Origin of the sequence: Sediminihabitans luteus (assembly GCF_002797595.1) — a bacterium.
GTDB lineage: Bacteria > Actinomycetota > Actinomycetes > Actinomycetales > Cellulomonadaceae > Paraoerskovia > Paraoerskovia lutea.
The window spans coordinates 173,015-288,056 of record NZ_PGFE01000004.1 but is presented as its reverse complement, the minus strand read 5'-3'; the positions used below and the strand labels follow the sequence as shown (position 1 = coordinate 288,056).

The window sequence follows — 115,042 nt, the reverse complement described above, 5'->3', positions numbered from 1 at the left end:
CGCGCCGCCAGGTCGAGACCCTCGACCAGCGGCAGATGCAGCTCACGTCCGAGCTCGCAGACGCTCAGCGCAAGGCCAAGGAGTCCGACAAGCCGTCGTACTCGGGCCTGGGCTCGCGCATCGAGCAGCTCCTGCGCTCGGCCGAGGAGCAGTCCGCCGACATCCTCACGCAGGCGAACTCGCAGGCGGCCGACATCATGGCGCGCTCGAAGCTCTCGGCCGGCCAGGTGCGCTCGCGCGCCGAGAGCGAGGTCGCCGAGCTGCTCGCGTCGGCCCGCCGCGAGGCCGAGGAGATCCGCGCGACGACCGCCGCCGAGTCGGAGTCGACCCTCCTGGCCGCGCAGCGTCGCGCCGAGGAGTTCGTCGGCAGCGCCGAGCGCGAGGCGGCACGCATCCAGAGTGCGCTCACGGCCGAGGAGAACGAGCGCCGGGCCAGCCTCGAGCGCGACCTCGGCACGCTGCGTGCCGTCACGGAGCGCGAGACGACCGAGCTGCGCGTCGCGACCGAGCGCGAGGCCACCGAGCTGCGCGCCCGCGTGACGGCCGAGGTCGCCGAGCTCCGCGAGAACGCCGAGACCGAGTCGGCCGACCTCCTCGACCGCACGCGCCGCGAGGTCGACCGTCAGGTCGCCGAGGCCCGCAAGGCCGCCGAGGACGCCGCGAACGCGGTGACCTCCGAGATGGAGGACCTGCGCGACCAGGCGCGGACCGCGCTCGCCGACGCCCAGCTCGAGGTCGCCCGCCGCCGCGAGGAGGCCGAGCGCGAGAACGCCGAGCGTCACGCGACCGCGAAGGCCGAGACCGACCGTCTCGTCGCGACCGCCGAGGAGCACGCCGCGGACGCCGAGAAGCGGGTCGCGCTCGCGCTCGAGCAGGCCGAGAAGGTCCGTGGCGAGTCCGACGCCTACGTGCGCGACCAGCTCGCCGCGGCCCGCAAGAACGCCGACGCGATCATCAGCGAGGCGCGCGAGTTCGCGGAGCAGACGGTCGCCGACGCGAACGTCGAGGCCGAGGCCCAGCGCGCGAGCGCCCAGCGTCAGCTCGAGGACCTCACGCGCCAGCACGACTCGATCAACACGTACCTCGGCGAGCTGCGATCGCTGCTCGGCGACGAGAAGGGCGGGGAGCCAGCCGAGGCGGAGAAGCAGGGCGCCAAGCGCTCGGCCAAGCCTGCGCTCGCTCCGGCCAAGGCCGGCGGGTCCGGCACCCCGGCGCAGCGTGCCCGCGCCGCCGCGACCGCGACGCTCCTGACCGCCGAGTTCCCCGTGGTCGACGGCGAGATCGTCGACGATGCGGACGACACGGACGACGCCGAGACGCCCGCCGCCGAGCCGGCGCGCGAGGAGGCTTCGGCCTCCCGCCGCACGCCCACCGCCTGACGGACGTCGTGGACGAGCGCCCCGGGTCCGACCCGGCCGACGTCGCCGCCTGGCGCGCTGAGCGCACGGCGGCCGCCGAGGCGCGTGCCGCCGGGCTCGAGCGGCGGCGGCAGCGCGACTCGGCCGAGGCGGCCCGGGCGATCGAGGAGTTCCTGGTGCGCGCCCGCGCGCAGGGCGTCGAGCCCGTGCCGCTGCGGGCCCGCGGCTACCACGGGGACGCGACGTTCCGCACGGGGCTGCGGGGGTGGTACCTGCGGGCCAACCGCACCGTCGGGATCGATACCGACGGCCGGTTCTACGTCCTGAGCGTCCCCACCGGGCCGCTCACGTGGTTGCGCGGTGCCCGCCCCGCGGCGTCCGACCCCCCGCTCGTGTTGGGGGCCGGGGGCCGCGACGGCGAGTCGATCTCGATGGCCGACGCGCTCGAGAAGGTCCTCGACGCGGGCTGAGGGTCAGTGCGCCGAGGCGCGTGCGACGAGGTCGGCGAGCGCCTCGGCGACCTGAGCGGGCCGCTCGACCGCGCTGAGGTGCCCGGCACCCGGCACGATCACGAGCTCGGCGTCGCGCCGCGCGACGACCATGTGCTCGGCCGCGCTCACGGGCGACATGACGTCCTCGTCGCCCACGAGCACGAGCACGGGCCCGGCGACGTCGTGGATGACGTGGGTGCGGTCCGGGCGGGCTGCCATCGCCCGCTGGGACCACGCGACGCCGTCCGCGCGCTGCGCCCGGATCCAGGACTCCACGAGCGGGACGATGCGCGGCTGCTCGGCGCGCGTCGTGTCGCCCACGAGCGTGGCGACCATGCCGAGCACGGCCGTCGTGTCACGCTCGGCCTCGACCTGGTGCGCGACGCGCAGCCGGTTCAGCCTCGCCTCGGGCGCGTCCGCGGTCGACTTGGTGTCGAGCAGGCCGAGGCCCGCGACGAACCCGGGGTGCCGCTCGGCGATCGCCATCGCGACGTACCCGCCCATCGAGAGGCCCGCGACGACCGCGCGATCGTAGCCGGCCGCACGCACGGCGGAGACGACCGCGTCGGCCGACGCCTCGAGGCCCGGGGTGCGCGGGCCGTCAGGGGCACGACCCATGCCGTGCAGGTCGGGCGCGAGCACCGTGAAGTCGCCGGGCATCGCGTCGACGGCGGACGCCCACATGCGGTGGTCGAGCGGGAACGCGTGCAGCAGGACCAGCGGCAGACCGTGCCCGTCCCGGAGGTTCACGACCTCGAGCGCCTGCGTCGTCGAACCTGCTGGAACCTGTCCGGTGGTCATCGTCGTCCCGTCCTCTCGTCGCTGGAACTCGATCCTTGCAGGGTCGGCGCGCCGCGTCGAACGCACGGGGCGGTCAGTCGGCCGTGCCGTCCGCACGCGACGCGGCGTACGTCTCCTGGTCGGTGCGCTCGGTGTCGGTGTCGGACGACGTCGCGCCCGTCCCGTCCCAGGTCGTCGGCAGCGGCGTGGGCCGGCTCGGGTCCACGTGCGCGACGATCTCGTCGAGCACGCGGCGCACCGACGGCTCCCCGACCCACAGGTGCTTGGCACCCTCGACGCCGATGACCTCCGCCTGCGGCACCCGCGCGAACCGCTCGCGCGCCTCGTCGGGCCGCAGGTAGTCGTCGAGCTCGGGCACGAGCACCACGAGGGGCTTGCCGAACGCGGCCCACCGGTCGAGGTCCTCGTCGGTCGCGCGGTGCAGCGGCGGTGCGAGCAGGATCGCACCCTCGACCGACGGGTCGGCGCCGTGCATGAGCGCGAGCTCGGTGCCGAACGACCACCCGACGAGCCAGCGGCGCGGCAGGTCGTGGAACTCGGCGAACTCGATCGCCGCGGCGACGTCGAACCGCTCGCCCGCTCCCCCGTCGAACGCTCCGTCGCTCGTGCCGCGTGGCGAGCTCGTCCCGCGCGTGTTGAACCGCAGCACCGCGAGGTCCGAGAGCGCCGGGAGCCGCCACGCGGCCTTGCGCAGCACGTGCGAGTCCATGTACCCGCCGTGCGTGGGCAACGGGTGCAGGGTCACGAGCGTCGCGACCGGGTCGCGGTCCGCGGGCAGCGCGAGCTCCCCGACGAGCGTGAGGCCGTCGGCGGTGTGCAGCTCGACCTCCTCCCGGCGGGCCGGGAGGACGGTCAGCGAGCGGATCGGGGTGCCGGGTGCGGCGTCCTGGGGCGTGGTCGTCGGGCTCGGCGCGTGGTCGGCGTCGGCAGGGCTCGCGTCGGCAGGTGTCGCGTCGGCAGGTGTCGTGTCGCTCATCGTGCCGAGCCTATCGGTGGTGCGTGCTGCGCGGTCGCTGTCGCGCCGTCCGGTCCGGACTGCCGCGTCCGGCCGTGACCCGCTCGGCCGTCAGACGCGAGGCCGGTCGTCGGGCGGCCGTCGGACGGCGGGCCGGGTCAGCGGCGTCGCGCCCGGGCCTGCCAGCAGGCCGAGTGCCAGTGCCGGCGGTCGGCGAGCCCCGCGTCGCGCCCGAACATCGAGTCGTTCGACCACGCGACGACGTGCGCGGTGCCGGGCACGACGTCCTGGCTGCACCCCGGGCACGTGTACGTCTTGGACGAGCTGCGGATCTTCTGCACGGTCCACTCGCCGTCGTCGGCCGACTCGGTGCGCCGACCACCGGTCGCGCGCTCGACGTCGAGGGGGACGTGCTCCGCTCCCCAGGGGCGGCGGCTGGATCGGCGTGACGACGGCATGCCCTCATTGTCCACGAGACCGGTCACGGCGACGGGTCACGGCAATCGGTCACTGCGATCGGTCACTGCGATCGGTCGCTGCGATCGGTCAGGCGAACGGCGTGACGGGCCGCCAGGCCGACGACGGGGCGACGGGGCAACTGGCGCAGCCGAGAGCCGACAGCCGACGCACAGGGTCGACCGCTAGAGTGTGCCGGTCCGGCGTCGGGCGCTCACCGCGTCCCGCGCCTCACCGACCGAAGGACTCCCCAGTGAAGCACCGCACCGCCCGCGGGATGACCGCGCTCGCGCTCGGAGCAGCCCTCGTGCTGACCGGATGCGCCGACGACTCCGACTCGACCGACGCGCCGAGCGCGACCTCGACCGACGCGGCGTCCGACACCCCGACCCCCACGGCCGAGGACGTCGCCGCCGTCGAGGCCGTCAAGGTCGAGGGCGATGCCGGCTCCGAGCCGACCGTCACGTTCGACAAGGGCCTCACGGTTTCCGTGCCGACCGCGACCGTCGTGACGCCCGGCACGGGCGCCGACCTCGAGGACGGCCAGAGCATCTCCATGGACTACGTCAGCTACACGGGCGCCGACGCGACCAAGGCCGGCTCGACGTACGAGGGCGACCCCGACACGATCATCCTCGGCGACCAGGGCATCATCCCCGCCCTCAACCAGGTGCTCGAGGGCCAGAAGGTCGGCGTGCGCGCCGTCATCGCCATCCCGGCGCAGGACCCGAGCACCGGCGAGGCGACCACGAGCGTGCTCGCGCTCGAGGTGACCGACGCGATCGACGTCCCCGACCGCGCCACGGGCGAGGCCGTGACCCCGCCGGCGGGCCTGCCGACCGTGACGCTCGACGACACCGGCAAGCCGAGCATCGAGATCCCGAAGGACTACGAGGAGCCGACCGAGCTCGTCGCGCAGACCCTCATCAAGGGTGACGGTGCGGTCGTCAAGGAGACCGACACGATCACCGCCCACTACACCGGGTGGCTCACCGACGGCACGCAGTTCGACTCGTCGTGGGACCGCGGTGCACCCGCGAGCTTCTCGCTGACGGGCGTCATCAAGGGCTGGACGCAGGGCCTCGCGGGCCAGACCGTCGGCAGCCAGGTGCTGCTGGTCATCCCGTCCGACCTGGGCTACGGCGAGACCGCGAGCGGGAGCATCCCGGCCAACTCGACCCTCGTGTTCGTCGTGGACATCCTCGCGGTCAACTGACGCACGCACCCGCACGGGGTCCGGTCCTTCGGGGCCGGGCCCCGTCGTCGTCTGCGGCCGTTCCCAGGACGCTCCCGGCGGACGCACGTAGGGTCGACGCATGAGCGAGGAGCGCGAGGTCCTGACCTGGGAGACGTTCGGCGTGGCGGTGCGCGAGCTCGCCGAGCAGGTGGTCGCGAGCGGGTTCGACCCCGACGTCGTGATCGCGGTCGCGCGCGGCGGGCTGCTGCCCGGCGGCGCGGTCGCGTACGCGCTGGGGACCAAGGGCGTGGGCACCCTCAACGTCGAGTTCTACACCGACATCGGCATGACGCTGCCCGACCCGCGCGTGCTCCCGCCGCTCATGGACACCTCCGAGCTGCCGGGGCTGAAGGTGCTGGTGGTCGACGACGTCGCCGACTCGGGCCGCACGCTCGCCCTCGTCATGGAGATGCTCGAGGGCCAGGCCGCCGAGGCGCGATCCGCGGTGCTCTACGCCAAGCCCCGCTCCGTCGTCCGCCCGGACTACTCGTGGAAGGACACGGACCTGTGGATCACGTTCCCGTGGTCCGCCGAGCCTCCCGTGGCCGGGGCGCGCGAGCGCCCGGCTGACTGAGCTCCGGGCATGCGAACGGCCCCGAGGTCCACCTCGGGGCCGTGCGCACGCGTAGGACTCAGAAGTCCCAGTCGTCGTCCTGCGTCGAGACGGCCTTGCCGATCACGTACGACGAGCCCGACCCCGAGAAGAAGTCGTGGTTCTCGTCCGCGTTGGGCGACAGCGCCGACAGGATCGCGGGGTTGACGTCGGTCTCGTCCTTGGGAAACAGCGCCTCGTAGCCCAGGTTCATGAGGGCCTTGTTGGCGTTGTAGCGCAGGAACTTCTTGACGTCCTCGGTCAGGCCGACGGAGTCGTAGAGGTCCGCGGTGTACTGGACCTCGTTGTCGTAGAGCTCGAAGAGCAGCTCGAACGTGTACGCCTTGAGGTCGTCGCGCTCCTCGGGCGTGAGCTTCTCGAGCCCCTTCTGGAACTTGTAGCCGATGTAGTACCCGTGCACGGCCTCGTCACGGATGATGAGCCGGATCAGGTCAGCGGTGTTCGTGAGCTTGGCGCGGCTCGACCAGTACATCGGCAGGTAGAAGCCCGAGTAGAACAGGAACGACTCGAGCAGCGTGCTCGCGACCTTGCGCTGCAGCGGCGAGTCGCCCTTGTAGTACTTCATGACGATCTCGGCCTTGCGTTGGAGGTTCTCGTTCTCTTCCGACCAGCGGAACGCCTCGTCGATGTCCTGCGTCGAGCACAGCGTCGAGAAGATCGACGAGTAGCTCTTGGCGTGCACCGACTCCATGAACGCGATGTTCGTGTAGACGGCCTCCTCGTGCGGCGTGATCGCGTCCGGGATCAGGCTCACGGCGCCCACGGTGCCCTGGATGGTGTCCAGGAGCGTGAGGCCGGTGAAGACGCGCATCGTGAGCGTCTTCTCCTCGGGCGTGAGCGTGTTCCACGAGGGGATGTCGTTCGACACCGGGACCTTCTCGGGCAGCCAGAAGTTGCCGACGAGGCGGTCCCAGACCTCGAGGTCCTTGTCGTCCTGGAGACGGTTCCAGTTGATCGCGGAGACGCGATCGATGAGCTTGAGCTTCCCGGTGGGGGTCATGAGTCCTTCTCTCTCTTCCCGGGTCACCGGGAGCCGGCGTCGGCGGCCCGGAGGCCGCCGACGCAGATGCTTTGCTTCATGCGAATCACAGCATGCAGCTGACGCAACCCTCCACCTCGGTCCCCTCGAGGGCCATCTGACGCACGCGGATGTAGTAGAGCGTCTTGATGCCCTTGCGCCACGCGTAGATCTGCGCCTGGTTGACCTCGCGGGTCGTCGCGGTGTCCTTGAAGAAGAGCGTGAGCGACAGTCCCTGGTCGACGTGCTGCGTCGCCGCGGCGTACGTGTCGATGATCTTCTTCCAGCCGATCTCGTACGCGTCGTCGTAGTACTCGAGGTTGTCGTTCGTCAGGTAGGGCGCCGGGTAGTACACGCGCCCGATCTTGCCCTCCTTGCGGATCTCGATCTTCGAGGCGACCGGGTGGATCGACGACGTCGAGTTGTTGATGTACGAGATCGAACCGGTCGGCGGGACCGCCTGGAGGTTCTGGTTGTACAGGCCGTGCTCCTGGACCGACGCCTTGAGCGCGAGCCAGTCCTCCTGCGTCGGCACGTGCACGCCGGCGTCGGCGAAGATCTCGGCCACGCGCGCCGTCTCGGGCACCCAGGCCTTCTCGGTGTACTTGTCGAAGTACTCCCCCGTCGCGTACTTCGAGGCCTCGAAGTTGTAGAACTTCTGGCCACGCTCGATCGCGAGGCGGTTCGACGCCGCGACCGCGTGGAACGCGACCGTGTAGAAGTAGATGTTCGTGAAGTCGATGCCCTCGTCCGACCCGTAGTGCACGCGCTCGCGCGCGAGGTAGCCGTGCAGGTTCATCTGCCCGAGGCCGATCGCGTGGCCGAGGTCGTTGGCGCGGCGGATCGACGGCACCGAGTCGATGCTCGTCTGGTCCGAGACCGCGGTGAGCGCGCGGATCGAGGTCTCGATCGTCTTCGCGAAGTCGGGCGAGTCCATGGCCTTGGCGATGTTGAGCGAGCCGAGGTTGCACGAGATGTCGCGGCCGACGTGGTCGTACGAGAGGTCCTCGGAGTACGTCGAGGGGGTCGCGACCTGGAGGATCTCCGAGCACAGGTTCGAGTGGGTGATGCGCCCGGCGACCGGGTTCTCGCGGTTGACCGTGTCCTCGAACATCACGTACGGGTAGCCCGACTCGAACTGCAGCTCGGCGAGGGTCTGGAAGAAGTGGCGCGCGTTGAGCTTGGTCTTGGTGATGCGCGCGTCGTCGACCATCTCGTCGTACTTCTCGGTGATCGAGATGTCGGCGAAGGGCTTGCCGTAGACGCGCTCGACGTCGTACGGCGAGAAGAGGTACATGTCCTCGTTCTTCTTGGCGAGCTCGAACGTGACGTCGGGGATCACGACGCCGAGCGAGAGCGTCTTGATGCGGATCTTCTCGTCCGCGTTCTCCCGCTTGGTGTCGAGGAACCGCATGATGTCGGGGTGGTGCGCGTTGAGGTACACCGCGCCGGCGCCCTGGCGCGCGCCGAGCTGGTTGGCGTACGAGAACGAGTCCTCGAGGAGCTTCATCACGGGGATGACGCCCGACGACTGGTTCTGGATCTTCTTGATCGGTGCGCCGTGCTCGCGCACGTTGCTCAGCAGCAGGGCGACGCCGCCGCCACGCTTGGAGAGCTGGAGCGCCGAGTTGATGCCGCGCGCGATCGACTCCATGTTGTCCTCGATGCGCAGCAGGAAGCACGAGACGGGCTCGCCGCGCTGCTTCTTGCCCGCGTTGAGGAACGTGGGCGTCGCGGGCTGGAACCGGCCCGAGATGATCTCCTCGACCATGTCGGTCGCGAACTGCTCGTCGCCCTGCGCGAGCGTGAGCGCGACCATGCACACGCGGTCCTCGAAGCGCTCGAGGTAGCGCTTGCCGTCGAACGTCTTGAGCGTGTAGCTCGTGTAGTACTTGAACGCGCCGAGGAACGTCTCGAAGCGGAACTTCTTCGAGTACGCGAACTGGAACAGCGTCTTGACGAACTCGCGGTCGTACCGGTCCAGGACCTCGGCCTCGTAGTACTCGTTCTCGACGAGGTAGTCGAGCTTCTCGTCGAGGTCGTGGAAGAACACGGTGTTCTGGTTCACGTGCTGACGGAAGTACTGGTGCGCCGCCTGACGGTCACGGTCGAACTGGATCTCGCCGTTCGGGCCGTACAGGTTCAGCATCGCGTTGAGCGCGTGGTAGTCGAGCTCGGTGCTCGCGAGCGTGACGGGGGTCGCCTGCTGCGAGGATCCGGCGCTCATGCCGGGATCCGTGACTGTCGTTGCCAAAATCGTCCCAATCCGTCGCGGACGCGCGTGACGTCCTCGGCTGTTCCCAGTAGTTCGAATGCGTAGAGGTAGGGCACGGCGCACTTGGCGGAGATGATGTCCCCCGCGATGCAGTACGCCTCGCCGAAGTTGGTGTTGCCCGCGGCGATGACGCCACGGATCAACGACCGGTTGTGTGGATCGTTCAAGAACTTCACGACCTGGCGGGGCACGGCCCCGCCCTCGTTCCCGCCCCCGTAGGTCGGGACCACCAGCACGTAGGGCTCCTCGACGGTGAGGAACCCGTCCGCGGGGCGCAGCGGGATCCGGTGCACCCCGATGCCCAGGTCACCGAGGTGGAGTCGCTGGACGAACCGGTGCGTGTTGTCCGAGACGCTCGAGAAGTAGACGAGGTCTCCCACGTCGCACCTCGCTCACTGCGCCGCGGCGCTGGCTGCTCGGGTTCTGCTGGACTGCTGCGTCGGCCGCGGGCGGGCGGCCGACGCGATGCCCCCGGAAGGGGCGGACGACGGGTGTCCCGTCAGGCGACGACGTCGGCCTTCGCCGCGAGGGCGCTGATCTGGTCCGGACGGAACCCCGACCAGTGCGTGTCGCCGGCGATGACGACGGGAGCCTGCATGTAGCCGAGGCCGCGGACGAGCTCGAGCGCCTCCGCGTCCTGGCTGATGTCGACGACCGAGTACTCGACGCCCTTCTTGTCGAGGGCTCGGTACGTCGCGTCGCACTGGACGCAGGCCGGCTTGCTGTAGACCGTGACGCTCATGTGAGTCTCCTCGTCTCGTGGGGGTCGAACCGGTCCTGGGAGAGGGAGGCTCAGGCCTCTGACCTCGAAGGACACGGATGGAACTACGATCGTGTGATTCACCGGAGACGATCTCTCCCCCGGCGTGAAAACCACTATACCTAGTGCTCGACGGTCCGCCACAGCACTACATGTCGTGTCGCGACTTCACCCGCCCGCGTCCGGCGAACCCGCGCGAGGAGCCCTCCGGACCGTGCTCACCATCATCCTCCGACCCTCTGACACGCCCTTCGCGCACCGCTGCGTCCACCGGTCCGTACGCGTGTCGCGCGCGGATTCGAGCGCTTCCCGGCACCCCGTCCACAGGGTGGGGAGAAGGGCCGTCCACAGCCTGCGGACGGTGCCACGCACGCGACGTCCGCGCCCTCGCCCGGACGCGCGACGGGGCCCCGGGCCTTCGCCCGGGGCCCCGTCGGAGCCGATCCTGTCGGTCACGTCACGCGGAACTCACGGCGTGTCGCCCTCACGGGCGTGTCGCGTCGGGGCGGGCAGCGTCCCCGTCGTGGCGAGCTCCCGGTACCAGTGCGCCGAGTCCTTCCAGGTGCGCTCCTGGGTCGCGTAGTCGACCCGGATGATGCCGAAGCGCCGGTCGTAGCCGTAGCCCCACTCGAAGTTGTCCAGGAGCGACCACGCGAAGTACCCGCGGACGTCGGCACCGCGGTCGATCGCGATCCCGACCGCGTCCACGTGGTCGTGCAGGTAGGCGACGCGGCGGTCGTCGTGCACGCGACCGTCCGGCGAGACCACGTCGTCGAACGCCGCGCCGTTCTCGGTCACCATGAGCGGCTGCTCGGGGTACGACTCCGCGATCGAGCACAGGAGCTCGGTCATCCCCGTGGGGTCGATGTTCCAGCCCATCGCCGTCGACGGCCCCGGCTGCTCGACGAACTCGACGTCGGTCACCCCGACCCACGGCGTCGCCGCCGACGCGCCGTGGCCGTCGTTCTGCTGCCGCTCGCCGTCGCCGTCGAAGTGCCGCACCGTGGCGGTCGAGTAGTAGTTGACCCCGAGCACGTCGATCGGCTGGCGCGTGATCGCGAGGTCGCCCTCCTGCACGAACGACCAGTCGCTCACGTGCGCGGTGTCGGCGAGCAGGTCGTCCGGGTACGCGCCCTCCAGGAGCGGGCCGAGGAACGCACGGTTCGCAAGCGCGTCGACCTTGCGCACCGCGTCGAGGTCGGCGGCGGACGACGGGTCGGCCGGCCGCGCGACGTGCAGGTTGAGCGTCACGGAGGTCTTCGCGTCCGCGCCGAGCTCGTCGCGGATCGCGAGGCATGCGAGACCGTGCGCGAGGTTGAGGTGGTGCACCGCCGCGAGGGCCGCGGCCGGCTCGGTGCGGCCCGGCGCGTGCACGCCGGACGCGTAGCCCAGGTAGGCCGAGCACCAGGGCTCGTTGAGGGTCGTCCACACGTCGACGCGATCGCCCAGCTCGCGCGCCATGCGGCGCGCGTACTCCGCGAACGCGTAGGCGGTCGAGCGCACGGCCCACCCGCCCTCGTCCTCGAGCTCCTGCGGCAGGTCCCAGTGGTAGAGCGTCACCACGGGCCTGACGCCCGCCTCGACGAGCGCGTCGACGAGCGTCGAGTAGAACGCGATGCCCTCATCGTTGAACGGCCCGCTGCCCCCGGGCTGGACGCGCGACCAGGAGATCGAGAAGCGGTACGCGTCGAGACCGAGGTCCGTGACGTGCTGCACGTCCTCGGGCCACCGGTGGTAGTGGTCGTCCGCGACGTCGCCCGTGTCGCCGTTGAGCGTGCGACCGGGTGTGTGGGAGTACGTGTCCCAGATCGAGGGCGTGCGGCCGCCCTCGGCCGCGGCACCCTCGATCTGGTACGCGGCGGTCGCCGACCCCCAGACGAAGCCGTCGGGGAAGCGGCGCAGCGCGGCGCCGGCGGGCTGTGTCGCCGACCCGACCTCCGCGGGCGCGCTCCCAGGGTGCGTGCTCTCGGCGGGCGTCAGGGCGGGCGGGGCGGCGTCGTTGCTCACGGTGCTCCTTGTGTCGAGGGGAAAGCAGTGGAAGCGCTCTCACGTATCGATTCGACAGCCTACCGGAGACCGGGCGCCGCGCGACCTGCCGCCGCGACGCCCGCGTCCGTCGGCCGGTCCCCAGGAAACGCGTCCTCGGGAAGACCGTCGTCACGAAGGCCATCATCCCGAAGGCCGTCGTCACGAAGGCGGTCGTCCCGAAGACCGTCGTCAGGAGCGATCCGGCACGGTCATGCCTCGGTCGCGAGCACCTCGACGCCTGCGCGCACCACCGACAACGGGCGCAGATCGGCGTCCACGACCACGACGTCGGCGCGGCGCCCGGCCTCGAGCGCCCCCACGTCGGTGCGCCCGAGCACCCCGGCGGGCGTGAGCGAGGCGGAGCGTACAGCGTCGACGAGAGCCACGCCGGCCTGCACGGTCTCGCGCACCACGTCGAGCAGGTGGTAGGTGCCCCCGGCGATCGCGCCGCCCTCGGTCAGGCGGGCGACGCCGTCCGCGACCGTGACCGACATCGGGCCCAGCTCGTACGAGCCGTCGGCCATCCCGGCAGCGGCCATCGCGTCGGTCACGAGCACGACGTTCTCGGCGCCGACCATGTCGAACACGCTGCGTGCGGTGCCGTGCGCGAGGTGCGTGCCGTCCGAGACGAGCTCGACCGCGAGCTCGCCGCGCGCGGCGGCCGCGAGGCACGCGGCGATCGGTCCGGGCTCGCGGTGGTGCAGCGGCCGCATGCCGTTGAACAGGTGCGTCGCCGTGGGACGCACGCCGCGCGCGGCCGCGCCCGAGGCGACGAGCGCCGCGAGCACCTGGACGATCGCGGCCTCGGTCTGCTCGGTCGAGGCGTCCGTGTGCCCGACCGACGGGACCGCGCCGACGCCGGCGAGCGCGTCGATCACGGAGTCGTCCCCCACGATCCCCGGCACCTCGGGCGCGATCGTCATGGTGCTCAGGTGACCACCCGCGGCACGGTCGATCGCCCGCACGAGCTCCGGGTCGCCCGCGAGCATGTCGGCAGGGTTCTGCGCACCGCAACGGACCTCCGACAGGAACGGACCCTCGAGGTGGATCCCGGCGAGGTCGCCCGCGTCGACGAGCTCGCCGAGCACCGCGGCCCGCGCGAGCAGCGTCGCGGGATCGGCCGTCACGAGCGAGCCGACGAGCGACGTCGTGCCGTGGCGCAGGTGCTCGCGCGCCGCGACGCGCGCCTCGTCGGAGGTCGTGGCGTCCGGAAAGCTCGCGCCGCCACCGCCGTGGCAGTGCACGTCCACGAGCCCGGGCAGCAGGACCGTCCCCTCGTCCGGCACGACCGCGGCGGCCACGACGTCCGCGTGACCCGACCGGTCGGCGTCCGCGGCCGGGCCCACCCACGTGATCTCGCTGCCGTCCACGACCACGACGCCGTCGTCGATCACGGAGTCGGGCGTCACGACGCGACCGCGGAGCGCGAACGGGGACGTCGCACCCGTGGGCGACGTCGCGGACGAGGGAACCGGGGCGGGCGTGGAGGTCATGCCTCCATTGTGGCGCACTTCCTCCGGGCCCTGCACAAAAGCCGGGACGAACCTCAGAAGAGACGCGAGTCGACGTCGTCGACGCCCTTCATGGCGTCGTAGTCGAGGATGAGGCACTCGATGCCGCGGTCCGTGGCCAGCACGCGCGCCTGCGGCTTGATCTCCTGCGCCGCGAAGATCCCGCGCACGGGCGCCAGCAAGGGGTCACGGTTCATGAGGTCGAGGTACCGCGTGAGCTGCTCGACGCCGTCGATGTCGCCGCGCCGCTTGATCTCGATCGCGACCGACGCCCCGGTCGGGTCCTTGGCGAGGATGTCGACCGGGCCGATCGCGGTCATGTACTCGCGCCGCACGAGGGTGTGCCCGTCGCCGAGCAGCGTGATCTGCGCCGCGAGCATCTCCTGCAGGTGCGCCTCGACGCCGTCCTTGATCAGGCCCGGGTCGACCCCGAGCTCGTGCGCGCTGTCGTGGAAGACCTCGTGCAGCTCGATCTCGAGACGGTCGTCGCTCTTGGCGTGCTGCACGGTCCACACCGCCGTCACGCCACGCTCGCGCGCGACGTCGTCGGGCGCCGTCGTCGCCATGGCGCACGGCGGGCTCATCCAGTTGAGCGGCTTGTACGAGCCGCCGTCCGAGTGCAGCAGCACGCTGCCGTCGGCCTTGACGACGATCAGCCGCCGCGCGAGCGGCAGGTGGGCCGAGAGCCGGCCGGTGTAGTGGGCGGAGCACTCCGCCACGACGAGCCTCACGGGACGTCCCCTCGACGATGGTTCGCGCCGACCTTCGGACGACGCGTGGCTGGCACGGCGGACGGCCCGGCCGGACGACGGGCGGGTCGGACGACGGGCGGGTCAGACCACGAGGCCGCGCACGCTCGGCGGTGCGGCCTCGAGCCAGGCGGTGAGCCCGGCGTACGCCTCGGTCGACATGACGAGCTCGAGCTCCTCCCCCGCACAGGTGCACTGCACGAGGTACTGGTCCTGCTGCCCGACCGAGTCGAGCGGGACGCGGCCCTTGACGAGGACCTCCTCGCGACGCCAGACCCGGGCCGGACGCACCGACACGGACCAGTAGCGCCACCAGTCGATGCGCCCCGCGCCGTACACCGCGACGCCCGCGACCCAGCCCGTGCGCGAACCGCCCGCACGCAGGCCGCACTCGAACGAGCCGAGCCGCCGGTTGAGCCCGCGCAGGCGCACGGCACCCAGCACCACGGCCACCAGCACGACCGCGACCAGCACGACCGCGGTCCAGGCGACGGGCGTCACGCGAGGGCCTCGCTCAGCGTCCGGCGGTCGCCGTGGCGACCTCGACGTCGTCCGCGACGATGGTCACCTGGTTGTCGTCGACCGAGATGAACCCACCGGAGACGGTCGCGCTGAGCGCCTCGCCGTCGGTCGGGGTGATGCGCAGCGCACCCTGACGCAGCACCGCCAGGAGCGGCGAGTGCCCTGCGAGGATGCCGATCTCGCCGTCGGCGGCGGGGGCGCTCACCATGCGAGCCTCGCCCGACCAGACCTTGCGGTCCGTCGCGACGACGTCCACGTTCAGATGTGCCACTGGGAACTCCTTGGAAGCGGGTCGGCCGTACGGGTCACCGGGACCCCGGGTGCTGCGCCCCGCCGGGGCGGGGCGCAGCAGCACGCGGGTCTCAGGCGCCGTACTCCTTCTGGATCTTGGCCCAGTTGCGCTCGAGGTCCTCGAGGCCACCGATGTTGTAGAAGGCCTGCTCGGCGATGTGGTCGAACTCGCCGTCGGCGATCTTCGTGAACGCCTCGATGGTCTCCGTCAGCGGGACCGTCGAACCGACGACGCCCGTGAACTTCTCGGCCATGTAGGTGTTCTGCGAGAGGAACTGCTGGATGCGGCGCGCACGCGCCACGACCGTCTTGTCCTCCTCCGAGAGCTCGTCGACACCGAGGATCGCGATGATGTCCTGGAGCTCCTTGTTGCGCTGCAGGATCGACTTGACGCGGGTCGCCGCGTCGTAGTGCGCCTGGCCCACGTAGCGCGGGTCGAGGATGCGCGACGTCGACGCGAGCGGGTCGACGGCCGGGTAGAGGCCCTTCGACGCGATCTCGCGCGAGAGCTCGGTCGTCGCGTCGAGGTGCGCAAAGGTCGTCGCCGGCGCCGGGTCGGTGTAGTCGTCGGCAGGCACGTAGATCGCCTGGAGCGACGTGATCGAGTGACCACGCGTCGAGGTGATGCGCTCCTGCAGCAGACCCATCTCGTCGGCGAGGTTCGGCTGGTAGCCCACCGCGGACGGCATGCGGCCGAGCAGCGTCGAGACCTCGGAACCCGCCTGCGTGAAGCGGAAGATGTTGTCGATGAACAGGAGCACGTCCTGCTTCTGGACGTCGCGGAAGTACTCCGCCATCGTCAGGGCCGAGAGGGCCACGCGCAGACGCGTGCCCGGCGGCTCGTCCATCTGGCCGAAGACGAGGGCCGTCTTGTCGAAGACGCCCGCCTCCTCCATCTCGACGATGAGGTCGTTGCCCTCACGGGTGCGCTCGCCGACACCGGCGAACACCGACACACCACCGTGGTTCAGCGCGACACGCTGGATCATCTCCTGGATGAGGACCGTCTTGCCGACGCCCGCACCACCGAAGAGACCGATCTTGCCACCCTGGACGTACGGCGTGAGCAGGTCGATGACCTTGATGCCGGTCTCGAACATCTGCGTCTTCGACTCGAGCTGGTCGAACGCCGGGGGCTTGCGGTGGATGGGCCAGCGCTCGGTGACCTCGAAGGTCTCGCCCTCCTTGAGGTTGAGCACCTCCCCGGTCACGTCGAAGACCTTGCCCTTGGTGATGTCGCCGACGGGCACCGAGATCGGCGCGCCGGTGTCGGTCACCACGGCGCCGCGCACGAGGCCGTCGGTGGGCTTGAGGGCGATCGCCCGCACGAGCGAGTCGCCGAGGTGCTGCGCGACCTCGAGCTTGAGCGTGAAGGACTTCTCGCCCTCGCCCTGGGACGAGAGGTCGATGTCGACGGTCAGCGCGTTGTAGATGTCGGGGATCGCGTCCTCGGGGAACTCGATGTCCACGACGGGGCCGATCACGCGCGCGACACGGCCCACGCCGGGTCCGCTCTGGTGCTCGACCTGGGCTTCCACGGTGGTGGCGGTCATTTCTGGCCTCGCTTCGAAGGGCCGGAGGCGACTCCGGCGGTGTCAGTGCTGGTCTGGATGGTCATGTCGCGCACGGGCCTCACGCCGACGCGAGCGCGTCGGCGCCCGAGACGATCTCGGAGATCTCCTGCGTGATGTCCGCCTGGCGGGCCTGGTTGGCCAGACGCGTGTACGTCCGGATCAGGTCCTCGGCGTTGTCGACCGCGGTGTGCATCGCCCGCTGGCGGGCAGCGAGCTCCGACGCCGCGGACTCGAGCAGGCAGCTGAAGATGCGGCTGCGGACGTACCGCGGCAGCAGCGCGTCGAGCACGGCCTCGGGCGACGGCTCGAAGTCGTACAGCGGGAGCACGTCGTCCTCCCCCGGCACCGAGACGCCCTCGACGACCTCGAGCGGGAGCATGCGGACCACGCGCGGACGCTGGGTCACCATGTTCACGAACTGCGTGTGCACGACGTGCAGCTCGCCGACGCCACCCTCGGAGTCGGGCGCGAGGAACGCCTCGAGCAGCGTGCTCGAGATGTCCGCCGCAGTGCTCGACTCCGGGGAGTCCGAGCCCTCGGCCCACGAGCCCGCGAGCTCACGACCGCGGAACCGGAAGTACGTGATCGCCCGCCGGCCGGAGGCGTACAGGGAGACCTGCTTGCCCTCGCCCGTGAGCCGCGCGATCAGACGCTCGGCCTCGCGCAGGATCGACGCCGAGTAGGCGCCGGCCATGCCGCGGTCGGACGCGATCACGAGGACCGCGGCCCGCGTCGACTCCTGGGGGGAGGTCAGCGGGTGCGTGACGTTCGTGTGCGACGCGACCGCGGAGACGGCCCGGGTCAGCGCCCGCGCGTACGGCGATGCTGCCGCCGTGCGCGCGCGCGCCTTGCCGATGCGCGACGCAGCGATGAGCTCCTGCGCGCGGAACATCTTCTTGAGGGACTGCGTCGACTTGATCCGCTGCTTGTAGACGCGCTGGGATCCCGCCATCGTCAGGCCTTCTTCTGACGAACGATCTGCTCCTGCTCGACCTCGACCTCGTCCTGCTCGGACTCCCCGCCGACGAGCGGCGAGCCGTCCGCCTTCAGGAAGCCGTTGCGGAACTCGTCGACCGCGTCGCTCAGAGCCTGCTCGGTCTCGCTGACGAGCTTGCCCGTCGAGGCGATCGTGCCGAGGACGTCGGAGTGGCGGCGCAGGTGGTCGAGCAGCTCGGACTCGAAGCGACGCACGTCCTCGACCGGGACGTCGTCGAGCTTGCCCTTGGTGCCGGCCCAGATCGAGACGACCTGGTCCTCGACCGCGTACGGCGTGTACTGGCCCTGCTTGAGCAGTTCCATGAGCACCGCACCACGCTGCAGCTGGCCGCGCGAGGCCGCGTCGAGGTCGGACGCGAACATCGCGAACGCCTCGAGCGAACGGAACTGCGCGAGCTCGAGCTTGAGCGTGCCGGAGACCTGCTTCATGGCCTTGACCTGTGCCGCACCACCGACGCGCGACACCGAGATGCCGACGTCGACCGCGGGACGCTGGTCGGCGTTGAAGAGGTCCGACTGCAGGAAGATCTGGCCGTCGGTGATCGAGATGACGTTCGTCGGGATGTACGCCGAGACGTCGTTGGCCTTGGTCTCGATGACCGGCAGACCCGTCATCGAACCGCCGCCGAGCTCGTCCGAGAGCTTCGCACAACGCTCGAGCAGACGGGAGTGCAGGTAGAAGACGTCACCCGGGTAGGCCTCGCGCCCCGGCGGACGACGCAGCAGCAGCGACACGGCACGGTACGCCTCGGCCTGCTTCGACAGGTCGTCGAACACGATGAGGACGTGCTTGCCGCCGTACATCCAGTGCTGGCCGATGGCCGAGCCGGTGTACGGGGCGAGGTACTTGAAGCCCGCGGGGTCCGAGGCGGGAGCGGCGACGATCGTCGTGTACTCGAGCGCGCCGGCCTCCTCGAGGGCGCCGCGCACCGACGCGATGGTCGAGCCCTTCTGACCGATCGCGACGTAGATGCAGCGCACCTGCTTGCTGGGGTCGCCCGACTCCCAGTTCGCCTTCTGGTTGATGATCGTGTCGATCGCGATCGCGGTCTTGCCGGTCTGGCGGTCGCCGATGATGAGCTGACGCTGACCGCGACCGATCGGGATCATGGCGTCGATCGCCTTGAGGCCCGTCTGGAGCGGCTCGTCGACCGACTTGCGGTCCATGACGCCCGGCGCCTGGAGCTCGAGGGCGCGGCGGCCCTCGGTCTCGAGCTCGCCGAGGCCGTCGATCGGGTTGCCGAGCGGGTCGACGACGCGGCCGAGGTAGCCGTCACCGACGGGGACCGAGAGGACCTCGCCCGTGCGACGGACCTCCTGGCCCTCCTCGATGCCGGTGAACTCGCCGAGGACGACGACACCGATCTGGCGCACGTCGAGGTTCAGCGCGAGACCCAGGGTCCCGTCCTCGAACCGCAGCAGCTCGTTCGCCATCGCGCCCGGGAGGCCCTCGACCTGCGCGATGCCGTCGGCGGCCATGGCGACACGGCCCACCTCCTCGGCGACCGTGCCCTCGGGCTCGTAGGACTTCACGAAGCTGTCCAGAGCGGCCCGGATCTCCTCCGGCCGGATCGTCAGCTCAGCCATTGCTCTTCTCCTGTCGTGGCCGCATCACGCGGTCGAAAGTACTCTGTCGTGCGCGGACCGTGGCCCGCGCGGTGCTGGTGCCCTGCATGGTCAGCCGGCCAGACGACGACGTGCGTCGGCGAGCCGTCCGAGGACGGTCGAGTCGATGACGTCCGCGCCGACCTGCACGCGCAGCCCGCCGATCACGGCCGGGTCGACGGTCACGTTGAGCTGGACCGCGCGCCCGTAGGAGCGCTCGAGGGCCGCCGCGAGGCGGTCCATCTGCTCCTGGCTCATGACGCTGCCCGAGACGACGCTCGCGACGAGTCGCTTGCGCCGGTCTGCCGCGACCTCGCCGAACCACAGCAGCGTCGCGACGTAACGGCGACCACGAAGGTCGGACGTCGCGCGCCGGGCGAGCACGAGCGTCGCCGGGTCCGCCTCGGCGAGCAGGGTCTCGACGAGCGTGGTGCGCCGCGCCGGGTCCGTGGTCGGGTCCGAGAGCACGGCCCGCGCCTCGCGCGCACCGCTGAGCGCCCGCGTGAAGCGGAAGAGCTCGTCCTCGACGGTCTCGAGCGCTCCGCGCGCCTCGGCCGAGGCGAGCACGGCGTCGAGCGCCAGGTGCTCGACCGCGTCCGCGAGGTCGCTCTCGGCGGCCCAGCGGTCGCGCACGACGCCCGAGACCAGGTCGACGACCCGGCCGTCGAAGCCGCCGGAGAGGATCCCGGTCACCAGGGAGGCCTTGTCCGCACCCGAACGGGAGGGGTCGGCGAGGGACCGGCGGAGCGTCGCGGAGCCGTCGAGCGCACGCGCGACGGCGAACAGCTGCTCGCCGAGCTCGAGCGACTCGGTGCCCGCGGCCCGCAGGACCGGCTCGAACCGTTCCCGCGCCTGGGACAGGGATGCCCCGCTCGTCCCTCGCATCACTTCTCCTTGCTGTTCGTCCCGGCACCGGCCGCGGAGGCCGCGCCGGATCCGGCTGCTTCGAGGTCCTCGAGGAAGCGGTCGACCACGCGCGACTGGCGCGCGGCGTCCTCGAGGGACTCGCCGACGATCTTCGACGCGAGCTCGGTCGCGAGCGAGCCGACCTCCGTGCGGAGCGAGACGGACGCCTGCTGGCGCTCGGCCTCGATCTGACGGTGTGCCGTCTCGACGATGCGTGCCGCGTCCTCGCTCGCCTTGGCCCGCAGGTCGTCGACGATGGCAGAGCCCTCGGCGCGCGCCTCCTCGCGGATCTTGGCGGCCTCAGTGCGGGCCTCCTGGAGCTGCTGGTGGTACTCCGCGAGTGCCGCGGCTGCCTCGGCCTGCGCGGTCTCGGCCTGCTTGAGCCCGCCCTCGATCTTCTCGGTGCGCTCGTCGAAGATGACCTGGAACTTGGGCAGGACCACCTTGTAGAACACGACCGCGATGATCACGAGGACCACCGCCGACCAGAAGATGTCGTACGTGGCCGGCAGGAACAGGTCGATGCCCTCGGGCTCCGTGCCGGACTCCGCGGCGAGAACGGCAGCGCTGGTGAGCGCCGACATCACGCGGTGAACAGGAAGCCGGCGACGATGCCGAGCAGCGCGAGGAGCTCGACGAACGCGACACCGAGGAACATGGTGGCGCGGAGCTGGCCGGCGACCTCGGGCTGGCGGGCGATGCCCTCGATCGTCTTGCCGATGAGGATGCCGAGGCCGATGCCCGGGCCGATCGCGGCGAGGCCGTAGCCCACGGTCCCGATGTTGCCGGTGACCTCGGCGAGAGTGGTGACGTCCACGATTGCTCGTTCCTTCCGTTGGGCGTCGGACCGGTGCGGCCGACGTCTCGTTGTTACAGCGACTGGGTGGGTGAAGCTCGGGTGACCCGGCGGGTCAGTGCTCTTCCTCGAGCGACATGTTGATGTAGACCGCGGCGAGCAGGGCGAAGATGTACGCCTGCAGACCTGCGACCAGGAGCTCGAAGAGGGTGAACGCGAAGCCGCCCGCGAAGGTGAGGACACCGAAGGCCTTCATCCCCCCGCTCGACTCGATGAGGAAGAACTGCGTCGCCGAGAAGCAGAGCACGAGCATGATGTGCCCGGCGACCATGTTGGCGACGAGTCGGATGGCCAGGGAGGCCGGCCGGATGATGAGGATCTGGAGCAGCTCGATCGGCGCGACGATCACGTAGATCGGTGCCGGGATCCCCGGGGGGAACAGGTTGGCCTTCAGGTAGCCGCCGAACCCGTGCTTCTTGATGCCCGCGACCCAGTAGGCGACGAACACCCACAGCGCGAGCAGCAGGGGGACGCCGATCAGGGCGGTGCCGGCCAGGTTGAGCCCCGGGATGATGCCCGTGAGGTTGAACGCGAGGACCGTCAGGAAGATCGTCGTGATCATCTTGACGTACTTCTTCGACCGCTCGGTGCCCATGATCTCCTCGATCACGTTCACTCGGACGAAGTCGAGGATCATCTCGATCGCGTTCTGGAACCGGTTCGGCACGAGCCGTGCGCGGTTGGCCGCGATCACGAAGATCGTCAGCAGCACGACGGTCGCGATGATCCGGATCAGCTGGACACGGTTGAACTCGTAGAACGTGCCTTCGCCGAAGATCGTGGGCGGGAAGAAGTCGGCGATCGTCGGGGCGTGGAAGCCGCCGCTCTCGCCTTCACCGGAAGCGGCAAAGGCCAGGGGGGTCGCGAGGGTGAACAGGGTGGACTCCCAGTGGTCTTGGGTCCCGCGCTGTTCGACATGATGTCGTGGGCACGCCGTCGGACCTGGCCGTCATGGATTCGTGAGTAGCCTAACGCATCCCGGGAGCAGTCCTGCACGCTCGTACTGCTCGGGACCGCCCAGGTGACGGATCCCACCCAGCCGCAGCATCCTGCGGGAGCCGGGCGGTGCGACACGCCGACGACACGCCGTGCGCTGGTGCCCCGAGCAGCGTTTCAGGAGGCGTCGGGGTCCACGTACGGGATGCGTGCACGCGTCACCGCGCGGTAGTCGACGAGCGCCGAGCCCACCGCGCCGACCAGCAGCACGGTCGCGAAGACGGGCACGTCGTAGAAGTCCATGCCGCGCAGCACCGCGAGGGCGACGACCAGCACGACCATCTTCGCGAGCCACCCGCCCATCACGGCCGCCGCCATGGTCGTCGGGCTCGACTCCGCGGTGCGGTACATCGTCCAGACCGTCGTGAGCGAGAAGATCGCCGCGAGCGCGACGCCGAGCAGGGCGCCCCACACGCCGGCGACGCCCGCGACCAGCGCGCCGATGCCGACCCCGAGCACCGCGAGCCCGGCGAGCAGGATCGCGACGTCGCGCAGGGCGGTGCGGAAGACGTCGCGCCCCGCGCCGGCGGGCTTGCGCGGCTCGGGTCCGGTGCCGGGCGTGGGTGCGTCGGTGCTGCTCATCGTGGGTTCCTTCGAGGGTCGGACGGCGGGGCGTGCTCGATCGTCGTGCATGGTCGTTCTGGGTCGCTCGTCGTTCAGGGTCGCGTCCTTCAGGGTCGCTCGTCGTGCAGTGCGGGGGCCGCGGTCGCCGGCTCGTCGTCGAGGAACCGGCCGCGCGTGCGCAGCGGGCCGAGCGTCACGAGGATCGCGACCGCCGCGGCGATCACGGTCCCGGCGAGCACCTGCCGCCACGGCCAGAAGAACAGCGCGAGCGTGCTGTAGGCGAACACGGCCGTCCACACGTACAGGATGACGACCGCGCGGCGCTTGGAGTGCCCGAGCTGGAGCATGCGGTGGTGCAGGTGCATGCGGTCGGGGTGGAACGGGCTCTTGCCCTGCGACAGCCGGCGCACCACGGCGAGCCCGAAGTCGAGCAGCGGCAGCATGAGCACCGCGAGCGGGAGCAGGATCGGCACGAACGCGGGCACGGACTGCGTGCGGTTGATCGTGTCGGGGTCGATGCGGCCCGTGACGATGATGCCGGCCGCGGCGATCACGAGGCCGAGCACCATCGAGCCGGAGTCCCCCATGAAGATCCGGGCGGGGTTGAAGTTGTGCGGCAGGAACCCGAGGCACACGCCGACGAGCGCGGCCATGAGCAGCGTCGCGAGGCTCGAGAAGTCCGCGGCGCTCGTGAACCTGGTCAGCAGGTAGGTGTAGAGGAAGAACGCCGAGCCGCCGATCGCGATGACCCCGGCGGCGAGGCCGTCGAGCCCGTCGACGAAGTTGACCGCGTTCATGGCGAGCACCACGACGAAGACGGTGAGGAACAGCGACGTCGGCCCCGAGGTGATGGTGCGCCCGAAGATCGGCAGCGTGATGAGCTGCACGCCCGCGAAGGCGAGGAACCCGGCCGCGAGGCACTGGCCCGCGAGCTTGGTCATCCAGTCGAGGTCCCACACGTCGTCCGCCCAGCCGAGCAGGCACACGAGCGCCGCGGCGCCGACCACCGCCCAGGCCTGGTCGTCGCGGGCGAACACGCCCTCGAGGAACGGCATCCGGCTGCCGAACGCGACCGCGACCGCGAAGCCCAGGGTGATCGCGATCCCGCCGAGCCGCGGGGTCGGCACGGTGTGCACGTCGCGCGCGCGGACGGCGGAGATCGCGTTGGTCCTGATCGCGACCCACCGCGCGAACGGGGTGAGCAGGAACGTGACCGTGGCCGCGATGACCATGATCAGGACGTAGACCCTCAACGGGCGGCGTCCCCGGGTTCCGCGCCCTCGACGGGCGCGACCTCGCGGAGCTGGTCGAGCGTGATCGCTCCCTGGCGCACGACGCGCAGGCGTCCGCCGGTCGCGTCGACGATCGTCGAGGCGACGCCGCCGGGGGCGGTGCCGCCGTCGAGGTAGACCGCGACGGACTCGCCGAGCTGCTCGCACGCGTCGGCCGCGTCGAGGGCCGCCGGGTTCCCCGTGCGGTTGGCGCTCGAGACCGCGAGCGGGCCCGTGCGGCGCAGCAGCGCGAGGGCCGCGGGGTGGTCGGGCATGCGCAGCGCGACCGTGCCGTGCGTGTCGCCGAGGTCCCAGGCGAGGGACGGCTGGGCGGTGCAGATGATGGTCAGGCCGCCGGGCCAGAACCGCTCGGCGAGGGCGCGCGCGTCGTCGGGCACGTCGGTCGCGAGGCCGTCGAGCGTGCGCAGGTCGGCCACGAGCACGGGCGGCGGCATCTGCCGGCCCCGACCCTTGGCCGCGAGCAGCGCGGCGACCGCCGGGGCGTCGAACGCGTTCGCGCCGATCCCGTAGACCGTGTCGGTGGGCAGCACCACGAGGGCGCCGCGGGAGACCGCGTTGACGGCCTCGTCGATCGACGGACCCCAGCTCGCCGGGTCCTGGACGTTGTGCAGGGCAGAACTCACGGGGTCCAGTCTTTCACGGCCGCAGGATCCTGCGTGCCAGGGTCGCGCGGTCCCGGCCGGTGAGGTCCTGCACGGTGCGCACGTCGGCGAACCCCGCGGCCTCGACCATGGCGCGTGCGGCCTCGGCCTGCACCTCGGCGTGCTCCATGACGAACAGCCCTCCGGGGCGCAGCAGACGCGCGGCCGCCCGGGCGACGCCCCGCGGAACCTCGAGCCCGTCCGCCCCGAGCCCGTAGAGCGCGACCGCCGGGTCGTGCTCGGCGACCTCGGGGTCGCGCGGCACCGCGTCCGGCGGCACGTAGGGCGGGTTCGACACGACGACGTCGCAGCCGCCGTCGAGCTCGCCGAGCGCGGTCCGCGCGTCGCCACGGATCAGGTGCACGGGGGCGCCCGCGTCGCGCGCGACGTCCGCGACGTTGCGCGCCGCCCAGGCGTGGGCCGCACGGTCCAGCTCGACGGCGTGCACGACGGCGCCCGGGACCTCGGTCGCGACGGCGAGGGCGATCGCGCCCGACCCCGTGCACAGGTCGACGACGACCGCAGCGCCCTCGCGGGCGACGACCGCGGCCGTCTCCTCGATCGCGTGCCGCGCGACCTCCTCGGTCTCGGGCCGCGGCACGAACACGCCGGGGCCGACCGCGAGCTCGAGATGGCGGAACGGCGCCCGGCCGGTCAGGTGCTGGAGCGGCTCGCGCGCGGCGCGGCGCGCGGCGAGGGTCGCGATCCGGTCGCGCGCGGCGTCCCCCTCCCCCGGCCCGGCGAGCTCGTCGACCGTGCGCCCGAGCAGCGCCGCGTGCTGCACCGCGCCGCGGTCCACGCCCACGGCGTGCGCGACGAGCAGCTCGGCGTCGACGCGGGGCGTGGGCACGCCCGCCGCGGCGAGACGGGCCACGAGCGACCGGACGGCGCCCGCGACGTCCGCGGGCAGCCCGGCCTCCGGACCGGCGGGGGTCACTGGCCCGCGGCGGCGAGCCGCGCGGCCTCGTCGGCCTCGATCGCCGAGCGGACGACGGGCTCGAGGTCGCCGTCGAGCACGTGGTCGAGGTTGTACGCCTTGTACCCCGTGCGGTGGTCCGCGATCCGGTTCTCCGGGAAGTTGTACGTGCGGATGCGCTCCGAACGGTCGACCGTGCGCACCTGCGAGCGGCGCAGCTCGGCGGACTCGGCCGCCGCGGCCTCCTGCTGCGCGGCCAGGAGGCGCGCGCGGAGCACGCGCATCGCCTGCTCGCGGTTCTGCAGCTGGGACTTCTCGTTCTGCATCGACACGACGATGCCGGTCGGCACGTGCGTGATCCGCACGGCCGAGTCGGTCGTGTTCACGGACTGGCCGCCCGGACCCGACGAGCGGTACACGTCGATGCGCAGGTCGTTGGTGTCGATCTCGACCTCGCCCGCGTCCTCGACCTCGGGGAACACCAGCACGCCCGCGGCCGACGTGTGGATGCGCCCCTGCGACTCCGTGACGGGCACACGCTGGACCCGGTGCACGCCACCCTCGTACTTGAGGCTCGCCCACACGCCGTCCTCGGGCGCGGTCGTGCCGCGCGCCTTGATCGCGACCTGCACGTCCTTGTAGCCGCCGAGGTCCGACTCGGTCGCCTCGATGAGCTCGGTCTTCCAGCCCCGGCGCTCCGCGTACCGCAGGTACATGCGCAGCAGGTCGCCCGCGAACAGGGCAGACTCCTCGCCGCCCTCGCCCGCCTTGACCTCGAGGATCACGTCGCGCCCGTCGTCCGGGTCGCGCGGGATCAGCACCCGGCGCAGCCGTTCGGACGTCTCCGCGGCCGCGGCCCGCAGGCCGGGGAGCTCGTCGGCGAACGCCGCGTCCTCGGCCGCGAGCTCGGCCGCGGCGTCCGCGTCGTCGACCGCCGACCGCCACGCCCGGTATGCCGCGACGACCTGGTTGAGCTCGGCGTACCGCCGGCCCAGCCGACGCGCGCGCGACGCGTCGGCGTGCACCGACGGGTCCGCGAGCTGACGCTCGATCTCGGCGTGCTCGTCGAGCAGCGGAAGGACGGCGTCGAACGACTCGGTCACGGGGGGGTCCTCAGGCAGGGAGCGGCAGGGGGTGGAAAGACGACAGCGCCGGTGGTCCTGCGCGCCGACTGCCCCTGGAGAGGTTGTCGACGCGCCCGGACCACCGGCGCTGCGGGGTCGCTACTTGCTCTCGGCCTTCTTGCCGTAGCGAGCCTGGAAGCGGGCCACGCGGCCACCGGTGTCCAGGATCTTCTGCTTGCCCGTGTAGAACGGGTGGCAGGCGGAGCAGACGTCCGCGTTGATCTTGCCCGAGGTCTCGGTGCTGCGCGTGACGAAGGTGTTGCCGCAGGTGCAGGTCACCTCGGTCACGACGTACTCGGGGTGGATGTCAGACTTCACAGGATTCTCCTTGGGTGGGGTGCCTCCGGGTCGGTGACGAGAACCGCCACCGTGAACCGCAGACCAACCATTCATTGTGCCAGAACCACGGCGGGGCCGGAAATCATCCCGACCCCACCGAGGGTCGGGCGGGTCAGACCGTGCGGCCCGGCTGGTCGCCGTCCGCGAAGTTCGCCGGCGTCGTCTTCTGCACCTGGAGCAGGAACTCGACGTTCGACTTGGTCTCCTTGAGCTTGCCGAGCAGCAGCTCGATCGCCTGCTGCTGGTCGAGCGCGCCCATGACGCGGCGCAGCTTGTAGACGATGCCGAGCTCGTCACGGCTGAGCAGCACCTCCTCGCGGCGCGTGCCCGAGGCGTTGACGTCGACCGCCGGGAAGATGCGCTTGTCCGCGAGGTTGCGCGAGAGCCGCAGCTCCATGTTCCCGGTGCCCTTGAACTCCTCGAAGATGACCTCGTCCATCTTGGAGCCGGTCTCGACCAGCGCCGAGGCGAGGATCGTGAGCGAGCCGCCGTTCTCGATGTTGCGCGCCGCGCCGAAGAACCGCTTGGGCGGGTACAGCGCCGAGGCGTCGACACCACCCGAGAGGATGCGCCCCGAGGCGGGGGCCGCGAGGTTGTAGGCGCGCGACAGACGCGTGAGCGAGTCGAGCAGCACCACGACGTCCTGGCCCAGCTCGACCAGGCGCTTGGCGCGCTCGATCGCGAGCTCCGCGACGATCGTGTGGTCCGACGCGGGGCGGTCGAAGGTCGAGGCGATGATCTCGCCGCGCACCGTGCGCTCCATGTCGGTGACCTCTTCGGGCCGCTCGTCGACCAGCACGACCATGAGGTGGACCTCAGGGTTGTTGGTCGTGATCGCGTTCGCGATCTGCTGCATGATGATCGTCTTGCCGGCCTTGGGCGGCGCGACGATGAGACCGCGCTGGCCCTTGCCGATCGGGGCGACGATGTCGATCACGCGCGGCGTCAGGCGCGTCGCCTCGGTGTTCTCGAGGCGCAGTCGCTCCTGCGGGTACAGCGGCGTGAGCTTGGTGAAGTCCGGGCGGTCCTTCGCCTCGGCCGGCGGCAGGCCGTTGACCGTGTCGAGGCGCACGAGCGCGTTGAACTTGGACCGGGCGCTGTTCTGGTTGCCCTGGTTCTCGCCCTCGCGCGGCTGGCGCACAGCACCCGTGATCGCGTCGCCGCGACGCAGGCCGGCCTTCTTGACCTGGCCGAGCGAGACGTAGACGTCGTTCGCGCCGGGCAGGTAGCCGCTCGTGCGCACGAACGCGTACTGGTCGAGCACGTCGAGGATGCCCGCGACGGGCAGCAGCACGTCGTCCTCGGCGATCTCGACGTCGTCGAGGCTCGCGAGGTCGTTGGGGCCGATCCGGCCCGTGCGCCCGCGCTTGTTGCGGTCCCGACCGCGGTCACGGCCGCGGCGACGGCGCGAGCCGCCCTCGAGGTCGTCGTTGTCGCGCCGGTCGTTGTCACGCCGGTCGTTGCGCTGACCGTTGCGGTTGCCGTCGTTCTGACGGTTGCGCTGGCCGTTCTCGCCGTGCTGGCCGTTGTCGTTGCGCTGGCCGTTGTCGTTGCGCTGGCCGTTGTCGTTGCGCTGGCCGTTCTCGTTGCGCTGGCCGTTCTCGTTGCGCTGGCCGCCCTGCTTGCCGCCCTGCTCGGACGACTGACCGTTCTTGCCCTCGCCCCGGGCGGACGACGCGTCGCCGGCCTGGTCCGTGCGGGCGGCGCCCGCCGCACGGCCCGCGCGGCGGCTGCCGCGTGCGCCGGGGTCGATCGTCTCGACCGCGGCGGCCGCACGGGCGGCGCGGTCGGCGTCGCTCACGCGGGCGTCGACCGTGCCGGTCGAGGTCTCGCTGAGCGCGGCGGCGACCGCCGAGGCGGCCTCGGCGCGCACGGCGCGGCGCGGGGGACGCTTCTGGGCGGGCTCGCCGGCCGGGTCGCCGACCGATGCCTGGCCGGCGGCGGTCGCGTCCGCGGAGACCGCGGGGGCCTCGGCCTTGGCACGGGCCTTCGCCGGGCGCTCGGTCCGAGAGCCGCCGGCACCCGCGCCGATCGCGTCGACGAGGTCGCTCTTGCGCATCTTGGACGTGCCCTTGACACCGAGCTGGGAGGCGAGCGCCTGCAGCTCGGGCAGGCGCATCGCGGACAGCGCTCGGGCGTTGCCGCCCGCGCTCGTCCCGGCTGCGGCGGTGTCGTTGGTGTCTGTCACGAAGGACCCTTCCCCCTCGTACGCGCCCGACCGTGTGCGGTCGTCGGCTGCGGGTGGTCGACGCCCGGCGCAGGACGGCCGGGACGCAGTGGAGCCGCGCGTCGACGGTACGACGACGTCTGGACGACGCGGGCTGGATGGTCTTCTGGCTCACGACGTCGGGCACCGGGTGTGGAGGTGTCCGACGTGGCCACGAGCACCGAGGAACGGGTGCTGGTCGGCCGATCGATGGCCGAAGACTCAGTCCAGCGTATCATCCGCGCACGGCGACCTCGTCCGACCCGCCGCGGACCCGGCGCACGCGCACCCCGGTCGTGTCGATCGCGGGCCGCGCCACCTGCCACTCGGCTGCTCCCCCGACGAGCGAGGCGAGCACCGCGTCGACACGCTCACGCTGCGACGACTCGGACAGGACGAGCACCGTCGGGCCCGCGCCCGAGACCGTCGCGGCGAGGCCGGCGTCGCGGAGCTCGACGAGCAGGTCCCAGCTTCCGGGCATGACGTCGCTGCGGTACTCCTGGTGCAGCGCGTCCTGCGTCGCGTCGAGCAGGAGGTCGGGCCGCCGCGTGAGCGCCTCGACGAGCAGGGCGGCCCGGCCCGCGGTCCGGGCCGCGTCGGCGTGCGGCACCTGCGCCGGCAGGACGCCGCGCGCCCGGCTCGTCGCGAGGCGCGCGGTGGGCACGAGCACGGTCGCCTCGACGCCCGGGTGCAGCGGGAGCCCGACCGCGCGCACGCCTCCCTGGACGCGCTCCGGCGTCGGACCGCCGTCCCACGCGATGGTGGCGCCGCCGAGCACGGCAGGCGCGGCGTTGTCGGGGTGGCCCTCGAACTCGGTCGCGAGGCGCAGGGTCGCGGCGTCGTCGAGCACCGACGGGTCGGCGACGAGCCCGCGCGCGGCGGCGATCCCCGCGACCACGGCGGCGGCCGACGACCCGAGCCCGCGTCCGTGCGGGATCCGGTTGGTGCAGTGCACCCGGAACCCCGTCAGCGGTGCGCCCGCACGCTCGATCCCGGCGACCAGCGCACGCACGACGAGGTGCGTGGCGTCGTCGGGCACCTCGCCCGCACCCTCGCCCTCGACCGTGACGACGACGTCGTCGCTCGCCACGGCCCGCACCTCGACGTCGTCGTGGAGCGCGAGGGCGAGGCCGAGCGCGTCGAACCCCGGACCGAGGTTGGCGCTCGTCGCGGGCACCCGCACCCGCACGTGGTCAGCACCGAGCCGCATGGCCGCCGCCGTCAGGCCAGGTCGAGCGCGTCGGCGATCGACACGACGTCGGCGCCGACCGTGGTCGGCGTCACCTCGCCGCCGTCCGCCGTACGCAGCGCCCACTGCGGGTCCTTGAGCCCGTGGCCCGTGACCGTGACGGTGATGCGGGCACCCGCGGGGACCAGCCCGCGCTCGGCGCGCGAGAGCAGCCCGGCGACGCTCGCCGCCGAGCCGGGTTCGACGAACACGCCGACCTCGGCCGACAGCAGGCGGTGCGCCGCGAGGATCTGCTCGTCGGTCACGGCCTCGATGACGCCGCCCGACTCGTCGCGCGCCGCCTCGGCCTGCGCCCACGAGGCCGGGTTCCCGATGCGGATCGCCGTCGCGATCGTCTCGGGCTCGGTCACGGGGTGGCCGAGCACGATGGGTGCGGCGCCCGCGGCCTGGAAGCCCCACATGGCCGGCGTGCGCGACGCCGTGCCGTCGGCCGCGTACTCGGTGAAGCCCTTCCAGTACGCGGTGATGTTGCCCGCGTTCCCGACGGGAAGGACGTGGATGTCCGGGGCGTCGCCGAGCGCGTCGACGATCTCGAACGCCGCGGTCTTCTGGCCCTCGATGCGGTCCGGGTTGACGGAGTTGACGAGCTCGACGGGGTACGCCTCGGCGAGCTTGCGCGCCGCGACGAGGCAGTCGTCGAAGTTGCCCTCGACCTGCAGCAGGCGTGCGCCGTGCGCGATCGCCTGGCTGAGCTTGCCCATCGCGATCTTGCCCTCCGGCACGAGCACCGCGCAGACCATGCCCGCGCGCGTCGCGTACGCCGCGGCCGAGGCCGACGTGTTGCCGGTCGACGCGCAGACGACGGCCTTGGCGCCCTTGGCCGCGGCCGCCGAGATCGCGGCGGTCATGCCGCGGTCCTTGAACGACGCGGTCGGGTTCATGCCCTCGACCTTGACGAACACCTGCGCGCCCGTGCGCTCGGAGAGCGCGGGGGCCTCGACGAGGGGCGTGCCGCCCTCGCCGAGGGTCACGATCTTCTCGCTCAGGTGGGCGGGCAGACGGTCGGCGTACTCGGCGATGATGCCGCGCCACTGGTGGGCCATCAGGCTCCCTCGACTCTCAGGACGGAGGTGATCTCGTGGACGGGTTCGAGCGCGGCGACCGCCTCGACGGTCGCTGCGAGCGCCGCCTCGGTCGCGCTGTGGGTCGTGATGACGAGGTGGGCGACGCCGGCCGGGCCGCTGCCGTCGCCGGCGGGCGTCGCGGGGGCCTGGCGCACGGCCTCGATCGAGACCTGGTGGTCGGCGAGCAGGTGCGCGACCTGGGCGAGCACGCCCGGGCGGTCGGCGACCACGAGGCGCACCTGGTACCGGGTGAGCGCGGCCGACGGCGGCAGGACGGGCAGGTCGGCGTAGGTCGACTCCTGCGGGCCCTTGCCGCCGAGCACGCGGTGCCGTGCGGCCGAGACGACGTCGCCCATGACGGCTGACGCGGTCGGCGCTCCCCCGGCGCCCTGGCCGTAGAACATCAGGTCGCCCGCGAGCTCGGACTCGACGAACACCGCGTTGAACGCGCCGCGCACGCCGGCGAGCGGGTGGTCGAGCGGCACGAGGGCGGGGTGCACGCGTGCCGAGACGCCCTCGGCGGTGCGCTCGGCGATCGCGAGCAGCTTGACGGCGTGGCCGGTCTGGGCGGCCCACGCGACGTCGTCGGCTGTGATGCCCGTGATGCCCTCGCACGCGACGTCGTCGAGCGAGACGCGGGTGTGGAACGCGAGGCTCGCGAGGATCGCGGCCTTGGCGGCCGCGTCGTGCCCCTCGACGTCCGCGGTCGGGTCGGCCTCGGCGTAGCCGAGCTCCTGCGCCTGCGCGACGGCCTCGTCGAGACCCAGGCCCGTCGTGGCCATCTGGTCCAGCACGTAGTTCGTGGTGCCGTTGACGATGCCGAGCACCTTGCGCACGTGGTCGCCCGCGAGCGACTCGCGCACGGGCCGGACGATCGGGATCGCCCCGGCGACCGCGGCCTCGAAGTAGATGTCGACCCCCGCGGCGTCCGCGGCCGAGTAGAGCGTCGGCCCGTCGGTCGCGAGCAGCGCCTTGTTCGCGGTCACGACGGCCGCGCCGCCCTCGATCGCCCGCAGCAGCAGCGAGCGGGCCGGCTCGGTGCCGCCCATGACCTCGACCACGATGTCGGCAGCGTCGACGAGCGCCTCCGCGTCCTGCGTCAGGAGCGCGCGGTCGATCGCTGGGTCGCGCGGCGCGCCCGCGTCGCGCACCGCGATGCCGACGAGCTCGACGGGGGCCCCGACGCGCGCGGCGATCGCGTCGGCGTGCAGGGTCAGCACCCGGGCGACCTGCGTGCCGACGACGCCGCACCCGAGCAGGGCAACGCGCAGGGCACCGGTCGACGGCGGGCGGGAGGGGACGGCGGGGGTGGACACGAGGGGCCTGCTCTCAGCGGGTGGGTCGGTCGGCGGCCACGGCCGGCCCGGTCCGGGCGGCCGCGGTCACAGGATAGTGCGGGCGGACGACGCGGTGCGGGCGTGCCCACGGTGCGGGCAGCCCCGCGACGCCGGGCGCCGTCACGACGCCCGGCGCGCGGTCACCCGAGGTCGAGCGCGAGCAGGTCGTCCTCGGTCTCGCGGCGGACGATCACGCGCGCGGCGCCGTCGCGCACCGCGACGACCGGCGGCCGGAGCACGTGGTTGTAGTTGCTCGCCATCGAGCGCCCGTAGGCGCCCGTCGCCGCGACCGCGAGGAGGTCGCCCGGCGCGACGTCCGCGGGGAGCTCGACGTCGTCGAGCACGACGTCGCCGCTCTCGCAGTGCTTGCCCACCACGCGGGCGCGCAGCACGTCGTCGGCGCCGCGACGGTTCGCGAGCCGCACCGTGTACCGCGCGCCGTAGAGGACGGGCCGGATGTTGTCGCTCATGCCCCCGTCGACCGAGACGTAGGTGCGCACGAACGTGCCGTCGGCGCCGTCGCCCACCGTGACGGGCTTGACGACGCCCACGCGGTACAGCGTGACCGCGGCCGGCCCGACGATCGAACGACCGGGCTCGATCGAGATCCGCGGCACGGGCGTGCCGAGCTCGGCGCACGCGTCCGCGACCGTCCGGGCGAGGGCTCGGGCGACCGCGGGCACGTCGATGGGCGTCTCGTCCGCGGTGTACGCGATGCCGTAGCCGCCGCCGAGGTCGAGCTCGGGCGCGAGGTACCCCGAGGTGCGGGCGTGCTCGGCGCGCAGCCCGAGCATCGCGCGGGCCGCGGCCTCGAACGCCGCGGCGTCCTGGATCTGCGACCCGATGTGGCTGTGCGCGCCCAGCAGCTCGAGCTCGGGGTGCGCGAGCACCGCGTCGAGCGCGGCGAGCGCCTGGCCCCCCGCGAGCGAGATGCCGAACTTCTGGTCCTCGTGCGCGGTCGAGATGAACTCGTGCCCGCCCGCGTGGATGCCGGTCGTGACCCGGACCATGACCGGGACGCGGTCCTCGGCCGTGCGGCCCGCCGCCGCCGCGAGCGCCGCGACCCGCTCGATCTCGGCGAGCGAGTCGACGACGACGCGACCCACGCGCGCGTCGATCGCGCGCCGGATCTCGTCGTCCGACTTGTTGTTGCCGTGCAGGCCCAGGCGGGCGCCGGGCACCTCGGCCCGCAGCGCGACCGCGAGCTCGCCGCCCGTGCAGGTGTCGACGTTCAGCCCCTCCTCGCACGCCCAGCGCGCGACCGCGACCGAGAGGAACGCCTTGCCGGCGTAGAAGACGTCGACCTCGGCACCCACCGCGCCGAAGGCCTCGGTGAACGCGTCGGCATACCGGCGCGCGCGGGCCCGGAAGTCGGCCTCGTCGAGCACGAACGCGGGGGTGCCCTGCTGCTCGGCGAGCTCGCGCACGTCGATCCCGGCGAGGGTCAGCGACCCGTCGTCCGCGAGCTCGGCGCCCGAGGGCCACACGTGGCTCAGCGCGCGCTCGACCGGGGCGGGGCCGGTCGACGCGGCGTGCGCGGCGCTCACATCCGCTCCGGCGCGCTGACGCCGAGCAGGCCGAGACCGTTCGCGAGCACCTGGCGCGAGGCGTCGCTGAGCCACAGGCGGGTGCGGTGTAGGTCCGTGACCTCCTCGTCGCCCTTGGGGGTCACACGGCAGTCGTGGTACCAGGAGTGGTAGTCGCCCGCGAGCGCCTCGAGGTAGCGCGCGACGCGGTGGGGCTCGCGCAGCTCGGCCGCCTGGCCCACGATGCGCGGGAACTCGGTGAGGCGGCCGATGAGCGCGGCCTCGGTCGGGTGCTCGAGCAGCGACGGGTCGAACGCGTCGGAGCCGTCCTCGCGGTGGCGCGAGACGCCGTGCGAGGCGGCGTTGAGCGCCACGTTGACGGTCCGCGAGTGCGCGTACTGCACGTAGTAGACCGGGTTCTCGTTGGTGGCCCGCGCGAGCAGCCCGAGGTCGAGGTCGATGCTGGAGTCGACCGAGGACCGCGCGAGCGAGTAGCGCGCGGCGTCCACGCCGACCGCGTCGACGAGGTCCTCGAGCGTGACGACGGTCCCGGCGCGCTTGGACATGCGCACCGCCTCGCCGTCCTTGACGAGGTTCACGAGCTGGCCGATGAGGATCTGGAGGTTCTTGCGCGGTTCGTCGCCGAAGGCCGCGCAGACCGCCATCATGCGCGCGACGTACCCGTGATGGTCGGCGCCGAGCATGATGATGACGTCGTCGAAGCCGCGCTCACGCTTGTCGAGGTAGTAGGCGATGTCGCCCGCGATGTACGCGGCCTCGCCGTCCGACTTGATGACGACGCGGTCCTTGTCGTCGCCGAAGGTCGTCGTGCGCAGCCACGTCGCGCCGTCGGCCTCGAACACGTGCCCGGCGTCGCGCAGGCGCTGCACGGCGCGGTCGACCGCGCCCGACTCGTGCAGGTGGTCCTCGTGGAAGTAGACGTCGAAGTCGACGCCGAACTCGTGCAGCGACTGCTTGATCTCGCCGAACATGCGGTCGACGCCCCGGGCCCGGAAGGCCTCCTGCGCCTCGGCCGCGGGCAGCGTGCGCGGGTCGGGCTCGCCGGCGGCGAGCGCGTCGGCGATCACGGCGTCGGCGATCTCGCTGATGTACTGCCCGCCGTAGCCGTCCTCGGGGGCGGGCTCGCCCAGGGCGCGCGCGAGCAGCGAGCGCGCGAACCGGTCGATCTGCGCGCCGTGGTCGTTGAAGTAGTACTCGCGCGTCACCTCGGCGCCCGAGGCCTCGAGCACCCGGGCGAGCGAGTCGCCGACGGCGGCCCAGCGCACGCCGCCGATGTGGATCGGACCGGTCGGGTTCGCCGAGACGAACTCGAGGTTGATGCGCGTGCCGGCCTCGGACTCGTTGCGCCCGTACGCCTCGCCCGCCGCCAGGATCGTGCGCGCGAGCTCGCCCGCCGCACCGGCGTCGAGCGTGATGTTGAGGAACCCGGGCCCGGCGACGTCGACGGCCTTGACCCCCGGCGTGGCGGACAGGCGGGCCGCGAGGTCCTCCGCGAGCGCGCGCGGCGTCGTGCCGGCCTTCTTGGCGAGCTGCAGCGCGACGTTCGTGGCCCAGTCGCCGTGCTCGCGCTGACGGGGTCGCTCGACGTGGACGGAGTCGGGCACCGCGTCGGCGGGCAGGGCGAGGGTGCCGTCGGCGACGGCGGCGGCCAGGGCGGCGCTGAGCGCGCGGGAGAGCTCGTCGGGGGTCACCCGAGAATCCTACCGGCCGGGCGGACGGCGCCCCGCGGCCCGCCGTCCGCCGTCCGCCGCCCGCCGGACCGGCTGCGCTCCGGCCCGCGTCGAGGCTGCCGACCCCGGTCGACGCCGCCGGATCTGTCGACGCCCCGGGTCGATCGACGCCAAGGTCCGTCGACGCCAAGGTCGATCGACGCCGAGGTCAGTCGACGCCAGGGTCAGTTGCCGCCAGGGTCTTCTCCCCGGGGCACGTGTGGGTGTTGACTCGTGCTGCCCCTGCCGCCGGGAGCGCGCCCACCTCCTGGGAGCGTCCCCGTCCCGGCTCCGTCCGACCGCCGACCCTCGGGAGCGCCCCGCCCATGGAACGCCGTCCTTCGCTCATCGACGCGACCGTCGAGCGCCTGCGCGCGCGCATCACCTCTGGCGAGTGGCCCGTGGGCACCCGGATCCCGACGGAGCCCGAGCTGTGCGCCGACCTCGCGGTGGGGCGCAACACCGTGCGCGAGGCCGTGCAGTCGCTCGCCCACGTCGGCCTGCTCGAGCGACGGCAGGGCTCGGGCACGTACGTCCGCGCGATCGACGAGCTCACTGTCGTGGTGCACGGACGCGCCCACGACGCGACCCGGCGCGACGCCCTCGAGGTGCGCCGGGCGCTCGAGGTCGAGTCCGCGCGGCTCGCGGCACGCCGTCGCACGGAGAGCGAGGCGGGCGCGCTGCGAACCCTCGCCGCCCGCCGCGAGACGCACCTGCGCGACGGCGACCTCGAGGCCGTCGCGTCGGTCGACCGCGCCATCCACGAGGCCGTGATCACCGCGGCGCGCAACCCGCTGCTGGCCGCCCTGTACGCGAGCGTGCAGGAGGTCGCGGGTGCCACCTGGGCCGGGTCGGGGCCCGAGCCCTCGCACACCGACCTCGTCGAGGCGGTCGTGATCGGCGACGAGGAGGCCGCCGTCCGGGCGACCGCGTCGTACCTGGCCGAGCGGATCGGCTCGCTGCCGGAGAACCCCTGACGGGCTGGTAGTCTCTGCATGCGCCGGACCGCAAGGCCCGTGCACGCCCTCGTAGCTCAGTGGATAGAGCGTCCGCCTCCGGAGCGGAAGGTCGTAGGTTCGAATCCTATCGAGGGCACCGCGTGTCGAGGGCACCGCTGTCGAGGGCACCGCGTGCGACACGGCACGACCACGCATCACCGAAGGGCCCCGCACCACGTGCGGGGCCCTTCGCCGTGCCGGCGCGTCGCCCGTCCGGCACCTGGCCGGACGTGTGTCTCGAAGGACCTGGATCGCACCGGTCCCGCATCTCGCAGGTCCGGAATCTCCCCGGACCCACCCTTCGCTATGCTCCGAGGATGAGCGACGGCGGCTACGGGGACTTCGAGTTCGAGCGGCGCTTCGTCGTCGCCGACCTGCCCACGAGCCTGCTCGACGAGCCCGCGCCCGCGCTGATCGTCCAGAGCTACTTCCTCGCCGCCGACGGGTACGCGCTGCGCATCCGGGTCCAGGCCGGGTCGGCGCTCGCCGAGCTCGGCCCCTCGACCGATCCGCTCGACGTCCTCGATGCGCACGAGTTCGACTTCTGCGCCCTGACAGCCAAGGGACCGGCGGCGGGCGGCACACGGTACGAGGCCGAGCGCGAGCTCGACGTCGCGACGGGCGTCGAGATGGTGCGCCGGGGCGGGCAGCGGATCGTCAAGAACCGCTACGCGCTGTGGGTCGGGGCGGACGGCTGGGTCGTCGACGTCTTCGGGGGTGCGAACCACCCGCTCGTGGTCGCCGAGTGCGAGCGTGCGGGCCCGGTGACCGACCTCGAGATCCCGACGTTCTGCACGAGCGAGGTCACCGACGACCCACGCTTCTCGAACGACGCGCTCGCCCGCACTCCGTACTCGCTGTGGCGCGGGACATTCGCCGACGAGCTCGCGGAGCGTGGTCCGCGGTTCCTGGGCGACTTCGGCAACGACCGGCGATCGACCGACTGAGCAGTTCGACCGACTGAGCAGTTCGACAAACGATCAGGCGCCTCGCGCCCGTCGCGACGGGCGCGGGGCAGACGGCGCGGACGACGGGTGCGGGGCGGACGACGGCCGTGGACGCGACGCGCTCAGGCGCCGCTGATCTCCCGCACGCCGGCTGCGAACTCGAAGTGCCAGGGCTCGTAGGCGCCCGATCCGCCGCGCTGCGCCCACGCCGGGTTCTCCCACCCGTACGTCCCGGCGTTCTGGGTGATCCACCCGTAGGTGGTCGACGAGGACGTCTCCTTGGTGCACAGGTCGATCGCGAGGCCCCACCCGTGCATCGAGGTGCCGGGTCGCGCGGCAAAGCCTGCGCGCGTGTAGGAGAGCGTGACCTGCTCGGAAAGAGTGCGGTAGCTCGCGACGAGGCACAGGTCGCGGCCGAACCGCGCGTGGTACGCCTCGTTCATCGCGGCGAGGGACACCGCGGCGTCGGGGCGCAGGCTCTCGCCGTCCTGCCACAGGTCGCACAGTGCGTGGGGGTCGAGCTGGCCGTTGGTCCCGGCAGGTCGGACGCCGGCGTCGCAGCCGGGCAGCGGGGACCGGTCGAGCGATCGCGAGGCCTCGGCGGCGAGCGAGCGAGCGCTCCGCGGAGCCGCCGCGACGTACTGGGACGTGCCGCCACCGCTGCTCGCGGCGGCGACCACGTCGAGGGTCGAGGGACCGCTCGGGCCGTCCGCGAACGGGGAGCGGTCGCCGTCGGCGCCGGGGAGGCCGCTCGTGATCGGCATCGCGATGGTCGCGAGCGCGAGACTCGACAGCACGGCGGCCCGGGGCGCCCATCGCTGGCTCGTCGGGATCGGCGCCTTGTGCTCGGGACGGGGCCGGCGACGCGGTCGGGACGCGGGCGCCTCGGCCTCACGCAACGCGCGACGGGTCTGCAGGGCGGGCGCGTCGACCACGGTCCTCGTCACGCTCCTCGGCCCTTCGTCGGATCATCGGCGGAACACGGTCGTACTGCCGATACCGAGGTCTGGCACCTGCCGGGTACTGCGTGTCGTGGGGGAACGATAACGAATGCGTCACGCGATGCCAAGTCCCCTCCCAGATCGCCCGGCCGTCCGCGCGGCCAGCACGACCGAGCGTCACGTCCGGGCCCTCTCCGCGGGACGCGAAGGGGCCCGGACGTGACGCTCGCGGTCGCACGCTCAGCGGCGACGCTGCATCGCGTCCCGGACCTCGCCCACGAGCTCCTCGAGGATGTCCTCGAGGAACACGACGCCCTGCGCCCCGGACGGCCCGGGGACGTCGACGCGGGCGAGGTGCGCGCCCGAGCGCTGCATGGCACGCAGCGCGTCCTCGACCTCGGCGTCCGGGCTCGTCGTCGCGAGCGCGCGCACGCGCCACGAGGGCACGGGCACGTCGCGCGCGTCGCCGTCGGCGTAGAGCACGTCCTTGACGTGCAGGTAGCCCACGAGGTCTCCCGAGGCCTCGGCCACGGGGAACCTGGAGTACCCAGTGCGCGCGACCATGCGCTCGATCTCGGCCGGCGTGCAGCCCTCGACCACGACCACGAGGTCCTCGACCGGGACCATGACCTGACCCGCGGTGCGCTCGGAGAACTCGATCGCGCCCGAGAGCAGGCCCTGCTCGTCGCGCAGCACGCCCTCGGCCTGCGAGTGCTCGACGATCGACTGCACCTCCTCGGCCGTGAAGGTCGAGGCGACCTCGTCCTTGGGCTCGACGCCGGTCCAGCGCACCGCGTGGTTGGCGACCCAGTTGAGCGCCCGGATGATCGGCGCGACCGCGCGGGCGACGAGCACGAGGGGCGGCCCGAACCACAGCACCGCACGCTCGGGGCCGGCGACGGCCATGTTCTTGGGGACCATCTCGCCGAGCACGACGTGCAGGTACACGACCACGGCCAGGGCGACGGTGAACGCGATTGGGTGGATCCAGGCGTCGCTCACGCCGAGCGCGTGCAGCGGTTCCTCGATGAGGTGCGCGAGCGCCGGCTCGGCGATCACCCCGAGCCCGGTCGAGCAGACCGTGATGCCGAGCTGGCACGCGGCGAGCATGAGCGTCGCGTGCTCCATGGCCCACAGCGCGGTCTTCGCACCGCGACGCCCCTCGGCGACGAGCGGCTCGATCTGGCTGCGCCGCGCGGAGATCACCGCGAACTCGGCGCCCACGAAGAAGGCGTTGGCCAGGAGCAGGAGCACGCCCAGCAGCAGCGCGGGCCCCGGGCTCATCGCTCGCCCCCCTCGGTCGTGGCGTCCTCGGCCGGGGCGGCCACGACCCTCAGCCGCTCGACGCGCCGGCCGACCATGGCCTCGACGCGCAGCACCACACCGTCCACGTGCACGACGTCACCGACCTCCGGGATGCGACCCAACCGTTCCATGACCAGCCCGCCGAGCGTCTCGTACGCACCGTCGTCGGGCACCGTGACGCCCGTGACCTCCGCGAGCTCGTCGGGCCGCACCACGCCCGGCACGATCCACGATCCGTCGACCGCGCGCGCGGCCCCGCTGCGGCGCGGGTCGTGCTCGTCGGCGACGTCCCCGACGAGCTCCTCGACGACGTCCTCGAGCGTCACGACGCCCGCCGTGCCGCCGTACTCGTCGACCACGACGGCCATCTGCAGACCGAACCCGCGCAGCTCGACGAGCAGCGGGCCGAGGCCCACGGTCTCGGGCACGCGCGCGGCGTCCGTCATGAGCGCGGCCGCCGGGACCTCGTGCCGCTTGTCGTAGGGCACGGCGACCGCCTTGCGCAGGTGGACGAGGCCGACGACGTCGTCGCGGTCCTCGCCGATGATCGGGAACCGCGAGTGGCCGGACGTGCGGGCGGTCGCGACGACGTCGGCCGCGGTCGCGTCGCGGTCCAGCACCACCATGCGCGTGCGGTCGGTCATGACGTCGACCGCGGTGAGCCGGTCGAGCTCGATCGAGTTGGTCAGCAGGGTCGCGACGTTGACGTCGAGCGTGCCCTCCATGGCCGAGCGGCGCACGAGCGACGCGAGCTCGGACGCCGAGCGGGCACCCGAGAGCTCTTCGCGCGGCTCGATGCCGAACCAGCGCAGGATCCTGTTCGCGGAGCCGTTGAGCACCGAGATGAGCGGTCGGAACGCGCGCGTGAACACGCGCTGGAGCGGGACGACGACGCGGGCGGTGGGGTACGGCGTGCTCAGCGCGTAGTTCTTCGGGATGAGCTCGCCGAACAGCATCGAGAACAGGTTGACGAGCACGAGCGCGAGGATCGCGGCGAGCACGACGGCGGCGCCCGTGCTCAGCGGCGTCTCGCCGAGCGGGCCCTCGAGGAGGGTCTGGATCGCCGGCTGCGCGGTGTAGCCGAGGAGGATCGTGGTGACCGTGATGCCGACCTGGGCCGAGGAGAGCTCGGTCGACAGGTGCTTGAGGCCGGCCCGCACGCTGCGCGCGCGCCGGTCGGGCTGCGGGCCGTCACCGTCGTCGTCGGGCAGCGCCGCGGGGTCGATCGTGACGAGGGCGAACTCACTCGCCACGAAGATCGCCGTCCCGACCGTCAGCAGCACGCCGAACGCGACCATCAACCATTCGGTCAGCACGCGGCGCCCTCTCGACGTCGGGACACGGGACTTCGAGGGTTGTCTCTCATAGTGGGGTGATCGTATCCGGCGGTGCCGTGACTCGTCGCGACTCCGCCCGCGCCTCCACGCGCGCGGCGGTCACCTGTGCCACTCTGGGGTCATGCCAGCCAGCACACTCCCGGGGCAGCCGCCGAGCGGCGCGTCGACGCCCGCCACCGTCCTGGTCGTCGAGGACGAGCCGACCATCGCGACGGCCATCGCGCAGCGGCTCAGCGCCGAAGGGTGGCGGGTCGAGGTCGCACGCGACGGCCTCGCCGGCGTCGAGGCCGCGCTGCGGCTGCGCCCGGACGCGATGGTGCTCGACGTCATGCTCCCCGGCATCGACGGTCTCGAGGTCACCCGCCGCGTGCAGGCCGAGGCGCCCGTGCCGATCCTCATGCTCACGGCCCGGGACGACGAGACCGACATGCTCATCGGGCTCGGCGTCGGCGCGGACGACTACATGACCAAGCCGTTCTCGATGCGCGAGCTCGTGGCACGGCTCAAGGCCCTGCTGCGCCGGGTCGACCGGGCCGCGGCCGCGGCGTCCTCCCCCGAGGCCGAGCCGCCCATGACCGTGGGCGAGGTCACGATCGACCGCGCGCAGCGGCGCGTGCACCGCGCGGGCGAGGAGGTCCACCTGACGCCCACCGAGTTCGAGCTGCTCGTGATGCTCGCGGGCTCGCCCAAGACCGTCCTCACGCGCGAGCGTCTGCTCGCCGAGGTGTGGGACTGGGCGGACGCGAGCGGGACGCGCACCGTCGACTCGCACATCAAGGCGCTGCGCCGCAAGCTCGGGCCGGACCTGATCCGCACCGTGCACGGCGTGGGCTACGCGTTCGAGCCGCCCGCGTCCTGACCGGCCGCCCGCCCTGGGCGTACCGTCGACGTCGATGACCACCGACCCCGTGAGCCCCGACCCGAGCGCGCCCGAGCCCGCCCGTCCTCCGAGGAGGCCGGACCCGGCGCGCGTGCGCCACCCCCTGCCCGACGTGCGCCCGCTCGACCGGTTCGGCTCGCTCAAGATCAAGCTCGGCGTGCTCGTCGTGGCCACGGGCGTGCTCGGCGTGCTGATGACGTGGGTCGGGCTGCGCAACGGGCTCGGCCCGTCGCGCACGTTCCCCCTCGCGATCGTCGTCTCGCTGCTGCTCACGCAGGTGCTCGCGCGCGGCATGACGTCCCCCCTGCGCGACATGACGGCCGCGGCGCGGGCGATGGCGGCGGGCGACTACAGCCGCCGCGTGCGGGCGACGTCGCACGACGAGGTCGGCCAGCTCGCGGTCGCGTTCAACAAGATGGCGGACGACCTCGCGTCGTCCGACCGCACACGGCGCGACCTCATCGCGAACGTGTCGCACGAGCTGCGCACACCCGTCGCCGCGCTGCAGGCCCAGCTCGAGAACGTGGTCGACGGCGTGGTGCCCGCCACCCCCGCGACGATGCAGGTCGCGCTGGACCAGACCGAGCGCCTGACCCGGCTCGTGACCTACCTGCTCGACCTGTCGCGCATCGAGGCCGGCGCGGCCGAGCTCACGATCAGCCGCATCGCGGTCGGGGACTTCCTCGAGGAGAACGCCGAGGCGTTGTCGATGATGGAGGCCGGCAAGGACCTGCGCTACGTCGTCGACGTGGCGCCCGAGGACCTCGTGCTCGAGGGTGACCGCGAGCGGCTCACGCAGGTCGTGACGAACCTGCTGCACAACGCGATCCGGCACTCGCCGCCGAACGGCGTGATCCGGCTCGAGGCGTACCCCGAGACCGAGGACGGCGCGGACGTGGTCGTGCTCGAGGTCGTGGACGACGGTCCGGGGATCGCCCCGCAGGACCGCGAGCGGATCTTCGAGCGGTTCGCGCGCGGCACGCACGCGCCGCCCCCCGGCCGGGCCACGAGCGGCGGCACGGGCATCGGTCTGGCGATCGTTCGCTGGGCGGTCGACCTGCACCGCGGTCGGATCGAGGTCGCCGACAGCGAGCACGGGGCGACCATGCGTGTGACCCTCCCGGCCCGCTGGGACGACGACGACCCCGCCGTCGCGTGAGACGCCGTCGCATGTGATCTTCGCCACAGAGTCGGCGCGCGATACCGACCGATGGGGCGCACCTTCCCCGGACCTTCCCTCGGTCAGAGGCAATGCGCACGATCGCTTGCCGAGTTCTTGACGCCCGCGCCGCTCGCGTGACGATGCCGCGCACGAGCCGCCTCGCGCGGCCGGTCCGGGCGCGTCCGTCGCGGCCCGAGGGCCTAGGCTGGTGGGGTCCGGGTCTCCCGGCACACTTCCGAATTTTCAGTGCGAACCTGTGGTGAAGGTGGGCGATCTTCGCGTGTCCCCGAAGGCTGAGTCAGAGTCGATCAGCGCGGCCGGTGCCGTGTTCGGCGCCAACGAGTGGCTGGTCGACGAGCTCTACGAGCAGTACCTCAAGGACAAGAACGCGGTCGACCCCGCGTGGTGGGACTTCTTCGCGGACTACAAGCCCGCGGACAAGGCCGACGGCAACGGGAGCGCGGGGACGTCGTCCGCCCCCGCGACGCGTGGAGCGCCCGCGTCGAACAGCTCAGCGTCCAACGGATCCGCGTCGAACGGCACGTCGAGCGCGCCCGCCGCGACCGGCGGCACCGCGGGTGACGGGTCGGCGGCCGGCGAGGCCGCGCAGGCTCCCAAGAAGCCCGTGATCCCCGCCGACCCCGAGGTCAACGCGGCCGCCGCGGCGATCCGTGCGGCCCGCCCGGTCGCGACGGCCCAGCCCGCGACCGCGCCCTACGCGCCGAGCGCGACCCGCCGCACCGCGTCGGCCGAGCCCGAGACGGGTGACGACGTGCAGAAGCTGCGCGGCCCGGCCGCGCGCGTCGTGACGAACATGGAGTCCTCGCTCGAGGTCCCGACCGCGACGTCGGTGCGCGCCATCCCGGCCAAGCTCATGGTCGACAACCGCATCGTGATCAACAACCACCTCGCCCGCGGGCGGGGCGGCAAGATCTCGTTCACGCACCTCATCGGTTTCGCGCTCGTCGAGGCGCTCGCCGAGATGCCGGTCATGAACGCGAGCTACACGCAGCTCGACGGCAAGCCCGCGATCAGCCACCCGGCGCACGTCGGGTTCGGTCTCGCGATCGACCTCGCCAAGCCCGACGGCTCGCGCCAGCTCCTCGTGCCGAGCATCAAGAAGGCCGAGACGCTCGACTTCGCCCAGTTCTGGACCGCGTACGAGGAGCTCGTGCGCAAGGCTCGCGGCGGCAAGCTCGAGGTCTCCGACTTCCAGGGCACCACGATCTCGCTGACCAACCCGGGCGGCATCGGCACCGTGCACTCGGTGCCGCGCCTCATGCCCGGGCAGGGCACGATCATCGGCGTCGGTGCGATGGACTACCCGGCCGAGTTCGCCGGGGCCTCGGTCGAGCGCCTCGCGCGCCTGGGCATCTCGAAGGTCCTCACGATCACCTCGACGTACGACCACCGGATCATCCAGGGTGCGCAGTCGGGCGAGTTCCTCAAGATCATGGGCGCCAAGCTGCTCGGCGAGGACGGCTTCTACGACCGCGTCTTCACGTCGCTGCGCATCCCCTACGAGCCCGTGCGCTGGGTGCGCGACAACACGGTCGACGCCGACGTCGAGGCGGCCAAGCCCGCGCGCATCGCCGAGCTCGTGCACTCGTACCGCTCGCGCGGCCACCTCATGGCCGACACGGACCCGCTGACCTACCGCCAGCGCAAGCACCCGGACCTGGACATCCAGAACCACGGCCTGACGCTGTGGGACCTCGAGCGCCAGTTCCCCACGGCCGGGTTCGGCGGCACGCCCAAGGCGTCGCTGCGCGACATCCTCGGCCTGCTGCGCGACTCGTACTGCCGGTCGATCGGCGTCGAGTACATGCACGTCGCCGACCGCGACCAGCGCCGCTGGCTCCAGGAGCGCCTCGAGTCGGGCTACGCCCGCACGCCGCGCGAGGACCAGCTGCGGATCCTGCGCAAGCTCAACTCGGCCGAGGCGTTCGAGACGTTCCTGCAGACGAAGTTCGTCGGCCAGAAGCGCTTCAGCCTCGAGGGTGGCGAGTCGGTCATCCCGCTGCTCGACGCCGTGCTCTCCAAGGCCGCCGAGAACGGTCTCGACGAGGTCTGCATCGGCATGGCCCACCGCGGCCGCCTCAACGTGCTCGCGAACATCGCGGGCAAGAGCTACGCGCAGATCTTCGCGGAGTTCGAGGGCAACGTGGACCCGAAGAGCGTCCAGGGCTCGGGCGACGTGAAGTACCACCTCGGGACCGAGGGCACCTTCACCGCGGAGTCGGGCGCGCAGACGCAGGTCTACCTCGCGGCGAACCCGTCCCACCTCGAGGCCGTGGACCCCGTGCTCGAGGGCATCGTGCGCGCCAAGCAGGACCGCATCGACCTCGGCGGCGACGGCTTCTCCGTGCTGCCGATCCTGCTGCACGGCGACGCGGCCTTCGCGGGCCAGGGTGTCGTGCCCGAGGTGCTCAACCTCGCCCAGCTGCGCGGCTACCGCACCGGCGGCACGATCCACGTCATCATCAACAACCAGGTCGGCTTCACGACCGGCCCGTCGTCGGCCCGCTCGACGACGTACGCGACCGACGTCGCCAAGGGCTACCAGGTCCCGATCTTCCACGTCAACGGGGACGACCCCGAGGCGTGCGTCCGCGTCGCCGAGCTCGCCTTCGCGTTCCGCGAGCAGTTCGACCAGGACGTCATCATCGACATGATCTGCTACCGCCGTCGCGGTCACAACGAGGGCGACGACCCCTCGATGACGCAGCCCCTCATGTACAACCTGATCGAGGCCAAGCGCTCGGTGCGCAAGCTCTACACCGAGAACCTGGTCGCGCGCGGCGACATCTCCCTCGAGGAGGCCGAGCACGTGCTGCAGGACTACCAGTCCCAGCTCGAGCGCGTCTTCACGGAGACCAAGGAGGGCGGCTACACCCCGCCCGCGTCGTCCGAGCCCATCGCGGGCCTCGAGCGCCCCGAGTCGCAGCGCGAGGACGCCGGCACGATGGTCGGCTGGCAGACCGCGGTGCACCCGAGCGTGCTCGAGCGCGTGGGTGCGGCGCACGCGTCGCCGCCCGAGGGCTTCACGGTGCACCCCAAGCTCGCGCAGCTGCTCGAGAAGCGTCGGCAGATGTCGACCGACGGCGGCATCGACTGGGGCTTCGGCGAGCTGACGGCCTTCGGGTCGCTGCTCATGGAGGGCACGCCGGTGCGCCTCGCGGGCCAGGACTCGCGCCGCGGCACGTTCGTGCAGCGTCACGCGGTGCTGCACGACCGCGAGTCGGGCGCCGAGTGGACGCCCCTGCTGTACCTGTCGGGGGACCAGGCGAAGTTCTGGGTCTACGACTCCTCGCTCAGCGAGTACGCGGCCCTCGGGTTCGAGTACGGCTACTCGGTCGAGCGCCCCGACGCGCTCGTGCTGTGGGAGGCGCAGTTCGGCGACTTCGTCAACGGCGCGCAGACCGTGATCGACGAGTTCATCTCGTCGGCCCAGCAGAAGTGGGGCCAGAACTCCTCGGTCGTCATGCTGCTCCCCCACGGGTACGAGGGCCAGGGCCCCGACCACTCGTCGGCCCGCATCGAGCGGTTCCTGCAGCTGTGCGCCGAGGAGAACATCACGGTCGCCCAGCCGTCGACGCCCGCCTCGTACTTCCACCTGCTGCGTCGTCAGGCGTACGAGCGTCCGCGCCGTCCGCTGGTGGTCTTCACGCCCAAGCAGCTGCTGCGCCTCAAGGCGGCCGCGTCGAGCGTCGAGGACTTCACGACCGGCACGTTCCGCCCGGTGCTCGGTGACGTCACCGTCGCCCCGAAGGACGTCGACCGCGTGCTCGTGTGCTCGGGCCGCGTGTACTACGACCTGCTCGCCGAGCGCGCCAAGCGCAAGGACGACAAGACCGCCATCGTGCGCCTCGAGCAGCTCTACCCGCTCGACGTCGAGGGCATCCGCGAGGAGCTCGCCCGCTACGGCGACGCCGACGTCGTGTGGGTCCAGGACGAGCCCGAGAACCAGGGCCCGTGGTCGTACATCCACATCACGCTGCCCGAGGACATGCCGCGCGTGCGCGTCGTGTCGCGCAAGGCCTCGGCCTCGACCGCGGCGGGCACCGCGAAGAAGCACCAGGCCCAGCAGGCCGTGCTGATCGCGGAGGCGTTCGACCGCTGACGCGCTGCTCGACCAGACGCCGACGGGCGCGACCGGAAGGTCGCGCCCGTCGGCGTTCGTGCGTCCGAAGACTCCGTGGCTGACCGCCGCTGCTACCAGCGCTCGTGCACGACCTCGCGCAGGTGCTCGTCGTAGATGTCGCGCACGCCCGCGTTGAACCGCGCGCCGAGCAGGCGGTCGCCGCCCGCGCCGGCGTTCGCGCGCGCCTGGTCGACCGACCGCGCGCCCGGGATCACGGTCGACACGCCGGGCTGCTGCCAGATCCACGCGATCGCGGCCTGCGCCGGCGTGAGGTCGTCCCCGACGACCGACTCCACGAGGCCGGAGAACTCGCGCGCCGCGCGCACGCCGGTGTCGTAGGGGACGCCGGAGAACGTCTCGCCGACGTCGAACGCCTCGCCGTCCCGGTTGTAGGTGCGGTGGTCGTCGTCGGCGAACGTCGTCTCGGCGGTGTACCGCCCGGAGAGCAGCCCCGAGGCGAGCGGGACGCGCGCGACGATGCCCACCCCGGCGGCCGACGCGGCGGGCAGGACCTGCTCGAGCGGCTTGAGCCGGAACGCGTTGAGGATGATCTGCACGCTCGCGACGCCGGGCCGCGCGATGGCCCGCAACGCCTGGTCGACGGTCTCCACGCTGACCCCGTAGGCCGCGACGGCGCCGTCCGCCACGAGCGTGTCGAGCGCGTCGAACACGGCGTCGTCGTCGTAGACGGCGGACGGCGGGCAGTGCAGCTGGACCAGGTCGAGCCGTTCGGTCCGCAAGTTCTTGCGCGACCGGTCGGTCCACTCGCGGAAGTTCTCGAGCACGTAGTTCTCGGGCACCTGCTCGACGCGTCGGCCCATCTTGGTCGCAACGGTGATGCCGTGCCCGGGGTTGTCGGCGAGGAACGCGCCGATGATCTGCTCGGAGCGGCCGTCGCCGTAGACGTCGGCGGTGTCGAAGATCGTGACGCCGGCCGAGGCCGCGGCGTCGAGCACCGCGAGCGCGTCGGCCTCGTCGACCTCGCCCCAGTCGGCACCGAGCTGCCAGGTGCCGAGTCCCACGACCGACACGAGCCGTCCGGTACGCCCCAGGATGCGGTATTCCATGGTCTCTCCTTCGTCCTCGGCCACGGAGTGCCGTCGCTCCGGGGCCGTGGAGCGGGCCCCGCTCGGCTACCGTACGTGAACGTGAACACCATCGCAGCGTCCGGGACGCAGCTCACGATCAGGCACCGCGACCACCGTGCGACGGTCACCGCGGTGGGTGCGACGCTCCGGGAGTACGAGGTCGGCGGCAGGCCCGTGATCGTGCCGTTCGCCGAGGACGAGCTCCCGCCGGCGTCGCACGGCGCGGTGCTCGCGCCGTGGCCCAACCGCCTCGGTGACGGGCGCTACACCTGGGACGGGCACGAGCTCCAGGTGCCGGTCAACGAGCCCGCGCGTGCCACCGCGCTGCACGGCCTGGTGTCGTGGCACCGGTGGGACGTCGTGGAGCACGCCGCCGACGCGGTCACGCTCGAGCTCGCCCTGCCGCCGTCCCCCGGCTACCCGTTCGCCCTGACGCTGCGCGTCACGTACGCGGTGTCGGACGACGGCCTGCGCGTGTCGCTCACGGCGACCAACCTCGGTGCTCAGGACGCCCCGTACGGCGTCGGGTTCCACCCGTGGCTGTCCCCCGGCGACGCCCGCGTCGACGACTGCACGCTCCGCGTCGACGCGCGCACCCACGTCACCACGGACGACCGGCTGCTGCCGACCGGCACCGAGCCCGTCGCGGGCGACCGCGACCTGCGCGAGCCGACGCCGCTCGTGGGGATCGACCTCGACGACGCGTGGGTCGACGTGACGCGCGACGACGCAGGGCTCAGCTGGGTGCGCCTCGCGGCCCCGGACGGGCGGACGGCGGCCGTGTGGGCCGACGCCTCGATGGACACCTGGCAGGTGTGCACGGGAGACCACGTCGGACGCGGCGCGCGCACGGGCGTGGCGGCCGAGCCGATGTCGTGCCTCGCGGACGCGTTCCGCACGGGCGACCGTCTCGTCCGGCTCGCCACGGGCGCCTCGCACGAGGTGCGGTGGGGGCTGACCCTGCTCTGAGCGCGCCGCGCGGGACGGGCTCCGGCCCGTGGAGCGGTTCGTGCTGGACAATGGAGCGAGCGACCAAGGAGCACACGTGGGTGAACGGGAACTGCGCATCTGCATCGTCGGCGACGAGCTGAGCGTCGGCGTCGGCGACGCCAAGGGCCTCGGCTGGGCCGGGCGGGTCCTCGCGCGCTCGCGCTTCGACCGCCCCGTCATGACGTTCCCGCTCGCGATGCCGGGCGAGACGACGACGGCGCTGAGCCAGCGCTGGGAGACCGAGGCGTTCCCCCGCTACGGCAACGAGGCGGAGTACGACAACCGCCTCGTGGTCGCCCTCGGCCGCCAGGACGCGCGCGCGGGTCTCTCGGTCGCGCGCTCGCGACTGAACCTCGCGAACATGCTCGACGTCGCGGACTCGCACCGGATCGCGACGTTCGTCGTCGGCCCTCCCCCGGGCCGCCCCGAGGACGAGGACCGGATCGCCGAGCTCTCGGCGGCCTTCGCGGACGTCGCGGCCAGGCGCCGGGTGCCCTACGTGGACACGTTCACGCCGCTCGTGAACCACGAGCAGTGGCACGCCGACATGGCGCAGAACGGCACGGGCTACCCCGCGCAGGCCGGCTACGGGCTCATGGCGTGGCTCGTGCTGCACACCGGGTGGCACGCGTGGCTGGGCCTGCCGGAGGACCCTGCCTGAGCGCTACCGCAGCGTCGCGCGCACCGCGGCGCGGGCCCCGTCGAGCACGGTGCGGAGCGTGTCGAGCGTGACGGGACCGATCGCGCTGCGCGCGTCCGCCTGCCGCAGCTCGGCGCGCAGGTCGTCCCGGAACGCGGCGAGCAGCGCCTCGGCCTCGGCCCGCCGCGCGTAGGAGTCCTCGCGGCGGGGGTCCGCCGACCCGGCCGCCCGCGGCCGCACCCGCTCGGCCTGCGCAGCGGCGGCGAGCTCGGCGCGCAGGCCGCGCATCGACTCGCGCACGTCGTCACGCACGGCCTGCGCACGGTCGCGCACGGTCGTCGCGATGTCCTGCTCGAGCGCCTCGACGTCGGCCGCGCGCGCGTCGAGCTCGGCCTGCCCCGCGGGCGTGAGCTGGTAGGTGGTCTTGCGGCCCGCGGCGTCGCGGCGCACGAGGCCCTCCTCCTCCAGCCGCGCGAGCCGCGGGTAGATCGTGCCCGCGCTCGGCCGGTAGGTGCCGCCGAACCGGTCGGACAGCTCGGTCATGAGCTCGTAGCCGTGCTTGGGCCCGGGGGCCAGGAGCACGAGCAGGTACAGCCGCAGCTCGCCGTGGGCGAAGACCGGGGGCATCAGAGGTCCGCCCCGTCGGTGATGCGCTCGTCGGCCGTGGGCAGCCCCCGCAGCACGGTCACGCTGCCCGAGACGGTGTTGACGGAGATCTGCCCGGCGTCCTTGCCCGTCGCGGGCACGACGACGCTGCTCTGCGCCCCGCGGCGGGCCGTGTGCTCGACGCCGTCGACCAGCACGCGGCCCGAGACGGTGTGGACGGTCTGCGCGAGCAGGTCGGGGGCGGGGACGCGCGCGAGCACGTCGCCCGAGACCGAGGAGACCTTGAGCTGGCGCGGCGTCACGCTGCTGTCGACCGTGGCGTCCGCCGAGACGGTCGAGACGCTGACCGAGGGCAGGGCGCCGGTCACGGTGAGCTCGCCCGAGACCGTGTTGGCGACGACCTCGCCGTCGTGGTCGCGGACCGTGACCTCGCCCGAGACCGAGTTGAGCCGGAGGTGGCCGGCGGTCCCGTCGACCACGACGCTGCCCGAGACCGTCGAGACGCTCGCCCCCTCGCGGACGCCCGAGAGCAGGCCCTCCGCCTGCACGACCCCGACCTTGACCGCGACGTTCGCAGGGACGGCGACGTGGACGTCGGCCGAGTCCCGGGCGCGGAACGAGCGGAACCGGTCGAGGAAGCCCTCGAGCCCGAGGAACGCGTACCCGACCTTGACCGTGCCGTCGTTCTTGAGCGACACCTCGAGCGGGCGGCCGTCGACCGCGTGCACCTCGACCCGGATGCCGGGCTCGTCGTGCGTGACGACGTCGACGCGCCCGCGCACGAGGCCCACCTCGAGGCGTGCGAGGGGGGCGTGCAGCGAGTCGCCCGCGTCGGCGGGCAGGTCGATCGTCTGGGGACCGGTCACGGTCCAGGTCTCGGTGGTCATGGCGAGGTCCTCCGGGTCGGGTGACCGCGCGCCGCCGGGCGACGTCCGCGGTCGTTCTGCTCTCGGCCTTCGGTCGTCGGGGAATCCATCGACGGGCCCGATCGCGATATATCGCGACGCAAGACACGTTATATCGCGTTTGGCGCCGGGGCAACCCCTGCGGTGTGGGACCATGGGAAGGATCAGATCCTGCGCGCCCGGCGACGCCACGTCACGAGCTCCGGGATCTCCCCCGTCGACGACCGGATCCTCGGTCTCGGTACGCCAGATCTTGAAGGAGACCACGATGAGCAAGCGCGGACGCAAGCGTCGCAGCCGCAAGGGCAACGCCGCCAACCACGGCCGTCGCCCCAACGCCTGAGCGCACGTCGGGTCCTCGACCCGCACGTCGCCGGGCAGCCGGTGCAGCACGAAGGGCCCGTCCCGCCGATCCTCACGGATCAGCGGGACGGGCCCTTCGTCGTCCGGCACGCCACGGGGGCGCCTCAGGTCAGAGCGACGGCTCCCCGACCACGAACGTCGTGGTCCGCGTGACCGAGATCTGCGCCTGGATGCGCAGTCGCAGGCTCTCGGGCGCCTGCTCGTGGCACGAGCGACGCACGAGCTGCTTGACGAGCTCCTCCGCGCTGAGCTCGGCCAGGCAGGGCGAGCAGTGGGCGATGTGCGCGCGCATCCGGGCCTCGTCCTCCGCCGTCATCTCCGAGTCGAGGTAGTCGTACAGGTGCGAGAGCGCGTGCTCGCACTCCGACTCCCCCTCGGTCGAGTGCGGGATCGGCGTCACGAGCCGCACGTCCTCGTCGTCCATCACGACTCTCCTCCTGCGCTGACCAGCCCTCGCTCGACCGCGTAGTCCGACAGCAGCTCACGCAGCTGCCGGCGCCCGCGGTGCAGCCGGGACATCACCGTCCCGATGGGTGTACCCATGATCTCCGCGATCTCCTTGTAGGGGAACCCCTCGACGTCCGCGTAGTACACGACCATGCGGCGGTCCTCGGGAAGCTCCTGGAGGGCGCGCTTGACGTCCGAGTCGGGGAGGCGGTCGAGCGCCTCCGACTCGGCGGACCGCAGTCCCTGCGACGTGTGCGACGCCGCGCGCGCGATCTGCCAGTCCTCGACGTCCTCCGCCTGGGACTTCTGCGGCTCGCGCTGCTTCTTGCGGTACGTGTTGATGAACGTGTTCGTCAGGATCCGGTACAGCCAGGCCTTGAGGTTCGTGCCCGGGCGGTACTGGTGGAACGCCGCGAACGCCTTCGCGTACGTCTCCTGGACGAGGTCCTCGGCGTCCGTCGGGTTGCGCGTCATGCGCAGCGCGGCCGAGTACAGCTGGTCCACGAACTGCAGCGCGTCGCGCTCGAAGCGCGCGCCCCGCTCGGCGTCGCTCTCCTGCGGGGCACGATTCGTGTCGTCGCCCAGGTCCACGCTCTCGTCGGTCATCACGACCGAGCCTAGCCCGGACCCCCGGCGTCCGGCGGTCGACGGGCGCGCGGTCGCCGCGGACGGCGCGCGCCGGGCCCGCGCGGGCAGCACGACCTGGACCTCCGACGCCGCGGCGTCGGGCGTGGTTTCTACGAGGCACGTCACGATCGGTGCAACCCGCGCCCCGCGGCGAACATTCCCGCCCCGGATGTCAGTGCCCCGGCAGGTGGTTACGGTGGCCCCATGAGCACCTCGGACACCCTCGACGCGGCGCAGACCGCGAACCGCTCGTACCTGACCCTCCTGCAGGAGCAGGTCGGGCACGAGCTCGACGCCCACCAGCAGTACGTCGCCATCGCCGTCTGGTTCGACGCGAACGACCTCCCCCGCCTCGCCGCGCACTTCTACCGGCAGGCGATCGAGGAGCGCAACCACGCGATGATGATCGTGCAGTACATGCTCGACCGGGACATCCCCGTGACGATCCCCGGCACCGACCCCGTGCGCAACGACTTCCTGTCCGTGACCGAGCCCCTCGAGCTCGCGCTCGCGCAGGAGAAGCAGGTCACCGACCAGATCGAGGCGATCTTCCGGGCCGCGCGCGCCGAGGGCGACGCGATCGGGGAGCAGTTCATGCTCTGGTTCCTCAAGGAGCAGGTCGAGGAGGTCGCCTCCGCGAACACCCTGCTCACGGTCGCCCGCCGTGCGGGGGACAACCTGTTCGACCTCGAGAACTTCGTCGCCCGGGAGACCATCGGCGACGCGGGCGAGTCGGCCGACGCGCCCGAGGCAGCCGGAGGTGCCCTGTGATCCTGCGTCGTTTCGCGCGACCCCTGCTCGCGTCCTGGTTCGTGTACGAGGGCCTCGGTGCCGCCCTGCGCCCGGCCGAGCACGTCGCAGCGGCCCGGGCCGGCGCCGACCTCGCCGCGGGCAACGTCGAGCAGGTGCCCGAGCTCTCGGACACCCAGCTCGGCCTGCTCGTGCGGGCCCACGGCGTCGCGACGGTCGTCGCCGCCGGGTTCCTCGCGATCGGCAAGGCCCCGCGCACCGCGTCGCTCACGCTCGCCGCGCTGACCGTGCCGCTCGCGGTCGTCAACCAGCCGTTCACGGGCAACGACCGCACGCGCACCGAGCGCACCGAGCGGTTCGTGCGCAACCTCGGCGCGATCGGTGCCGCGCTCATCGCCGGTGCCGACTACGAGGGCCGGCCCGGGGTGCAGTGGCGCGTCGAGCGCGCGCGCAAGGACCTCGACGCGACCCGGCGCGCCAAGGACGCGGTCACCGGCGTCGAGAAGTCCGTCGGTCGGGGCGCGCGCCGTGCCCGGCACGCGGCCCGCGACGCCCGCCGGGCCGCCCTGCTCGAGGCACGACAGGCCCAGGCCACCGCGCGTCGCGTCCTCAAGACGGCTCAGGAGGCCGTGCCCGGGGTCGGCTAGATTGAGCCGCATGACGAGCGCCCCTGCACCCAGCACCGCCACGCCCGCCGACCTGTGGGAGGCGCCCGTCGGGGAGGCCGCGCTCGCCGCGACCGTCGAGGTGCCCGGCTCGAAGTCGCTCACCAACCGGCTCCTCGTCCTCGCCGCGCTCGCCGACGGTCCCGGCGTGCTCCGCGGCGCCCTGCGCAGCCGTGACTCCGACCTCATGGCCGCCGCGCTGCGCTCGCTCGGCGTCGAGGTGACGCAGGGCGAGACCCCCAGCACGCTGCACGTCGTACCGGGCACCCTGCGCGGGGACGTCGACGTCGACTGCGGACTCGCCGGGACCGTCATGCGGTTCCTCCCGCCCGTCGCGGCGCTCGCCGACGGTCCCGTCCGGTTCGACGGCGACGCGGGCGCACGGGTGCGCCCCATGGGGCCGGTGCTCGACGCGCTGCGCGGCCTCGGCGTCGGCGTCGACGACGGTGGTCGCGGCCTCCTGCCGTTCACCGTCACGGGTCACCAAGGTGTGCGCGGCGGGACGGTCGACGTGGACGCCTCGGGGTCGAGCCAGTTCGTCTCGGGCATGCTGCTCGCCGCCGCCCGGTTCGACCAGGGGCTCACGCTCCGGCACACCGGCCCGACCCTGCCGAGCCTTCCGCACATCGCGATGACCGTCGAGACGCTGCGCGAGGTCGGCGTCGAGGTCGACGACTCGCGACCCGGGATCTGGCAGGTCTCCCCCGGCCCGATCGCCGCACGCGACGTCCACGTCGAGCCCGACCTGTCCAACGCGGCGCCGTTCCTCGGCGCGGCGCTCGTCGTCGGCGGCAGCGTGAGCATCCCCGGGTGGCCCACCGTCACGACCCAGCCCGGCGCGATGCTGCCCGAGCTCCTGACCGCCATGGGCGGCACCGCGACCCTCGCCGACGGCGTCATGACGGTCACGGGGACCGGCGAGATCCACGGCATCGACGTCGACCTGCACGCCGCGGGCGAGCTCGCGCCCAACGTCGCGGCCCTCGCCGCGCTCGCGGACTCGCCGTCACGGCTGCGCGGCATCGCGCACCTGCGCGGCCACGAGACCGACCGGCTGGCCGCGCTCGCGACCGAGATCACGCGCCTGGGCGGCCGCTGCGAGCAGACGTCCGACGGGCTCGTCATCACGCCGCGGCCGCTGCACGGCGCGACGTTCCGCACCTACCACGACCACCGCATGGCGACGACGGCCGCGATGATCGGCCTGCGCGTGCCCGGCGTCCAGGTCGAGGACGTCGACACGACCGCCAAGACTCTCCCGGGGTTCACGGGCATGTGGGACCGCATGCTCGCGGGCGGGCCCGCCTGATGGGTCGCCGGCCGCGCGACGAGTCGGACTTCCGCGACCGTCCCGGCAAGCGCGGGTCGCGCCCGCGCACCAAGATCCGCCCCGAGCACACCGACGCCGTCACCGGGTTCGTGACCGGGGTCGACCGCGGCCGGTACACGCTCCTGGTGGTCGACGGCACGACGGACGAGGGCACGGTCGGCGACCACGCGACGGCCGACGACCCTGCCCGTGCCGGGGTCCGCACCCGCACGATCGTCGCGATGAAGGCGCGCGAGCTGCACCGCGACCGCGTGGTCTGCGGCGATCGCGTCGACGTCGTGGGCGACACGAGCGGCGACGAGGGATCGCTCGCGCGGATCGTCCGCATCCAGGACCGCACCGCGACGCTGCGCCGCACGGCCGACGACACCGACCCGTACGAGCGGATCGTCGTCGCCAACGCCGACCAGCTCGTGATCGTCACCGCGCTCGCGCAGCCCGAGCCGCGTATCCGCATGATCGACCGGTGCGTCGTCGCCGCGTACGACGCGGGGATGGACGTCACGCTCTGCCTGACCAAGGCCGACCTCGCCGACCCGACCCCCCTGCGCGAGCTCTACGAACCCCTCGGGGTCACCGTGCTCGTGACGCGGCGCGACGGCGGCGACGGCACCGCGCCGCGCGCCGACGCGCCCGACGCGGGCGACGACCCCCTCGGTCCCGTGCGCGCACAGCTCGAGGGCAAGATCTCGGTGCTCGTCGGCCACTCGGGCGTGGGCAAGTCCACGCTCGTCAACGCGCTCGTGCCCGACGCCGCGCGCGCGACCGGGGTCGTCAACGCGGTCACGGGTCGTGGACGCCAGACGTCGACCTCGGCCGTGGCCCTGCCCCTGCCCGACGCCGCGGGCTGGGTCATCGACACGCCCGGCGTCCGGTCGTTCGGCCTCGCGCACGTCGAGGTCGAGCACCTGCTCGCCGCGTTCGAGGACCTCGCCGCGGTCGCGGTCGAGTGCCCGCGCGGCTGCACGCACGCCGAGGACGCCCCCGACTGCGCGCTCGACGCCTGGGTCGCGGCGGGCGACGACGGCACGGGCGAGGCGTCGCAGCAGGTCCGGGCCGTGCGTGTCGAGTCGTTCCGACGCGTCCTGGCCGCCCGGACCGCTACGGTGTGACGCATGACCCGGTACGACGACGACCTCCGCCTCGCCCACGTGATCGCCGACCAGGTCGACTCCCACACCATGAGTCGGTTCAAGGCGCTCGACCTGAAGGTCGACACCAAGCCCGACACGACCCCCGTCTCGGACGCCGACACGGCCGCCGAGGAGATGATCCGCTCGACGCTCGGTCGCGCGCGCACGCGTGACGCGATCGTCGGCGAGGAGTTCGGCGAGACCGGGCACGGGTCACGCCGCTGGGTCGTCGACCCGATCGACGGCACCAAGAACTTCGTGCGTGGCGTGCCGGTGTGGGCGACCCTGATCGGCCTGCTCGACGGCGACGAGTGCGTCGTCGGGCTCGTCTCTGCGCCCGCGCTGGGCAAGCGCTGGTGGGCCGCCAAGGGATCCGGTGCGTGGACCGGCAAGTCGCTCGCCGCCGCGACCCGCATGCACGTCTCGGGCGTGAGCGACCTCGCGGACGCGTCGCTGTCGATGTCGAGCCTGTCCGGGTGGGAGGAGCGCGGGACCCTCGACGGGTTCCTCGACCTCACGCGCGAGGTGTGGCGCGTGCGCGGCTTCGGGGACTTCTGGAGCTACATGCTCGTGGCCGAGGGCGCCGTCGACGTCGCCGCCGAGCCCGAGCTCGCGCTGCACGACATGGCGGCGCTCGTTCCCATCGTGACCGAGGCCGGCGGCACCTTCACCGCGCTCGACGGGACCCCGGGGCCGTTCGGCGGCAACGCCGTGGCGACCAACGGCCTGCTGCACGCGAAGGTGCTCGACCGGCTCGGCTGAACGGACCCGCACACCTCGACGCCCCGCCTCTCGGGCACGGGCCCGGCGCCGCGCCGGTCACGTCACGCGGCCGGTCACGTCACACGGCCGCTCCGTCACGCGCGCGGGATCTCGGCGATCTCCGACCAGTCGTACCAGAGCAGGTTGCGCTCGGTGACCCGGTCGAGGGCGGCGTCGAGAGCCGGGTCGTCCCCCGCGTCGGCCGCCGCGAGGACCGCGGCGACGTCGTCCGCGGCCGTGGTCTCGTCGACGTGGACGCACACGATCGCGACCTGCGGGACCGACGCGACGACCGCGACCGCGCTCGGCGCGGGGTCGTCGCCCAGGTCGGCGTCCTCGGGCGGCAGCACCGCACCCACGACCTCGACCGCGGAGTCAGGCACCTCGACCGTCACGACCGCGCGCTGGCGCGGGGCGTCGACCCGGCCCGCGACCAGGGCGAGCGAGTCGTCGGCCGCCTCGAGGGCGGCGAGGAACTCGAGCCCCTCGTCGTCCTCGTCGGGGTAGCTCTGCGCCAGCGGGCCGGTCACCGCGTGGGCCGCACGCGGCGCGAGGTCCCACCGCGCCGCGTCAGGGGTCGAGGAGACGGCGTCGAGCTCGTCCAGGGTCACGGGCACGTAGAGGCGCATGTGCTCAGTGTGCCTGCTCGGGCACCCGCCGCGCTCCCCCGCGGCGCGACCCGCCGCGCACGCGGCCGGCCCTGCCGGCGGGGGCACCGTGCAGGGACTCCGCGAGCCGGACGATCTCGGCCCGCACCGCGGACCCCGGGGAGGCGTCCCGGAGGGCGAGCCCCGCGAGCAGGGCGCGGTCGCAGGCGACCGGGTCGTCGGGCAGGACACGCACGTCCTGGACGCCCGCGAACCGCGCGAGCACCTCACGGACCGCCTGCGCCGGTCTCGGCCCGGCCGCGCTCGCGCGGACCCGGTTGACCGCCACGACCCGCTGCGCGCCCACCGCGACCCCGAGGTCGTCGAGGTCGCCCACCGCACGTACGAGGCGGCGCACCCCAACGGCGTCGGCCCCGCCGACCACGAGCACGACGTCCGCGGCACGCAGGGCCGAGAGGGTCGCGTCGTCACGCTGCGTCGCGAGCGGGTCGAACCCCGCGAGCACGTCGCGCTCGATGCCGAACCCGCAGTCGACCACGACCCAGGCCGCGAGGCCGCGCGCGACCTCCCACACCGTGTCGAGCGCGGGTCCCGAGAGCTCCGTCCACCGCGAGGGCGTCGCGATGCCGGTCAGCACGACCGTCCCCGGCCCGACGAGCGCGCCGACGCCCGCGAGCGCCTCGACCGTGAGCACGCCCTGGTTGGCGACGCGTGCCGCGGCGACGAGGCCGGGGCCCTCCTCGAGCAGTCCGAGGTGCTGCGCGACCGCGCCCCCGTACGTGTCCGCGTCGGCGAGCAGCGCGCCGTAGCGCGACGGGTCGGTACCCAGCGCGCCAAGCTCGGCGGCGAGGTTGACCGCGAGCGTCGTGCGCCCGGGCGCGCCGGTCGGGCCCCAGACCGCGAGGACCTTGCCGCGGCCCTGGACCGGGCGAGGCTCGCGCACCGGCGCGGGGCCCGGCAGCGTCGCGGTGCCCGCGCGCACGGCCGAGACGAGCACACGGTCGGGGTCGGACCGTTCGACGACCGCGTCGGCCCCGACCGCGGGTGCGGCGTCGCCCGTGCCGAGCAGGAGCACGACGCGCATGCCCGCACGGTGGAGCCGGTCGACGGCCACGACGTCGAGCGTGCAGGTCTCAGGGTCGACCAGCGCGACCTGGCCGAGCCCCGCGGTGGCCGACGCGAGGAGCTCGACGAGGTCCCCGCACCGGCGCGCGACGCTGGTCCCCGCACCCGGCGCGCTGAGCGCGCCGACGCACCGTACGTCGTCCGCCCCCGAGAGCAGGGTCAGGACCTCGACCTGCTGCGACGTGCTCACGAGGAGACCGGCAGCACGTCGACCGTGCCGGGCGATGCGAGCGCCGCGAGGACGTCGGCGAGCCGGTCGACCGGGACAAGGACGTGCACGGTCGCGGACCCGGCGCCGACGAGTCCGCCCTCGGCACGCTCGACCGCGTCGACCGTCGCGGCCTCGACGAGCACGCGCGGGGCCTCGGGGGCCGCGTCGTCGGGTCGCGCGTCGGAATCGGGCACGAACCAGACTTCGACCAGGCTGCCGTCGTCGACCCGGTCGGACAGCGCGCCCGTGACCGCGAGGCCCACGGGGCGCAGGTCCGACTCGGCGGGGCCGAGCGCGTCACGAGGCACGAGCTCGCCCGCACCGACGGTCCTGCTCACGCGCGCCCCCTCGGGCAGCTCGCCCGCGAGCAGGTAGTGGTCGAGCTGGTCGGCCGGGACCCGCACCGCGGCCGTGCTGACGTGGTCGGCGCCGACCGCGTCGCCCGCGGTGAGGACGTCACGCGCGACGTAGACCTCGACGGTGCGGCTCGCGCTCGTCACGGCCCAGGAGCCGAGCGCGACCGACGCGCCGACCAGGACGAGACCGCCGAGCAGCCGGGGGTCCCGCGCGCCGGGGCGTCGGAACCGGGCAGGCTCCGGGACGGGTGGTCGGGCGATCGAGGTCATGCGGCTCTCCGTCCTGGTGGGTGGGCGTCGTGGCACATCCTTGCGGGTCCGGGCGCGCCGCGCCGGAGGCCTGTGGACGACGGGTGCGGACCGGGGTCGCCGTGTCACAATCCGGGAATGGCCCAGCGATTCCTGACCCTCGCCGACGTCACCGAGGAGCTCAACATCTCCGCAGGTGCCGTCTACCAGCTCGTGCGCAGCGGTGAGCTCCCCGCGATCCAGGTCGGTGGTCGGGGGCAGTGGCGCGTGGAGGTCGCCGAGCTCGAGGCGTACATCCAGCGGCTCTACTCCGAGACGCGCTCGCGGATCGACGCGGGCGACCTCGGGCGCTGACGGGTCACCGGCGGCTGATGCGCAGGACGGCGCCGAACGGCACCGTCCAAGGGGTGCGGCGTGCGCTGCCAGGCGTCCCGCCCGGGTCGGCGACGTCCAGGTGATCGGCGCCGACCAGCGCGACGGCGCCGGTGAGCGTCCGGCCGCGCAGGTGGACGTCGACGAGCGCACGCTCCGTCGCAAGGGCACGCACCGCGCTCGCCCAGGTCGCCGTCCGCGGTGACGGGCCCGCGGCCGGGTCGTCCGTCCGCGCGCGCACCCCGAGGCCGCGGACGACGTCCACCGCCGCCGTCCGCACGAGGTGGCGACCGCTCCCGGCCGCCAGGAGGAACCAGCCGGAGCCGGCGTCCGTGACGGTGCCGTCGAGCTGGGTCCCGTCGGCGAGGACGACGTGCACCGCGCCCAGGTGCGTCTGGCCCACGTGCGCCGCGCCCGCGTGCGCCGCGAACCGCGCGTCGAGGCCGACGCGGGCGCGCTCGGCCGCGGCGAGGTCGGACGCCTGCAGGGCCTCCTCGGCACGCCGCTCGGCGTCGAGCGGGCCGTCGAGGTCGCCCAGGAGCCTGTCCCACCGCATCGCCGGAACGTAGCGCCGCGCGGCTCCGAGATCGGTGACTTGTCCACAATGCGGTCGGACCTCTTGCCACCCTCGCTCGCTTCCAGTTTGATCGTCACACGCAGAGAGCACCAAACGCCATCAAACGGCACGTGCACTCATCGGACGACCACGATCGCAGGGGGCGAAGTGGCACGGATCGACGGACGTACCCGGACACCGGGACGATCGGTGGCATCGGCCACGACGCGAACGCGTCCCGCGCGCGAGCACGCACCCGGCACGCGGGTGCCCGGAGCGTGGGCGCACGAGCGTCAGGCGCACGAGGGTCAGGCGCACGAGGACCAGGCGCACGAGGACCAGGCGCTGGACCCCCGGGCACGCACCGCACCGGCACGCGGGCCTCGGGCGCACGCGGATCCGGACGGTGGCGCACGGGCCTCGGGGCCGGGCGCGCGAACCGGCACGCTCGTCGTGCGGACCGCGCTTTCGCTCGGTGCGACCACCGTGCTCCTCCTCGTGCTTGCACTTCTCCTCACCAGGCACACCATCAGCCTGTGGTCGCTCGTCGTCACCCCACCCGCCGGCACGCAGGTCGGCCCGGACCTCGTTGTCGGCACGCTCGCCACCGGCCTCGGCGCGGCGGTCGCGGCGTGGCTCGGCGCGTGGACCGGCGTGGCCTGGGCGTGCGTCGTGCTGCGCGCGGCGGGGACGGCGTGGCGGACGGGCGAACGCCTTGTGGTCGAGCACGCGCCCGGGGTCGTGCGCCGCGCGGCGCGGATCGGCGCCGCCGCCGGCGTCGGCGCGTCGCTGCTCGTCGGCGGGGCCGCGCACGCCGCCCCGCCGACCGACCCGGCGCTCGTCGCGGCCACCGCGGCCACCGCTTCCACTGCGTCCACCGCCGACGGCGGCGGGTCAGTCCCCCGCGCGTCGGACCTCGGGTGGCAGCGCAGCAGCGCGACGCCCGGAGGCCTGGCCGTAGGCGGGGCGTCGACGGTCGACGGGGGCGCCGAGACCGACAGGACGACGGCCGACGACGCGGTGCCCGCCCATGACTCGTCGTCCGCCGATGGCACCGCGGCCCACGAGAGCACGGCGCCCGGCGACACGCAGGAGCACGCCGGACAGGACGACGCCGAACACGGCGATGCCGGGCAGGACAACGCCGGACACGGCGATGCCGGGCAGGACAACGCCGGACACGGCGATGCCGGGCAGGACGACGCCGGACACGGCGATGCCGGGCAGGACGACGCCGATGCCCAGCACGCGCAGGGAGAACAGCCCGCGGTCGCGACGCAGCACGGTGGCACGCCTCAGGGCACGCAGGAGCCCAGCTCTCCGGGCGACGGAACGGACGGCGAGACGTCGCCTCCCGCGGTGACGAGTCCCCCTCCCGCCGGCACGTCCACACTGGGCGACGGCTCGGCCGGGGCGTCGGGCGCCCGCGCCGGCAACGAGGTCGTCGTGCTGCGCGGCGACACGCTCTGGGCCATCGCCGCACGAGCGCTCCCCGCCGGCGCCTCGGACCAGGCCGTCGCCGCGGCGAGCACCCGGTGGTTCGAGGCCAATCGCGACGTGATCGGCACCGACCCCGACCTGATCCTCCCCGGCCAGGTCCTGCGCGCGCCGACCTGACCGGCCGGAGCAGGTCGGCGCGGAACGAGGGCACGCCCGTGCAGCCCGTCCGTGCAGCCCGTCCGTGCAGCCCGTCGATGCGGTACGGCGTGCGGCGCCGCACGTCCCGCACCAGCACCAGCACCAGCACCAGCCACACGACGCACCACGCACCACGCACCACGCACCACGCAAGACGCAAGACGCACCACACCGTGCGGCGCCCTGCCGCACCCGCACGTGTCACAGATCCCCGCAACGCCGCGAAGGAGCACACGATGTCCGCGACCATCACCGCCAGCCCTGCCCTGAACCGAGGCAGCGCAGCACCGACCCTCAGCGTCGAGCAGAGCTCGCCCGCGATCACCGCAGTCGCTGTCCCGCGCCCCGCGCGCCGTTCGACCAGGCCCGCCGGGACGCCGCTCGGCGCACCCCCGGTGCTCGACGTCTCGCACGTGCGGCGCCCGGGTCCGCACCGCGCGTCCGCGCGCCCGCTGCCGAGCGGCGCCGCGACCAGCACGCGGCTGCCCGACCCGACGGGTGTGGCGTGCGCCGTGGCGCGGACCGCCCTCGAGGTGCTGCGCGGCGAACGGCCGGTCGCCCAGCTCGTGCGGTGGGTCTCGCCCGACGTCTACGAGGTGCTGGGGCGTCGTGCCCGGCTGCTGCGCGACGCGCCCGGGTCACGCACCGCGCGCGACCGCGTCGTCGTGCGGCGGTCCCGGACGGTCCGCCTCGGGGACGACGCGGCCGAGGTCACCGTCGTCCTCGTCGACGGCCCCCGCCTGCGGGCCGCCGCCGCGCGGGTCGAGGTGCACCGCGGGACGTGGCGCGTGGTCGCCCTCGAGATCGGCTGAGGACGACGACGGGCCCCCGCCGTCGTCCGGCAGGGGCCCGTGATCGGGTGGTCGCGAGGTCAGGCCTCGTTGGCCCCGTGGCACACCTTGTACTTCTTGCCCGACCCGCACGGGCACTGCGCGTTGCGCGGAGTCCCCGGGAAGGTGCGTCCGTCGCTCTCCGCGGACGCGGCCTCGCCGTGCAGGGCACGGCGCGCGTTGCGCGCCCCCTCGCCCGAGACGACCGCGACCCCGGTCCCGTCCTCGCTGGGCGCCGAGTAGGACAGCGGCGTGCGGCGGGCCGGGCCGTCGATGCCCTTGGCGACCAGGACCGGCGCGGCAGGGGCCGGCTCGGGCTCGGCGACCGGCGCGGCAGGGGCAGGCTCGGCGACCGGCGCGTCCTCGACGGGCGCGTCGACCGGCTCGGCGGCCGCGCCGCCACCGGTGCCCGCACCGCTCGCACCCGCACCCGCACCCGCACCCGCACCCGCACCCGCACCGAAGAGTCCGGCACCGGACTGCGCCGTGGCGGCGGCCGAGGCGGCCGTCACGGGTGCGTCCTCAGGCTCCGCGACCTTGACCTCGAGGTTGAACAGGAACCCGACGGACTCCTCCTTGATGGCGTCCATCATCGCGTTGAACAGCTGGAAGCCCTCGCGCTGGTACTCCACGAGCGGATCGCGCTGCGCCATCGCGCGCAGCCCGATGCCCTCCTTGAGGTAGTCCATCTCGTAGAGGTGCTCGCGCCACTTGCGGTCGAGCACCGAGAGCACGACCCGACGCTCGAGCTGACGCATGTTCTCGGAGCCGAGCTGCTCCTCACGCTCGGCGTAGGCGTGACGCGCGTCCGAGACGATCTCCTCGACGAGCAGCTCGCGCGAGACGGCCCCACGGCCTCCCGCGGCCTCGACGAGCTCGTCGACCGTGATCGAGATGGGGTAGACCGCCTTGAGCGCGGTCCACAGCTCCTCGAGGTCCCAGTCCTCCTGCGAGGCGGCGCCGTCGACGTACCCCGACACGACGTCCTCGATGAAGTGCTGGACCTGCTCGTGCAGGTCCTCGCCGCCGAGCACGCGGCGGCGCTCGTCGTAGATCACGGTGCGCTGGCGCGAGAGGACGTCGTCGTACTTGAGGACGTTCTTGCGCGTCTCGAAGTTGCGCGCCTCGACCTGCGACTGCGCGCTCGCGATGCCTCGCGTGACCATCTTGGACTCGAGCGGGACGTCGTCCGGGAAGCCCGCACGGTTCATCATCGACTCGGCGAGACCCGAGTTGAACAGGCGCATGAGGTCGTCCTGCATCGACAGGTAGAACCGGGACTCGCCCGGGTCGCCCTGACGGCCCGAGCGACCGCGCAGCTGGTTGTCGATGCGACGCGACTCGTGCCGCTCGGTGCCGAGCACGTAGAGCCCGCCGAGGTCCTTGACCTCGTCGTGCTCGGCCTTGACCGCCGCCTTGGCGGCCTCGAGGGCCTCGGGCCACGCGGCCTCGTACTCCTCCGGGGTCTCCGCCGGGTCGAGCCCGCGCGCCGCGAGCGCGTCGACGGCCATGAACTCGGCGTTGCCGCCAAGCATGATGTCCGTGCCTCGGCCGGCCATGTTCGTCGCGACGGTCACGGCGCCCTTGCGACCTGCCTGCGCGACGATCGCGGCCTCGCGCGCGTGCTGCTTGGCGTTGAGCACCTCGTGCGGGACGCCCTGCTTCTTGAGCTTGGAGCTCAGCAGCTCGGACTTCTCGACGCTCGTGGTGCCCACGAGCACGGGCTGGCCCTCGGCGTGCCGCTCGACGATGTCGGCGACGACCGCGTCGAACTTGCCCTCCTCGTTCTTGTACACGAGGTCCTTGCCGTCGATGCGCTGGGCAGGACGGTTGGTCGGGATGGGCACGACGCCGAGCTTGTAGGTGCCCTGGAACTCGGCGGCCTCGGTGTCGGCGGTACCGGTCATGCCGCCGAGCTTGTCGTAGAGCCGGAAGTAGTTCTGGAGGGTGATCGTGGCGAGCGTCTGGTTCTCGGCCTTGATCTCGACGCCCTCCTTCGCCTCGATCGCCTGGTGCATGCCCTCGTTGTACCGACGCCCGGCGAGGATTCGACCGGTGTGCTCGTCGACGATCATGACCTCGCCCTTGAGCACGACGTAGTCCTTGTCGCGCTTGAAGAGCTCCTTGGCCTTGATCGCGTTGTTGAGGAACCCGATCAGGGGCGTGTTGAGCGACTCGTACAGGTTGTCGATGCCGAGGTAGTCCTCGATCTTCTCGATCCCGGGCTCGAGCACGCCGACCGTGCGCTTCTTCTCGTCGACCTCGTAGTCGGTGCCGACGTCGAGGCGGCGCACGACCTTCGCGAACTCGGCGTACCAGCGGTTCGTGTCGCCCGCCGCGGGGCCCGAGATGATCAGCGGGGTGCGCGCCTCGTCGATGAGGATCGAGTCGACCTCGTCGATGATCGCGAAGTTGTGCCCGCGCTGGACCAGCTCGTCCATCGACCACGCCATGTTGTCGCGCAGGTAGTCGAAGCCGAACTCGTTGTTGGTGCCGTACGTGATGTCGGCGGCGTACTGCTCACGACGCTCGGCCGGGGTCTGCCCCGAGACGATGCAGCCCGTCGTCATGCCCAGGAACCGGAACACGCGGCCCATGAGCTCGCTCTGGTACTTCGCCAGGTAGTCGTTGACGGTGATGACGTGCACGCCGTCGCCCGAGAGCGCGTTGAGGTACGCGGGGAGGGTCGCGACGAGCGTCTTGCCCTCACCCGTGCGCATCTCGGCGATGTTGCCGAGGTGCAGGGCGGCGCCGCCCATGAGCTGCACGTCGAAGTGCCGCTGCCCGAGCGTGCGGCGCGAGGCCTCGCGAACCGCCGCGAACGCCTCGGGGAGCAGGTCGTCGAGCGACGTCCCGTCAGCGATCCGGCGGCGGAACCGCTCGGTCTCCTCCCGCAGCTCCTCGTCGGTGAGCTCCTCGAAGCTCGGCTCGAGCCGGTTGACCTGGTCGGCCAGCCCCGACAGCTTCTTCAGGATCCGGCCCTCGCCGAAGCGCAGGGCCTTCTCGAGGATGGAAGGCACTCGGATCTCCCGTGTCGATCGCGCCCACGGCCGGTCGGCTGCGCGGCGGGTGCGCCGCGGCCCCCCAGGAGGTCACCCACGTCACACCACAGACCATCGTAGGGCCGTTCGGCCCTTCTCCCGGACGCACGCTCGCCCCGTTCGCTCTCCGGCGAACCACCGCGGCCCGCGGGAGGGCGCCCGATCACTCCGGCGGGGTCCCGCGATCCACCGTGCCGAGGCTCGCGAGCGCCCCGGCGAGCGACGGCGCGAGCGCGCCCCGGGGCGTGACGTCGACACGGGGCAGCCCGAGCCAGTCCGCGAGCACGCGCAGCTCGGCGGCGAGCGCCTCGGGCGTGTCCGGGCCGGCGGTGGGTTCGGGGTGGGCCGAGAGCACCTCGAGCGTCCCGGCGCGACGGTCGGCGCGCAGGTCGACGCGTGCGGTGATCCGCTCGCCCTCGAGGAACGGGAGCACGTAGTAGCCGTACTCGCGGCGTGCGGCCGGCACGTAGATCTCGATCCGGAACCGCACCCCGTGGAGCCGCTCGAGCCGGACGCGCTCGAACACGAGCGGGTCGAACGGGCTGAGCAGCGTGCGCGCGGTCGCCGTGCGCGGGACCTTCGCGTCACGGTGCAGGTAGGTGCGCGCGTCCCAGCCCTCGACACGCACGGGGGCGAGCGTGCCGTCCTCGACGAGCTCGTCGAGCGCGGTGCGCACCGCGGGTCCGCGCAGCCGGAAGTAGTCCTGGAAGCACCGCACCGTGCCGACCCCGTGTGCGCGCGCACCGATCTCGAGCAGCCCGCGGACGGCGTCCGCGTCGCTCACCTCGCCCAGCGCGGCGGGCGGGACGACCCGCTCGGCGAGGTCGTAGGAGCGCTCGAACGACGCCGTGCGCCGCGCCGCGGCGATCTCGCCCGTGAAGAACAGGTGCTCGAGCGCGGTCTTCGCCACGCTCCAGGCCCAGCCCCACGCGGACCGGTCGGGCACGTGCACGTGCCCCTCGGCCTCGAGCAGGGCACGGACCTCGGTCGCCGTGACCGGGCCGTGCTCGGTCACGACCTCACGCACCCGCGCGACGACCTCGGGGTGCGAGCGGACGACGTCACGGATGCTGCCCCATGCCTCCGCCTCGACCCGGCGGCGCCGCCACGAGAGCAGCCGGTACGTCGCGGGCGGCACGTAGGAGGCCATGTGACCCCACGTCTCGAGCAGACGCCGCGGGGCCCGCTCCGTCGCCCGGTCGAGGAGCGCGGGGTCGTACGGGCCCAGACGCGAGTAGAGCGGCACGAGGTGCGCCCGGGCGAGCACGTTGACCGAGTCGATCTGCAGCACGCCGATCCGGTCGACCACGCGCTGCAGGTCGGCGATCCCGGGCGGCCGGGTCGGTGCGCGACCCGGCCCGGCGCGACGCGGGCGGGCGAGACCCTGCGCGGCGAGCGCCGTCCGACGGGCCTGGGCGATCGAGAGCGTCTCCACACGACCATCGTGGACCCGACCACCCACAGGCAGCACACGGGGCCCCGGTGCGCGCGTCGCGCACCGGGGCCCCGTGGTCGGGTCAGGTCAGTCGCCCGCGCACGACGTGTCGAGCGCGATCACGCCGTAGCTCCACCCACGGCGCCGGTAGGCGACCGAGGGGCGGTGCGTCTCCGCGTCGACGAAGAGGAAGAAGTCGTGCCCGACGAGCTCCATCTCGTAGACCGCGTCGTCGACGCTCATGGTCGCCGCGCTGTGCAGCTTCTCGCGGATGACGACGGGCGAGTCGCCCATCTGGCTCTCGACGGCCTCCCCCGGCGTGGCCGGGTGGGTCGGCGCCTCGGGCTCGGGGGCCGGGGCGTCACGGTCCGGGTCGAACGGGCGCACGTCGACGGGCGGCTGCACCGCGTTCTTGCGGTGGTCCTTGCGGCGGTCGCGCGACCTGCGCAGCCGCTCGGCGAGCTTCGTGGTCGCCAGGTCGAGGGCCCCGAACCGGTCGTCCGCCGCGGCCTCGGCCCGCACGACGGGCCCCTTCGCGCGGACGGTGAGCTCGACGCGCTCGCGCACGTCGGCGAGTCGGGGGTTGTTCTCGTGGGTGATCTCCACGTCGATGCGCTGGGCGGTCGGTGCGAGCTGCTCGAGCTTGGCGAGCTTCTCCTCCACGTGCCGACGGAACCTCTCGGGAACCTCGGTGTGCCGGCCGACGACGACGATCTCCATGTGAACCTCCGCTACTCCGCGGGGCCCGGATGTCGGGCCGTCCCGCGGGGGTCTGTGGGCCTTCTCGGCCCGATGTCTGGTGCGGCGGCACCTTGCCGGGTGCCGGTGCTCATCACCTCCCCGGCCCGCGCGTGGCGGCCCCTCGGAACGTCGGTGCCGACCCGCCGCGGTCCCCCGGGCGGCTCGACAACCCCAGGTTAACCCCCGGTGGCCGTCGGGGTCGGACGACGCGGGGCGGCGACGGGCGAAACGCCGTCCAGACCCCCGAGAAGTGGCCGCTGACCTGCGGATTCGTCTCTGTGTGAACCTGGTGGAGGTGTCGCGGCGAGCACCACCGCGCCGACCACCTCGGCCCCGGCGCGGCGCAGCGCGGACTCGCACGCGGCGAGCGTTGCCCCGGTCGTCAGGACGTCGTCGACGAGCAGGACACGGGAGCCCCGGAGCCGCGTGCGGGCTCCCCGCCGCACGGCCACGCCGTCGGCCACGTTGTGGGCGCGCGCCCGCGCGCCGAGACCCACCTGGTCGCGGGCCCGGACGCGGCGCAGGGCACGGAGCGCACGGGGTGCCGCCGTGCGCGCCATGGTGGGGGCCACGGTGCACGGCACAGTGCACGCCAGGGTGCGCGCCAGCGTGCTGGCCGCGGTGCGGGCGAGGCTGCGGGCCACGGCGCGGGCCAGGACGTCCACGGGCGACCGTCCCCGCTGCCGCACGGCCGCGGCCGTCGACGGCACCGGGACCACGACCAGCGCGGGCCCGCCGGCGTGCCCCGCGTCGAGCGCGCAGGACGACGCGCGCGCGACCGCCGCGGCGAGGACGCGGTCGAGGTCGGCCCGGTGCCGGTCCTTCCACGCCACCACCACCTCGCGCACCGCGCCCTCGTACCGCGCCGCGCGCCACACGGGCAGCGGCGGGCGTCCGTCGCAGCGGTCGAGCCGCGGGGCGTCCTGCTCGCAGCGCTCGGGCGGACGTCCCAGGAGGGCCGCGCACGGAACGCACAGCACGACGTCCGCGACACCGCAGCCCGCGCAGGCGACGGGAACGACCAGACGGCCGAGCGTCGTCGCCCAGCCCCCGACGACCGCGAGCACTCCAGCCACGATCAGCCCAGGACGAGCGAGCAGCCCGGCACGAACGATCGGACCAGGATGGAACAGCAGACCAGGATGAAAGAGCAGACCGGGACTGCCAGGGCGCACGCCGTCCCGAGCACTCGCCGCCTCGCTCGCCCGTGTCTTCCCCACCGTCACGGGCCGATCCTGCCCCGCCCGGCACCACGCCCGCCGGACGACGGAGCCCGGCCCTGCGTCGTCCGCGGCAAGGCCCGCCTGTGGACGACCGTCGCGGGGCGGGACGTCAGCGCTGGTAGGTCACGATCGTCACGCCGTCCGCGACGGGGCGCCACACCGTGCCCGAGCCCGAGCGTCCGGACAGACCGCCCGAAGCGTCGACGACGAGCAACGTCGCGAGACCGTTCGCCGCCGCGATCGACCGCGACCCCGCGACGACCGCGAGCGTCACCGAAGGTCCGCCGACCGGGAACACCCGGACCGTCTCGTCGCCGTCCTTGGGCTGCTCGCCGAGCACCGCGACGTCGGTGTCACCCGCCCACCGTGCCTCGCGCGCCGAGACGAGCGCCGGCCCGATCTCGACCGGCTCGGACAGCGCGACGGGGACGTCGTCCGCGTCCCGCACGATCCCCGCGACGTTCACCTCGACCCCACCCGGGCCCGACGAGACCACGACCGCCCGCGCGCCCTCGGCCGAGACGTCGATCGACGTGACCGATCGCGCGGCGAGCCACGGGACGTCGACGGGTCGTGCGGTGCCGTCCGCACCGAACACCGTGACCGTCCCGTCCCCCTGGCCCGTCCACGCCCACCCGAACCGGTCGACGCTCGGGGTCGCGACGTCGTCCGCCCGCAGGAGCTCGGCACGGCCGTCGCCCGCGAGCCGCAGGATCCGGTCCGTGCCGTCACGCAGGTACACCGACGCGTCGGCCGGCTCGCCCACGAGGTCGCCGTCGACCGCGATCCCCGTCGGGTCGAAGCCCGCGAGCGGCGGGGCCCCCTCGATCGCCGACAACGTCGAGCCGTCGAGCGACATGAGCGCACCGTCCGAGACCGCGACGGGCGTGGCGTCCGTCGATGCGAACCGCGGCGTCCCGACGTCCGGGATCACGAGCGCCGCCCCCGCCGACGTCAGCGCGACCGAGCGGATCGGCTCCTGCGTGCGCGGGTACGAGTTCACGAGCGTCGCCTCGATCTGTGCCTGGAGCAACGCCCTGTCCTCGGGCGCGGCGTCCGTGACGGACGAGCTGAGGTCCACGGCGGCGACGCCGTCGTCGACCGGGACCGACCCGACGAGCGTCGTGCCGGGGGGTGCGACGTTGAGCACCGAGTCCTGCATCCACGTCGCGGGCCCCGCGAGCAGCGCCTTGACCGCGGACGTCGACCAGGTCACGTTCCGGGGAAACCAGCGCTCGTCCGGCACGAACTGCGCACGGTCCGAGGTCGCGAAGTACAGCACCGAGCGCTGGAACGAGTTGTCGAAGTCCGTCGTGGGGATCAGCAGGCCGTCCTCGAGCTGCGAGATGCGCCAGCGCCCCGCGTCGTCCTGCGTCAGGGTGTACGACAGGTCGAGGGTCGAGCCCGGAGACTCCTCGGTGTACACGCCCGAGGAGTCGATCGTCCCGACGACCGTGATCTTCCCGGTCACCGTGGTGCGGCCCGAGTCCAGCGTCGTCTCGTCGACGTCGAGGCCCGCGTCGCCCGTGGTCACGTAGACCGACGTGTACGGGGACCACGACTCCGCGTCACCCGTGAGGAACGACTTGGCGACGTCGAACGTCCCCGTCGGTGCGCCCTGCAGCGCCGCCTGGAAGCCCTCGACGATCTGGACCGGGGTCGCGTCGTCCCGCGGCGGGTTGGGGTTGTAGTACAGCTGGCTCACGGGCTCGGGCGACGCCTCGCCGTCGATCACCGGACCCGAGGTCGGGATCTGCGTGCACGCCGCGAGCGCGAACGCCGCGACCACCGAGGTCGCGGCGGCCGCGAGCCTCGCCGCGCGTCCGGGACCTGGACGACGGGACATCACGACACCTCCTGGTCGCCCGACGGGTCGGCGACGTCGTTGATCGTGGGGAGAGCCGTCGGGCTCGCGTGGTCGGGCACGGCGGGCGCCGTGACGTCGTCGCCCGCGAGGTCGAGGCCGCGGCCGTCGGTCGGCTCGTCCGGCGCGAGCGGGAGCGGGGAGCCTGCGAGCACGATCCCGGCGCGGCGCGGCAGCGTGAGCCGGAAGCTCGACCCCTGACCGAGCCTCCCCCACGCCTCGAGCCAGCCGCCGTGCAGCCGTGCGTCCTCGAGCGAGATCGACAGCCCGAGACCCGTCCCGCCCGTCGTGCGGGCGCGCGCGGGGTCGGCGCGCCAGAAGCGGTCGAAGACCCGCTCGACCTGCTGCGCCGTCATGCCGACGCCGTGGTCGCGGACCACGACGACCACGCCCTGCGCGTCCTCGCCGACGGTGATCTCGACGGGCTTCTCCTCCGCGTGCTCGATCGCGTTGACCACGAGGTTGCGCAGGATGCGCTCGACGCGCCGCGCGTCGACGTCGGCCGTCGCCGCGACGTCGCCCAGGTGCACCGAGAGCCAGACCCCCTTGCGCTCGGCGAGCGGCAGCGCGTGCTCGACGACGCGGTCGACGATCTCCCGCAGGTCGCGGCGCTCGGCGTCGAGGGACGCCGCGCCCGCGTCGAACCGGCTGATCTCGAGCAGGTCGGCGAGGAGGTCCTCGAACCGGTCGAGCTGCGTCTGCAGCAGCTCGGCCGAACGCTTCTCGACCGGACCGAACTCGTCGCGGCCCTCGTAGAGCATCTCGCTCGCCATGCGGACCGTCGTCAGCGGGGTGCGCAGCTCGTGCGAGACGTCCGAGACGAACCGGCGCTGCAGCATCGAGAGCGCCTCCATGCGCGTGATCTGCTCCTGCAGGCTCTCGGCCATGCCGTTGAACGACCGGCCGAGCGTCGCGAGCTCGTCGTGCCCCCGCACCACGAGCCGCTCGTCGAGGTGCCCGTCGGCGAGGCGCTCGGCGACCCGCGCCGCGCGCCGCACCGGATCGACCGCGAGCCGCGTCACGATCCACGTGATCACGCCCAGCAGCGCCACGAGCAGGACGCCGCCCACGAGCAGCGACCCCTGGATGAACTCGAGCGTCTCCTGCTGGGGCTCGAACGAGTAGAGGTAGTAGAGCTCGAAGGTGCCCGAGCTCGGGATCGTCACGGCCGTGCCGACCACGACGCCCGGGATGGGGGTCGTCCCTGGCTCGGCGGTCGTGGGGACGATCGCGACGGACTGCAGCACCTGCGCGACCTCGGAGTCCTCGTCCGCGGTCGCGATCGTGGCCCGCCGCATCTCGGGCGTGATGACGCTGTCGTACTGGCGTGCGGTGCTCACGTCCACGACCGACGACGGGATCGCCTCGGGGCTCCACAGGAACACGTCCCGGCTGCTCGACGCCCCCGACTGCAGCTGGAACACCATGTCGTTGAGCAGCTGCTGCAGGTCGGCGCTCGTCGTCGGGCTCGCGGCCTCGAAGGTCGAGCGCGCCTGCGCCGACGACCGCGCGCTCTCGGCGTCGACCGCCGCGAGGCGCTGCTCGAACAGGCCGTCACCGATCGACGTCGACAGGTACGCACCGAGCGCGGCGACCGACGCGATGCCGACCACGAGCGCGGACGTGACGATCCGCAGCTGCATCGACGACCGCCAGCGCCGGACCGCGCGCGCACCCATGAGGCGCACCCGGCGCCACAGCTGCTCGGCGAGCGAGCGCGGCCGACGCGACCCGCCGGGGGCGCTCATGCGCTCACCCGCGGACCGCGCCCGCCTTGTACCCGACGCCGCGGACCGTCAGCACGATCTCCGGGTTCTCCGGGTCGTGCTCGATCTTCGAGCGCAGGCGCTGGACGTGAACGTTGACCAGGCGCGTGTCGGCCGCGTGCCGGTATCCCCAGACCTTCTCGAGCAGCACCTCGCGGCTGAACACCTGCCAGGGCTTGCGGGCGAGCGCGACGAGCAGGTCGAACTCGAGCGGGGTCAGCGAGATGGTCTCGCCGCCACGGCTCACGCGGTGACCCGGCACATCGATCTCGACGTCCCCGATCGACAGGACCTCGGGGGCCGGCTCGTCGGACCGGCGCAGCCGCGCCTTGATCCGCGCGACGAGCTCCTTGGGCTTGAACGGCTTGGAGACGTAGTCGTCGGCGCCCGACTCGAGGCCGAGGACGACGTCGACCGTGTCGCTCTTGGCCGTGAGCATGATGATCGGCACGCCCGACTCGGCGCGGATCAGGCGGCACACCTCGGTGCCGTCCTTGCCCGGCAGCATCAGGTCGAGCAGCACCAGGTCGGGCTGGCTGCTCCGGAACGCCTCGAGCGCGAGGTCGCCGTCCGCGCAGAACACGGGGTCGATGCCCTCGGACCGCAGGACGATCCCGATCATCTCTGACAGTGCCGTGTCGTCGTCGACCACCAGAACGCGAAGCTTCATGCGCCTTATCTTGCCATCGCCCGCCCGAGTCGGGGCGCAGGTCGCCCCCAGGTCGCGTCGTGGGGTCCGCGGTCGCGCCCGACGCCGTCCCCGCGCAGGCCCGCGGCCCCCGATGCACGACGACGGGCCGTGGGCGGATCCCTTGACGCGGCCGCGCCCCGTACTACCCTGGGCGCACGCCTCGGGAGGTCTCCTCCCGCGACCGGACGACCGCACGAACCCGACGGCTGCAGCACCGCAGCACCACGCCGACGGGACCTCGTGGGACGCTCCTCGCGCCCGACGGCGGGCCGACGCCCGCCGACGTCCGCCGAACCGAACAGGACCCGCCATGACCACGCCTCCGGACGAGCCGACGCCGGACGTCCCGCAGACGCCACCGCCCGCCCCGGAGCCCGGTGCGTGGGGCGAGGCGCCCCGAGGGCCGGTCGGGTACGGGCCCTCGGGGTCGCAGCCCGGACCGCGCTACGGCGCGCTCGCCGAGCCCGGGGCGCCGACCTACGGGGGCGGGACCTACGGGGGCGGGAACCCCGACGCGGGCGACGGTGCGCAGGGCCAGCCGCAGTACGGGCAGCCCCAGTACGGCCAGCCGCAGTACGGCCAGCCGCAGTACGGGCAACCGCAGTACGGCCAGCCCCAGTACGGGCAACCGCAGTACGGCCAGCCCCAGTACGGCCAGCAGCCCCACGGAGCGCCCGTGCCGCCGCCGGTCTACCTCGACGCCGCCACCAAGCCGGGTGTCGTCCCGCTGCGTCCGCTCGGGCTCGGCGAGATCCTCGACGGCGCGTTCGGCACGGTCCGTGCCAACCCGCGCGTGATGCTCGGGCTGCCCGCCCTGCTCCTCGCGGTCGTGACCGCGGTCGGCGCGCTCGTCGCGTACCTGTTCTCGGGTGCGGTCTCGCCCTGGGCCGTCGACCTCGAGGACGCGGTCGGGATCCCCGGCTACGCCGACCTGATCATGCAGGACCTCTACCCCGCGATGGTCCAGAGCTGGTTCCAGGTGCTCGCCACGCCCCTCGTCACGGGTGTGCTCGTGCTCGCGGTCGGCGACGCGGTCATCGGCCGGCGCGCCGCACCCGGGACGGTGCTGCGTGGCGCGTGGAGCCGCTTCGGCGCGCTGCTCACGTTCTCGATCATCCAGCTCGTCGGCACGGTCCTGCTGTGGGGGGTCGTCCCCGTGCTGGCCGTCTGGGGTGCGGTCGTCGCCTGGGGCGACGGTGGGCTCCTGCTCCTCCTCGTGCTGATCCCCGCGCTCGCCGTGGTCACGGTGTGGATCGCCGTGCGGCTCCTGCTCGTGCCCCCGGCGCTCGTGCTGGAGCGGCAGAAGCTCGGCCCGGCGATCGGTCGCGGCTGGCGCCTGAGCCGCGGCTCGTTCTGGCGCGTGCTCGGCATCTACCTGCTCGCGGCGATCATCGCGTTCGCCGCCGCGGCCGCGCTCTCCATCCCGTTCAGCGTCGTCTCGAGCCTCGTGCCGTCCGACGCGGTCGCGATCGTGGTCGTCCAGGTCGGCAACCTGGTCACGTCGATCGTCTCGACGGTGTTCGTCGGGGCGATCACCTGCCTGCTCTACATCGACGTCCGGATGCGCCGGGAGGGCCTCGACGTCGAGCTCGCCGCCGCGGCACGCGACACCCCGTGATGCTCGCCGCCGGGGGGAGCGCGTTCGGTGCAGGGGCCGGGGTCGTCGCGCGCGTGCTCGCCGACGTGCCCGTCGACCCCGACGCGCCGACCGCGCGCACGTGGGCGCGCGAGGAGCTCGCGCAGCCGCAGTACGCGCACGGCGAGTCGATCCTCGACCGGTTGATCGCCTGGTTCCAGGGGTTGTTCGACGGGGTCGGCGCCGCGCCCGCCCTCAGCACGCCCTCGGTCGTGCTGCTCGTCGCGATCCTCGTGACGGTGCTGGTCGTCGCGTTCGCGCTGGCCGGTCGCGTGCGCCGCACCGCACGCACCCGCCGGTCCGCGGCGGTGCTCGCGGACGACGACCGCACGAGCGCAGACCTGCGCCGTGCGGCGGACGACGCGGCCGCACGCGGCGACTGGGACACGGCCGTGCTCGAGAGGTTCCGGGCCGTCGTCCGCGCCCTCGAGGAGCGCACGGTGCTCGACGAGCGCCCGGGCCGCACCGCCCACGAGGTCGGGCTCGAGACCCCCCGCCGGCTGGACGTCCCCCCGGGGACCCTCGACGCGGCGTGCGCGCTCTTCGACGAGGTCTGCTACGGCGAGCGGCCCGCGAGCGCGCACGACGACGCCCTGGTCCGCGAGGTCGACGCGCGCCTCGCGGACGCGCGCCGTCGGCGCGCGGTCGAGCGTGCGGAGGTCGACGCGTGAGCGCGGTCGTCACGACGGGGGGCGCGGTGCGCGTCGTCGGTGACGGGACGACGGCGCGCTCGCGGGGCGCCCGACGGTGGCGTCGCGCCCGTGGTCCGCTCGCGGTGCTGCTCGTGGTCGTCGTGCTGACGGCGCTCGTGGTGCTGCTGCCCGCCCCGAGGTCGCTCGAGCCGTACTCGCTCGACAGCGCGGAGCCGGACGGCCTGCACGCGGTCGCGTCGATCCTGGAGGACCAGGGGGTGCGGATCCGCAGCGAGGACTCCCTCGGTGCGGCGGTGCGCGCGGCGAAGGCCGGGAGCACGCTCGTGGTGGCGCCGGGAGACTTGTGGGACGCCGACGCCGTCGCCGCGGTCGCGGCCGTCCCCGCGGACCTCGTGCTGCTCGAGCCGAGCAGCGAGCTCCTCGACGCCGCGACGGACGGGCGCGTGAGCACGACCTACGGGTGGGGCGGGTCGGCGCTGCGCGACGCCGGCTGCGACGACCCGGACGCGACGGCCGCGGGACGGGTCCCCTTCTCGGGCGCGGGCCTCAACTCGGCCTCGCCCGACGTGACGCTCTGCTTCTCCGCGTCCGGCGAGGGAGCGTCGTACGCGGTCGACGCGACGGACGGCCGGACGGTCCGCGTCGCGGCCGACGCCCTGTTCATGACGAACGGCGAGCTCGGCGAGAACGGCAGCGCGGCCCTCGCGCTGCGCATGCTCGGCCACACCGAGGACGTCGTGTGGTACGTCCCGGAGCCCTTCCTGACGTACGGCGGCGGCGTCAACGACGACCCCGGGCCGGGCATCCTCCCGCCGGCCTTCTGGCCCGCGATGCTGCTCGGCCTCCTCGTGGTGCTCGTGCTCGCCCTGTGGCGTGGCCGTCGTCTCGGCCGCGTCGTGACCGAGGACCTCCCGGTCGTCGTCCGACCCACCGAGACGACGCTCGGCCGGGCACGGCTCTACCGCCGGGCGGGAGCGCGCGGCCACGCCGCCGCGGGCCTGCGGGCGCGGTCCGCGACCCGCCTCGCCGCACGGCTCGGCCTGCCCCGCAGCGCGGGCGCGGCGCCCGTGGTGGACGCGGTGTCGCGGGCGAGCGGTCGTCCCGGCACCGAGATCGAGGACCTTCTGTACGGCCCACCCCCCGCCGACGACGCCGCGCTCCTCGCGCTCGCGCGCCGGCTCGACCTGCTCGAGAGCGAGGTTCACCCGCTGTGACCCACCACGAGGCCCCCGGCCCGCAGGAGCCGAGGCCGGCTCCCGCCCCTGCACCCGCACCCGCTCCGGAGAGCGGGTTCGCACCCCCGCCGGCCGCACCGGCGCCCGGGCCCGCACCGGCGCCCGCACCCGCACCGGCGCCCTCGCCCGCTGCACCCGCCGCGCCTGCCGCCACGCCAACGGCACCCGCGGGGGACGACGCCTCGGCGGCGCTCCGCACGCGCCTCGCCGCGGTCCGTGCCGAGGTCGGCAAGGCCGTCGTCGGCCAGGACTCCGCGGTCACGAGCCTGCTGATCGCGCTCCTGTGCCAGGGGCACGTGCTCGTCGAGGGCGTGCCCGGCGTCGCCAAGACGCTCCTGGTCCGCTCCCTCGCGGCGTCCCTCGACCTCGGGACCAAGCGCGTGCAGTTCACGCCCGACCTCATGCCGGGCGACGTCACCGGCTCGCTCGTCTACGACGCGCGCACGGCCGAGTTCTCGTTCCGCGAGGGCCCGGTGTTCACCCACCTGCTCCTCGCGGACGAGATCAACCGGACCCCGCCCAAGACCCAGGCGTCGCTGCTCGAGGCCATGGAGGAGCGCCAGGTCACGGTCGACGGCACGCCCCGGCCGCTGCCCTCGCCGTTCACGGTGATCGCGACGCAGAACCCCGTCGAGTACGAGGGCACGTACCCGCTGCCCGAGGCCCAGCTCGACCGGTTCCTGCTCAAGATCGTGCTGCCGCTGCCCGAGCGCGAGCAGGAGGTCGAGGTGCTGGCGCGGCACGCGGCCGGGTTCGACCCCCGCGACCTGGCTCGTGCGGGCGTGCGCGCCGTCGCGGACGCCGACGTGCTCGCGCAGGCGCGCGCGCAGGTCGCGCAGGTGCAGGTCGCGCGCGAGGTGCTCGGCTACGTCGTCGACGTGTGCGCGGCGACGCGTCGATCGCCGTCCCTGTCGCTCGGGGTCTCGCCCCGTGGCGCGACCGCGCTGCTCGCGACCGCGCGCGCGTGGGCGTGGCTCTCGGGCCGCACGTTCGTGACGCCCGACGACGTCAAGGCCCTCGCCCTGCCGACCCTGCGCCACCGCGTCCAGCTGCGTCCCGAGGCCGAGCTCGAGGGCGTGACCGCCGGGTCCGTGCTCGAGACGGTCCTGGCCGCCGTCCCCGTCCCCCGCTGACGATGGTCGTCACCTGGCGCGCCGCGGTGCTCGCGGCGGCGGGCGCGGTCCCGCTCGCCCTCTGGCCCGTGCCCGGGACCGTGCTCGTGTGGGCCGTCGTCACCGCGCTCGTGTGCGCGGTCGACGTGGCCATGGCCGCGTCGCCCCGCCGGGTCGCGGTCGAGCGACGAGTCCCGCCGTCGGTGCGGCTCACGGAGGCGTCGACCTCGACGCTCGTGCTCGAGAACCTCGGACGTCGCACGGTGCGCGGGGTCGTGCGCGACGCCTGGGTCCCCTCGGCGGGCGCGCACGCGAACCGTCACCGCCTGGACCTGCCGCCCGGCGAGGCCCGCCGGGTCGTCACGCGCCTCGAGCCGGTGCGGCGCGGCGACCGGCACGCCGACCGCGTCACGGTGCGCACCCTCGGCCCGCTGCGGGTCGCCGGACGCCAGGCGTCGCTCGACGTCCCCGGCCGGCTGCGCGTGCTGCCCGAGTTCGCCTCGCGCAAGCACCTGCCGAGCCGGCTGGCCCGGCTGCGCGAGCTCGACGGTCGCGCAGCCGTCCAGGTGCGCGGCGAGGGCACCGAGTTCGACTCGCTGCGCGAGTACGTCGTCGGTGACGACGTGCGCTCGATCGACTGGCGCGCGACCGCACGCCGCAACGACGTCGTGGTCCGCACCTGGCGGCCCGAGCGCGACCGCCGGGTGCTCGTCGTGATCGACACGGGCCGCACCGCAGCCGTGCGCGCGGGCGACGGCCAGCGCATCGACGCGTCGATCGAGGCCGCGCTGCTGCTCGGCGCGCTCGCGGGACGCGCGGGCGACCGCGTCGGCCTGCTCGCGTTCGACCGCGGAGCACGCGCCCGCGTCGCGGGGGCGTCCGGCTCGCGGCTGCTGCCGGCCCTGGCCGAGGCGACCGCGGGCGTCGACGCACGACTGGTCGAGACCGACTGGCCGGGCCTGGCGGCGGCCGTGACCGAGCGGCTCTCGCAGCGCGCTCTCGTGGTGCTCCTGACGGCGATCGACCCCGCGGCCGCCGAGGCCGGGCTCCTGCGCGTGGTGCGCGGGCTCGCCGCCCGGCACACGGTGGTCGTCGCGGCCGTGCAGGACCCGGAGGCGGCCGCGCTCGAGGCCGCGCGCGCGACGAGCTCCGACGTCTACGACGCCGCCGCGGCGGCGCGCGCCGAACTCGAGCGCGACGCGACCGCCGCGCTGCTGCGTCGCGAGGGCGCGGAGGTCGTCGACGCCCTGCCCGACGACCTCGCGCCCCGGCTCGCCGACGAGTACCTCGCGCTCAAGGCCGCGGGGCGGCTGTGACGGACGGGACCTCGCCGGGCCTCGTCGCCGAACCTCGTCGCCGGTTCCGTCTCACGGCCCCGTCGCACGGCCGCGTCGCACGGCCAGGCACCGCCCGCACCGGTCGAGGCGCCTCGCGGTCGGGCGGGCGTGGGAGGATGGGACCCCGACGGAAGGACTCCCGTGGCCACGAACCGCCCGAGCCAGGCACGACCCACGACCCACGACGACCGCGACGGACGCGACGAGCGCGCGGCCCGTCAGCGCCGGATCGCGCTGATCGTCGTCGGTGCGATGCTCGCGACCTTCGTGATCCCGTTCCTCGCGATCGTCCTGCTCTGACGCCGCCCGCGCCGGGGGCTCACGCCGCGACGGGAGCCTCGTAGCCCGCCTCGTCCGGGTCCAGGTCGCCGGTCTCCCCCGCACGGGCCGCGCGTCGTCCGACCACGAGGACGTAGACCCAGAACAGCGCGAGCACGACCACGCCGATCGCGATCTTGAGCCACCACGCGAGCGACGAGCCGGTCACGAACCCCTCGACGAGTCCCGACACGCCCAGGACGAGCGCGAGGCCGATCGCGACCGTGAACAGCGCGCGCCCCTCCGCGGCAAGCGCGCGCCCGCGCGGGCGCGGGCCGGGATCGATCATCGTCCAGAACAGGCGCAGCCCTGCCGCACCCGCGACGAACACCGCGGTGAGCTCGAGCAGGCCGTGCGGCGCGATGAGGGAGAAGAACAGCGGCCCCTCGCCGTACGAGACCATCATGCCGCCGGTCGCCCCGACCAGGGCCGCGTTCTGCAGCAGCACGTACGCGGGCCACAGGCCTGTGATGCCGAACGCGACGCACTGCGCCGCGATCCACGCGTTGTTCGTCCAGACCGTGACCGCGAAGTCCGCGCCGGGCTCGTAGTAGGCCGCGAACGCGTCGTCGACGTACGCCTCGCGCTGGCTCGGGGTGCCCATCGCCGCGAGCGCGTCGGGCGAGGTCGCGACCCACGTGCCGACCGCGAGCGCGACGAGGCACGAGACCGCGATCACGCCGTACGACCACCAGCGGATCCGGTACAGGGCCGCGGGCAGCGAGAGGACGAAGAACCGGGCCACGGCCTCCCACGACGCCTCGTGCGTCCCGGCGAGGCGGCTGCGCGCCCGCCCCAGGAGCTCGGAGAGCTCGGCGACGAGCACCGGGTCGGGCGCGGCGGAGCGGACGCTCGACAGGTGCGTCGCGACGGTCTGGTAGAGGCGGACGAGCTCGTCGGCCTCGGCGCCGTCGAGACGACGGCGCGCGACGAGCACGCGCAGCCGGTCCCACTCGGCCCTGTGCACGGCGGTGTACGCGTCGAGATCCACGGCGCTACGATCCCACAGTCCGCCCGTGCTGGTCGGGCGCCTTCCACACCGAGGAGAGTTGCACCGTGCAGCACGGCATCGTGACGGGCGAGGGAGTCCTCCTCGACGCCCGGCCCGCATCGTTCGCGACCCGCGCCGTGGCGGGCGTGATCGACGCGCTGACCGTCGTCGCCGTGGTGCTCCTCCCGCTCGCGATCGCGCTCGCCGCGTACGCCCCGGAGAGCGCGTGGGAGGGCTTCGGGCCCGCGATCTCGATCCTGACGATCGTCCTGGTCACGGTCGCGGTCCCCACGACGGTCGAGACGCTGTGGCGCGGGCGGTCGCTCGGCAAGCTCGCGCTCGGGATCCGGGTCGTGCGTGACGACGGCGGTCCGGTGCGGTTCCGGCAGGCGTTCGTACGGGCGCTCGTGGGCGTGGGAGAGCTCTGGCTCACGGCCGGGAGCGTCGCGATCGTCGCGTCCTTGCTGCACCCCCGGGGCAAGCGCATCGGGGACGTCCTGGCGGGCACGTACGCCCTGCGGGTGCGCACGGGACGCACGACGGACGCGCCGCTCGTCATGCCGCCGTGGCTCGTGACCTGGGCGCAGGGCGCCGACATGCGGCGCCTGCCCGACGGCCTCGCGCTCGCCGCCCGGCAGTTCGTGGGCCGCGCGCCCCGGCTCGCACCGGCGTCGCGGGTGCGCCTCGCGGCCGACCTCGCGGGGCAGGTCGAGCGCTACGTCGCGCCCGGGCCGCCGCCGGGCACGCCTCCCGAGGTCTTCCTCGCCGCGGTGCTCGCCGAGCGCCGGCTGCGCGAGCACGCGGTCGCGCTCATGCACCAGGAGCAGGCCTCGCGCCAGTCCGCGTCGGTGCGCCGCCTGCCGCACGCCGTGCCCGACCCCGCCCGCTGAGCGGGCCGGGCCGGGCCGGGCGCCGTCGGTACCGGCGCCGTCAGTACCGGTAGTGCTCGGGCTTGTACGGCCCGTCGACGGGGACGCCGAGGTAGTCGGCCTGGCTCTTCGAGAGCTCGGTCAGCCGCACGCCGAGCGCGTCGAGGTGCAGGCGGGCGACCTTCTCGTCGAGGTGCTTGGGCAGGCGGTAGACCTGGCGCTCGTACTCGCGCTCGTCGGCCGGGCGCGCGGCGTCGGCCCACAACTCGATCTGGCCGATGACCTGGTTCGAGAACGAGTTGGACATGACGAACGACGGGTGGCCGGTCGCGTTGCCCAGGTTGAGCAGTCGCCCCTCGGACAGCACGATGATCGAGCGGACCGTGCCGTCGTCGTCCGCGGGGAACGTCCACTCGTGCACCTGGGGCTTGATCTCGACACGCTCGACGCCCGGGAGCGCGGCGAGGCCGGCCATGTCGATCTCGTTGTCGAAGTGGCCGATGTTGCCGACCACGGCCTTGTTCTTCATGCGCGTCATGTGCTCGGCGGTCACGACGTCCTTGTTGCCGGTCGTGGTGATGAAGAAGTCGGCCTCGCCGAGCACGTCCTCGATGCGCGCGACCTGGTAGCCGTCCATCGCGGCCTGCAGCGCGCAGATCGGATCGACCTCGCTCACGATCACGCGGGCGCCCTGGCCGCGGAACGCCTCGGCCGCGCCCTTGCCCACGTCGCCGTAGCCCGCGACGAACGCGACCTTGCCGCCCATGAGGACATCGGTCGCCCGGTTGATGCCGTCGGGCAGCGAGTGGCGGATCCCGTACTTGTTGTCGAACTTCGACTTGGTCACCGAGTCGTTGACGTTGATCGCGGGGAACAGCAGCGAGCCCTCGGCGGCGAGCTGGTACAGGCGGTGCACGCCCGTCGTGGTCTCCTCGGTCACGCCCTCGATCTGCTGCGCGACCGTGGTCCAGCGCAGCGGGTCGATCTCGAGCGAGCGGCGCAGGACGGCGCGCACGACGTTCATCTCGTCCGCGTGGTCGGGCTCGCCCGGGCGCGTGTCGGCCGGCACGGCGCCGAGGCGCTCGTACTGCAGGCCGAGGTGGACGAGCATCGTGGCGTCGCCGCCGTCGTCGAGGATCATGTTCGGTCCGTGCCGGCCGTCCTGCTCGCCCGGCCACACGAGGATCTGCTCGGTGCAGTCCCAGTACTCCTCGAGGCTCTCGCCCTTCCAGGCGAACACGGGCACGCCCTGAGGGTCGGACGGCGACCCGTGCGGCCCGACCACGATCGCGGCCGCGGCCTCGTCCTGGGTCGAGAAGATGTTGCAGCTCGCCCAGCGCACCTCGGCGCCGAGCGCGGTGAGCGTCTCGATGAGCACCGCGGTCTGCACGGTCATGTGCAGCGAGCCGGCGATGCGGGCGCCCGCGAGGGGCTTCGCCTCGCCGTACTCGGCGCGCAGGGCCATGAGGCCCGGCATCTCGTGCTCGGCGAGACGGATCTGGTGTCGGCCGGCCTCGGCGAGCGACAGGTCGCGCACCTTGTAGCGGCCGGGGACCTCGTCGAAGGGGTGCGCGGGGGCGTGCGCGGTCGTGGACATGGTTCTCCTCGGACTCGTGCGCTGGGGGCTCCCGTGTGCGCCGTACTGGTGAGACGTCCAGCCTAGCCCGCCGGGACCTCGGCACCTACGTGCGCGCGCGTTTATCAAATCCTTGACCCTGTGCGCAACGTTACGGTCCCGTAACGATGACGGCCCCTGCGTTTGCCCAGCGTACGGCGCTATCCACGGATGATTGAAGGCGAAATCATCGCCTTTTGGCAAAGGAGCGGTTCGCAATCGCCCTCGATCTGGGGCAGGGTGCTGGAGTTCGACGCCGGGCCCGTTCGGGGCTCTGCCTGCCTCCGGCGCAGCCGCCGCACCCGTCTCCCGCCCCCGCGGTCCGAGAACGGTGCGCCTGCGCCAGACAGGAGCGTGCGTCGTCATCCCTTGCACCGAGAGAGGTGGACGGCCAGCAATGCCAGCAGTCCCGACGAGTACTCCGACACCCGGGTCGACCCCGACGCCCGGACCCGCGGACCGGTCCCGCCCCGCCGTGTCCGTCGAGAACGTCTACAAGGTCTTCGGACGCCGCCCGGTCAAGGCCGTCCAGCGCCTGACCGAGGGAGCCAGCCGCGACGACGTCAAGAACCTCGGCACCGCCGCGGTCATCGACGCCAGCTTCGAGGTCGCCCAGGGCGAGATCTTCGTCGTCATGGGCCTCTCCGGCTCGGGCAAGTCCACGCTCATCCGCATGCTCAACGGGCTCTGGAAGCCGACCGCCGGGCACGTGCGCATCGGGGACGACGACCTGTCGACGGTCGACGCCAAGCGCCTGCGCGCCCTGCGCCGCACCCGCGTGTCCATGGTCTTCCAGCACTTCGCGCTCCTGCCGCACCGCACCGTGCTCGACAACGCGGCCTACCCCCTCGAGATCCAGGGCATGCCGCGCGAGCAACGCATCGCCAAGGCGACCGAGGCGCTCGAGATGGTCGGTCTCGGCGGCTGGGCCGACTCGCTGCCCTCGCAGCTCTCGGGCGGCATGCGCCAGCGCGTCGGGCTCGCCCGCGCGCTCGCCGCCGACACCGACGTCCTGCTCATGGACGAGGCGTTCTCGGCGCTCGACCCGCTGATCCGCCGCGAGATGCAGGAGCAGCTCCTCGAGCTCCAGCGCACGCTGCACAAGACCATCATCTTCATCACGCACGACCTCAACGAGGCCATGCACCTCGGCGACCGGATCGCCGTCATGCGCGACGGGCGCATCGTCCAGATCGGCACGAGCGAGGAGATCCTCTCCGAGCCCGCGAACGACTACGTCGCGCAGTTCGTCGCCGACGTCGACCGCACCCGCGTGCTCACCGCCCAGTCGGTCATGGTGCCGCCGGCCGACGGCACGACGTACAGCGCGACGTCCGACGACTCGCAGTACGTCGAGCAGGACACCCCGCTCGCCGAGCTCTTCGCACCCGCCGCCGAGAGCGCGGCGCCGCTCGAGGTGCACGACGACGCGGGCGACCTCGTCGGCGTCATCCCCCGCGACGCCCTGCTCGAGGCCATGGTGCCCGGCACCGAGCCCGAGACCACCACCGAGGCGCCCGGCTCCGACGCCCGGGGCGCCATGGGCGCACCCCCCACCGACGAGCCGGCGCTGCCCGGACCCGCCACGACGAAGGGAGCGACGGCATGATCACCGCCACCGCCACCACGGCCGGGCAGAGCGTCCTCGCCGCGGCCGACGACACCGGCACGTTCGTGCCCCGCCTGCCGTTTGGCGACTGGGTCGAGTCGGCCGTCGACTGGGTCACGACCACGTTCGACGCCGTCTTCGACGTCGTCAAGGCGATCCTCGAGGGCGCGTTCGACGGGCTCGAGTGGGCGCTGCAGACGCCGCCGTTCATCGTCGTCGCGCTCGTCCTCGCGCTCCTCGCGGCCCTCGCGGCCGGGTGGAAGCTCGGCGTCGGGTCGCTCGTCGGGTTCGCCGTGATCGCCGGCATGGACCAGTGGGACAACGCGATGGCGTCGCTCACGCTCGTGATCATCGCCTCGGCGATCGCGCTGCTCATCGCGATCCCCGTCGGGATCTGGACCGCGCGCAACGACCACGCCTCACGGCTCGTGCGCCCCGTCCTGGACTTCATGCAGACCATGCCGGCGTTCGTCTACCTGCTCCCGGCCGTCGTCATCTTCCTCACCGGCGCCGTGCCCGGCATCGTCGCGACCGTGATCTTCGCGCTCGCGCCCGGCGTGCGGTTCACCGAGCTCGGGATCCGTCAGGTCGACGCCGAGATCGTCGAGGCCGGACACGCGTTCGGCTCGACCCGCGGACGCATCCTGCGCCAGATCCAGCTGCCGCTCGCGATGCCGACCATCATGGCCGGCGTCAACCAGGTCATCATGCTCTCCCTGTCGATGGTCGTCATCGCCGGCATGGTCGGCGCGCCCGGCCTCGGGCAGCCGGTCGTCGAGTCGCTCTCGCGCATCGACGTCGCGCTCGGCTTCGAGGGCGGCTTCTCCGTGGTGATCCTCGCGATCTTCCTCGACCGCGTGACCTCGGCGCTCGCGAAGCGCTCGCCCGTCGCCAAGGCCCTCGCGACCGCGAGCGCCTGACCCGACCGCCCCCGGCGCGGCCAGGCCGCGCCGACCCCCGATCTCTCCCCTTGCACGACACCCCAACCCAGGCGGGCCCGACGTCCGCCGAAGGAAGGACCTCCATGTTCTCCGCACTCTCCACCCGACGCCGCGCCGCGGCCGCCGTGACCGCGACCGTCGCCCTCGGGCTCGGCCTCACCGCCTGCTCCTCCGACGACTCGACCGACGCCGCCGGCGGTGGCGACGACATGAACGTCTCGATCGGCATCCCGTCCGGCTGGGACGAGGGCATCGCCGTGTCGAACCTGTGGAAGGCCGTCCTCGAGGACAAGGGCTACACCGTCGACACCCAGACCGCCGACGTCGGCGTGATCTTCACCGGCCTCGCCGGCGGCGACTTCGACCTCATGTTCGACACGTGGCTCCCCACGACGCACGCCTCGTACATCGAGAAGTACGGCGACGACCTCGAGGACCTCGGCACCTGGTACGACGACGCGAAGCTCACCATCGCCGTCAACGAGGACTCCCCCGCCCAGACCATCGCCGACCTCGCCACGATGGGCGACGACTACGGCAACCGCCTCGTCGGCATCGAGGCAGGCGCCGGCCTGACCGAGGCCACGCAGGACAACGTCATCCCGACGTACGGCCTCGAGGACATGGACTACGTCATCTCCTCGACGCCCGCCATGCTGGCCGAGCTCAAGGGCGCCACCGACAAGGGCGACAACATCGCGGTGACCCTGTGGCGCCCGCACTGGGCCTACGACGCGTTCCCGATCCGCGACCTCGAGGACCCCGAGGGCACGCTCGGCGCCGCCGAGTCGATCCACACCTACGGCCCGAAGGGCTTCAGCGAGGACCACAGCGAGCTCGCGGGCTGGCTCGAGGACTTCACGCTGACCGACGAGCAGCTCTTCTCGCTCGAGAACACGCTGTTCAACGACGACGCGTACACCGACGACGTCGACGCCGGCGTGCAGGCCTGGCTCGACGAGAACCCGAACTTCATCGACAGCGTCACGGGCGAGTGACCTGAGCCGCGGCGCCCCTCGCCGCGGTCGCACGACGACGTCGGGCCGGCTCCCCACGGGGGCCGGCCCGGCGTCGTCGTGCACGAGGTGCCGCGTCGCTCGCGTACCCTGCCCCGCTGCGGGCCTAGCATGGTCCGCGGACCAGCGCTGACGGTCCCGACGACGAGGTCGAGATCCACCCGGAGGTAGAAGAGTGAGAGCGTCCACGGCGACGGCACTGCCGTCGCGAGCGCTGCGAGCGCTGCGCCACCCCGTGCGCACCTCCCGGCGGCTCGCCCGACGCTGGGCCACCCGTCGCCGCCACGCGCGGTACGAGCGCCTCGCACCGGTCCGCGCGCTCGTCGCCGACGGTCACGCCGAGCTCACGACCGCCCGCGGACGCCGCGTCGTCGCGGTCCGTCGCGCACGCACGACCCCGTGGGAGCTCGCGGCCGAGACGGCAGACCTCGTGTCCGCGCTGCTCGACGACGCCGGGATCGTGCACTTCGCGACGAACCACCGCGGGACCCGGGTGACCACGTGGGCCGTGCTCGAGACCGACTGGCCCCGGGCGCTCGCGGCGCTCGCGGACCTCGGCACCGCGGGCGACCCCGTCTACGCGGCTCCCGCCCGGTCGAGCCTGGGGTCACCCCTCGCCACGGACGCGGCGGTGCTCGCCACGCTCCCCGTGCTGCGCGTCTTCCGGTACGTCCGCGACCTCGCGACGGGGCGGCTCCTCGGTGCCGACATGGGGTGCGAGCTGCACCGCTGGTCCGCCGACGAGCACGGACGCTGGACCGCACCCGCACGCACCGGCGTCGTCCAGTGCGTCGACGACCTGAGCCTCGGGCGGCGGGCCCGCTGGGACGGCGCGTCCGAGCCCGTCCTGGCCGTGAACGAGGTGCCCGACGCGTTCGAGGTCACCTTCCCCGTCGACGCGGTCTACCTCTGGGTCGACGACGCGGACGACGCGTGGCGGGCCCGTCGGGACGTCGTGCGCGCGCGGCTCGGGCTCGCCCCGGCCGGCGCCGTCGGGCAGGGCGACGACGCCCACCGGTTCCGGGACCGCGGCGAGCTGCGTCACTCGATGCGCTCGATCGAGACCTACGCGCCGTGGATCCGGCAGATCTACCTCGTGACCGACGACCAGGTCCCGACGTGGCTCGACACGTCGGACGGGCGCGTCCGGGTCGTGGACCACCGGGAGATCTTCGAGGACCCGTCGCTCCTGCCGACCTACAACTCGCACTCCATCGGCGCGCAGGTGCACCGGATCCCCGGGCTCTCCGAGCACTACCTGCTCATGAACGACGACGTCCTGCTCAACCGCGCGGTCGAGCCGGCCGACTTCTTCACCCCCGCAGGTCAGCTCAAGGTCACGTTCTCCCGGTCCGCCCGCCCCGACGTCACGGCGGCCGACCGCACACCGGTCGAGCACGCGCGCGAGCGCTCGGCCGCTCTGCTCGTGCGGGACCACGGGCGACGTCCCAGCAGGCTCTTCGCGCACGTGCCCGTCCCGCAGCGGATCGACGTCGCCGAGGAGCTCCTGGAGCGCTACCCCGAGGAGGTGCGCGCCACGCTCGCGAGCCCGTTCCGTGCGCCGAGCGACGTCGTGATCTGCTCGTGGCTGCACCTGTACACCGCACTGTTCACGGGGCGGGCGGTCCCGTCGGCCCTGCGTTTCGGCTACTTCAACGTGGGTGACGCGAGCGCACGGGCCAAGATGGAGAAGTACCGTACCCTCGCGGGCCTGTCGACCCTGTGCGTCAACGACGTGCCCACGGACGACCCCGCGCTCGACGCCGAGGTCGGCGCCTGGCTCGGCGACTGGCTGGCCCGGCGGTTCCCGACCCCCGCCCGGTTCGAGCGGGACCAGGCCGCGGGCGCCGTGCCGGTGCCGGGCGACGGGCGCCCGGCGGCGCGGGCGGACGACGAGGAGGGGCCGTGGGCATCCGCGACCGCGTCGCCGCGCACCTGAGCGTCCGTCAGCGCCTGGTCCTGTCCCAGCTGCTGCACGGCGAGCTGCCGTGGCAGCGCGGCCCGCGTCGCAGGCCCGTCGACCCTGCCGATCCCGCGCCGTTGGTGGATGCCTGGCGGTGGCGCGACGAGACGTTCGCGCTCGTCGTCGGCGCCCTGGACGGTGCCGGAGTCGAGCTGGTCGTCCTGCCCGACGGCGCCGGGCCCGACCGGGTGGTCGTCGTGCGCGTCCAGGACCACGAGGCGACGGTCGCCGCCCTGGACGGCCTCCCCGGGACGTGGGACCGGCGGGACGTCGGTCGCGCCCGAGGCCGTGACCACGCGCCCGTCGCGCTCGAGATCGGTCGGCCCGTGCCGACCGGGCCCGGGCTCGCGCTCCGGTTCCCGCACCTCGGCGTCCGCATCGAATTCTGGGACGTCGTCGGCGACGAGGGTCGGCGCCGTGTCGACGGCGGCACGTTCGCCGTCGGGACGGTCTGCGCGCGGGTACCGGGGAAGCACGTGCCCTATCTCGCGCCCGAGCGCTGGGCCGAGGCCGTGGCCGCACCCGGTCACGTCCCTCCCCCGCTGCGCGCCCCCCACCTGCTGAGCGTGCACGAGCCGATCGACGTGGTCTACACGTGGGTCGACGGCGACGACCCGCGCTGGCAGGAGCGCAAGGCCGAGGCGCAGCGCGCGGTGTGCGGGGACAGCGTGCACGAGACCGCGGTCTCGTCCTCGCGCTACGTCGCGCGCGACGAGCTCCGGTACTCCATGCGCTCGGTGGAGGCGTACGCCGGCTGGGTCAACCGGATCGTGGTCGTGAGCGACGGCCAGGTCCCCGCGTGGCTGGACAGGACGAACGAGCGCGTCGTCGTCGTCGACCATCGGGAGATCTTCTCCGACCCGGGCGTGCTGCCCGTGTTCAACTCGCACGCGATCGAGTCGCAGCTGCACCACGTCCCCGGCCTCAGCGACCGATACCTCTACCTCAACGACGACGTCTTCTTCGGCCGACCGGTCCGGCCCGAGCTGTTCTTCCTCGGCAACGGCGGCACGAAGTTCTTCCTCTCCGACCTCGTGCTCGACCTCGACGCACCCACCGTGCGCGACTTCCCCGTGCTCGCGGCCGCGAAGAACAACCGCGACCTCGTGCACGCCCGCACCGGCAGGATCGTGACCAACAAGTTCAAGCACACGCCGCACCCGCAGGACCGCGCAGTGCTCGAGCGGCTCGAGCGCGAGCACCCCGAGGTCTTTGCGGCCGTCGCCGCCTCACGGTTCCGGCACCCCGGCGACCTCTCGATCGCCTCGTCGCTGCACCACCACGTGGCCTTCGCCGAGGGGCACGCGGTCCCGGGCACGATCTCGTACGCCTACCAGGACACCTCCCGGCCGGACGCCGTGCTCCTGCTCAACGAGCTGCTGCGCCGCCGGGACGTCGACGTGTTCTGCCTCAACGACGTCACGGGCGGGAAGGACTCGGTCGCGACCGACCGCATGATGCTGGACTTCCTGCGCCGCTACTACCCGCGGCCGTCGAGCTTCGAACGGGACGTCACGCCCCGGTGACCGCGGGCGCGTCGCGCAGGTCGGGCTCGAGGTAGATCCGCAAGGTCATCCCTTCGACGGCGGCCCGGGCCCTGGCCTCGGCCTCGTCGATCGCGTCCGCGATCTCGGCCGCCGACTCCCGCACGTCGACCTCGACCTTCGCCGCGACGAGCAGCTCCTCCGGGCCGAGGTGCAACGTCTTGAGGTGGATGACCGACGGCACGCCGGGCCCCACGAGCGCCTCGAGGATCGCTGCCACGTGCACCTTCGTGGCGGACTCGCCGAGCAGGAGCGACTTCGTCTCGATCGCGAGCACGATGGCGATGAGGACGAGCAGGACGCCGATCCCCGCGGTCCCGGCCGCGTCCCACCGGCCGTCGTCGGTCGCGAGCGTCATGCCGACGCCGCCCAGGGCCAGGACCAGACCGATCAACGCACCGAAGTCCTCCAGGAGCACCACGGGAAGCTCGGGCGCCTTGGCCGTGCGCACGAACGACACCCACGACTGGTCGCCGCGGAGCGCGTTCGACTCCTTGACGGCGGTCCGGAACGACAGGCCCTCCATGACGATCGCCGCGAGGAGCACCGTGATCGGCACCCACTGCCACGACTCGATCGGCTCGGGGTGCTCCCACTTGTGGAACGCCTCGTACAGCGCGAACAGACCGCCCACGCTGAACAGCACGATCGAGACGATGAACGCGTAGATGTACCGCTCCCGGCCGTACCCGAACGGGTGCTTCTCGTCCGCGTGGCGTCGCGCACGCCTGCCGCCGAGCAGCAGCAGACCCTGGTTGCCCGAGTCCGCGAGCGAGTGGACCGCCTCGGCGAGCATCGACGACGCGCCGGTGAGCGCGAACGCGACGAACTTCGTGACCGCGATCCCGAGGTTCGCGGCCAGCGCCGCGAGGATCGCCTTGTTGCTCCCGTGCGATGACATCTCGATCCGATCCGTGCGTCCGAACGTCCGTGGGGCCGACGGCGGCCGACCGACGCACAACCTAGCGCACAGCCCGCCGCCCCCGCTGCCTCGACCGCGCGTCGGGTCCCCTCGCGCGACACCCTAGGATGGGGCGTCGATCCCACCACCCACACCTGCCCTGGAGGACCCGTGCTCGAAGCTGGCGTCGCCACGCGCCCGGCTCGGACGACCGAGAGCGCGGTCCGCACGGACATCCAGGCGCTGCGCGCCGTGGCCGTGGGGGCCGTCGTGCTCTACCACGTGTGGCCGGGGAGGCTCACGGGCGGGTTCGTCGGCGTCGACGTGTTCTTCGTGATCTCCGGGTTCCTCATCACGTCGCACCTGCTCCGGCGTCCGCCTCGAGGACTCGGCGACCTCGGGCAGTTCTGGGCCCGCCGTGTGCGGCGCCTGCTGCCCGCGAGCTACCTGGTGCTGCTCACCACCGTGGCGGCGACCCTCCTGCTCGCACCCTCGACCGTGTGGTCCGCGACGCTGCGCGAGGCGGGCGCCGCGGCTCTCTACGTCGAGAACTGGTCCCTCGCCGCGCAGTCGGTCGACTACCTCGGGGCCGAGGCCGCGCCGACGCCCGTGCAGCACTTCTGGTCGCTGTCCGTCGAGGAGCAGTTCTACCTGCTGTGGCCGGTCCTGCTCATCGGCGCCGCCTGGATCGCGCACCGCCGCCGCGGCGACCTGCGCCGCACCGCGTTCGTCGCGATCAGCGTCCTCGTGGTCGCAAGCTTCGTGTGGTCCGTGGTCGCGCTCGCGACGTCCCCGGCGAGCGCCTACTTCGTGACGCCGGTCCGCATCTGGGAGCTCGGCGCCGGTGCGGTGCTCGCCGTGACGGCGAGCCTCGGCTGGCTCCGGCTGCCCGAGCGGCTGCGCGCCCCCACGGCGTGGGCGGGCTGGATCATGATCGCGGTCGCGTGCGTGGCCTACACCAAGGCCACACCGTTCCCGGGCCCCTCCGCGCTGCTGCCGGTGCTCGGCTGCGTCCTCGTGATCGCGGCGCACGCACGGCGCACCCGGTTCTCGCCCCAGGTGCTCGGCGACCTGCGCGGGGTCCAGTGGCTCGGCGACGTCTCCTACTCCATGTACCTCTGGCACTGGCCGATCATCGTGCTGGTCCCCGTCGTCGTCGGCCACGAGCCGGGCTTCGTCGAGCGGGTGGGGATCGTCGCCGCGGCGCTCCTGCTCGCGGGTCTGACCAAGCCCCTCGTGGAGGACAGGTTCCGCCACGGGAACGGCTCGCCACGACGGGTCCTGCTCGTCACCCTCGCCGTCAGCGTGGTCGCGGGCGGCGCCCTCGTCGGCAGCGCGCACGCGCTCGACGTGCGCGCCGACGACCGTGTCGCCCAGGTCCGCGAGAGCGTGGGCACGGGGACGGGGTGCGTGGGCGCCGCCGCGCTCGACCCGGCGAACGGCTGCACCGCCGACCAGCCGCTGCTACTCTCGCCGGCCGACGCCAAGGCGGACAAGCCGACCGCCTACGCGGACGGGTGCTGGGAGTCCCCGCCCTTCCCGACCACCACGCGCTGCGACTACGGCACCGCCGACGCACCCGTGCGCGTCGCCCTGATCGGCAACTCGCACAGCGGGAACCTCCTGCCGTCGCTCCAGGAGCTCGCCGGGAAGCACGGGTGGTCGCTGACGACGTTCGTCGCGTCCCGCTGCCCCACGACCACGACCCCGCTCGCGATCGGCTCCGACGAGTCCTCCCAGGGGTGCACCGACTGGGCGGACCGCGTCGTCGACGAGATCGACGGCGGCAACTTCGACCTCGTCGTGACCATGCAGCTCACGCCGTACGAGGCGCTCGGTGCCGAGGGCGCCGAGAGCGACGCGCTCGTCGAGCAGGGCTACGAGGAGTACCTGGGAGAGCTCTCCGCGACCGGGACGCCCGTGCTCGTGGTCCGCGACACCCCGTACCCGAAGCACACGATCCCGTCCGTCCCCGACTGCGTGGCGGAGAACCTCGACGCGCCCGAGGCCTGCGACGGCGCGCAGGGCGACTGGCTCCCCGCCGACCCGCTGTACGACGCCGCGGTCGCGCTGGACGACCCCCAGGTCAGCACGGCCGACCTCACGCCGTACGTGTGCCAGGACGGTGTCTGCCCGGCCGTGGAGGGTGGGCTCGTGGTCTACTTCGACGCCTCGCACCTGACGGCGACGTACGCGACGACGCTCACCCCGTACGTCGAGGGACCGGTGCTCGCAGCGCTCGGTTCCGACGCGGGCTGAGGTCGCGCCCGCAGAAGGCCGGCTTCGTCCCTACGGCGCGCCCACGGGCGTCGGCTGCTCGCGCCCGAGCGCCTCGTCCAGCGCGGCGAAGACCTCGGGGGCGAGCGTCCTGGCGAGCGTGGTGGTCATGTGCCCGTGGTCGAAGTAGGCGATGACGCCGCCGAGGACGGGCGGGCACGACCCGTCGACGCACAGCAGGCTGTTCACGTCGAGCACCGTGACGAGCCCGCTCGTGTCCGCGAGACCGGCGGCGGCGAGCGGGTCGTCCTCGATCGCGCGCGACGCCGGGGTCGCGCACGCGTCCCACTCCTCGGGCGCGGAGTTCTCCGCGACGCAGTCGGGGATCTCGGTCGCCTGCGCGGGCGTGTCCCGCAGCACGAGCACGGGAGTGCCCGAGGACGTGATCTCGTCGAGGACCCGCGCGTACGACGCGCGCGCGACGTCGGCCTTGTCCCCGGGTGCCACGCCCTCGAGGGGACGGAAGGTGCGGTCCGACATCACCACCAGGTCGTACCCGCCGGCCACGGTCTGCTCGATCGCCCAGGCGTTCCAGGCCGAGCAGCGGTCCCGCTCGGCCTGGACCGCGAACGCGATCGGGACGTCGACCGTGTAGCACTCCGAGATCAGGCGAGTCGTGAGGTTCGCGTCGGCCGGTGCGAGGTAGTCGGCGATCACGGGCTGCCAGTGCCCGGCGTGGGAGTTGCCGAGGAGCGCGACCTTCGTGGTCGCGTCCGGGGCACCGTAGTGACAGACCGGGCGCGCGTCGCCGCGCACGTTCGCCCAGCAGCGGTCGGCGTAGAGCTCGGGTCGATCCGCCTTCGCGAACGCCGGCGTCGTGACCAGCTCGGTGCCCTCGGGCTCGCAGCCCGGCTCGTGCACCGCGCTCGTGCCGAAGCAGCGCGCGGACTCAGCCCGGGCAGCCGCCACGGCCTCGTCCGCCGCCGACTCCTGCGCCCTCGCGACCGCGGCGGTGGCGGCCGCGGCTCCCACGACCAGCGCGACCGAGAGCGCGAGCAGCACGAAGGTCGACCGGAGCCTGCGGTGCAGGAGCGCGCTGCGCCGCACCGGATCCTCGACGAACGACTTCGTGAGCGCGGCCAGGGCGAGCGCGAGAGCGACGATCGCGAGCTTCTCGGGCCACACGAGCACGTGCCCGAGGGCGAACGGCGCCAGGACGATCAGCGGCCAGTGCCACAGGTAGAGCGAGTACGAGATCCCGCCGAGCCAGCCCACGGGACGCCAGGCCCACACCCGGGAGGGACCACCACGGAGGCCGTCCGACGCCGCGGCGATCACGAGCGCCGTCCCGAGCGTCGGGACCAGGGCCGTCCAGGACGGGAACGGGGTCGCGGCGTCGAACACCACGACGCTCCACCCGATCAGGGCGAGACCGCCCCAGACGGCGAGGAGCCGCGCGGGACGCGGCAGCGGGGTCGACGCCCGGGCGACGAGGGTCGCGAGCAGGGCACCGAGGCCCAGCTCCCAGAACCGGGTCGTCGACACGAAGTAGGCCGCGGCCGGGTCGGTCGCGGTCAGGTGCACCGACCAGGTCAAGGACGCCGCGACGACCAGGCCGACGCCCGCCGCGGGGAGCCACCCTCGCCGCACGCGCACGCCGGCGGCGACGAGCCCGCCGACGAGAAGGGGCCACAGCAGGTAGAACTGCTCCTCGACGGACAGGGACCAGAAGTGCTGCACAGGCGTGTGCAGGTCGCCCGCGGCCAGGTAGTCGGTCGCGGACGCCGCGAGCACCCAGTTCTCGAGCGAGAGCGCGGAGGCCCCGACCTCGGTGGCGAGGGTCGGCCGCACGGTGCTGGGGAGCAGCACGAGCGACGCCGCGAGCGTCACCAGCAGGACGAGCGTCGCGGCCGGCACGAGCCGACGCACACGGCGCGCCCAGAACGACGCGAGCCCCGCGAACGACGCCACAGGCCGCCGCAGGAGGTGGCTCGTGATGAGAAACCCGGAGATCACGAAGAAGACGTCGACGCCCACGTACCCGCCCGTGAGCCGTGCGGGCCAGAGGTGGTAGAGCAGGACCGCCGTCACGGCGATCGCGCGGAGCGCCTGGACGTCGTGACGGACCGTGCCCTCGACCGGGACCTTCGCGTGCCGGGCGGGCGGGACGATCGTCGTCGTCATGCCGCCGCCCGGTCGAGCGGGCCGACGTCGTGCCGCGGCGTCACGGCCGGACGACCGGCTTGGCCTCGGGCCGCGGGGCGCCGTCGTAGATGTTGCGGTAGCTGTCGGTGATGTGGCCGATGTCCAGGGCGCGGACACCCGCGCGGTGCAGCCGGTGCGCGAGCACGGTCCCCGCGGGGCCGAGCGAGATGAGCGCGAGGTCGAACTCGCCGCCCGAGGACACGACCTCGACGAGCCGGTCGAGGTCGTCGAACGCGTGCTGCGGGAGCGACTCGACGAGCTGCGTGGACCGCGCCGACGAGAACAGCGCCGGCACCGTCTCGAAGCGCGACCCGGCGCCCGTGACCAGCGCGACGCGCTTGTCCCGCCACACGTCCCGCCAGAGCGAGACCGCGTCGTCCCGCAGCAGGTTGAAGGCGATCGGTCGCGTCACGTGGCTGTTGAGCAGCGTGCCGTGCTCCGGCAGGTGGGGTCGCAGCTCGGGCCAGAGCTCGGCCCAGACGCCCGACCAGTGCGCGTCCCGGAAGACCTGCGGGAACCCGATCGAGATCCCCTCGTCGCCGCTCGCCGCGAGCACCTCGCGCAGCGCGGCGCGCAGCTCGGGGCTGTTGCGCTGGAACCGGAGGTCGTAGTCGGAACGGAGCATCATCCGGAACTCGCCGTCACCGAACCGGGCGACCGAGTCGTCGGTCTGCGCCAGGTGGCGCAGCGTCTCGAGCATCGTCAGCTGCCGCGCGTTCGCGAAGGCCTGGACCTCGGACATCGTGCTCGCCGTGGCGGCGAGCCTGATCGCGTCGAGCGCGCGGCGCTGGTCCGCGAGCTCGCGGGCGACCTTCTCGACCGCCTTGGTCGTCCGGTCGACGGCCTCCCGCACGGCCGTCAGGTCGGTGTGGTTCGCGTCCGCCCGCTCCACGACGGAAGGCCGGCCGACCCGACGTCCGACGGCGCGCCGCGCCCGGCCCGCCTGACGACGCAGCGGCGCGAGGAGCTCCGGTCGCGCGCGCGGCACCGACGGCGGCTCCCAGCCGGCGAGCGTGCCCCCGGCCCGCCCGAGGGGGAAGGCCTCGAGCAGCGCGTCGAGAGAGACCGCCAGCCCCGGCAGCCGTGCGCTGCCGGCGAGCTCGAGCAGGTCGAGCCCCGCGAGCCCGGAGGCCGGGACGTCGTGCTGCGCGACGTCGGAGCCGTCGAGCGTCGAGAAGAAGTCCCCGAACTTGAACGCGTCCCCACCGAGCGTGTGGTCGGCGACGCGCAACCACACCCACGGGACGCCGTACGCCTGGGCCACCACGATCCCGTGCAGCGACGTCGAGACGCACACGTCGGCCGCCGTGATCTCGTCCACCACCGTCTCGAGGTCCTGCGCGACGTCGACGACCCTGACGCCGTCCGCGGGCTCACCCGTGAGGTGCTTCCTGTGCACGTAGTGCGGGACGAACGCGACGCGGGCACGACCCGCCGCGGGCTCGCGCGGCTCGTAGAAGCGGGGCAGCAGCAGGGCCGGGTCGCCGTACACCTCCGGCACGTCCCACCCGAGCTTCGTCACGAGCTCCTCGCGCGTGGCCGCACCACGCACGGCGCGCACGCGCACGTCCGTGCGGCGGCGCAGCGTCTCGAGCTTGGTGCCCGCGAGCGGCTCCATGAGCCCCGAGCCCCAGACGTCGACGTCGTCACGGTTGACGTAGCCGACGATCGAGCCCACGGAGTAGAGCGCCGGGCGCAACCCACGACGGCGACGCGCGTTGACCGGCCGCAGGCCCGAGATCCGCTCGACGAGCCACGGGCCGATGGCGTCGCCGAAGTTCGACCGCTCGTCCCACCAGTAGGCCGCGACCTGCCCCGGCTCCAGGCGGGACGTCGCACCGGCAGGATCGATCGGAGTCGCCCGCACCGCGTCGAGCGTCCACACGACCCAGGCGGCGGCCCGCTCGGCCGCGCGGTCACCGAACGGCAGCGTCGCGAGGACGTGCACCTCGCCGGCAGCGATCCGGCTGCGCCCGACGAGCGCGTTGCGCAGCGCGCGACGCTGCACGTCGGCGTGCGCCGTGACGGTGAGCTCCGCGGACGGTCCGGCGGCGCGGATCTCGAACGTCAGCCGCGCGTCGTCCCGACCGGTGCGGACGGTGCACGACGTCGCCGTCGAGCTGACGGCGACGTCCGGCCTCCCGCCCACCCGGCGCTCGAGCTCCCGGGCAAGACGCTCCACCGCGACCTTCTGTTCCATCGATCCACCTCTCTGGGACGACGTGGACCCGGGGGCACGTCGACGGGCCCCTGCCGGACGCCGGTGGTGCGGGCGCACCACCCGCAACGGGCCTACTTCGCGGCCGCCTTGCTCCGCGCGTCGCGCACCTTGCGCACGAACGTCTTGTACGCCGCGCACACCTCGTCGGTCGGACCGTCCATGACGAGCTCCCCCTCGTGGATCCACAGGACCCGGGTGCAGATGCTCTGGACGGTCGCGATCGAGTGGCTCACGAGGAACACCGTGCCGGCCCCGGCACGGACCTGGTCGATCCGGCTCTTCGACTTCTGCCGGAACGTCGCGTCCCCGGTCGCCAGGGCCTCGTCGATCATCAGGATGTCCGGCGTCGCGGCCGACGAGATCGCGAAGCGCAGCCGAGCCCCCATGCCGGAGGAGTACGCCTTCATCGGCAGGTAGATCGAGTCGCCGATGCCGGAGAACTCGACGATCTCGTCGAACTTCTCGCGGACCTCGGCCTCCGTGAGGCCCAGCGCGAGCCCGCCGATCATGATGTTCCGCTCACCGGTGAGGCTCCCCATGAGCACCGCGTTGACGCCGAGGAGCGACGGCTCGCCCGCGACGTACACCGCGCCCTGCGTCGGCGGGATCAGGCCGGCGACCGCACGCAGGAGCGTGCTCTTGCCGCTGCCGTTGATGCCCACGATGCCGATCGACTCGCCGTGCCGCGCGACGAACGAGACGCCCTTGATCGCCTTGACCTCGCGCACGCCAGAGCCGACCCCCGGCCGCCGGTCGAGGATCCGCTGGAGGAACCCCTTGTCCTCGGCGCCGCGCGACCCGAGCTTGGTCGCCCCGAACACGCGGTAGGTGATGTGGACGTCGTCCACCACGAGGGACGGCTTGCCGAGCTCGGCGACGACGGGGACGTCGCCCTCGAGGTCCTCGGGATCGATCTCGAAGTCGATCTCGCCCGCGTCGTCGTCAGTCACGCCCGTACCTCTCCTCGCCACGCCAGAACACCAGGAACCCCACGATCGCGAACGACAGGGCCCACCCGAGGCCCCATAGCCACATGCCGGCGTCCGGCGGGAACGCCGGCTCCTCCAGGAGCGCGGACCTCCCGAGGTAGAGGAAGACGGCGATGGGCTGGTACTCGAGGATCACGCCGGCGGGGTGGTCCCCCACGAACGACTCGAGGCTGAAGATCACGCCGGAGCCGTACATCACGAACCGCAGGACGAACGGGATGACGTTCTGGATGTCCGGGGTGATCGCGACCCACCGTGCCATGAAGAACGCGATGCCCGTGTTGAAGACCCAGAACAGCAGGATCGCCGGGATCAGCGAGAGCCAGGACCAGTCCGGAACGACCGTGTCGACGCCGGGCATGAGGCCCGAGATCCACACGATCGCGCACATCACCAGGAGCGCGGGACCGAGCGTCGCGAGCTCGGCCATGACGACCGAGATCGGCATGACCGCTCGCGGGAAGTGGACCGACCGCACGAGGTTCATGTTGCCGCGGATCGCCCGCGCACCGCCGTTCACCGACCCCGTGAAGAAGTGGTACAGGAACGTGCCGACCACGATGAAGCCGACCGTGTTCTCGACGCCGGTCTTCCCGACCCCGAGGATGACCCCGAAGATCAGGATGTAGACCAGGGCGTTGAGGGTCGGCGTCAGGACCGCCCAGAACTGCCCGAGATAGCTGTTCTGGTTCTTGGCGTACGCCTTCGAGGTCGCGAGGACGCGGATGAACGCCCGGCGCTTCCACAGCTGGCGGACGTACTCCGTGAGCGGCGGCCGCAGACCCATCCGGACGAGGTCGCCCTCCTTGACGAGGGCTCCGATCGCCTCGTCACCGAGCCGGGACTTGAGCGGCGGTGGGACGGGGACACCTGCTGCCGGGTCCTTGCGCGCCCGCGGGGACGGCGGACTCGTGGAGGGTGATGTGGATGTCACGACTGCTTCATGCCAATCGATCGGGGCAGGTCCGCGGATCTCCGCAGGCGGCTGCCATTCTAGCCGGACGACGCCCCCGCCTCGACGACCGCGACGGGCACCAAGCGCCCCACGCGAGCGTCCGGGCGGAGGCGCCCGGGCGTCCCCCGGGCCTGTCGGGATCCCGTCCGCGAACCGGGCTACCCGTCCCGGCCGGCGACGGCGACGTCGCGGTCGTCCATGCAGCGTTCGACGAACTCGCGGAACCGTACCAGGCTCTCGCCCCGCTCCGAACCGAAGTAGTACGCGCGGACGGCCGCACGCTCCCGCGCGTGCGGGTCGTGCTCGAGCGCCTGCTCGAGGAGCGTCCCCACGTCCGCGACGGTCGTCGCGTCGACCACGTGCGCGACCTGCGAGACGGGCGCCGCCAGCCGCAGGGCGGCCGCGTCGTCCCGCCGGTCGGTCAGGAGGATCGGCGCGTCCGGGCGCAGGTAGAGGAAGTCCAGGCCGACCGACGACACGTCCGCGACGAGCACGTCGACGCCGTCGAACGTGCCGAGGACGTCCCCGTCGAGCAGCACGCGGCTGTCGCGTCCCGGGTCGTCCCGCCGGGACTCCTCGATCGCGGCGAGGACGGCACGGTGCCCGGCCTCGACCGCCGGGTCCTGCGTCGTCGTGACCCGCGGGTGCGGCTTGTAGACGACCCGGAACCCGCCGGCGAGGGCCTCGCGAACGATCGTCGGACCGTAGACGTCGACCGACGTGTAGTTGTTCGACGCGTCCTCGCCGGTCCACGTCGGCGCGTAGAGCACGGTGCTGACACCCGGCCGCGCCGCGGCGAGCAGCGGGTCGCGCGGGAGGTCCAGCTGGGGCCTGCCGCAGACCACGAGCCGGGCGACGTCGAACTCGAGCAGCGCGCGGGCGTGCCGGTCGACCGCCGCCTGCCCCGCGACCACCACGCGGTCGTAGGCCTTGGCCTGGTTGGAGACCATCGAGACCTTGTCCGACTCCCCGTGGTTGACGTGCACGTGCAGCGCGTCGCGGTAGACCAGGGACTGGAAGTTGCCGAGCGCGTTGTTGGGGTACAGCACGACCTTGACGCCGAGCTGCTCGTACACCGCGTGCAGGTCGCCCAGGGTGGGCGCCACCAGCACCGGGATGTCCGTGCGCAGCCCGGCGACGTCCTCGGGCTCGCGTGCGACGATCACGACCTCGTGGTGCGTCCGGAGCTCGTCGAGCACGGGGAGCCACTGGAGCAGCTGGTACCGCACGTGCGGCCCCCCGGTGAAGAAGACCGCGACGGGCGCAGCGTCCCGGCCGGACAGGTCGAGGGGCACGCGGGGCGTCGCCGCCGCGCGCAGACGTGCACGCACCCACGAGCCCGTGCGCAGGAGACCGGCCGCGACCCTCGAGGTCGCGCGGGAGCGGGCGCCCCGCGCCGTGCTGAGCAGATCCATCGTGCGCCCTCCGCCGTCCTACGGTCAGGGCACAGCGTAGCCAGTCCGGCGGACGGGCCGTGCCGTGGTGCCCGGGCGGTAACATGTGCGCGCCCACCTGTACCTGGAGAGGATCACGATGACTGCAGGGTCCTCGCTCGGAACGCTGCTCGGCCGGATGCGCGGCCGACCGGCCGACGACGTCCCCGCGCCGGTCACCGCGACCGCCCGGTGGACGCCGTCCGGGCTCGACCTCGCCTTCCCGCCGGGTGAGGACGTCACCGAGGTCGTCGTGCGGCGCGTCGCCCGCGACGCGTTCGGTGAGGTCAGCGTCCCGGTCGTCGAGGCGCCCGACGGTGCAGGACGTCACGCGACCGTGCCCGACGCCGCGCTGGCCTCGTTGGTCGAGGACCGGCCCCGCAGCTTCGCCGTCCTCGCGGTGCGCGCGTCCGAGGTCCCGCCCGCGGACGACGCCGAGCCGGGCCTCCCCGTGCACGTCGAGCTCGTCGACGACGTCGAGCGGCGCTTGCCCGCGGGTCCCGGGGCCGTCGACGACGCGCCGGGCGCGCGCACGTGGACGTACCCGGGCAGGACGGGCGCGCTCATGGTCCGCCTCGCCCCGGACGGACTCGGCCCACGACCGAGGTTCCGGGTCCTGCGGGTACGCACCTCCGGGAGCGTGCTGCGCGTCGACGGCACGGTCGAGGCCGACGCGACGTCGGCGCTGGTGCACCTCGAGCTCCGCGCCCAGCCCTCGGGTGTCGTGCTGCGCTCGCCGGCCGTGCTCACGGCACCGCGTCGCGCCGTGCCGACCCACCGGTGGACCCACGACCTCACGGTCGAGGCCGACGTCTCGGCGCTCGTGGACCGGTGCCGTGAGCAGGGCGAGGAGCTCGAGAGCGTGCAGGTGCGGCTCGTCGAGTCGTCCACCCCCGACGACCCGCGCACCGTGGGCGTCGGCCTGCCGCGTCGCGCCCGGATCGTCCCGCTGCGGGAGCTGCGCGTGAGCGCCGGCGACCGGGTGGCGCTGGTGCTCCCGTACCAGACGTTCAAGGCACGCAACCTCGCGTTCCGGGTCGAGCACCACTCCCGCGCGGACCACCGGTTCCTCCGGAGGCTCACCGCCGTGGGGTGGGCCTTCGCCCTCGCCCGGCCGTTCGCGCGCGTGTGGCTCGTCGGAGAGATGCCGTACAAGGCGCAGGACACCGGCGCGCGCTACTTCGAGTGGCTCCGCACCCGCCACCCGCGGCGCCGCGTCTACTACCCGATCGCGGCCGACTCCCCCGAGCGTGCGCGCGTCGAGCACCTGGGGAACGTCGTCGTGCACGGCTCGCGCCGGCACATGGTGCTGTCCCTGCTCGCGCAGCGCGTCGTCTCCTCCCACCACGCCGAGTACGTCCTCGCCTCGCGCACGCGTGCCATGCGCCGGTGGGCGCGCGGCAACCGCGTGTTCCTCCAGCACGGGATCATGGGCGTCAAGAACATGGTCCTCAACTACGGCCGCACCGCGCCCGAGTTCTCGACCGACCGCTTCCTCGTGAGCTCCGAGCGCGAGAAGGAGATGATCGTCAACGACTTCGGCTACCGCCCGCGGCAGGTCGCGGTGACGGGACTCTCCCGGTTCGACCGCCTGCTGGCCGACCCGGTCGAGGACCCGCGCGGCGTGGTCGTCATCCCGACCTGGCGCGACTGGCTGCAGGGCCAGGCCCCGATCGAGGACAGCGAGTACCTCCTGCGCTGGCGCGAGGTCCTCGAGGACCCGCGGCTCGCGGGGCTCGCGGCGGCGGGGCACCCCGTGACGATGATCCTGCACCCGAACATGCGCCACCACGCGGCGCTCTTCGAGGCCCCGGGCGTCACGGTGCTCCGCCAGGGCGACGCCGACGTCCAGGACCTGCTGCGCTCGCACGCGGCTCTGGTGACCGACTTCTCGAGCGTCGCGCTCGACTTCGCGATCCAGCACCGTCCCGTCCACTACTTCCAGTTCGACCGACCGCGGTTCCTCGGACGGCGGCCGTCCCACCTCGACCTGGAGCACGACCTGCCCGGCTCGATCCACGCCGACGCGGGATCGTTGCTCGACGCGCTCGTGGCGGGCGCCGCGAGCGGATGGACGATGTCGGCCGAGCACCGCCGGCGTGCGGACGCCCTCGTCACGCACCGCGACACCCGCAGCTGCGAGCGGATCGACGCAGCGGTGCGCTCGACGCGGGGCCCCCGCGTCGCCGCGTCCAGGCTGCGGGACGGGACCACCGGCCGCCGTCTCTACGCGGTCGTCCGCCGCAGCACGGCGTACTTCCCGGTCGCGAAGGCGGCCTACCGCGTCGCCCGCCTGCTCCCGCGCCGCGACACCGTCGTGCTCGAGTCGTGGAACGGCAAGAAGTACGGCGACTCCCCCGCGGCGATGTACGAGGAGCTCGTCGCCCGCGGCTCGGGCCTGCGGACCGTCTGGATCACCTCGGACACCTTCCGCCCTCGCGACCCCGCGACGGTCAAGGTCGCGCGGTTGACGCCGCGCTACTACTGGGAGCTGGCCCGCGCACGGTACTGGGTGAGCAACCAGAACTTCCCGCACTACCTCGCACCGGCCCGCGGGACGACCTACGTCCAGACCTGGCACGGGACCCCGCTCAAGTGCATGCAGTTCGACGCGGTGAGCACGACCGGGCGCGACACGGGATACCTCGACCGCTCGCTGCGCATGACCGGGTACTGGACGCAGCTGCTGTCGCCGAGCCCGTACGCGTCGGCCAGGTTCCGCAGCGCGTTCCGCTTCGAGGGCGAGATGGTCGAGTGCGGGTACCCGCGCAACGACCTCCTCGTCGCCGGCGACCTCGCCGGGACGGCGAGCGCCGTGCGGTCCCGGCTCGGCCTGCGCCCGGACGCCCGTATCGTCCTCTACGCCCCGACGTTCCGGGACGACGTGCGCTCGGGCCGCGGGTTCGGCGTGGACCTGCCCGTCGACTGGGCCGAGCTCGTCGCCGCGCTCGGGGACGACGGCGTCCTCGTCGTCCGCCTGCACAGCATCGTCGCGAGCCGGCTCGTGCTGCCGGAGGAGGTCGCGGGCCGCGTGGTGGACGCCTCGGCGTACCCCGACATGCAGGAGCTCCTCGCGGCGGCGGACGTCCTGGTGACCGACTACTCGTCGTCGCTGTTCGACTTCGCGCTGCTGCGCCGGCCGATGGTCTTCTTCTGCTACGACCTCGAGCGCTACCGGGACGAGCTGCGAGGCTTCTACCTGGACCCCGAGCAGGACCTCCCGGGGCCGGTGGTGCGCACCTCGACCGAGCTGTCGCTGGCCCTGCGTGACGCGCTGGCCACGCCGGAGGCCGACCGCGGGCGGATCGAGGAGTTCGTCCGGCGGTTCGCCCCGTGGGACGACGGCCGGGCCGCGTCCCGCGCGGTCGACGCGATGCTCGCGCGCGGGACCCGGTGAGCTCGGCTCAGAGCTGCTCGTTCGCCCGCTCGAGGTCCTCGGCGAAGTCGACCTCGACCGCGTAGAGGTCCGAGATGTCCACCGGGACGATCTTCGCGCCGTCGCGCTCGATCAGGAGCTCGAGCCCACGCTCGAAGTAGTCCTGGTCGCCGACCTCGGCGAGTCGCTGCACGAGCGCGGCCTTGTCGGCGGCGGAGACGAAGTTGATGCCGACAGCCTCGCCGAGGCCGCCGACGACGGTCTTGGAGAGCTCGGCGATGTTCCCGTCGGCGTCGACCGTGTACTTGACCTCCTCCTCGGCGACCGTGGCGGTGTTGACGCACACGAACGACTGCTCCGCCTCGATGAGCGGCACGACACGGCGCAGCACCTCGGGGTGGAACACGACGTCGCCGTTCATCCACAGCACGCCGCGGTCACCCGTGCCGCGCAGCGCCTTGAGCAGGCTCTTGGAGGTGTTCGTCTGGTCGTAGAGCTCGTTGTAGGCGAACGTCGCGTCGGGCTGCGACTCCATGATCTGCTCGAGCTTGAAGCCGACGACGATCAGCACCTGGGCGTCCGCACCGAAGACGTCGCGCACGTTGCCGACCTGCTGCGCCATGATGGTGCGCCCGTCCTTGAGGGGCGTCAGGGGCTTCGGGAACGGGCGTCCCAGACGCGTCCCCATCCCCGCCGCCAGAATTACGACCTGCACGCTCATGGATCTCCTCATTCCTGTGTCGCTGCCTCGATGCGGGCAAGCTCGGTGTCACGCACTTCGAACAGTCTCTCGCACGCCTCGACGAAGGCTGCCGTCGCGGCGCCGGGGGCGGTGTCGCCCAGGTAGTACTCGCGCAGCGCGAGCCGCTCCGCCCGGGTCGGGTCGAGCCCGAGCTCGCGGTCGACGAGCGCGACGACACCGTCGGCGTCCTGCGCCGCGAGCGACGGGGCGAGGTCGGTCAGCGGCGAGCGCGCGACGGCGACGGGCCCCGCAGGCCGCGTGATCACCAGGGGCGAACCCGTCGCGAGCCAGTCCATGGCCACGCCCGAGACGTCGCACACGAGCAGGTCGGCACGGGCGAACGCCGTCGCGAGCTCGCCCCCGCCGTCCCACCCGCCGGGAGCCTGCCGGTCGGGCGCGAGGCCGTCGAGGTAGGACCGGATCGCGGCGTCGGCCTCGCCGTAGGAGGCGTCCCGGACGCCGGTCAGCGGGTGCGGCCGGTACAGCACGCGGTACCTGCCGGACTCGACCAGCGCACGCACGACCGCGAGGCCGTGGCTCGCGACCGAGCCGTACTCGGCGCTGCGCTGCCCGCCCTCCCAGGTCGGGGCGTACAGGACCGTGGGCAGGTCGTCGGGCGTCCGCAGCATCCGGTGCCGCTCGCGCTCCGCCGTCTGCTCGTCGAGCTGGGGGCGGCCGACCGGGATGCACCGCGCCTGGGCGTCGTAGAGCGTCGCGTACCGCGCCATCCGGTCAACCGCCGCCCGGCCGGCGACGAACGAGAAGTCGTAGGCCTTTGTCTGGTTCGAGACCGTGACGACCTTGTCGCTGTCGCCGTGCATGAGCGAGACGTGGACGAGCGTCCCGAAGCGCAGGCAGGTGAAGTTCTCGGGGTTGTGGTTGACGTACAGCGCGAGCTTGGTGGACGAGCGCGCGAGCACGTCGTCGAGGGTCGTGTAGTGGGCGATCGTGCGGACGTCGAGCGACGAGCCCGCGCGCACGCGGGCAGCCGTCCGGGAGTCGCGGGTCACGACGACGACGCGGTGCTCGGCGTCGAGCACCTCGAGCGTGGAGTACCACTGCTCGATCTGGTAGAGCGCCTCGGAGGTGTCGGCGAAGTACACGAGCACCTCGTACGGCCACGACCGGCCGACCAGCTCGTCGTCCTGCCCCAGCCCGTCCGGCGTCCCGGCGGGCAGGAGCCCGAACCGTCGGACCAGCCGTCCACCCATCGAGCGCACGCGTCTCGTCAGGGTCGCGCGACGTGCGTCGGGTGCCATGCGAGTTTCCGATCGTCGCCGCTGGTCAGGACGCCGACATTCTACGGGGTGCTCCGGTGCCCTCGCCCCGTCGCGCGGGTCGATGCAGACTGGCAGGCATGAGACGGCTCGGAGCCACGCTGATCGCTGCCGCGCTCGCCGTGGTCCTGGGCCTCGGCGCCCTCCCCGCGCACGCGGCCACGACGACCGTGACCGGGCTCGTGACCGGGGCCAGCGTGATCAAGCCGGGCGCGTCGACGACGGTCCGCGCGACCCTGCAGCGCGGGTCGACCGCGGTGAGCGGCACGGTCTGGCTGCAGAAGTACACCGACGGGCGATGGGTCGACGCGGCGACCGTCACGGTCGAGGCCGGCCGGGGGTACCGGGTCATCTACCCGAAGGGCAGCACCTCGTACCGGATGCGCTACGGCTCCGCGACGTCGTCGACGTTCCGCGTCACGATCAGCAGGGCAGACTTCCTGCTCGCCGGGCGGATCACGGGGCCGACGAGCGTCGCCGCCGGCGGCTCGACGACGGTGCGCGCGTCGTTCACGGGCTCCGGGGCACCCGTGCGCTCGACAACGGTCTGGCTGCAGAAGTACGCGGGCGGGGCCTGGTCGAACGCGGCGACGATCGGGGTCACCGACGGTGTCGGCACCCGCGTGATCTACCCCAAGGGCTCGACGTCCTACCGTCTCTACCACCCGGCGACGAGGACCTTCTCGTCGGTGTTCCGCGTGAGCGCGGCGAGCGTCCCGTCGACGTTCACGATCACGGGGTCCGGCTACGGCCACGGTGTCGGCATGTCCCAGTACGGCGCGTACGCGCAGGCCCTGGCGGGACGCACCGCCAAGGCGATCCTCGAGTACTACTACCGGGGGGCCGACGTCTCTTGGCGCACGACCGAGCGCAACGTCGCCGTCCAGGTCTTCGGGCCCGAGCCCTACGGGTACACCCCCGGCCGGTACTCCGACGAGAAGGCGACCACGACGACGACGGTCTCCGGCGGCCCCTGGCGGGTCGTCGCGGCCGACGGCACGGTGCTGCGGTCCGGGTCGAGCACCTCGACGATCGCGTGGCGCGCGATGGCCGACGGCAGGATCAAGGCGTGGGCCGGCGGCCGCGCCTACTACGACCCGGTCGCGATCCGGCTCGAGTGGTCGGGGACGCGCTACCTCGCCGGGTCCCGGGCCGCCGTCGCCACGGTGGCCGGCGCCCAGGGCACGTACCGGCACGGACGGTTTACGGTCCGCGGCATCGACGGGAGGGTCAACGTCGTCAACGACGTCCTGCTCAACACCGAGTACCTCTACGGCATCTCCGAGATGCCCTCGTCCTGGGGCAGCACGGACCGGTCGGCCCTCGCCGCGCAGGCGATCGCCGCACGGAGCTACGCGATGCGCCAGGTCCTCAAGCCCGCGTGCGCGTGCCAGGTCGTCGACGACGTCCGCGACCAGAACTACACCGGCTGGCGCAAGGAGAACGAGGGGACGGACGGCCGCTGGGGCAAGATCTGGAAGGCCGCGGTCGACGACACGGTGCGCACCAGCACGAGCGCGATGCTCCTGACCTACCAGGGGGCGCCCATCACGACGCACTACTTCTCGTCCTCGGGCGGCCGCACCGTGAGCTCCGAAGACGTCTGGTCCTCGGTCGTCCCCTACGAGCGCAGCGTCGCGGACCCGTGGAGCCTCTCGGCGCCGGGGAACACGATGTCGCGGTGGACCCGCACGCTCACCCAGGCGTCCGCTCGCACGCTGTTCTCCCTGCCCGACGTCTCGACGATCCGGGTCTCGCGCACGAGCTCGGGCGGCACGATGCTGGCCCTCACCGCGACCTCGAGCAGCGGCGCCACGCGGACGATCAGCGGCGCGTCGGACTCCCTGCGCGGCACCCTCGGCCGCGCCACGACCGCGGGGAGCCTGCCCGCCGCGTGGATCACGTCGATCGGCTGACGTCCCCGAACCGTCCGTCCCACGCCTCGCGCGTCACGGACTCGGGCAACGCCTGCGCGTAGGCCGTGCGCAGCGCGCGCCACCGCCGCGCGAGCCGCCAGTGCAGCCCGAGCGTCCGACGCAGCGCGCGGCGTGCCGCGGCGGGGTCGCGCACGAGGGGCGCCGGCACCTCACCGCCGCCCGTCGGTGCCGTGAACCGCACGACGTCCCGTCCGAGTCCCGTGCGCCAGCCGAGATCCGCGGGCGCGTCGATCTCGACGCACCCGCCGCGGCGGGGCCGGACGGGCACGACCAGGCCGAGCACGGCGCGCGCAGCCGCGGCCGCGAGACCCGCCGCGCCCCGGTCGGGCGTCCCGTCCGCGACGTACCCGGGATCCACCGGGGTGGGGGCGGCGTCGGTCGCGCGCTGGGCGCGCGGGCGCACGGCGGTGAGGTCCTCGCGGAGCCACCCCGGGCCGCCGAGCACCTCGGCGAGCGCGACGTCCCAGAGCATCGCGGTCGCGTACTGCAACGACAGCACGTGCTTGACCTGGTGGACGAGCGAGTCCACCAGGACCCCGTACCCCGCGCCGTAGGCCGCGGCGGTCGCGACGCGGTTGCGGTGCAGCGGCACCGCGGACCACGAGGACGACGTCCCCTTGGCCAGCCAGGTCGGGTGCCAGACGACGTGTCCGGGCAGGGTCGCGATGCGGAGCCCGGCCCGGGCGGCGCGCAGGCCGTACTCGGTGTCGTCCCACTTGAGGAAGTAGGGCGCGGGCAGGCCGACCTTCGCGACCGTGCCGGCCGGGAGGTAGGTGCCCCACCACCCCGTGTACCCGGCGCGGTCCGACGGTCGGGCGAACGTCCACGAGGCCGGGTCGTCGTGCGCGACGTCCGCACCGCCGCCCAGCCCGCCCGCCGGTCCTGCCTGGAACGTGCGCGGGCGCAGCACGTCGGTCAGCACCACGAGGGTCGTCGGGTCCTCTGCCGAGAGCATCCCGGTGCCCAGGATCGTCGGTCGCGGCGACAGCCGGCCCAGCACGTGGATCCTGCGCAGGCTCTCGGGCTCGATCTCCGCGTCGTCGTCGAGGAGCAGCACGGGGTCGTCCGGCCACCGGAGCGACTCCACCATCCCCCGCCCGTACCCTCCGGACCCGCCGAGGTTCGGCTGCTCGACGAGCACCACGCGGTCGTCGTCGAGGGCGTCCGCACCGGGCGCGGCAGTGAGCCCGCCGCCCTGGTCGATCACGACCACCCTGCCCACGGTGTCCCGCAGCGGCTCGGAGAGGAGCCGCCGGACCTGCGCCAGGCAGTCCGCCTCGCGCCCGAACGTCGGCATGACGACGGTCACCCGGCTCTCCCGGCCGTGCCCTCGCCCCGACCCGCCACCCGACGTCCAGGTCGCCTCCTCGAGCACGCCGCCACGCTCGTCGGCCTCGAGCCGCAACCAGTACCAGTCGACGGCGTCGGTGCGCGGCAGCGAGCGCTCCGCGGTCCCGTCGAGCCGGACCTCGTCGACGCGCCGCGCCGTCCCGCCCTCGCTCGCCCACACGGAGACCGTCCCGCGACCGCGCAGGCGCAGGCGGACGTGCCCCGGACCGAGCAGCTCGCGCCACCAGCCGACCGGCGCGGCGTTGAGCCACGTCCCGAGGTCGACGGCGTCCCCGGGGCCGACGCGGAGCGCTCCGTCACGGACCTCTGGGGCGCCGCGCCAGTACACGGCCCGTCGGCGCGGGTCCGAGGTCACGGCGAGTCGTTGCAGGTCGTTCGTCGGCACCCCCGGAGTGTAGGCCATGGGGTGCGGGCTACCTCCGGGGCGTGGCGATCGCGACGACCCGCGTCGGCCGGGCGTCGAGCGTGCGGACGACCACGGTCCCCGACATCGTCCGGGGGAGCCTGACCTCGAGGATCGTGTCGAGGGTGTTGGTGCGCGTGCTCGTGCTCACCGTCCCCACGCGCTCGCCGTCGACGTAGACCGCGAGCCGTCCGCACGCCCCGCAGGTGGCGACCATGAGCTGCACGCGCGAGACGTCCTTCGCGCCGGTCACCGTCAGGGACCGGCCCGCGGACGTCGCGGTCGTGTAGACGCCGCGGCGGACGGCCGGGTTCTCGTGGACGGTCCACCCCGCGGAGCGCTTCATCGCCTCGAACGCCACCGGGACCGACATGGGCACCGCCGGCGTCGCCTTCGTGACGCCGAGCGCGTTGCGCGCCCGCACGCCGAAGATCCAGGTGCCGCCCGGGTGGGTCGTGGGGAGCGAGAACTTCGTGCTGGTCGTCGACCCGAGCGACGTCCACGTCGCGGCGTACGCCCCGCCGTGCGAGGCGCGCCGGACGAAGAGGTCGTACGAGGTCGCCCCGGGCACGGCGTTCCAGTAGTAGTTGGTGGTCGACGTGTAGCGCACGGGCGCGCTCGACGCGGTCGGGGCGCGGAACGTCGGCGACGAGAGCAGGCCCGCCTGCCCCGCGGTCGTCCTGCCCGGCGTCCGCGGGAACGCGACCGCCGAGATCCCCACGGGCGCGCCGCTGTCGAGCGGACGGAAGCTGAACGTCCCGCTGTAGGCCCGCGGGAGGGCGATCGTCAGGTACTGCCTACGCACGGTCTGCGTCGAACGGAGGTCGACGATCCCCACGCGCTGGGAGCCCGCGTAGACCGCGAGGCGGCCCGAGGTGGGTCCTGTGCTCGCCACGACGAAGACCTGCCGTGCGTCCCGCACGGACGAGACGGTCAGCCGCGCGCTGGTGCTCGTCGCGCGCAGCGACCGACCCCAGTAGTAGGCCGACGACGACGCCGCCGTGAATCCGCTCGTGCGCATCGCCGAGGCCGGGACGGGGCGTGTCGACTGGGTGTGCGTCAGGACGGGCCCGAGCCGCCCGGACGAGTCGATCGCCCGGACAGCGACGAGCCGCGTGTACCCCGCAGAGGTGGGGACCGTGACGCTCGTGCCCTTGACGACCTTGAGCACGTTCCAGGCGCGTGCGTCGGGCATCGGCTGCGAGTACGACGCGACCCGGTGCAGCACCTGGTAGCCGACCGCTCCCGAGACGGATCGCCACGCGTACGTGGTGCTCCCCGAGCGCGCGGCAGGAGCCTGGCCGGTGGCCACCGCGACCTTGGCCGGGGTCCCCAGCGCCGGTCTGGCCCCGCCGTAGAAGGAGTTCGCGTTGTGCGCGAGCCGCTTCGCCTCGGACCGGATCGCCGGCAGCTTGGCGTAGAGGTACCTGCCCGGGCAGGCCGTGCCGTTGGTGTCACGGTGCCCCTGGATCACGTTCACGGACACCCGGGTCCCGGCGGGCGCACGCGTGTTGCTCCCCGTGCTCCCGCCCGTGAGCAGCGTGGTGCGGCCCGTCGGGTCGAGCCCGTGCTCGTACGCCTTCCAGCCGAGGAGCCGCTCGATCGAGGAGAGCATCGCCGACGACGGCGCCGCCGTCTCGTAGTTCCCGATCGCCGAGACGCCGATCGTCTGGGTGTTGTACCCGCCGGCCTGGGCGCCGATCGGCAGGTCGTGGATCGCGTCGCGCCGGCCCTGGAAGATCGTGCCCCCCTTGTCGACGAGGAACTGATAACCGATGTCCGGCCAGTCCCGCGAGCCCGTGTGATAGGCGTAGATGCCGCGCACGATCGCCGCGGAGTCCTTGGTCGAGTAGCTGTTCGACCCCGCCGTGTGGTGCACGTACATCGCCCTGAGGTCGGCCGAGACCTCCGGCCACGCTCCGCCGCGGCTCTCGTCGGCGCCCCACTGCGCCCGGGTCACGATCCTCGGCCGCAGCACGTCCGCGGTCGCCGCGGAGGCGGACGACGCGGGCCCGGGTTCCGCGAGCGCGTCCGCGGCGGACGTCCCGGGGTCGATCACGTCGACCCGCAGACCCGTCGGCACGTCGCCCGAGCGGGTCACGACCCGCGCCTGGACACCGTCCGCACCTCCCGTCACGATCGGCTGCGTACCGCCGCGCTCCCCGTCGACGTCGAGGGAGTCGACCTCGAGGGCCGACCACTCGCTCCACCCGCCGTCCTCGTGCACCCGGACCGCGACCTCGACGACGTCCTCGTCCGCGTCGTCCCACGTGACGCCCGCGACGACGAAGTCGCCCGTGAAGGTGAGCGGGCTGAGCGCTGCGAGCGTCCCCTCGGCGTCGATCTCGTCGGTCGCCGCCCGGGCCACCTCGGGGGTCACCGACTCCACGTCGGAGGGTGGCACGTCCTCGGGCTGCGCCGCCGGGGCGTCGACGTCCGCGGACTCCTCCGCGGGGACCAGCGCCGTCGCGTCGGCCACGGCCTCGGCGTCGATCCCGTCGAGCTCGACGGCGTCGAACTCGGGGACCACGGCGTGCGCCTGCGGGACGGGGAGGGACGCCACGGGCAGGACGACGCCACCCACGGCGAGGACGAGTGCGGCAGCGCCGCCGACGATGGTCCGCATCGGGCCACCGTAGACGGAGGTGACCCGCCTCACACCTGGGGTGCTGTGATCAGAGCTCGCGCGCGTCGCTCTCGAGCAGCACCGGGATCCCGTCGCGCACCGGGTAGGCCAGCGGCCGCTCGGCGTCGGTCGAGCGGAGCTCGGGCTCGCCGTCGGGCCCGGTGCCCGGCACCAGGGTCGCGCCCGTGACCGGGCAGCGCAGGATCTCCCGCACCCAGGCGTCGAGCTGCACGGCTGGCAGGGTCTCCGCGGCGTCCTGCGTGGTCTCGTCGGTCATGGCGTCAGCCTTCCTGGTGGGTCTCGTCGGTGGTGGCGTCCGCCCGGCGCACGAGCGACAGCACGTCGTCACGCACCTTGACCATGATGTCCTCGTCGGCGGCCTCGACGTTGAGCCGCAGGAGCGGCTCGGTGTTGGACGCGCGCAGGTTGAACCACCACTGCGGCTGGGAGTCCCAGTGCGAGACGGTCAGCCCGTCGAGCTCGTCGACGTCGACCTGTCCCCCGCCCTGCTCGGTCACGTACGCCTGCACGACGCGCGCGCGGGCCGCGGGGACGTCGTCCACCCGGGAGTTGATCTCGCCCGAGGCCACGTACGGCTCGTACATCTCGGCGAGCGCCGAGAGCGGGTGCGGCTGGCCGCCGAGCGCGGCGAGCACGTGCATCGCGGCGAGCATGCCCGTGTCGGCGAAGAAGAAGTCGCGGAAGTAGTAGTGGGCGCTGTGCTCGCCGCCGAACACGGCGTCGTGCTGCGCCATCTCGGCCTTGATGAACGAGTGGCCGACGCGCGTGCGCACCACGGTCGCGCCCGCGGCACCGAGGAAGTCGGGCACGGCGCGCGACGTGATGAGGTTGTGGATCA

General features: G+C 73.2%; 99 protein-coding genes and 1 tRNA gene (2 of these 100 cut by a window edge). 36 read left to right on the top strand and 64 right to left on the bottom strand.

Annotation, left to right across the window (positions count from 1 at the left end):
• Both CLV28_RS12750 and CLV28_RS12745 read left to right on the top strand, forming a co-directional pair.
• Positions 1-1,379, top strand: the 3' portion of a protein-coding gene (locus CLV28_RS12750; protein WP_100423695.1) for a hypothetical protein. It extends 100 nt beyond the left edge of the window; 1,379 of the gene's 1,479 nt are visible here — the last part of the coding sequence; its start codon lies beyond the left edge, outside the window; the stop codon is at positions 1,377-1,379.
• Between the two features lie 8 nt (positions 1,380-1,387).
• The gene (locus CLV28_RS12745; RefSeq protein WP_100423694.1) at positions 1,388-1,828 is read left to right on the top strand and encodes a hypothetical protein; all 441 of its coding nucleotides are present in this window, start codon (positions 1,388-1,390) and stop codon (positions 1,826-1,828) included.
• 3 nt (positions 1,829-1,831) lie between these two features.
• Here CLV28_RS12745 and CLV28_RS12740 read toward each other — a convergent pair whose 3' ends face one another.
• The 3 genes from CLV28_RS12740 to CLV28_RS12730 form a co-directional block, all read right to left on the bottom strand.
• On the bottom strand, positions 1,832-2,650 hold the full coding sequence (locus tag CLV28_RS12740; RefSeq protein WP_100423693.1) for an alpha/beta fold hydrolase: 819 nt from the start codon (positions 2,648-2,650) through the stop codon (positions 1,832-1,834).
• 73 nt (positions 2,651-2,723) lie between these two features.
• A complete protein-coding gene (locus CLV28_RS12735) occupies positions 2,724-3,626 on the bottom strand; it encodes an alpha/beta hydrolase (RefSeq protein ID WP_239073332.1) in 903 nt (300 codons plus the stop codon).
• Positions 3,627-3,763: 137 nt separating this feature from the next.
• Positions 3,764-4,063, bottom strand: coding sequence for a hypothetical protein (locus CLV28_RS12730; protein ID WP_100423692.1), 300 nt, complete (start codon positions 4,061-4,063; stop codon positions 3,764-3,766).
• A 251-nt stretch (positions 4,064-4,314) separates the two neighbouring features.
• Between CLV28_RS12730 and CLV28_RS12725 the strand changes: the two genes are divergently transcribed.
• Positions 4,315-5,277, top strand: a complete 963-nt coding sequence (locus CLV28_RS12725) for an FKBP-type peptidyl-prolyl cis-trans isomerase (protein ID WP_100423691.1) — start codon at positions 4,315-4,317, stop codon at positions 5,275-5,277.
• Between the two features lie 100 nt (positions 5,278-5,377).
• Positions 5,378-5,872 (top strand): phosphoribosyltransferase, encoded by a 495-nt coding sequence (locus CLV28_RS12720; protein WP_100423690.1) that lies wholly within the window; start codon positions 5,378-5,380, stop codon positions 5,870-5,872.
• Positions 5,873-5,930: 58 nt separating this feature from the next.
• Here the strand turns inward: CLV28_RS12720 and nrdF are convergent, their stop codons facing one another.
• From nrdF to argS, 28 genes are all read right to left on the bottom strand, one after another.
• Positions 5,931-6,911, bottom strand: a complete 981-nt coding sequence (nrdF, locus tag CLV28_RS12715; protein WP_100423689.1) for a class 1b ribonucleoside-diphosphate reductase subunit beta — start codon at positions 6,909-6,911, stop codon at positions 5,931-5,933.
• 85 nt (positions 6,912-6,996) lie between these two features.
• A complete protein-coding gene (gene nrdE / locus CLV28_RS12710) occupies positions 6,997-9,156 on the bottom strand; it encodes a class 1b ribonucleoside-diphosphate reductase subunit alpha (RefSeq protein ID WP_100423688.1) in 2,160 nt (719 codons plus the stop codon).
• Positions 9,153-9,584, bottom strand: coding sequence for a class Ib ribonucleoside-diphosphate reductase assembly flavoprotein NrdI (gene nrdI / locus CLV28_RS12705; RefSeq protein WP_100423687.1), 432 nt, complete (start codon positions 9,582-9,584; stop codon positions 9,153-9,155). Before nrdI ends, nrdE begins: the two co-directional genes overlap by 4 nt.
• Before the next feature lie 119 nt (positions 9,585-9,703).
• A complete protein-coding gene (nrdH, locus tag CLV28_RS12700; protein WP_100423686.1) occupies positions 9,704-9,946 on the bottom strand; it encodes a glutaredoxin-like protein NrdH in 243 nt (80 codons plus the stop codon).
• A 486-nt stretch (positions 9,947-10,432) separates the two neighbouring features.
• Positions 10,433-11,866, bottom strand: a complete 1,434-nt coding sequence (locus tag CLV28_RS12695) for a GH1 family beta-glucosidase (RefSeq protein ID WP_203968255.1) — start codon at positions 11,864-11,866, stop codon at positions 10,433-10,435.
• 335 nt (positions 11,867-12,201) lie between these two features.
• A complete protein-coding gene (locus CLV28_RS12690; protein WP_100423685.1) occupies positions 12,202-13,485 on the bottom strand; it encodes an N-acetylglucosamine-6-phosphate deacetylase in 1,284 nt (427 codons plus the stop codon).
• Between the two features lie 53 nt (positions 13,486-13,538).
• Positions 13,539-14,234, bottom strand: a complete 696-nt coding sequence (gene nucS / locus CLV28_RS12685) for an endonuclease NucS (RefSeq protein WP_100423684.1) — start codon at positions 14,232-14,234, stop codon at positions 13,539-13,541.
• 102 nt (positions 14,235-14,336) lie between these two features.
• Positions 14,337-14,753 (bottom strand): DUF2550 domain-containing protein, encoded by a 417-nt coding sequence (locus CLV28_RS12680; protein ID WP_100423683.1) that lies wholly within the window; start codon positions 14,751-14,753, stop codon positions 14,337-14,339.
• A 13-nt stretch (positions 14,754-14,766) separates the two neighbouring features.
• The gene (locus CLV28_RS12675) at positions 14,767-15,045 is read right to left on the bottom strand and encodes a F0F1 ATP synthase subunit epsilon (protein ID WP_100423682.1); all 279 of its coding nucleotides are present in this window, start codon (positions 15,043-15,045) and stop codon (positions 14,767-14,769) included.
• A 91-nt stretch (positions 15,046-15,136) separates the two neighbouring features.
• On the bottom strand, positions 15,137-16,618 hold the full coding sequence (gene atpD, locus CLV28_RS12670; RefSeq protein ID WP_100423681.1) for a F0F1 ATP synthase subunit beta: 1,482 nt from the start codon (positions 16,616-16,618) through the stop codon (positions 15,137-15,139).
• Positions 16,619-16,697: 79 nt separating this feature from the next.
• Positions 16,698-17,591, bottom strand: a complete 894-nt coding sequence (locus CLV28_RS12665) for a F0F1 ATP synthase subunit gamma (RefSeq protein WP_100423680.1) — start codon at positions 17,589-17,591, stop codon at positions 16,698-16,700.
• Positions 17,592-17,593: 2 nt separating this feature from the next.
• Positions 17,594-19,222, bottom strand: coding sequence for a F0F1 ATP synthase subunit alpha (gene atpA, locus CLV28_RS12660; RefSeq protein WP_100423679.1), 1,629 nt, complete (start codon positions 19,220-19,222; stop codon positions 17,594-17,596).
• A gap of 90 nt (positions 19,223-19,312) precedes the next feature.
• Positions 19,313-20,125: a F0F1 ATP synthase subunit delta gene (locus CLV28_RS12655; RefSeq protein WP_100423756.1), complete on the bottom strand. Its 813-nt coding sequence runs from the start codon at positions 20,123-20,125 to the stop codon at positions 19,313-19,315.
• On the bottom strand, positions 20,125-20,730 hold the full coding sequence (locus CLV28_RS12650) for a F0F1 ATP synthase subunit B (protein ID WP_100423678.1): 606 nt from the start codon (positions 20,728-20,730) through the stop codon (positions 20,125-20,127). The genes CLV28_RS12655 and CLV28_RS12650 overlap by 1 nt, the downstream gene beginning before the upstream one ends.
• Positions 20,730-20,963: an ATP synthase F0 subunit C gene (locus CLV28_RS12645; protein WP_100423677.1), complete on the bottom strand. Its 234-nt coding sequence runs from the start codon at positions 20,961-20,963 to the stop codon at positions 20,730-20,732. The genes CLV28_RS12650 and CLV28_RS12645 overlap by 1 nt, the downstream gene beginning before the upstream one ends.
• A gap of 94 nt (positions 20,964-21,057) precedes the next feature.
• Positions 21,058-21,714, bottom strand: a complete 657-nt coding sequence (atpB, locus tag CLV28_RS12640) for a F0F1 ATP synthase subunit A (RefSeq protein WP_239073333.1) — start codon at positions 21,712-21,714, stop codon at positions 21,058-21,060.
• A gap of 401 nt (positions 21,715-22,115) precedes the next feature.
• A complete protein-coding gene (locus tag CLV28_RS12635) occupies positions 22,116-22,580 on the bottom strand; it encodes a Cg1360 family ATP-synthase-associated protein (RefSeq protein WP_100423675.1) in 465 nt (154 codons plus the stop codon).
• An 89-nt stretch (positions 22,581-22,669) separates the two neighbouring features.
• Entirely contained in the window at positions 22,670-23,815 is a 1,146-nt protein-coding gene (locus CLV28_RS12630; protein ID WP_100423674.1) for an MraY family glycosyltransferase, read from the bottom strand.
• Positions 23,812-24,477: an L-threonylcarbamoyladenylate synthase gene (locus tag CLV28_RS12625; protein WP_308440396.1), complete on the bottom strand. Its 666-nt coding sequence runs from the start codon at positions 24,475-24,477 to the stop codon at positions 23,812-23,814. The genes CLV28_RS12630 and CLV28_RS12625 overlap by 4 nt, the downstream gene beginning before the upstream one ends.
• A 13-nt stretch (positions 24,478-24,490) precedes the next feature.
• Entirely contained in the window at positions 24,491-25,432 is a 942-nt protein-coding gene (gene prmC, locus CLV28_RS12620; protein ID WP_100423673.1) for a peptide chain release factor N(5)-glutamine methyltransferase, read from the bottom strand.
• Positions 25,429-26,514, bottom strand: a complete 1,086-nt coding sequence (gene prfA, locus CLV28_RS12615) for a peptide chain release factor 1 (protein WP_100423672.1) — start codon at positions 26,512-26,514, stop codon at positions 25,429-25,431. The genes prmC and prfA overlap by 4 nt, the downstream gene beginning before the upstream one ends.
• A gap of 120 nt (positions 26,515-26,634) precedes the next feature.
• On the bottom strand, positions 26,635-26,853 hold the full coding sequence (gene rpmE / locus CLV28_RS12610) for a 50S ribosomal protein L31 (RefSeq protein ID WP_100423671.1): 219 nt from the start codon (positions 26,851-26,853) through the stop codon (positions 26,635-26,637).
• Positions 26,854-26,986: 133 nt separating this feature from the next.
• Positions 26,987-29,062, bottom strand: a complete 2,076-nt coding sequence (gene rho / locus CLV28_RS12605) for a transcription termination factor Rho (protein ID WP_100423670.1) — start codon at positions 29,060-29,062, stop codon at positions 26,987-26,989.
• Between the two features lie 253 nt (positions 29,063-29,315).
• Positions 29,316-30,290: a homoserine kinase gene (gene thrB, locus CLV28_RS12600; RefSeq protein ID WP_100423669.1), complete on the bottom strand. Its 975-nt coding sequence runs from the start codon at positions 30,288-30,290 to the stop codon at positions 29,316-29,318.
• Between the two features lie 11 nt (positions 30,291-30,301).
• Entirely contained in the window at positions 30,302-31,372 is a 1,071-nt protein-coding gene (gene thrC / locus CLV28_RS12595; protein WP_100423668.1) for a threonine synthase, read from the bottom strand.
• Entirely contained in the window at positions 31,372-32,709 is a 1,338-nt protein-coding gene (locus tag CLV28_RS12590; RefSeq protein WP_100423667.1) for a homoserine dehydrogenase, read from the bottom strand. Before CLV28_RS12590 ends, thrC begins: the two co-directional genes overlap by 1 nt.
• A 161-nt stretch (positions 32,710-32,870) precedes the next feature.
• On the bottom strand, positions 32,871-34,226 hold the full coding sequence (gene lysA / locus CLV28_RS12585; RefSeq protein WP_203968256.1) for a diaminopimelate decarboxylase: 1,356 nt from the start codon (positions 34,224-34,226) through the stop codon (positions 32,871-32,873).
• 47 nt (positions 34,227-34,273) lie between these two features.
• A complete protein-coding gene (gene argS / locus CLV28_RS12580; RefSeq protein WP_100423665.1) occupies positions 34,274-35,968 on the bottom strand; it encodes an arginine--tRNA ligase in 1,695 nt (564 codons plus the stop codon).
• Between the two features lie 344 nt (positions 35,969-36,312).
• On the opposite strand from argS, the gene CLV28_RS12575 reads away from it, so the two are divergent.
• The 3 genes from CLV28_RS12575 (at position 36,313) to CLV28_RS12565 (ending at position 37,931) form a co-directional block, all read left to right on the top strand.
• The gene (locus CLV28_RS12575; RefSeq protein ID WP_100423664.1) at positions 36,313-36,963 is read left to right on the top strand and encodes a FadR/GntR family transcriptional regulator; all 651 of its coding nucleotides are present in this window, start codon (positions 36,313-36,315) and stop codon (positions 36,961-36,963) included.
• 45 nt (positions 36,964-37,008) lie between these two features.
• Positions 37,009-37,081: transfer RNA gene (locus tag CLV28_RS12570), tRNA-Arg, on the top strand.
• Positions 37,082-37,301: 220 nt separating this feature from the next.
• Entirely contained in the window at positions 37,302-37,931 is a 630-nt protein-coding gene (locus CLV28_RS12565; protein WP_100423663.1) for a CYTH domain-containing protein, read from the top strand.
• 122 nt (positions 37,932-38,053) lie between these two features.
• Here CLV28_RS12565 and CLV28_RS12560 read toward each other — a convergent pair whose 3' ends face one another.
• The 3 genes from CLV28_RS12560 to CLV28_RS12550 all read right to left on the bottom strand — a co-directional run bounded on the left by CLV28_RS12560 (position 38,054) and on the right by CLV28_RS12550 (position 41,493).
• Complete coding sequence (locus CLV28_RS12560; RefSeq protein WP_100423662.1) at positions 38,054-38,878, bottom strand: M15 family metallopeptidase; 825 nt, start codon at positions 38,876-38,878, stop codon at positions 38,054-38,056.
• A gap of 234 nt (positions 38,879-39,112) precedes the next feature.
• The gene (locus tag CLV28_RS12555) at positions 39,113-40,156 is read right to left on the bottom strand and encodes a hemolysin family protein (protein WP_100423661.1); all 1,044 of its coding nucleotides are present in this window, start codon (positions 40,154-40,156) and stop codon (positions 39,113-39,115) included.
• Complete coding sequence (locus CLV28_RS12550; protein ID WP_100423660.1) at positions 40,153-41,493, bottom strand: hemolysin family protein; 1,341 nt, start codon at positions 41,491-41,493, stop codon at positions 40,153-40,155. The genes CLV28_RS12555 and CLV28_RS12550 overlap by 4 nt, the downstream gene beginning before the upstream one ends.
• 142 nt (positions 41,494-41,635) lie before the next feature.
• Between CLV28_RS12550 and CLV28_RS12545 the strand changes: the two genes are divergently transcribed.
• The 3 genes from CLV28_RS12545 to CLV28_RS12535 all read left to right on the top strand — a co-directional run bounded on the left by CLV28_RS12545 (position 41,636) and on the right by CLV28_RS12535 (position 47,679).
• The gene (locus CLV28_RS12545) at positions 41,636-42,373 is read left to right on the top strand and encodes a response regulator transcription factor (RefSeq protein ID WP_100423659.1); all 738 of its coding nucleotides are present in this window, start codon (positions 41,636-41,638) and stop codon (positions 42,371-42,373) included.
• Between the two features lie 34 nt (positions 42,374-42,407).
• Entirely contained in the window at positions 42,408-43,553 is a 1,146-nt protein-coding gene (locus tag CLV28_RS12540; RefSeq protein ID WP_100423658.1) for a sensor histidine kinase, read from the top strand.
• A gap of 283 nt (positions 43,554-43,836) precedes the next feature.
• Complete coding sequence (locus CLV28_RS12535) at positions 43,837-47,679, top strand: multifunctional oxoglutarate decarboxylase/oxoglutarate dehydrogenase thiamine pyrophosphate-binding subunit/dihydrolipoyllysine-residue succinyltransferase subunit (protein ID WP_100423657.1); 3,843 nt, start codon at positions 43,837-43,839, stop codon at positions 47,677-47,679.
• 92 nt (positions 47,680-47,771) lie between these two features.
• Here the strand turns inward: CLV28_RS12535 and CLV28_RS12530 are convergent, their stop codons facing one another.
• On the bottom strand, positions 47,772-48,767 hold the full coding sequence (locus tag CLV28_RS12530; protein ID WP_100423656.1) for an aldo/keto reductase: 996 nt from the start codon (positions 48,765-48,767) through the stop codon (positions 47,772-47,774).
• A gap of 81 nt (positions 48,768-48,848) precedes the next feature.
• Between CLV28_RS12530 and CLV28_RS12525 the strand changes: the two genes are divergently transcribed.
• Together CLV28_RS12525 and CLV28_RS12520 are read left to right on the top strand one after the other, a co-directional pair.
• Positions 48,849-49,757: an aldose 1-epimerase family protein gene (locus tag CLV28_RS12525; protein ID WP_100423754.1), complete on the top strand. Its 909-nt coding sequence runs from the start codon at positions 48,849-48,851 to the stop codon at positions 49,755-49,757.
• 76 nt (positions 49,758-49,833) lie between these two features.
• Positions 49,834-50,439: a GDSL-type esterase/lipase family protein gene (locus CLV28_RS12520; protein WP_170062670.1), complete on the top strand. Its 606-nt coding sequence runs from the start codon at positions 49,834-49,836 to the stop codon at positions 50,437-50,439.
• 3 nt (positions 50,440-50,442) lie between these two features.
• On the opposite strand, the gene CLV28_RS12515 is transcribed toward CLV28_RS12520, so the two are convergent.
• On the bottom strand, positions 50,443-51,045 hold the full coding sequence (locus CLV28_RS12515; protein ID WP_100423655.1) for a PadR family transcriptional regulator: 603 nt from the start codon (positions 51,043-51,045) through the stop codon (positions 50,443-50,445).
• Entirely contained in the window at positions 51,045-51,911 is an 867-nt protein-coding gene (locus CLV28_RS12510; protein ID WP_100423654.1) for a DUF4097 family beta strand repeat-containing protein, read from the bottom strand. The genes CLV28_RS12515 and CLV28_RS12510 overlap by 1 nt, the downstream gene beginning before the upstream one ends.
• Before the next feature lie 286 nt (positions 51,912-52,197).
• Between CLV28_RS12510 and CLV28_RS16340 the strand changes: the two genes are divergently transcribed.
• On the top strand, positions 52,198-52,272 hold the full coding sequence (locus tag CLV28_RS16340) for a 50S ribosomal protein bL37 (RefSeq protein ID WP_098459088.1): 75 nt from the start codon (positions 52,198-52,200) through the stop codon (positions 52,270-52,272).
• Between the two features lie 129 nt (positions 52,273-52,401).
• Here the strand turns inward: CLV28_RS16340 and rsrA are convergent, their stop codons facing one another.
• Together rsrA and CLV28_RS12500 are read right to left on the bottom strand one after the other, a co-directional pair.
• Complete coding sequence (gene rsrA / locus CLV28_RS12505) at positions 52,402-52,716, bottom strand: mycothiol system anti-sigma-R factor (RefSeq protein ID WP_100423653.1); 315 nt, start codon at positions 52,714-52,716, stop codon at positions 52,402-52,404.
• A complete protein-coding gene (locus CLV28_RS12500; RefSeq protein WP_373314325.1) occupies positions 52,716-53,495 on the bottom strand; it encodes a sigma-70 family RNA polymerase sigma factor in 780 nt (259 codons plus the stop codon). The genes rsrA and CLV28_RS12500 overlap by 1 nt, the downstream gene beginning before the upstream one ends.
• Positions 53,496-53,570: 75 nt before the next feature.
• Here CLV28_RS12500 and CLV28_RS12495 point away from each other — a divergent pair, with 75 nt between their 5' ends.
• Genes CLV28_RS12495 through hisN form a run of 5 tightly spaced genes read left to right on the top strand, consistent with a single transcriptional unit; the run spans position 53,571 to position 58,006 of the window.
• Positions 53,571-54,137: a ferritin gene (locus CLV28_RS12495; RefSeq protein WP_100423652.1), complete on the top strand. Its 567-nt coding sequence runs from the start codon at positions 53,571-53,573 to the stop codon at positions 54,135-54,137.
• On the top strand, positions 54,134-54,763 hold the full coding sequence (locus CLV28_RS12485) for a DoxX family membrane protein (RefSeq protein WP_157802640.1): 630 nt from the start codon (positions 54,134-54,136) through the stop codon (positions 54,761-54,763). Before CLV28_RS12495 ends, CLV28_RS12485 begins: the two co-directional genes overlap by 4 nt.
• A gap of 10 nt (positions 54,764-54,773) precedes the next feature.
• Entirely contained in the window at positions 54,774-56,090 is a 1,317-nt protein-coding gene (gene aroA, locus CLV28_RS12480) for a 3-phosphoshikimate 1-carboxyvinyltransferase (RefSeq protein ID WP_100423649.1), read from the top strand.
• The gene (gene rsgA / locus CLV28_RS12475) at positions 56,090-57,223 is read left to right on the top strand and encodes a ribosome small subunit-dependent GTPase A (RefSeq protein ID WP_100423648.1); all 1,134 of its coding nucleotides are present in this window, start codon (positions 56,090-56,092) and stop codon (positions 57,221-57,223) included. The genes aroA and rsgA overlap by 1 nt, the downstream gene beginning before the upstream one ends.
• Before the next feature lie 3 nt (positions 57,224-57,226).
• On the top strand, positions 57,227-58,006 hold the full coding sequence (gene hisN / locus CLV28_RS12470) for a histidinol-phosphatase (protein WP_100423647.1): 780 nt from the start codon (positions 57,227-57,229) through the stop codon (positions 58,004-58,006).
• A gap of 95 nt (positions 58,007-58,101) precedes the next feature.
• Here the strand turns inward: hisN and CLV28_RS12465 are convergent, their stop codons facing one another.
• The 3 genes from CLV28_RS12465 to CLV28_RS12455 are packed head-to-tail and all read right to left on the bottom strand — an operon-like array spanning position 58,102 to position 60,576.
• Positions 58,102-58,635, bottom strand: coding sequence for a DUF6912 family protein (locus tag CLV28_RS12465; protein ID WP_100423646.1), 534 nt, complete (start codon positions 58,633-58,635; stop codon positions 58,102-58,104).
• A gap of 4 nt (positions 58,636-58,639) precedes the next feature.
• Positions 58,640-59,929, bottom strand: a complete 1,290-nt coding sequence (locus tag CLV28_RS12460) for a CpaE/TadZ family protein (protein WP_100423645.1) — start codon at positions 59,927-59,929, stop codon at positions 58,640-58,642.
• Complete coding sequence (locus CLV28_RS12455) at positions 59,926-60,576, bottom strand: hypothetical protein (RefSeq protein ID WP_100423644.1); 651 nt, start codon at positions 60,574-60,576, stop codon at positions 59,926-59,928. The genes CLV28_RS12460 and CLV28_RS12455 overlap by 4 nt, the downstream gene beginning before the upstream one ends.
• A 117-nt stretch (positions 60,577-60,693) precedes the next feature.
• On the opposite strand from CLV28_RS12455, the gene CLV28_RS12450 reads away from it, so the two are divergent.
• Positions 60,694-60,909: a helix-turn-helix domain-containing protein gene (locus tag CLV28_RS12450; RefSeq protein ID WP_100423643.1), complete on the top strand. Its 216-nt coding sequence runs from the start codon at positions 60,694-60,696 to the stop codon at positions 60,907-60,909.
• A gap of 4 nt (positions 60,910-60,913) precedes the next feature.
• Here CLV28_RS12450 and CLV28_RS12445 read toward each other — a convergent pair whose 3' ends face one another.
• Positions 60,914-61,483, bottom strand: coding sequence for a hypothetical protein (locus tag CLV28_RS12445; protein WP_100423642.1), 570 nt, complete (start codon positions 61,481-61,483; stop codon positions 60,914-60,916).
• A gap of 453 nt (positions 61,484-61,936) precedes the next feature.
• On the opposite strand from CLV28_RS12445, the gene CLV28_RS12440 reads away from it, so the two are divergent.
• Positions 61,937-63,100: a hypothetical protein gene (locus CLV28_RS12440; protein WP_157802639.1), complete on the top strand. Its 1,164-nt coding sequence runs from the start codon at positions 61,937-61,939 to the stop codon at positions 63,098-63,100.
• A 257-nt stretch (positions 63,101-63,357) separates the two neighbouring features.
• Positions 63,358-63,933, top strand: coding sequence for an Rv3235 family protein (locus tag CLV28_RS12435; protein ID WP_100423640.1), 576 nt, complete (start codon positions 63,358-63,360; stop codon positions 63,931-63,933).
• Between the two features lie 59 nt (positions 63,934-63,992).
• Here CLV28_RS12435 and secA read toward each other — a convergent pair whose 3' ends face one another.
• The 7 genes from secA to mtrA form a co-directional block, all read right to left on the bottom strand.
• A complete protein-coding gene (gene secA, locus CLV28_RS12430; protein ID WP_100423639.1) occupies positions 63,993-66,971 on the bottom strand; it encodes a preprotein translocase subunit SecA in 2,979 nt (992 codons plus the stop codon).
• Between the two features lie 184 nt (positions 66,972-67,155).
• Entirely contained in the window at positions 67,156-68,427 is a 1,272-nt protein-coding gene (locus CLV28_RS12425) for a winged helix-turn-helix domain-containing protein (protein ID WP_100423638.1), read from the bottom strand.
• Positions 68,428-68,514: 87 nt separating this feature from the next.
• On the bottom strand, positions 68,515-69,147 hold the full coding sequence (gene hpf / locus CLV28_RS12420) for a ribosome hibernation-promoting factor, HPF/YfiA family (RefSeq protein WP_100423637.1): 633 nt from the start codon (positions 69,145-69,147) through the stop codon (positions 68,515-68,517).
• A 197-nt stretch (positions 69,148-69,344) separates the two neighbouring features.
• On the bottom strand, positions 69,345-70,244 hold the full coding sequence (locus CLV28_RS12415) for a ComF family protein (RefSeq protein WP_239073230.1): 900 nt from the start codon (positions 70,242-70,244) through the stop codon (positions 69,345-69,347).
• Between the two features lie 256 nt (positions 70,245-70,500).
• Positions 70,501-72,237, bottom strand: coding sequence for an LpqB family beta-propeller domain-containing protein (locus tag CLV28_RS12410; protein WP_100423635.1), 1,737 nt, complete (start codon positions 72,235-72,237; stop codon positions 70,501-70,503).
• Entirely contained in the window at positions 72,237-74,003 is a 1,767-nt protein-coding gene (mtrB, locus tag CLV28_RS12405; RefSeq protein ID WP_239073229.1) for an MtrAB system histidine kinase MtrB, read from the bottom strand. The genes CLV28_RS12410 and mtrB overlap by 1 nt, the downstream gene beginning before the upstream one ends.
• Before the next feature lie 4 nt (positions 74,004-74,007).
• Positions 74,008-74,691: an MtrAB system response regulator MtrA gene (mtrA, locus tag CLV28_RS12400; RefSeq protein ID WP_100423634.1), complete on the bottom strand. Its 684-nt coding sequence runs from the start codon at positions 74,689-74,691 to the stop codon at positions 74,008-74,010.
• A 331-nt stretch (positions 74,692-75,022) separates the two neighbouring features.
• Here mtrA and CLV28_RS12395 point away from each other — a divergent pair, with 331 nt between their 5' ends.
• From CLV28_RS12395 to CLV28_RS15585, 6 genes are all read left to right on the top strand, one after another.
• A complete protein-coding gene (locus CLV28_RS12395) occupies positions 75,023-76,330 on the top strand; it encodes a glycerophosphoryl diester phosphodiesterase membrane domain-containing protein (RefSeq protein WP_100423633.1) in 1,308 nt (435 codons plus the stop codon).
• A complete protein-coding gene (locus tag CLV28_RS12390) occupies positions 76,330-77,019 on the top strand; it encodes a DUF4129 domain-containing protein (RefSeq protein WP_239073237.1) in 690 nt (229 codons plus the stop codon). The genes CLV28_RS12395 and CLV28_RS12390 overlap by 1 nt, the downstream gene beginning before the upstream one ends.
• Entirely contained in the window at positions 77,016-78,215 is a 1,200-nt protein-coding gene (locus CLV28_RS12385) for a DUF4350 domain-containing protein (RefSeq protein ID WP_239073228.1), read from the top strand. The genes CLV28_RS12390 and CLV28_RS12385 overlap by 4 nt, the downstream gene beginning before the upstream one ends.
• Entirely contained in the window at positions 78,212-79,369 is a 1,158-nt protein-coding gene (locus tag CLV28_RS12380; RefSeq protein ID WP_100423632.1) for an AAA family ATPase, read from the top strand. Before CLV28_RS12385 ends, CLV28_RS12380 begins: the two co-directional genes overlap by 4 nt.
• 2 nt (positions 79,370-79,371) lie before the next feature.
• A complete protein-coding gene (locus CLV28_RS12375) occupies positions 79,372-80,664 on the top strand; it encodes a DUF58 domain-containing protein (RefSeq protein ID WP_100423631.1) in 1,293 nt (430 codons plus the stop codon).
• A gap of 162 nt (positions 80,665-80,826) precedes the next feature.
• Entirely contained in the window at positions 80,827-80,985 is a 159-nt protein-coding gene (locus tag CLV28_RS15585) for a hypothetical protein (protein WP_157802638.1), read from the top strand.
• A gap of 19 nt (positions 80,986-81,004) precedes the next feature.
• Here the strand turns inward: CLV28_RS15585 and CLV28_RS12370 are convergent, their stop codons facing one another.
• Entirely contained in the window at positions 81,005-81,994 is a 990-nt protein-coding gene (locus CLV28_RS12370) for a stage II sporulation protein M (RefSeq protein WP_100423630.1), read from the bottom strand.
• A gap of 65 nt (positions 81,995-82,059) precedes the next feature.
• On the opposite strand from CLV28_RS12370, the gene CLV28_RS12365 reads away from it, so the two are divergent.
• On the top strand, positions 82,060-82,884 hold the full coding sequence (locus CLV28_RS12365) for an RDD family protein (RefSeq protein WP_100423629.1): 825 nt from the start codon (positions 82,060-82,062) through the stop codon (positions 82,882-82,884).
• 40 nt (positions 82,885-82,924) lie between these two features.
• Here the strand turns inward: CLV28_RS12365 and ahcY are convergent, their stop codons facing one another.
• Entirely contained in the window at positions 82,925-84,460 is a 1,536-nt protein-coding gene (gene ahcY, locus CLV28_RS12360) for an adenosylhomocysteinase (RefSeq protein ID WP_100423628.1), read from the bottom strand.
• A 493-nt stretch (positions 84,461-84,953) separates the two neighbouring features.
• On the opposite strand from ahcY, the gene CLV28_RS12355 reads away from it, so the two are divergent.
• From CLV28_RS12355 to CLV28_RS12335, 5 genes are all read left to right on the top strand, one after another.
• Positions 84,954-86,087 (top strand): quaternary amine ABC transporter ATP-binding protein, encoded by a 1,134-nt coding sequence (locus tag CLV28_RS12355; protein ID WP_239073227.1) that lies wholly within the window; start codon positions 84,954-84,956, stop codon positions 86,085-86,087.
• Complete coding sequence (locus CLV28_RS12350) at positions 86,084-87,007, top strand: ABC transporter permease (protein WP_100423626.1); 924 nt, start codon at positions 86,084-86,086, stop codon at positions 87,005-87,007. The genes CLV28_RS12355 and CLV28_RS12350 overlap by 4 nt, the downstream gene beginning before the upstream one ends.
• A gap of 104 nt (positions 87,008-87,111) precedes the next feature.
• The gene (locus CLV28_RS12345; protein ID WP_100423625.1) at positions 87,112-88,026 is read left to right on the top strand and encodes a glycine betaine ABC transporter substrate-binding protein; all 915 of its coding nucleotides are present in this window, start codon (positions 87,112-87,114) and stop codon (positions 88,024-88,026) included.
• A gap of 193 nt (positions 88,027-88,219) precedes the next feature.
• The gene (locus CLV28_RS12340) at positions 88,220-89,983 is read left to right on the top strand and encodes a stealth conserved region 3 domain-containing protein (RefSeq protein WP_100423624.1); all 1,764 of its coding nucleotides are present in this window, start codon (positions 88,220-88,222) and stop codon (positions 89,981-89,983) included.
• The gene (locus CLV28_RS12335; protein ID WP_100423623.1) at positions 89,950-91,533 is read left to right on the top strand and encodes a stealth family protein; all 1,584 of its coding nucleotides are present in this window, start codon (positions 89,950-89,952) and stop codon (positions 91,531-91,533) included. Before CLV28_RS12340 ends, CLV28_RS12335 begins: the two co-directional genes overlap by 34 nt.
• Here the strand turns inward: CLV28_RS12335 and CLV28_RS12330 are convergent.
• Positions 91,520-92,452 carry a cation diffusion facilitator family transporter gene (locus CLV28_RS12330; RefSeq protein ID WP_100423622.1) on the bottom strand — a complete coding sequence of 311 codons (933 nt, stop codon included), beginning with the start codon at positions 92,450-92,452 and terminating at the stop codon, positions 91,520-91,522. The genes CLV28_RS12335 and CLV28_RS12330 overlap by 14 nt on opposite strands.
• Before the next feature lie 171 nt (positions 92,453-92,623).
• On the opposite strand from CLV28_RS12330, the gene CLV28_RS15700 reads away from it, so the two are divergent.
• Complete coding sequence (locus tag CLV28_RS15700) at positions 92,624-94,711, top strand: acyltransferase family protein (protein WP_100423621.1); 2,088 nt, start codon at positions 92,624-92,626, stop codon at positions 94,709-94,711.
• A 30-nt stretch (positions 94,712-94,741) separates the two neighbouring features.
• Here CLV28_RS15700 and CLV28_RS12320 read toward each other — a convergent pair whose 3' ends face one another.
• The 5 genes from CLV28_RS12320 to CLV28_RS12300 form a co-directional block, all read right to left on the bottom strand.
• Complete coding sequence (locus CLV28_RS12320; RefSeq protein ID WP_100423620.1) at positions 94,742-96,853, bottom strand: acyltransferase family protein; 2,112 nt, start codon at positions 96,851-96,853, stop codon at positions 94,742-94,744.
• Between the two features lie 40 nt (positions 96,854-96,893).
• A complete protein-coding gene (locus CLV28_RS12315; RefSeq protein ID WP_157802636.1) occupies positions 96,894-99,074 on the bottom strand; it encodes a GT-D fold domain-containing glycosyltransferase in 2,181 nt (726 codons plus the stop codon).
• Between the two features lie 92 nt (positions 99,075-99,166).
• On the bottom strand, positions 99,167-100,045 hold the full coding sequence (locus tag CLV28_RS12310; protein ID WP_100423618.1) for an ABC transporter ATP-binding protein: 879 nt from the start codon (positions 100,043-100,045) through the stop codon (positions 99,167-99,169).
• Positions 100,038-101,018: an ABC transporter permease gene (locus tag CLV28_RS12305; RefSeq protein ID WP_239073226.1), complete on the bottom strand. Its 981-nt coding sequence runs from the start codon at positions 101,016-101,018 to the stop codon at positions 100,038-100,040. Before CLV28_RS12305 ends, CLV28_RS12310 begins: the two co-directional genes overlap by 8 nt.
• A gap of 179 nt (positions 101,019-101,197) precedes the next feature.
• Entirely contained in the window at positions 101,198-102,454 is a 1,257-nt protein-coding gene (locus CLV28_RS12300; protein WP_100423616.1) for a CDP-glycerol glycerophosphotransferase family protein, read from the bottom strand.
• Positions 102,455-102,572: 118 nt separating this feature from the next.
• Between CLV28_RS12300 and CLV28_RS12295 the strand changes: the two genes are divergently transcribed.
• Positions 102,573-105,869 (top strand): CDP-glycerol glycerophosphotransferase family protein, encoded by a 3,297-nt coding sequence (locus tag CLV28_RS12295; protein ID WP_157802635.1) that lies wholly within the window; start codon positions 102,573-102,575, stop codon positions 105,867-105,869.
• 7 nt (positions 105,870-105,876) lie between these two features.
• On the opposite strand, the gene CLV28_RS12290 is transcribed toward CLV28_RS12295, so the two are convergent.
• Complete coding sequence (locus tag CLV28_RS12290) at positions 105,877-106,569, bottom strand: phosphocholine cytidylyltransferase family protein (protein WP_100423614.1); 693 nt, start codon at positions 106,567-106,569, stop codon at positions 105,877-105,879.
• A gap of 8 nt (positions 106,570-106,577) precedes the next feature.
• Positions 106,578-107,849, bottom strand: a complete 1,272-nt coding sequence (locus CLV28_RS12285) for a CDP-glycerol glycerophosphotransferase family protein (protein WP_100423613.1) — start codon at positions 107,847-107,849, stop codon at positions 106,578-106,580.
• 98 nt (positions 107,850-107,947) lie between these two features.
• Between CLV28_RS12285 and CLV28_RS12280 the strand changes: the two genes are divergently transcribed.
• The gene (locus tag CLV28_RS12280) at positions 107,948-109,783 is read left to right on the top strand and encodes a SpoIID/LytB domain-containing protein (RefSeq protein ID WP_100423612.1); all 1,836 of its coding nucleotides are present in this window, start codon (positions 107,948-107,950) and stop codon (positions 109,781-109,783) included.
• On the opposite strand, the gene CLV28_RS12275 is transcribed toward CLV28_RS12280, so the two are convergent.
• The 4 genes in view from CLV28_RS12275 to CLV28_RS12260 are tightly spaced (at most 49 nt apart) and all read right to left on the bottom strand, a layout consistent with a single transcriptional unit that may run on beyond the window.
• A complete protein-coding gene (locus CLV28_RS12275) occupies positions 109,767-111,539 on the bottom strand; it encodes a glycosyltransferase (RefSeq protein ID WP_157802634.1) in 1,773 nt (590 codons plus the stop codon). The two genes, CLV28_RS12280 and CLV28_RS12275, sit on opposite strands and share 17 nt — an antisense overlap.
• 28 nt (positions 111,540-111,567) lie before the next feature.
• The gene (locus CLV28_RS12270; RefSeq protein WP_100423610.1) at positions 111,568-114,183 is read right to left on the bottom strand and encodes an N-acetylmuramoyl-L-alanine amidase; all 2,616 of its coding nucleotides are present in this window, start codon (positions 114,181-114,183) and stop codon (positions 111,568-111,570) included.
• A gap of 49 nt (positions 114,184-114,232) precedes the next feature.
• Complete coding sequence (locus tag CLV28_RS12265; RefSeq protein ID WP_100423609.1) at positions 114,233-114,460, bottom strand: Trm112 family protein; 228 nt, start codon at positions 114,458-114,460, stop codon at positions 114,233-114,235.
• A 4-nt stretch (positions 114,461-114,464) separates the two neighbouring features.
• Positions 114,465-115,042, bottom strand: partial view of a phosphomannomutase/phosphoglucomutase gene (locus tag CLV28_RS12260; protein ID WP_239073225.1) — the 3' portion only. It continues 916 nt past the right edge of the window; the window shows 578 of its 1,494 coding nt (coding positions 917-1,494); its start codon lies off the right edge, out of view — the gene reads right to left on this strand; it ends in the stop codon at positions 114,465-114,467.

What these genes read in the sequence shown, in the direction of transcription:
- rsrA (WP_100423653.1), bottom strand. Translation starts at nt 52,716, where the DNA reads ATGGACGACGAGGACGTGCGGCTCGTGACGCCGATCCCGCACTCGACC.
- atpA (WP_100423679.1), bottom strand. Translation starts at nt 19,222, where the DNA reads ATGGCTGAGCTGACGATCCGGCCGGAGGAGATCCGGGCCGCTCTGGAC.
- CLV28_RS12320 (WP_100423620.1), bottom strand. Translation starts at nt 96,853, where the DNA reads ATGACGACGACGATCGTCCCGCCCGCCCGGCACGCGAAGGTCCCGGTC.
- rsgA (WP_100423648.1), top strand. Translation starts at nt 56,090, where the DNA reads ATGGGTCGCCGGCCGCGCGACGAGTCGGACTTCCGCGACCGTCCCGGC.
- CLV28_RS12740 (WP_100423693.1), bottom strand. Translation starts at nt 2,650, where the DNA reads ATGACCACCGGACAGGTTCCAGCAGGTTCGACGACGCAGGCGCTCGAG.
- CLV28_RS12735 (WP_239073332.1), bottom strand. Translation starts at nt 3,626, where the DNA reads ATGAGCGACACGACACCTGCCGACGCGACACCTGCCGACGCGAGCCCT.
- CLV28_RS12395 (WP_100423633.1), top strand. Translation starts at nt 75,023, where the DNA reads ATGACCACGCCTCCGGACGAGCCGACGCCGGACGTCCCGCAGACGCCA.
- aroA (WP_100423649.1), top strand. Translation starts at nt 54,774, where the DNA reads ATGACGAGCGCCCCTGCACCCAGCACCGCCACGCCCGCCGACCTGTGG.
- CLV28_RS12330 (WP_100423622.1), bottom strand. Translation starts at nt 92,452, where the DNA reads ATGTCATCGCACGGGAGCAACAAGGCGATCCTCGCGGCGCTGGCCGCG.
- CLV28_RS12530 (WP_100423656.1), bottom strand. Translation starts at nt 48,767, where the DNA reads ATGGAATACCGCATCCTGGGGCGTACCGGACGGCTCGTGTCGGTCGTG.
- CLV28_RS12450 (WP_100423643.1), top strand. Translation starts at nt 60,694, where the DNA reads ATGGCCCAGCGATTCCTGACCCTCGCCGACGTCACCGAGGAGCTCAAC.
- CLV28_RS12435 (WP_100423640.1), top strand. Translation starts at nt 63,358, where the DNA reads ATGTCCGCGACCATCACCGCCAGCCCTGCCCTGAACCGAGGCAGCGCA.
- CLV28_RS12315 (WP_157802636.1), bottom strand. Translation starts at nt 99,074, where the DNA reads ATGGAACAGAAGGTCGCGGTGGAGCGTCTTGCCCGGGAGCTCGAGCGC.
- CLV28_RS12445 (WP_100423642.1), bottom strand. Translation starts at nt 61,483, where the DNA reads ATGCGGTGGGACAGGCTCCTGGGCGACCTCGACGGCCCGCTCGACGCC.
- CLV28_RS12410 (WP_100423635.1), bottom strand. Translation starts at nt 72,237, where the DNA reads ATGTCCCGTCGTCCAGGTCCCGGACGCGCGGCGAGGCTCGCGGCCGCC.
- CLV28_RS12565 (WP_100423663.1), top strand. Translation starts at nt 37,302, where the DNA reads ATGAGCGACGGCGGCTACGGGGACTTCGAGTTCGAGCGGCGCTTCGTC.
- CLV28_RS12515 (WP_100423655.1), bottom strand. Translation starts at nt 51,045, where the DNA reads ATGCCCCCGGTCTTCGCCCACGGCGAGCTGCGGCTGTACCTGCTCGTG.
- CLV28_RS12290 (WP_100423614.1), bottom strand. Translation starts at nt 106,569, where the DNA reads ATGAGCGTGCAGGTCGTAATTCTGGCGGCGGGGATGGGGACGCGTCTG.
- CLV28_RS12350 (WP_100423626.1), top strand. Translation starts at nt 86,084, where the DNA reads ATGATCACCGCCACCGCCACCACGGCCGGGCAGAGCGTCCTCGCCGCG.
- nrdF (WP_100423689.1), bottom strand. Translation starts at nt 6,911, where the DNA reads ATGACCCCCACCGGGAAGCTCAAGCTCATCGATCGCGTCTCCGCGATC.
- CLV28_RS12465 (WP_100423646.1), bottom strand. Translation starts at nt 58,635, where the DNA reads ATGCGCCTCTACGTGCCCGTGACCCTGGACGAGCTCGACGCCGTCTCC.
- hisN (WP_100423647.1), top strand. Translation starts at nt 57,227, where the DNA reads ATGACCCGGTACGACGACGACCTCCGCCTCGCCCACGTGATCGCCGAC.
- CLV28_RS12510 (WP_100423654.1), bottom strand. Translation starts at nt 51,911, where the DNA reads ATGACCACCGAGACCTGGACCGTGACCGGTCCCCAGACGATCGACCTG.
- CLV28_RS12545 (WP_100423659.1), top strand. Translation starts at nt 41,636, where the DNA reads ATGCCAGCCAGCACACTCCCGGGGCAGCCGCCGAGCGGCGCGTCGACG.
- CLV28_RS12655 (WP_100423756.1), bottom strand. Translation starts at nt 20,125, where the DNA reads ATGCGAGGGACGAGCGGGGCATCCCTGTCCCAGGCGCGGGAACGGTTC.
- CLV28_RS12390 (WP_239073237.1), top strand. Translation starts at nt 76,330, where the DNA reads ATGCTCGCCGCCGGGGGGAGCGCGTTCGGTGCAGGGGCCGGGGTCGTC.
- CLV28_RS12665 (WP_100423680.1), bottom strand. Translation starts at nt 17,591, where the DNA reads ATGGCGGGATCCCAGCGCGTCTACAAGCAGCGGATCAAGTCGACGCAG.
- CLV28_RS12540 (WP_100423658.1), top strand. Translation starts at nt 42,408, where the DNA reads ATGACCACCGACCCCGTGAGCCCCGACCCGAGCGCGCCCGAGCCCGCC.
- CLV28_RS12300 (WP_100423616.1), bottom strand. Translation starts at nt 102,454, where the DNA reads ATGGATCTGCTCAGCACGGCGCGGGGCGCCCGCTCCCGCGCGACCTCG.
- CLV28_RS12635 (WP_100423675.1), bottom strand. Translation starts at nt 22,580, where the DNA reads ATGAGCAGCACCGACGCACCCACGCCCGGCACCGGACCCGAGCCGCGC.
- CLV28_RS12720 (WP_100423690.1), top strand. Translation starts at nt 5,378, where the DNA reads ATGAGCGAGGAGCGCGAGGTCCTGACCTGGGAGACGTTCGGCGTGGCG.
- CLV28_RS12280 (WP_100423612.1), top strand. Translation starts at nt 107,948, where the DNA reads ATGAGACGGCTCGGAGCCACGCTGATCGCTGCCGCGCTCGCCGTGGTC.
- ahcY (WP_100423628.1), bottom strand. Translation starts at nt 84,460, where the DNA reads ATGTCCACGACCGCGCACGCCCCCGCGCACCCCTTCGACGAGGTCCCC.
- thrC (WP_100423668.1), bottom strand. Translation starts at nt 31,372, where the DNA reads ATGGCCCACCAGTGGCGCGGCATCATCGCCGAGTACGCCGACCGTCTG.
- hpf (WP_100423637.1), bottom strand. Translation starts at nt 69,147, where the DNA reads ATGGAGATCGTCGTCGTCGGCCGGCACACCGAGGTTCCCGAGAGGTTC.
- nrdE (WP_100423688.1), bottom strand. Translation starts at nt 9,156, where the DNA reads ATGAGCGCCGGATCCTCGCAGCAGGCGACCCCCGTCACGCTCGCGAGC.
- mtrA (WP_100423634.1), bottom strand. Translation starts at nt 74,691, where the DNA reads ATGAAGCTTCGCGTTCTGGTGGTCGACGACGACACGGCACTGTCAGAG.
- CLV28_RS12345 (WP_100423625.1), top strand. Translation starts at nt 87,112, where the DNA reads ATGTTCTCCGCACTCTCCACCCGACGCCGCGCCGCGGCCGCCGTGACC.
- atpD (WP_100423681.1), bottom strand. Translation starts at nt 16,618, where the DNA reads ATGACCGCCACCACCGTGGAAGCCCAGGTCGAGCACCAGAGCGGACCC.
- CLV28_RS12650 (WP_100423678.1), bottom strand. Translation starts at nt 20,730, where the DNA reads ATGTCGGCGCTCACCAGCGCTGCCGTTCTCGCCGCGGAGTCCGGCACG.
- CLV28_RS12375 (WP_100423631.1), top strand. Translation starts at nt 79,372, where the DNA reads ATGGTCGTCACCTGGCGCGCCGCGGTGCTCGCGGCGGCGGGCGCGGTC.
- CLV28_RS12555 (WP_100423661.1), bottom strand. Translation starts at nt 40,156, where the DNA reads ATGAGCCCGGGGCCCGCGCTGCTGCTGGGCGTGCTCCTGCTCCTGGCC.
- CLV28_RS12270 (WP_100423610.1), bottom strand. Translation starts at nt 114,183, where the DNA reads ATGCGGACCATCGTCGGCGGCGCTGCCGCACTCGTCCTCGCCGTGGGT.
- CLV28_RS12265 (WP_100423609.1), bottom strand. Translation starts at nt 114,460, where the DNA reads ATGACCGACGAGACCACGCAGGACGCCGCGGAGACCCTGCCAGCCGTG.
- nrdH (WP_100423686.1), bottom strand. Translation starts at nt 9,946, where the DNA reads ATGAGCGTCACGGTCTACAGCAAGCCGGCCTGCGTCCAGTGCGACGCG.
- CLV28_RS12295 (WP_157802635.1), top strand. Translation starts at nt 102,573, where the DNA reads ATGACTGCAGGGTCCTCGCTCGGAACGCTGCTCGGCCGGATGCGCGGC.
- CLV28_RS12285 (WP_100423613.1), bottom strand. Translation starts at nt 107,849, where the DNA reads ATGGCACCCGACGCACGTCGCGCGACCCTGACGAGACGCGTGCGCTCG.
- thrB (WP_100423669.1), bottom strand. Translation starts at nt 30,290, where the DNA reads ATGCGGCTCGGTGCTGACCACGTGCGGGTGCGGGTGCCCGCGACGAGC.
- CLV28_RS12495 (WP_100423652.1), top strand. Translation starts at nt 53,571, where the DNA reads ATGAGCACCTCGGACACCCTCGACGCGGCGCAGACCGCGAACCGCTCG.
- CLV28_RS12690 (WP_100423685.1), bottom strand. Translation starts at nt 13,485, where the DNA reads ATGACCTCCACGCCCGCCCCGGTTCCCTCGTCCGCGACGTCGCCCACG.
- CLV28_RS12455 (WP_100423644.1), bottom strand. Translation starts at nt 60,576, where the DNA reads ATGACCTCGATCGCCCGACCACCCGTCCCGGAGCCTGCCCGGTTCCGA.
- mtrB (WP_239073229.1), bottom strand. Translation starts at nt 74,003, where the DNA reads ATGAGCGCCCCCGGCGGGTCGCGTCGGCCGCGCTCGCTCGCCGAGCAG.
- CLV28_RS12730 (WP_100423692.1), bottom strand. Translation starts at nt 4,063, where the DNA reads ATGCCGTCGTCACGCCGATCCAGCCGCCGCCCCTGGGGAGCGGAGCAC.
- CLV28_RS12575 (WP_100423664.1), top strand. Translation starts at nt 36,313, where the DNA reads ATGGAACGCCGTCCTTCGCTCATCGACGCGACCGTCGAGCGCCTGCGC.